The organism is Pseudomonas sp. PAGU 2196 (assembly GCF_022179005.1).
Classification (GTDB): domain Bacteria; phylum Pseudomonadota; class Gammaproteobacteria; order Pseudomonadales; family Pseudomonadaceae; genus Aquipseudomonas; species Aquipseudomonas kermanshahensis.
The window spans coordinates 1-112075 of record NZ_BNTL01000003.1 but is presented as its reverse complement, the minus strand read 5'-3'; the positions used below and the strand labels follow the sequence as shown (position 1 = coordinate 112075).

At 62.6% G+C, this 112075-nt stretch carries 107 protein-coding genes (1 of these 107 cut by a window edge); 52 read left to right on the top strand and 55 right to left on the bottom strand.

The genetic code is table 11. The features are described 5' to 3' along the window. Both MFF34_RS03980 and MFF34_RS03975 read right to left on the bottom strand, forming a co-directional pair. Window positions 1-191: the beginning of an ABC transporter substrate-binding protein gene (locus MFF34_RS03980; protein ID WP_238210399.1), read on the bottom strand. The gene continues 1435 nt to the left of window position 1, outside the view; the window shows 191 of its 1626 coding nt (coding positions 1-191); the start codon lies at window positions 189-191; its stop codon lies beyond the left edge, outside the window. 397 nt (window positions 192-588) lie between these two features. Continuing rightward, the gene (locus tag MFF34_RS03975) at window positions 589-1305 is read right to left on the bottom strand and encodes an SIMPL domain-containing protein (protein WP_027595579.1); all 717 of its coding nucleotides are present in this window, start codon (window positions 1303-1305) and stop codon (window positions 589-591) included. 202 nt (window positions 1306-1507) lie between these two features. Here MFF34_RS03975 and MFF34_RS03970 point away from each other — a divergent pair, with 202 nt between their 5' ends. The 4 genes from MFF34_RS03970 to MFF34_RS03955 all read left to right on the top strand — a co-directional run bounded on the left by MFF34_RS03970 (window position 1508) and on the right by MFF34_RS03955 (window position 5886). Continuing rightward, window positions 1508-2764 carry an ATP-binding protein gene (locus tag MFF34_RS03970; RefSeq protein WP_099428388.1) on the top strand — a complete coding sequence of 419 codons (1257 nt, stop codon included), beginning with the start codon at window positions 1508-1510 and terminating at the stop codon, window positions 2762-2764. Continuing rightward, window positions 2764-3324, top strand: coding sequence for a response regulator transcription factor (locus MFF34_RS03965; protein WP_027595581.1), 561 nt, complete (start codon window positions 2764-2766; stop codon window positions 3322-3324). Before MFF34_RS03970 ends, MFF34_RS03965 begins: the two co-directional genes overlap by 1 nt. A gap of 208 nt (window positions 3325-3532) precedes the next feature. Next, a complete protein-coding gene (locus MFF34_RS03960) occupies window positions 3533-4474 on the top strand; it encodes an AEC family transporter (protein WP_085272652.1) in 942 nt (313 codons plus the stop codon). Window positions 4475-4530: 56 nt separating this feature from the next. Then, window positions 4531-5886 carry an amino acid permease gene (locus tag MFF34_RS03955; protein ID WP_027595583.1) on the top strand — a complete coding sequence of 452 codons (1356 nt, stop codon included), beginning with the start codon at window positions 4531-4533 and terminating at the stop codon, window positions 5884-5886. A 25-nt stretch (window positions 5887-5911) separates the two neighbouring features. Here the strand turns inward: MFF34_RS03955 and MFF34_RS03950 are convergent, their stop codons facing one another. The 5 genes from MFF34_RS03950 to gatC all read right to left on the bottom strand — a co-directional run bounded on the left by MFF34_RS03950 (window position 5912) and on the right by gatC (window position 10757). After that, window positions 5912-6955, bottom strand: a complete 1044-nt coding sequence (locus MFF34_RS03950) for a calcium/sodium antiporter (RefSeq protein WP_238210511.1) — start codon at window positions 6953-6955, stop codon at window positions 5912-5914. Window positions 6956-7016: 61 nt separating this feature from the next. After that, a complete protein-coding gene (locus tag MFF34_RS03945; RefSeq protein WP_027595585.1) occupies window positions 7017-7391 on the bottom strand; it encodes a septal ring lytic transglycosylase RlpA family protein in 375 nt (124 codons plus the stop codon). A 154-nt stretch (window positions 7392-7545) separates the two neighbouring features. Continuing rightward, the gene (gene gatB / locus MFF34_RS03940) at window positions 7546-8991 is read right to left on the bottom strand and encodes an Asp-tRNA(Asn)/Glu-tRNA(Gln) amidotransferase subunit GatB (protein WP_085272653.1); all 1446 of its coding nucleotides are present in this window, start codon (window positions 8989-8991) and stop codon (window positions 7546-7548) included. 11 nt (window positions 8992-9002) lie between these two features. Beyond that, on the bottom strand, window positions 9003-10454 hold the full coding sequence (gene gatA, locus MFF34_RS03935) for an Asp-tRNA(Asn)/Glu-tRNA(Gln) amidotransferase subunit GatA (protein ID WP_085272654.1): 1452 nt from the start codon (window positions 10452-10454) through the stop codon (window positions 9003-9005). Between the two features lie 15 nt (window positions 10455-10469). Continuing rightward, window positions 10470-10757: an Asp-tRNA(Asn)/Glu-tRNA(Gln) amidotransferase subunit GatC gene (gene gatC, locus MFF34_RS03930; protein WP_027595588.1), complete on the bottom strand. Its 288-nt coding sequence runs from the start codon at window positions 10755-10757 to the stop codon at window positions 10470-10472. A gap of 205 nt (window positions 10758-10962) precedes the next feature. On the opposite strand from gatC, the gene mreB reads away from it, so the two are divergent. The 8 genes from mreB (at window position 10963) to tldD (ending at window position 22060) form a co-directional block, all read left to right on the top strand. Beyond that, a complete protein-coding gene (gene mreB, locus MFF34_RS03925; protein ID WP_003255163.1) occupies window positions 10963-12000 on the top strand; it encodes a rod shape-determining protein MreB in 1038 nt (345 codons plus the stop codon). Between the two features lie 195 nt (window positions 12001-12195). Beyond that, a complete protein-coding gene (mreC, locus tag MFF34_RS03920) occupies window positions 12196-13209 on the top strand; it encodes a rod shape-determining protein MreC (RefSeq protein ID WP_238210509.1) in 1014 nt (337 codons plus the stop codon). Beyond that, window positions 13209-13697 (top strand): rod shape-determining protein MreD, encoded by a 489-nt coding sequence (gene mreD, locus MFF34_RS03915; protein ID WP_027595590.1) that lies wholly within the window; start codon window positions 13209-13211, stop codon window positions 13695-13697. The genes mreC and mreD overlap by 1 nt, the downstream gene beginning before the upstream one ends. Window positions 13698-13730: 33 nt before the next feature. Then, window positions 13731-14342 (top strand): nucleoside triphosphate pyrophosphatase, encoded by a 612-nt coding sequence (locus MFF34_RS03910; protein WP_238210397.1) that lies wholly within the window; start codon window positions 13731-13733, stop codon window positions 14340-14342. Between the two features lie 54 nt (window positions 14343-14396). Then, a complete protein-coding gene (rng, locus tag MFF34_RS03905) occupies window positions 14397-15854 on the top strand; it encodes a ribonuclease G (RefSeq protein ID WP_027595592.1) in 1458 nt (485 codons plus the stop codon). 82 nt (window positions 15855-15936) lie between these two features. After that, window positions 15937-19752, top strand: coding sequence for a YhdP family protein (locus tag MFF34_RS03900; protein ID WP_238210395.1), 3816 nt, complete (start codon window positions 15937-15939; stop codon window positions 19750-19752). 14 nt (window positions 19753-19766) lie between these two features. After that, window positions 19767-20618, top strand: coding sequence for a carbon-nitrogen hydrolase family protein (locus tag MFF34_RS03895; RefSeq protein WP_238210386.1), 852 nt, complete (start codon window positions 19767-19769; stop codon window positions 20616-20618). A 2-nt stretch (window positions 20619-20620) separates the two neighbouring features. Continuing rightward, window positions 20621-22060, top strand: a complete 1440-nt coding sequence (tldD, locus tag MFF34_RS03890) for a metalloprotease TldD (protein WP_099452990.1) — start codon at window positions 20621-20623, stop codon at window positions 22058-22060. Between the two features lie 117 nt (window positions 22061-22177). Here the strand turns inward: tldD and yjgA are convergent, their stop codons facing one another. Beyond that, a complete protein-coding gene (gene yjgA, locus MFF34_RS03885) occupies window positions 22178-22696 on the bottom strand; it encodes a ribosome biogenesis factor YjgA (protein WP_238210383.1) in 519 nt (172 codons plus the stop codon). A 108-nt stretch (window positions 22697-22804) separates the two neighbouring features. Between yjgA and pmbA the strand changes: the two genes are divergently transcribed. The 6 genes from pmbA (at window position 22805) to MFF34_RS03855 (ending at window position 28201) form a co-directional block, all read left to right on the top strand. After that, window positions 22805-24151: a metalloprotease PmbA gene (pmbA, locus tag MFF34_RS03880; RefSeq protein ID WP_027595597.1), complete on the top strand. Its 1347-nt coding sequence runs from the start codon at window positions 22805-22807 to the stop codon at window positions 24149-24151. A 250-nt stretch (window positions 24152-24401) separates the two neighbouring features. Further along, window positions 24402-24803, top strand: coding sequence for a hypothetical protein (locus MFF34_RS03875; protein ID WP_027595598.1), 402 nt, complete (start codon window positions 24402-24404; stop codon window positions 24801-24803). Further along, window positions 24796-26172, top strand: coding sequence for a lyase family protein (locus MFF34_RS03870; RefSeq protein WP_099428394.1), 1377 nt, complete (start codon window positions 24796-24798; stop codon window positions 26170-26172). Before MFF34_RS03875 ends, MFF34_RS03870 begins: the two co-directional genes overlap by 8 nt. Window positions 26173-26221: 49 nt before the next feature. Next, a complete protein-coding gene (locus MFF34_RS03865; protein WP_238210374.1) occupies window positions 26222-26683 on the top strand; it encodes a DUF2753 domain-containing protein in 462 nt (153 codons plus the stop codon). Between the two features lies 1 nt (window position 26684). Further along, window positions 26685-27296 carry a superoxide dismutase gene (locus MFF34_RS03860; RefSeq protein ID WP_027595601.1) on the top strand — a complete coding sequence of 204 codons (612 nt, stop codon included), beginning with the start codon at window positions 26685-26687 and terminating at the stop codon, window positions 27294-27296. An 11-nt stretch (window positions 27297-27307) separates the two neighbouring features. Beyond that, window positions 27308-28201, top strand: coding sequence for a ZIP family metal transporter (locus MFF34_RS03855; protein ID WP_027595602.1), 894 nt, complete (start codon window positions 27308-27310; stop codon window positions 28199-28201). A gap of 34 nt (window positions 28202-28235) precedes the next feature. Here the strand turns inward: MFF34_RS03855 and MFF34_RS03850 are convergent, their stop codons facing one another. From MFF34_RS03850 to MFF34_RS03795, 12 genes are all read right to left on the bottom strand, one after another. Further along, complete coding sequence (locus tag MFF34_RS03850; RefSeq protein ID WP_238210372.1) at window positions 28236-28556, bottom strand: helix-turn-helix domain-containing protein; 321 nt, start codon at window positions 28554-28556, stop codon at window positions 28236-28238. Then, window positions 28549-28920 carry a type II toxin-antitoxin system RelE/ParE family toxin gene (locus MFF34_RS03845; protein ID WP_238210370.1) on the bottom strand — a complete coding sequence of 124 codons (372 nt, stop codon included), beginning with the start codon at window positions 28918-28920 and terminating at the stop codon, window positions 28549-28551. Before MFF34_RS03845 ends, MFF34_RS03850 begins: the two co-directional genes overlap by 8 nt. An 87-nt stretch (window positions 28921-29007) precedes the next feature. Next, window positions 29008-29280 (bottom strand): HPr family phosphocarrier protein, encoded by a 273-nt coding sequence (locus MFF34_RS03840; RefSeq protein ID WP_027595603.1) that lies wholly within the window; start codon window positions 29278-29280, stop codon window positions 29008-29010. Between the two features lie 20 nt (window positions 29281-29300). Next, the gene (gene rapZ, locus MFF34_RS03835; RefSeq protein WP_027595604.1) at window positions 29301-30155 is read right to left on the bottom strand and encodes an RNase adapter RapZ; all 855 of its coding nucleotides are present in this window, start codon (window positions 30153-30155) and stop codon (window positions 29301-29303) included. A gap of 2 nt (window positions 30156-30157) precedes the next feature. Beyond that, window positions 30158-30622, bottom strand: coding sequence for a PTS IIA-like nitrogen regulatory protein PtsN (gene ptsN, locus MFF34_RS03830; RefSeq protein ID WP_027595605.1), 465 nt, complete (start codon window positions 30620-30622; stop codon window positions 30158-30160). Window positions 30623-30634: 12 nt separating this feature from the next. Next, window positions 30635-30943, bottom strand: a complete 309-nt coding sequence (gene hpf / locus MFF34_RS03825) for a ribosome hibernation-promoting factor, HPF/YfiA family (protein WP_003255135.1) — start codon at window positions 30941-30943, stop codon at window positions 30635-30637. 79 nt (window positions 30944-31022) lie between these two features. After that, on the bottom strand, window positions 31023-32516 hold the full coding sequence (locus MFF34_RS03820; RefSeq protein WP_027595606.1) for an RNA polymerase factor sigma-54: 1494 nt from the start codon (window positions 32514-32516) through the stop codon (window positions 31023-31025). Window positions 32517-32691: 175 nt separating this feature from the next. Beyond that, window positions 32692-33417: an LPS export ABC transporter ATP-binding protein gene (gene lptB / locus MFF34_RS03815; protein ID WP_027595607.1), complete on the bottom strand. Its 726-nt coding sequence runs from the start codon at window positions 33415-33417 to the stop codon at window positions 32692-32694. Further along, window positions 33418-33942, bottom strand: coding sequence for a lipopolysaccharide transport periplasmic protein LptA (gene lptA / locus MFF34_RS03810; RefSeq protein ID WP_027595608.1), 525 nt, complete (start codon window positions 33940-33942; stop codon window positions 33418-33420). Then, entirely contained in the window at window positions 33929-34501 is a 573-nt protein-coding gene (lptC, locus tag MFF34_RS03805; protein WP_238210367.1) for an LPS export ABC transporter periplasmic protein LptC, read from the bottom strand. The genes lptA and lptC overlap by 14 nt, the downstream gene beginning before the upstream one ends. An 8-nt stretch (window positions 34502-34509) precedes the next feature. Further along, a complete protein-coding gene (locus tag MFF34_RS03800) occupies window positions 34510-35034 on the bottom strand; it encodes an HAD family hydrolase (protein WP_238210365.1) in 525 nt (174 codons plus the stop codon). Continuing rightward, window positions 35035-36009 carry a KpsF/GutQ family sugar-phosphate isomerase gene (locus MFF34_RS03795; RefSeq protein ID WP_027595611.1) on the bottom strand — a complete coding sequence of 325 codons (975 nt, stop codon included), beginning with the start codon at window positions 36007-36009 and terminating at the stop codon, window positions 35035-35037. A gap of 246 nt (window positions 36010-36255) precedes the next feature. On the opposite strand from MFF34_RS03795, the gene MFF34_RS03790 reads away from it, so the two are divergent. The 10 genes from MFF34_RS03790 (at window position 36256) to hisC (ending at window position 44258) form a co-directional block, all read left to right on the top strand. Further along, window positions 36256-37065, top strand: coding sequence for an ATP-binding cassette domain-containing protein (locus MFF34_RS03790; RefSeq protein WP_016501329.1), 810 nt, complete (start codon window positions 36256-36258; stop codon window positions 37063-37065). Next, window positions 37065-37862 carry a lipid asymmetry maintenance ABC transporter permease subunit MlaE gene (mlaE, locus tag MFF34_RS03785; RefSeq protein WP_027595612.1) on the top strand — a complete coding sequence of 266 codons (798 nt, stop codon included), beginning with the start codon at window positions 37065-37067 and terminating at the stop codon, window positions 37860-37862. Before MFF34_RS03790 ends, mlaE begins: the two co-directional genes overlap by 1 nt. Further along, window positions 37862-38347, top strand: a complete 486-nt coding sequence (gene mlaD / locus MFF34_RS03780) for an outer membrane lipid asymmetry maintenance protein MlaD (protein WP_027595613.1) — start codon at window positions 37862-37864, stop codon at window positions 38345-38347. The genes mlaE and mlaD overlap by 1 nt, the downstream gene beginning before the upstream one ends. A 9-nt stretch (window positions 38348-38356) precedes the next feature. Beyond that, entirely contained in the window at window positions 38357-39004 is a 648-nt protein-coding gene (locus MFF34_RS03775) for a phospholipid-binding protein MlaC (protein ID WP_027595614.1), read from the top strand. Further along, window positions 39001-39303: a lipid asymmetry maintenance protein MlaB gene (locus MFF34_RS03770; RefSeq protein WP_027595615.1), complete on the top strand. Its 303-nt coding sequence runs from the start codon at window positions 39001-39003 to the stop codon at window positions 39301-39303. Before MFF34_RS03775 ends, MFF34_RS03770 begins: the two co-directional genes overlap by 4 nt. A 119-nt stretch (window positions 39304-39422) precedes the next feature. Next, window positions 39423-39662 carry a BolA family protein gene (locus MFF34_RS03765; protein ID WP_003255121.1) on the top strand — a complete coding sequence of 80 codons (240 nt, stop codon included), beginning with the start codon at window positions 39423-39425 and terminating at the stop codon, window positions 39660-39662. Window positions 39663-39685: 23 nt separating this feature from the next. Beyond that, window positions 39686-40951, top strand: a complete 1266-nt coding sequence (gene murA, locus MFF34_RS03760; protein ID WP_027595616.1) for a UDP-N-acetylglucosamine 1-carboxyvinyltransferase — start codon at window positions 39686-39688, stop codon at window positions 40949-40951. A 170-nt stretch (window positions 40952-41121) separates the two neighbouring features. Beyond that, window positions 41122-41757: an ATP phosphoribosyltransferase gene (gene hisG / locus MFF34_RS03755; protein ID WP_033701084.1), complete on the top strand. Its 636-nt coding sequence runs from the start codon at window positions 41122-41124 to the stop codon at window positions 41755-41757. Between the two features lie 126 nt (window positions 41758-41883). Next, window positions 41884-43209, top strand: a complete 1326-nt coding sequence (hisD, locus tag MFF34_RS03750; protein ID WP_027595618.1) for a histidinol dehydrogenase — start codon at window positions 41884-41886, stop codon at window positions 43207-43209. Between the two features lie 2 nt (window positions 43210-43211). After that, on the top strand, window positions 43212-44258 hold the full coding sequence (hisC, locus tag MFF34_RS03745; protein WP_027595619.1) for a histidinol-phosphate transaminase: 1047 nt from the start codon (window positions 43212-43214) through the stop codon (window positions 44256-44258). Between the two features lie 94 nt (window positions 44259-44352). Here the strand turns inward: hisC and MFF34_RS03740 are convergent, their stop codons facing one another. Further along, complete coding sequence (locus tag MFF34_RS03740; protein WP_238210363.1) at window positions 44353-45534, bottom strand: alkaline phosphatase family protein; 1182 nt, start codon at window positions 45532-45534, stop codon at window positions 44353-44355. A gap of 138 nt (window positions 45535-45672) precedes the next feature. Between MFF34_RS03740 and MFF34_RS03735 the strand changes: the two genes are divergently transcribed. The 4 genes from MFF34_RS03735 to MFF34_RS03720 all read left to right on the top strand — a co-directional run bounded on the left by MFF34_RS03735 (window position 45673) and on the right by MFF34_RS03720 (window position 48574). Beyond that, window positions 45673-46323 carry a FadR/GntR family transcriptional regulator gene (locus tag MFF34_RS03735; protein WP_238210355.1) on the top strand — a complete coding sequence of 217 codons (651 nt, stop codon included), beginning with the start codon at window positions 45673-45675 and terminating at the stop codon, window positions 46321-46323. A gap of 13 nt (window positions 46324-46336) precedes the next feature. After that, window positions 46337-47617, top strand: coding sequence for an MFS transporter (locus MFF34_RS03730; protein WP_238210354.1), 1281 nt, complete (start codon window positions 46337-46339; stop codon window positions 47615-47617). 178 nt (window positions 47618-47795) lie between these two features. Further along, on the top strand, window positions 47796-48272 hold the full coding sequence (locus tag MFF34_RS03725) for a nuclear transport factor 2 family protein (protein ID WP_238210351.1): 477 nt from the start codon (window positions 47796-47798) through the stop codon (window positions 48270-48272). Window positions 48273-48289: 17 nt separating this feature from the next. Continuing rightward, a complete protein-coding gene (locus MFF34_RS03720; protein ID WP_027595624.1) occupies window positions 48290-48574 on the top strand; it encodes a GIY-YIG nuclease family protein in 285 nt (94 codons plus the stop codon). A 25-nt stretch (window positions 48575-48599) separates the two neighbouring features. Here MFF34_RS03720 and yejK read toward each other — a convergent pair whose 3' ends face one another. After that, the gene (yejK, locus tag MFF34_RS03715; RefSeq protein ID WP_027595625.1) at window positions 48600-49607 is read right to left on the bottom strand and encodes a nucleoid-associated protein YejK; all 1008 of its coding nucleotides are present in this window, start codon (window positions 49605-49607) and stop codon (window positions 48600-48602) included. A gap of 394 nt (window positions 49608-50001) precedes the next feature. Between yejK and MFF34_RS03710 the strand changes: the two genes are divergently transcribed. After that, window positions 50002-50283: an HU family DNA-binding protein gene (locus MFF34_RS03710; protein ID WP_003255106.1), complete on the top strand. Its 282-nt coding sequence runs from the start codon at window positions 50002-50004 to the stop codon at window positions 50281-50283. Window positions 50284-50335: 52 nt separating this feature from the next. On the opposite strand, the gene rlmF is transcribed toward MFF34_RS03710, so the two are convergent. From rlmF to MFF34_RS03685, 5 genes are all read right to left on the bottom strand, one after another. After that, a complete protein-coding gene (gene rlmF / locus MFF34_RS03705) occupies window positions 50336-51286 on the bottom strand; it encodes a 23S rRNA (adenine(1618)-N(6))-methyltransferase RlmF (RefSeq protein ID WP_238210349.1) in 951 nt (316 codons plus the stop codon). A gap of 174 nt (window positions 51287-51460) precedes the next feature. Then, window positions 51461-54307: a valine--tRNA ligase gene (locus MFF34_RS03700; protein WP_027595627.1), complete on the bottom strand. Its 2847-nt coding sequence runs from the start codon at window positions 54305-54307 to the stop codon at window positions 51461-51463. Window positions 54308-54493: 186 nt separating this feature from the next. Continuing rightward, window positions 54494-54859 carry a DNA polymerase III subunit chi gene (locus tag MFF34_RS03695; RefSeq protein WP_238210347.1) on the bottom strand — a complete coding sequence of 122 codons (366 nt, stop codon included), beginning with the start codon at window positions 54857-54859 and terminating at the stop codon, window positions 54494-54496. A 5-nt stretch (window positions 54860-54864) separates the two neighbouring features. Next, window positions 54865-55293 (bottom strand): DNA polymerase III subunit chi, encoded by a 429-nt coding sequence (locus MFF34_RS03690; protein ID WP_099428403.1) that lies wholly within the window; start codon window positions 55291-55293, stop codon window positions 54865-54867. A gap of 50 nt (window positions 55294-55343) precedes the next feature. Further along, window positions 55344-56837, bottom strand: coding sequence for a leucyl aminopeptidase (locus tag MFF34_RS03685; RefSeq protein WP_238210345.1), 1494 nt, complete (start codon window positions 56835-56837; stop codon window positions 55344-55346). A gap of 301 nt (window positions 56838-57138) precedes the next feature. Between MFF34_RS03685 and lptF the strand changes: the two genes are divergently transcribed. Together lptF and lptG are read left to right on the top strand one after the other, a co-directional pair. After that, entirely contained in the window at window positions 57139-58254 is a 1116-nt protein-coding gene (gene lptF, locus MFF34_RS03680; RefSeq protein ID WP_027595632.1) for an LPS export ABC transporter permease LptF, read from the top strand. Continuing rightward, the gene (gene lptG, locus MFF34_RS03675) at window positions 58247-59308 is read left to right on the top strand and encodes an LPS export ABC transporter permease LptG (protein WP_027595633.1); all 1062 of its coding nucleotides are present in this window, start codon (window positions 58247-58249) and stop codon (window positions 59306-59308) included. Before lptF ends, lptG begins: the two co-directional genes overlap by 8 nt. A 222-nt stretch (window positions 59309-59530) precedes the next feature. Here the strand turns inward: lptG and MFF34_RS03670 are convergent, their stop codons facing one another. The 12 genes from MFF34_RS03670 to MFF34_RS03615 form a co-directional block, all read right to left on the bottom strand. Then, complete coding sequence (locus MFF34_RS03670; RefSeq protein ID WP_027595634.1) at window positions 59531-60019, bottom strand: RDD family protein; 489 nt, start codon at window positions 60017-60019, stop codon at window positions 59531-59533. A gap of 96 nt (window positions 60020-60115) precedes the next feature. Further along, window positions 60116-60328, bottom strand: a complete 213-nt coding sequence (locus MFF34_RS03665) for a cold-shock protein (RefSeq protein ID WP_033701061.1) — start codon at window positions 60326-60328, stop codon at window positions 60116-60118. A gap of 357 nt (window positions 60329-60685) precedes the next feature. Then, entirely contained in the window at window positions 60686-61810 is a 1125-nt protein-coding gene (gene gcvT, locus MFF34_RS03660; protein WP_238210507.1) for a glycine cleavage system aminomethyltransferase GcvT, read from the bottom strand. 24 nt (window positions 61811-61834) lie between these two features. Next, window positions 61835-63211 carry an L-serine ammonia-lyase gene (locus MFF34_RS03655; protein WP_238210336.1) on the bottom strand — a complete coding sequence of 459 codons (1377 nt, stop codon included), beginning with the start codon at window positions 63209-63211 and terminating at the stop codon, window positions 61835-61837. A 138-nt stretch (window positions 63212-63349) separates the two neighbouring features. Beyond that, window positions 63350-66205 carry an aminomethyl-transferring glycine dehydrogenase gene (gcvP, locus tag MFF34_RS03650; RefSeq protein WP_238210334.1) on the bottom strand — a complete coding sequence of 952 codons (2856 nt, stop codon included), beginning with the start codon at window positions 66203-66205 and terminating at the stop codon, window positions 63350-63352. An 11-nt stretch (window positions 66206-66216) separates the two neighbouring features. Continuing rightward, window positions 66217-66600, bottom strand: a complete 384-nt coding sequence (gcvH, locus tag MFF34_RS03645) for a glycine cleavage system protein GcvH (protein WP_085272669.1) — start codon at window positions 66598-66600, stop codon at window positions 66217-66219. Between the two features lie 295 nt (window positions 66601-66895). Then, complete coding sequence (locus tag MFF34_RS03640; protein ID WP_238210332.1) at window positions 66896-68089, bottom strand: multidrug effflux MFS transporter; 1194 nt, start codon at window positions 68087-68089, stop codon at window positions 66896-66898. Window positions 68090-68137: 48 nt separating this feature from the next. Then, the gene (locus MFF34_RS03635; protein WP_099453024.1) at window positions 68138-68737 is read right to left on the bottom strand and encodes a thermostable hemolysin; all 600 of its coding nucleotides are present in this window, start codon (window positions 68735-68737) and stop codon (window positions 68138-68140) included. A 10-nt stretch (window positions 68738-68747) separates the two neighbouring features. Then, window positions 68748-70229: an AMP-binding protein gene (locus MFF34_RS03630; RefSeq protein ID WP_238210330.1), complete on the bottom strand. Its 1482-nt coding sequence runs from the start codon at window positions 70227-70229 to the stop codon at window positions 68748-68750. Then, window positions 70226-71158, bottom strand: a complete 933-nt coding sequence (locus MFF34_RS03625; protein WP_238210328.1) for a TauD/TfdA family dioxygenase — start codon at window positions 71156-71158, stop codon at window positions 70226-70228. The genes MFF34_RS03630 and MFF34_RS03625 overlap by 4 nt, the downstream gene beginning before the upstream one ends. A gap of 126 nt (window positions 71159-71284) precedes the next feature. Next, on the bottom strand, window positions 71285-72223 hold the full coding sequence (locus MFF34_RS03620) for a LysR family transcriptional regulator (protein WP_099453027.1): 939 nt from the start codon (window positions 72221-72223) through the stop codon (window positions 71285-71287). 25 nt (window positions 72224-72248) lie between these two features. Next, window positions 72249-72755, bottom strand: coding sequence for a MarR family winged helix-turn-helix transcriptional regulator (locus tag MFF34_RS03615; protein WP_099428413.1), 507 nt, complete (start codon window positions 72753-72755; stop codon window positions 72249-72251). A gap of 122 nt (window positions 72756-72877) precedes the next feature. Here MFF34_RS03615 and MFF34_RS03610 point away from each other — a divergent pair, with 122 nt between their 5' ends. Both MFF34_RS03610 and MFF34_RS03605 read left to right on the top strand, forming a co-directional pair. Next, window positions 72878-73690, top strand: coding sequence for an alpha/beta fold hydrolase (locus tag MFF34_RS03610; RefSeq protein WP_238210326.1), 813 nt, complete (start codon window positions 72878-72880; stop codon window positions 73688-73690). Further along, window positions 73683-74852, top strand: a complete 1170-nt coding sequence (locus MFF34_RS03605; RefSeq protein WP_238210324.1) for an MFS transporter — start codon at window positions 73683-73685, stop codon at window positions 74850-74852. The genes MFF34_RS03610 and MFF34_RS03605 overlap by 8 nt, the downstream gene beginning before the upstream one ends. Here the strand turns inward: MFF34_RS03605 and MFF34_RS03600 are convergent. The 6 genes from MFF34_RS03600 to arcD (MFF34_RS03575) form a co-directional block, all read right to left on the bottom strand. Next, window positions 74847-76355 carry a sigma-54-dependent transcriptional regulator gene (locus tag MFF34_RS03600; RefSeq protein ID WP_027595647.1) on the bottom strand — a complete coding sequence of 503 codons (1509 nt, stop codon included), beginning with the start codon at window positions 76353-76355 and terminating at the stop codon, window positions 74847-74849. The genes MFF34_RS03605 and MFF34_RS03600 overlap by 6 nt on opposite strands. A 149-nt stretch (window positions 76356-76504) precedes the next feature. Beyond that, entirely contained in the window at window positions 76505-76873 is a 369-nt protein-coding gene (locus MFF34_RS03595) for a DUF5064 family protein (RefSeq protein ID WP_085272674.1), read from the bottom strand. Window positions 76874-76929: 56 nt separating this feature from the next. Continuing rightward, on the bottom strand, window positions 76930-77859 hold the full coding sequence (gene arcC, locus MFF34_RS03590; protein ID WP_085272675.1) for a carbamate kinase: 930 nt from the start codon (window positions 77857-77859) through the stop codon (window positions 76930-76932). A gap of 75 nt (window positions 77860-77934) precedes the next feature. Then, on the bottom strand, window positions 77935-78945 hold the full coding sequence (locus MFF34_RS03585) for an ornithine carbamoyltransferase (protein ID WP_099453034.1): 1011 nt from the start codon (window positions 78943-78945) through the stop codon (window positions 77935-77937). A gap of 69 nt (window positions 78946-79014) precedes the next feature. Next, entirely contained in the window at window positions 79015-80277 is a 1263-nt protein-coding gene (gene arcA, locus MFF34_RS03580) for an arginine deiminase (RefSeq protein WP_019471749.1), read from the bottom strand. Window positions 80278-80309: 32 nt separating this feature from the next. Next, window positions 80310-81737, bottom strand: a complete 1428-nt coding sequence (arcD, locus tag MFF34_RS03575; protein WP_027595652.1) for an arginine-ornithine antiporter — start codon at window positions 81735-81737, stop codon at window positions 80310-80312. 434 nt (window positions 81738-82171) lie between these two features. On the opposite strand from arcD (MFF34_RS03575), the gene arcD (MFF34_RS03570) reads away from it, so the two are divergent. Then, window positions 82172-83599: an arginine-ornithine antiporter gene (gene arcD, locus MFF34_RS03570; protein ID WP_238210322.1), complete on the top strand. Its 1428-nt coding sequence runs from the start codon at window positions 82172-82174 to the stop codon at window positions 83597-83599. Here the strand turns inward: arcD (MFF34_RS03570) and MFF34_RS03565 are convergent. The 6 genes from MFF34_RS03565 to gap form a co-directional block, all read right to left on the bottom strand. Beyond that, entirely contained in the window at window positions 83579-83992 is a 414-nt protein-coding gene (locus MFF34_RS03565) for a YbaN family protein (RefSeq protein ID WP_027595654.1), read from the bottom strand. The two genes, arcD (MFF34_RS03570) and MFF34_RS03565, sit on opposite strands and share 21 nt — an antisense overlap. Window positions 83993-84046: 54 nt before the next feature. Further along, complete coding sequence (locus tag MFF34_RS03560; protein WP_238210320.1) at window positions 84047-84640, bottom strand: biliverdin-producing heme oxygenase; 594 nt, start codon at window positions 84638-84640, stop codon at window positions 84047-84049. A gap of 293 nt (window positions 84641-84933) precedes the next feature. Then, window positions 84934-87522 carry a TonB-dependent receptor gene (locus MFF34_RS03555; RefSeq protein ID WP_238210318.1) on the bottom strand — a complete coding sequence of 863 codons (2589 nt, stop codon included), beginning with the start codon at window positions 87520-87522 and terminating at the stop codon, window positions 84934-84936. Between the two features lie 150 nt (window positions 87523-87672). Then, window positions 87673-88635, bottom strand: a complete 963-nt coding sequence (locus MFF34_RS03550) for a FecR domain-containing protein (protein ID WP_238210316.1) — start codon at window positions 88633-88635, stop codon at window positions 87673-87675. A gap of 91 nt (window positions 88636-88726) precedes the next feature. Further along, a complete protein-coding gene (locus MFF34_RS03545; protein ID WP_238210313.1) occupies window positions 88727-89239 on the bottom strand; it encodes an RNA polymerase sigma factor in 513 nt (170 codons plus the stop codon). A gap of 230 nt (window positions 89240-89469) precedes the next feature. Continuing rightward, window positions 89470-90471 carry a type I glyceraldehyde-3-phosphate dehydrogenase gene (gene gap / locus MFF34_RS03540; RefSeq protein WP_027595659.1) on the bottom strand — a complete coding sequence of 334 codons (1002 nt, stop codon included), beginning with the start codon at window positions 90469-90471 and terminating at the stop codon, window positions 89470-89472. 263 nt (window positions 90472-90734) lie between these two features. Here gap and edd point away from each other — a divergent pair, with 263 nt between their 5' ends. The 10 genes from edd (at window position 90735) to MFF34_RS03490 (ending at window position 102773) form a co-directional block, all read left to right on the top strand. Then, the gene (gene edd / locus MFF34_RS03535; protein WP_099428419.1) at window positions 90735-92561 is read left to right on the top strand and encodes a phosphogluconate dehydratase; all 1827 of its coding nucleotides are present in this window, start codon (window positions 90735-90737) and stop codon (window positions 92559-92561) included. Further along, window positions 92558-93517, top strand: a complete 960-nt coding sequence (locus tag MFF34_RS03530; protein ID WP_238210311.1) for a glucokinase — start codon at window positions 92558-92560, stop codon at window positions 93515-93517. Before edd ends, MFF34_RS03530 begins: the two co-directional genes overlap by 4 nt. 266 nt (window positions 93518-93783) lie before the next feature. After that, on the top strand, window positions 93784-94509 hold the full coding sequence (gene gltR / locus MFF34_RS03525; RefSeq protein ID WP_238210309.1) for a two-component system response regulator GltR: 726 nt from the start codon (window positions 93784-93786) through the stop codon (window positions 94507-94509). After that, window positions 94490-95944: an ATP-binding protein gene (locus MFF34_RS03520; RefSeq protein WP_238210292.1), complete on the top strand. Its 1455-nt coding sequence runs from the start codon at window positions 94490-94492 to the stop codon at window positions 95942-95944. Before gltR ends, MFF34_RS03520 begins: the two co-directional genes overlap by 20 nt. 145 nt (window positions 95945-96089) lie before the next feature. Then, window positions 96090-97376 carry an ABC transporter substrate-binding protein gene (locus tag MFF34_RS03515; RefSeq protein WP_099428423.1) on the top strand — a complete coding sequence of 429 codons (1287 nt, stop codon included), beginning with the start codon at window positions 96090-96092 and terminating at the stop codon, window positions 97374-97376. Window positions 97377-97511: 135 nt separating this feature from the next. Then, the gene (locus MFF34_RS03510) at window positions 97512-98420 is read left to right on the top strand and encodes a carbohydrate ABC transporter permease (RefSeq protein ID WP_027595665.1); all 909 of its coding nucleotides are present in this window, start codon (window positions 97512-97514) and stop codon (window positions 98418-98420) included. Beyond that, a complete protein-coding gene (locus MFF34_RS03505) occupies window positions 98413-99258 on the top strand; it encodes a carbohydrate ABC transporter permease (RefSeq protein ID WP_099428424.1) in 846 nt (281 codons plus the stop codon). The genes MFF34_RS03510 and MFF34_RS03505 overlap by 8 nt, the downstream gene beginning before the upstream one ends. Before the next feature lie 3 nt (window positions 99259-99261). Continuing rightward, a complete protein-coding gene (locus MFF34_RS03500; RefSeq protein WP_238210283.1) occupies window positions 99262-100416 on the top strand; it encodes an ABC transporter ATP-binding protein in 1155 nt (384 codons plus the stop codon). A gap of 41 nt (window positions 100417-100457) precedes the next feature. Next, window positions 100458-101801 carry a carbohydrate porin gene (locus tag MFF34_RS03495; RefSeq protein ID WP_238210281.1) on the top strand — a complete coding sequence of 448 codons (1344 nt, stop codon included), beginning with the start codon at window positions 100458-100460 and terminating at the stop codon, window positions 101799-101801. Between the two features lie 117 nt (window positions 101802-101918). Further along, a complete protein-coding gene (locus MFF34_RS03490; protein ID WP_027595669.1) occupies window positions 101919-102773 on the top strand; it encodes a D-hexose-6-phosphate mutarotase in 855 nt (284 codons plus the stop codon). On the opposite strand, the gene hexR is transcribed toward MFF34_RS03490, so the two are convergent. Continuing rightward, window positions 102766-103629, bottom strand: a complete 864-nt coding sequence (hexR, locus tag MFF34_RS03485; RefSeq protein WP_172960401.1) for a DNA-binding transcriptional regulator HexR — start codon at window positions 103627-103629, stop codon at window positions 102766-102768. The two genes, MFF34_RS03490 and hexR, sit on opposite strands and share 8 nt — an antisense overlap. Before the next feature lie 211 nt (window positions 103630-103840). Between hexR and zwf the strand changes: the two genes are divergently transcribed. The 4 genes from zwf (at window position 103841) to MFF34_RS03465 (ending at window position 107624) form a co-directional block, all read left to right on the top strand. Beyond that, window positions 103841-105310: a glucose-6-phosphate dehydrogenase gene (gene zwf / locus MFF34_RS03480; protein ID WP_027595671.1), complete on the top strand. Its 1470-nt coding sequence runs from the start codon at window positions 103841-103843 to the stop codon at window positions 105308-105310. After that, complete coding sequence (gene pgl / locus MFF34_RS03475; protein ID WP_238210279.1) at window positions 105297-106010, top strand: 6-phosphogluconolactonase; 714 nt, start codon at window positions 105297-105299, stop codon at window positions 106008-106010. The genes zwf and pgl overlap by 14 nt, the downstream gene beginning before the upstream one ends. Window positions 106011-106027: 17 nt before the next feature. Further along, complete coding sequence (locus MFF34_RS03470; protein ID WP_238210276.1) at window positions 106028-106702, top strand: bifunctional 4-hydroxy-2-oxoglutarate aldolase/2-dehydro-3-deoxy-phosphogluconate aldolase; 675 nt, start codon at window positions 106028-106030, stop codon at window positions 106700-106702. A 181-nt stretch (window positions 106703-106883) separates the two neighbouring features. After that, window positions 106884-107624, top strand: coding sequence for a monalysin family beta-barrel pore-forming toxin (locus MFF34_RS03465; protein ID WP_238210273.1), 741 nt, complete (start codon window positions 106884-106886; stop codon window positions 107622-107624). A 56-nt stretch (window positions 107625-107680) separates the two neighbouring features. On the opposite strand, the gene leuA is transcribed toward MFF34_RS03465, so the two are convergent. The 3 genes from leuA to xseA all read right to left on the bottom strand — a co-directional run bounded on the left by leuA (window position 107681) and on the right by xseA (window position 111978). After that, window positions 107681-109354 carry a 2-isopropylmalate synthase gene (gene leuA, locus MFF34_RS03460; protein ID WP_085272692.1) on the bottom strand — a complete coding sequence of 558 codons (1674 nt, stop codon included), beginning with the start codon at window positions 109352-109354 and terminating at the stop codon, window positions 107681-107683. Window positions 109355-109767: 413 nt separating this feature from the next. Further along, window positions 109768-110595 (bottom strand): M23 family metallopeptidase, encoded by an 828-nt coding sequence (locus MFF34_RS03455; protein WP_238210271.1) that lies wholly within the window; start codon window positions 110593-110595, stop codon window positions 109768-109770. 3 nt (window positions 110596-110598) lie between these two features. Continuing rightward, the gene (gene xseA / locus MFF34_RS03450) at window positions 110599-111978 is read right to left on the bottom strand and encodes an exodeoxyribonuclease VII large subunit (protein ID WP_238210269.1); all 1380 of its coding nucleotides are present in this window, start codon (window positions 111976-111978) and stop codon (window positions 110599-110601) included. Window positions 111979-112075 lie beyond the last annotated feature (97 nt).

Below are 112075 nucleotides of genomic sequence, written 5' to 3'. Positions count from 1 at the left end.
AACTGGGTCAGGCGGTTGAACACGGTCTCGGCCGAGGCGTCGAAGTCGGTTCCCGTCGTGTATTGCCCTGGGTCGAAGCCAGCCGGGCTGCCTTCGGAGCAGAACACCAGGTTGGACGCTGCGTGGGCGAGCGGGGCGCCGGCCAGCAAACCTGCGCCTAGCAAGAACGGAATGACTGCGTGTTTGAGCATGGTGGCCTCATTGTTGTCATTTTTGATTGAGGTGGCCTCGTGAGCCGACCTGAGGATACTTATGCAGGGGCTGTTCCCAATGCAACACTCAGAAGGATAGTTGGCGCCAGAAAGGTGGTACGAGCGTACATGGATGTCGCATCAGTATAACTTTCGACGAAGTTGAACGTTTGCGCGGGCAAAATGATGGCAATTGCAGGATGTTTCGAGGGGGAGGGATTTGTAAGCTGCACCTTAAAAGTGCGTAGGAAATGTCTTAAATTGCAGAGTTGGGGCTGCATTGCAGCCATCGCGACGCAAGGCCGCTCCTACAGGTGCAGCACAAGCCTTAGGATCTGCGCTGCCCCTGTGGGAGTCGGCTTGCCGGCGATTGGGCCGCAAGGCGGCCCCATTCAGATCAAGGCATCTGAACTTCAATCAAACCATCGGCATTCATGCTCACTTCGCTGGTACCCGCTTCGATATCCGGCGCCGGCGCCGCTTCGTCAGCGCCCATGGCTTTCATGGCCATCGGTGCGCTGCGCAGGTACGGGCGTGGGTAGCCGCTGCTGTTGAGGTTCAGGTTGACTACTTTGTAGCCCTTGCCACCCAGCGCCTCGGTGGCCAGCTGTGCGCGTGCCTTGAAGGCATTGACCGCGTCCTTGAGCAAATCATCTTCGCTGGCCTTGCGCGTGGCTGGGGCGATGGAGAAGTCCATGCCGCCCATTTTCAGGTCTTGCAGCAGGTCGGCGGTCAATTGCGACAGGGCTGGGAAGTTGGCGCTTTCCAGGCGCAGCTCGGCGCGTTCACGCCAGCCGGTGATCTTCTGCCCTTTACTGTCATAGACCGGGTAGCTGTTGCGGCTGCCCTGGCTGATCTTCACATCTTTGACCTGGCGAGACTGCTGCACAGCCTTGTTCATGGTCTCGGTGATCTCTTTGGCAAGTTTGCCCGGGTCGGTGTTCTGCGCTTCGCTGTAGAGGGTCACGACCATCAGGTCGCGTGGCACTTCCTTGCTGACTTCGGCACGCAGCGACACCTGATTGAAGCGCGGCTCATCGGCCGCCAGCGCAGGCAGGCTGGCGAGCAGGCCGCAAGACAGGATCAAGGCAGTGCCGCGACGAGGGATTTGCATGTAAGACTCCTTGGCAATAAAAGGGCGTGGGTGCTGGCTCTCCATTCCACGCATGGCCCATCAGACCGGGAACAGTGTAGTGGGTTCAAAAGTGCCATCATGAACCTGTGACAAAGTGTGGCGCTTTGCCGCATCGCTGCAGCGAGGCGCCCGGCTTCGGTATACTCCAGCCGATTTTCTGGAGCACTCATCAGGAGAGCTCATGCTCGCCGACGTACAACCGTTGTCCGCTACACGTCAGAACCTCTGGCGCCTGACTGTTATTCGCGTGCTGGTCCTGGCTGCCCAGGCAGGCTCCGTGGGCGTCGCCTACTGGACCGACCTGCTGCCCTTGCCGTGGTTTTCGCTGGCGGCGACGCTGGCCCTGTCGTCCATCCTGTGCGCCTTCACTGCGTTGCGCCTGCGCCTGTCGCTGCCGGTCACCGAAATGGAATATGCACTGCAGCTTGCCTGCGACCTGCTGATCCACAGTGCCTTGCTGTATTACTCCGGCGGTTCGACCAACCCGTTCGTTTCGTATTACCTGGTGCCGCTGGCCATTGCTGCGGTGACCTTGCCCTGGCTCTATTCGCTGATTCTTTCGGGCATTGCCCTGACGGCATACAGCCTGCTGCTGGTGCAGTTCTACCCGCTGGAAGGGCTGCCGCTGGCGCGGGACAAGATGCAGGTCTACGGCATGTGGCTGAGCATCGCCCTGGCGGCAGCGGTCATCACCTTCTTTGCCGCGCGCATGGCCGAAGAACTCCGCCGCCAGGAACAACTGCGTTCCGAGCGCCGTGAGGAGAGCCTGCGCGATGAGCAGTTGCTGGCCGTGGCCACCCAGGCCGCTGGCGCTGCCCACGAACTGGGCACCCCGCTGGCGACCATGAGCGTGCTGCTCAACGAAATGCGCCAGGACCACCCCGACCCGCTGTTGCAGGAAGACCTGCAGATCCTTCAGGATCAGGTCAAACTGTGCAAGGAGACCTTGCAGCAACTGGTGCGTGCCGCCGAGGCCAACCGCCGCCTGGCGATGGTCGAGCAGGACGTTACCGCCTGGCTCGACGAAGCGCTCAACCGTTGGCACCTGATGCGGCCCGAGGCCAGCTACCGCTTCCAGCGCCTCAGGGATGGCCAGGTACCGCGTCTGACCCCGCCACCGGACCTGACCCAGGCGCTGCTGAACCTGCTGAACAATGCAGCCGACGCATGCCCGGACGATCTCGAGGTGCGCCTTGACTGGGACGCCCAGGACATTGTCATCAGTATCCGTGACCATGGCCCCGGTGTGCCCCCAGCGATCGCCGAGGCGATTGGCAAACCCTTTATTACCACCAAGGGCAAAGGCTTCGGCCTGGGCCTGTTCTTGAGCAAGGCCAGCGTGACGCGTGCGGGCGGTTCGGTGAAACTCTATAGTCATGAGCAGGGTGGCACCCTGACCGAATTGCGCCTGCCCTATGGCAAGCGAGGAGATGAATGATGAGTGACGAAACCCAGCTTGAAAGCGAAGAGCTGCCGCACCTACTGCTGGTGGATGACGATGCCACCTTCACCCGGGTCATGGCGCGTGCCATGAGCCGTCGCGGGTTCCGCGTGAGCACTGCAGGCTCCGCCGAAGAAGGGCTGATCCTGGCCCAGCAGGACCTGCCAGACTACGCCACGCTGGACCTGAAGATGGAAGGCGACTCGGGGCTTGTGCTGCTGCCCAAGCTGCTGGAGCTGGACCCGGAAATGCGCGTGGTGATCCTGACGGGTTATTCCAGCATCGCCACCGCGGTGGAGGCGGTCAAGCGCGGTGCCTGCAACTACCTGTGCAAGCCGGCCGATGCCGACGATGTACTGGCTGCGTTGCTTTCCGAGCATGCCGACCTGGATGCCCTGGTGCCGGAAAACCCGATGTCGGTCGACCGCCTGCAGTGGGAGCACATCCAGCGCGTGCTGAACGAGCACGAGGGCAATATCTCGGCCACAGCGCGGGCGCTGGGCATGCACCGGCGGACCTTGCAGCGCAAACTGCAGAAGCGGCCGGTTCGGCGCTGAATCGGCGTTGACCCTTTCGCGGGGCAAGCCCGCTCCCACAGGGACACCACTGAGCCCGAGAAGGGTGGGCACCTGTGGGAGCGAGCTTGCCCGCGAAGAGGCCGCCACTGACAGAAATTGCCCTGTATCGCATCCCGATCCCCGCAACTCGCAGCCGTTGACGTATCATTAGGCCCCTAACGGCAACTCCCAGCAGGATCGCTTGCGCATGCTCGCCCTTCTTATCCAGACGCTGAACATCACGGCACCTGTCTTCGCCATGCTGTTCATGGGCGTGCTGCTCAAACGCATCCACCTGATCGACGACAACTTCAACCGCGTCGCTTCACAGCTGGTGTTCAACGTCTGCATGCCGGCGCTGCTGTTCCTCGGCATCTACCACGCCGACCTGGCAACGGCGGTCAAGCCTGGCGTGCTGCTGTATTTCGTCGCGGCCACCCTGGTTGGCTTTGGCGTGGCCTGGGGGCTGGCTATCTGGCGTTGCCCGCCAGCGGACCGCGGCATCTACACCCAAGGCGCGTTTCGCGGCAACAACGGCGTAATCGGCCTGGCCCTGGCCGCCAGCCTGTATGGCGACTACGGCATCTCGCTGGGCGCGGTGCTGGCAGGCCTGGTGATCCTCCTGTACAACTCGCTGTCGGCGGTGGTGCTGGCGGTGTACAGCCCGGACCTCAAGTCCGACCCGTGGAGCATCTGCAAGAACATCTTCAGCAACCCATTGATCATCAGTGTGCTGGTGGCAACGCCCATGGCCTATGGCCAGGTGCCGTTGCCCAACTGGTTGCTCACTTCAGGCGACTACCTGGCGCAGATGACCTTGCCGCTGGCATTGATGTGCATCGGTGGCACCCTGTCGCTGGCGGCGCTGCGTGACAGTGGCAGGCTGGCCATCGATGCCAGCCTGGTGAAGATGGTCTGGTTGCCGCTGATCGGCACACTGGGTGCGTGGCTGTGCGGGTTCCGCGGTGCCGAGCTGGGCATTTTGTTCCTGTACATCGGCAGCCCGACGGCGGCAGCCAGCTATGTCATGGCGCGGGCGGCCAACGGCAACCATGAGTTGGCGGCTTCGATCATCGTGATCACTACGCTAATGGCGGCGATCACCACCAATATCGGTATTTTCATCTTGCAGTGGGGCGGATGGATCTAGATCCTTGACTGCAAATAACAGCAATAACACTGCCTCACTGAGCTAAAGGACACTTCATGCAAGACCAGAGCACGCCCGAGCGCTTGCAGCGCGGGCTGAAGAATCGCCATATCCAGCTGATCGCGCTGGGTGGGGCCATCGGCACCGGGCTGTTCCTGGGGATCGCCCAGACCATTCAACTGGCCGGCCCTTCCGTTTTGCTGGGCTACGCCATCGCCGGCCTGATGGCTTTCTTCATCATGCGCCAATTGGGCGAAATGGTGGTCGAAGAGCCGGTCGCCGGCAGCTTCAGCCACTTCGCCCACCAGTACTGGAGCGAGTTCGCAGGCTTCGTCTCGGGCTGGAACTACTGGGTGGTATACGTGCTGGTGGGCATGGCCGAACTGACCGCCGTGGGCATCTATGTGCAGTACTGGTGGCCCGATTTCCCCACCTGGGCGACGGCGGCGATCTTCTTCGTGGCAATCAACCTCATCAACCTGACCCAAGTGAAGGTCTACGGGGAGATGGAGTTCTGGTTCGCCTTGGTCAAGGTAGTGGCCATCGTCAGCATGATTGGCTTTGGTGCCTGGCTGCTGAGCAGCGGTCACGGCGGCCCGGACGCCAGCGTGGCCAACCTGTGGCAATACGGCGGGTTCTTCCCGAATGGCGTCACTGGCCTGATCATGGCCTTGGCTGTGATCATGTTCTCTTTCGGTGGGCTGGAGCTGGTGGGTATCACCGCCGCCGAGGCAGATAACCCGCGCCAGAGCATCCCCAAGGCCACCAACCAAGTGGTCTACCGCATCCTGATTTTCTACATCGGCGCCCTGGCGGTGCTGTTGTCGCTGTACCCGTGGCAGAAGGTGGTGCAGGGGGGTAGCCCGTTCGTGATGATTTTCCATGAGCTGGACAGCGACCTGGTGGCGACCATCCTCAATGTCGTGGTGCTGACGGCGGCGCTGTCGGTCTACAACAGCTGCGTCTACGCCAACAGCCGCATGCTGTTCGGCCTGGCCAGCCAGGGGGATGCGCCGCGCCAGCTGCTCAAAGTCAGCCGCAGTGGTGTGCCTCTGACGGCGCTGGGTGTTTCGGCGTTTGCCACGGGCATGTGCGTACTGATCAACTACCTGATGCCGGGTGAAGCCTTTGGCTTGCTGATGGCCCTGGCGGTGTCGGCGCTGGTGATCAACTGGGCGAGCATCAGCATCACTCACCTCAAATTCCGCAAAGCCAAGCTGGCGTCGGGTATTACCCCGTTCTACCAGAGCTGGGGGCACCCGGTTACCAATTACCTGTGCCTGGCGTTCATCGTGCTGATTCTGGTGGTGATGTACCTGACGCCGCCGATTCGCATCTCGGTGATGCTGATTCCGGGTTGGATTGCGGTACTTTGGGTCGCGTTCCGGTTGAAGAAGGCCCGGCAGGGCTGAGGGCTTGTGGCGCCCTCCGCTGGCCTCAGTGCTGCCGCCGCCACGCACGTACGGTGGTGTACAGCAGCACCAAGGCCAGCACTGGCAGGACATAGAACAGCATGAGCCGCTCCAGGCGGCCGGCCAATGGCATGCCGGTGGTAAAGGCCACCACATGCAGCCCATAGGCCAGGTACAGGCAGAGAAACACCAGGCCTTCAGCGCGGGTGATCCGGTAGCCCGAATAGAACACGGGCAGGCTCAAGACGGCGACGCCCAGCATCACGGGCAGGTCGAAGGCCAGCGCGTTGGGTGAGATCGACAGCGGTTCAGGGGTGATCAGCGCGGTCAGGCCCAGCACTCCCAGCAGGTTGAACAGGTTGCTGCCGATCACCGTGCCAACGGCGATTTCCCGTTCGCCGCGAAGGGCGGCAATCATAGCGGCGGCCAGCTCTGGCAATGACGTGCAGACCGCGACCACGGTCAGGCCGATGATGCGTTCGGAAAGGCCCAGGTCAGTCGCCACCTCAACGGCGGCTTCCAGCAGCAAGTGGCCGGCCAGGCTCAGCAGGCCAAGGCCAAGCGCAATCTGCAGCAGCGTGCTTGACCAGAAGCGTGCGCCACTGACCTTGATGTTGCTGGGCGCGGGGTAGGTGCGAGCGTAATGGCGTGATTGATGCCAGAGCATGACCAGGTAGCCCACCAGCGCCAGCAACAGCAGCAGGCCCTCCCCGCGGCCCAGGTAGCCATTGGCGGCCAGCGCATACACCAGCGCACTGGCGACGATCATCAAGGGGATGTCCAGACGAACCAGTTGGCGTGAAACACGCAGCGGGATGATCAGCGCGGCCAGGCCAAGAATCACCAGTACGTTGAAGATGTTGCTGCCAATCACGCTGCCGACGGCGACATCCGGTGCGCCCTGGAAGGCGGCCTGTAGGCTTACCGTGAGCTGCGGTGCGGTGCTGCCGAAGGCCACCAGGCTCAGCCCGATGATCAGTGGGCGCACGTGCAGGCACAGGGCCAGGCGCAGGGCCATGCGTACCAGCAGCTCGGCACCGCAGGCCAGCAGCAACAAGGCGACGCCCAGTTGCAGGAGGCTGAAGGTGGGAAGGGTGGCCAGGTCGAAAATGGTCAGGGCTCCAGTAGGGTCAGTCGCTCAGACCTTGTACCCGCACGCGCGCCGTTCCGCTACGGAGCATGCCGATTTTTTCTGCTGCAGCGCGTGACAGGTCGATCAGCCGGCCGCGTGTGTGCGGGCCGCGGTCATTGATGCGCACCACCACGCTGCGTTGGTTGGCGAGGTTGGTGACCAGCACGCGGCTGCCGAACGGCAGGCTGCGGTGAGCGGCGGTAAGGCCGTGCTGGTTGAACGGTTCGCCACTGGCCGTGCGTTTGCCGTGGTGGCGCGAGCCGTAATAGGAGGCGGTGCCGGTCTTGTCGTAGCCGCGGGGGTCGATATCGTGGCTGGCACAGCCGGCCAGCAGGGAGAACAAGGCGAGGGTGCCGAGGGATCGTTTTAGCAAGTCTGATGCTCCGGTGCTGCCATTGGGGCCGCTGGGCGGCCTTCGCGGGGCAAGCCCGCTCCCACAGGTATTTCAGTGGCTTCGAAACTGTGGAATACCTGTGGGAGCGGGCTTGCCCCGCGAACGAGGGCGTAGCCCTCGCCGCATTTTCAGCTCACCCTTCGAGCTTGGCTTTGAGCAATTGGTTCACTTGCCCCGGGTTGGCCTTGCCCTTCGACGCCTTCATCGCCTGGCCGACGAAGAAGCCGAACATCTTGCCGCGCTTGGCCTCGTCGGCGGCGCGGTACTGTTCGACCTGTTCGGCATTGGCAGCCAGCATTTCGTCGAGCATCTTGTCGATCGCACCGGTGTCGGTGACCTGCTTCAGGCCCCGGCTCTCGATGATGCTGTCGGCATCGCCTTCACCGGCGGCCATGGCCTCGAACACGGTTTTGGCGATCTTGCCGCTGATGGTGTTGTCACTGATACGCAGCAACATGCCACCCAGCTGCTCGGCGCTGACCGGCGCCTGGTCAATCTCGACCCCCAGTTTGTTCAGCAGGCTGCCCAGCTCGACCATGACCCAGTTGGCTGCCAGCTTGGCGTCGCCACCAATTTTCACTACTTGTTCGAAGTAGTCTGCTTGTTCGCGGCTCGATGCCAGCACGTTCGCGTCGTAGGCCGACAGGCCGTACTGGCTCTGGAAGCGCTCGACCTTCTGTGGCGGCAGCTCTGGCAGGCCGGCGCGGATGGTGTCGAGGAAGCTGTCCTCGATGACCACCGGCAGCAGGTCTGGGTCGGGGAAGTAACGGTAGTCGTTGGCTTCCTCCTTGCTGCGCATGGAGCGGGTCTCGTCCTTGTTCGGGTCGTACAGGCGGGTTTCCTGGATGACCTTGCCACCGTCTTCGATCAAGTCGATCTGGCGCTGGATCTCGCTGTTGATCGCACGTTCGATGAAGCGGAACGAGTTGACGTTCTTGATCTCGCAGCGGGTACCGAACTCGGCCTGGCCTTTTGGCCGGATCGACACGTTGCAGTCGCAGCGCAGCGAGCCTTCGGCCATGTTGCCGTCGCAGATGCCCAGGTAGCGCACCAGGGCGTGGATCGCCTTGACGTAGGCCACGGCTTCTTTGGCGCTACGCATGTCCGGCTCGGAAACGATTTCCAGCAGCGGCGTGCCGGCGCGGTTCAGGTCGATGCCGGTGGAGCCGCTGAAGTCTTCGTGCAGGCTCTTGCCGGCGTCTTCCTCCAGGTGCGCACGGGTCACGCCGATGCGCTTGATGGTGCCGTCTTCCAGGGCGATGTCCAGGTGGCCCTTGCCGACGATCGGCAGGTCCATCTGGCTGATCTGGTAGCCCTTGGGCAGATCGGGGTAGAAGTAGTTCTTGCGCGCGAACACGTTGCGCTTGCCGATCTCGGCATCGATCGCCAGGCCGAACATGCACGCCATGCGCACGGCTTCCTGGTTCAGCACCGGCAGTACGCCGGGCATGCCCAAGTCAACCAGGCTGGCCTGGGTGTTCGGCTCGGAGCCGAAGGTGGTGGCGCTGCCGGAGAAGATCTTCGACTGGGTGGCGAGCTGAGTATGAATTTCCAGCCCGATCACAACTTCCCATTGCATGTGTGAACTCCTCAGAAGCCGTTGGGGGCGCGGGTGTGCCAGTCGGTCACTTGCTGGTAGCGGTGCGCGACGTTGAGCAGGCGGCCTTCCTGGAAGTAGGGCGCCAGCAGTTGCACGCCGACCGGCAGGCCATCGACGAAGCCAGCCGGCATCGACAGGCCTGGCAGGCCCGCCAGGTTGGCGGTGATGGTGTAGACGTCTTCCAGGTAGGCGGCGACGGGGTCGCTGCTCTTGGCGCCGAGCTTCCAGGCCGGGTTCGGCGTGGTCGGGCCGAGGATCAGGTCAACACCTTCGAACGCGGCCATGAAGTCGTTCTTGATCAGGCGACGAATCTGCTGGGCTTTGACGTAGTAGGCGTCGTAGTAGCCGGCCGACAGGGCGTAGGTGCCCACCATGATGCGGCGCTGCACTTCGGCACCGAAGCCTTCGCCACGGGAACGCTTGTACAGGTCGGTCAGGTCTTTTGGCGCTTCGCAGCGGTAGCCGAAGCGCACGCCGTCGAAACGCGACAGGTTGGAGGATGCCTCAGCAGGCGCGATCACGTAGTACGCCGGGATGGCGTGCTGCATGTTCGGCAGGCTGATTTCCTTGACCACGGCGCCGAGCTTTTCCAGCTCCTTGACGCTGGCTTGCACCAGGTCAGCGATGCGCGGGTCCAGGCCTGCGCCGAAGTATTCCTTCGGCAGGCCGATGCGCAGGCCTTGCAGCGAAGCGTTGAGGTTGGCGCTGTAGTCCGGCACCGGCTCTTCGATGCTGGTGGAGTCCTTGGTATCGAAACCGGCCATGCCTTGCAGCAGCAGCGCGCAGTCTTCGGCCGTGCGGGCCAGCGGGCCGCCTTGGTCGAGGCTGGAGGCGTAAGCGATCATGCCCCAGCGCGAAACACGACCGTACGTCGGTTTCAGGCCAGTCAGGTTAGTCAGCGCTGCCGGCTGTCGGATCGAGCCGCCAGTGTCGGTGCCGGTGGTGGCCGGCAGCAGGCGCGCGGCGACTGCCGCAGCCGAGCCGCCCGACGAACCGCCCGGGACGTGCTCCAGGTTCCACGGGTTTTTCACCGGGCCGTAGTGGCTGGATTCGTTGGCCGAACCCATGGCGAATTCGTCCATGTTGGTCTTGCCCAGGGTAACCATGCCGGCTTCAGCCAGCTTGGCGACCACGGTGGCGTCGTACGGCGCCTTGAAGTTGTCGAGCATCTTCGAGCCGCAGCTGGTGCGTACGCCGTTGGTGCAGAACAGGTCCTTGTGGGCAATGGGCGCACCCAGCAGGGCGCCAGCCTCGCCAGCGGCGCGACGGGCGTCAGCGGCACGGGCCTGGCCCAGGGCCAGTTCCTCGGTGACGCTGATGAAGCTGTTGATTTGCGGGTCGAGCTGTTTGATGCGCGCCAGCAGGGCGCCCGTCAGCTCTTCGGAGGAAAACGACTTGTCGGCGAGTCCGCGGGCGATCTCGGCCAGGGTCAATTGGTGCATGGCAGGCTCTATCCCTTACTCGATGACTTTGGGAACCAGGTACAGACCGCTTTCGGTCGACGGTGCGATGGCCTGGTAGGCCTCGCGCTGGTTGCTTTCGGTGACCTGGTCGGGACGCAGTCGCTGGCTGGCCTCCAGGGGGTGGGCGAGGGGCTCGATGCCAGTGGTGTCGACCGCTTGCATCTGGTCGACCAGCCCGAGAATGCTGTTCAGTGCATCGGTAATGCGTGGCAGTTCGCCATCATTCAGCCCCAGACGGGCCAGATGGGCGATCTTTTCCACGTCGCAGCGTTCAAGCGCCATGGGGATCTCCAGGGGAAACAAAGAACGGAATTAGGGTCCGTGATGAGGAACATGTCGGCATTCTGGCGGTCATACGGCCGCGATCATCTGCTGGCGTGCTCGGAAAAACGACCAATTTAACATATTGGCTCCTTGCCCAAAATCCCTGCCATTGTTAGAGTTTGCCGCACTTTTTTACCCACGCTTTCCCCAGGGTCACTTTCCCATGTTCAAGAAACTGCGTGGCATGTTTTCCAGCGATCTTTCCATCGACCTGGGTACTGCCAACACCCTTATTTACGTGCGTGAGCGCGGTATCGTCCTGAATGAGCCCTCGGTTGTTGCCATCCGTACCCATGGCAATCAGAAAAGCGTCGTCGCCGTCGGTACCGAAGCCAAACGCATGCTGGGCCGTACGCCCGGCAACATTGCTGCCATTCGTCCGATGAAGGACGGCGTCATTGCCGACTTCAGCGTTTGTGAAAAAATGTTGCAGTATTTCATCAACAAGGTTCACGAGAACAGCTTCCTGCAGCCCAGCCCTCGCGTGCTGATCTGCGTGCCGTGCAAGTCGACCCAGGTAGAGCGCCGCGCGATTCGCGAGTCGGCCCTGGGTGCCGGTGCCCGTGAAGTGTTCCTGATCGAAGAGCCAATGGCCGCCGCCATCGGTGCCGGCCTGCCGGTCGAAGAAGCCCGTGGTTCGATGGTCGTCGATATCGGTGGTGGTACCACTGAAATCGCCCTGATCTCGTTGAACGGCGTGGTTTACGCCGAATCCGTCCGCGTCGGCGGCGACCGCTTCGACGAAGCCATCGTGACCTACGTGCGCCGCAACTACGGCAGCCTGATCGGCGAGTCCACCGCCGAGCGCATCAAGCAGGAAATCGGCACCGCCTACCCAGGTGGCGAAGTGCGCGAAGTCGATGTCCGCGGCCGTAACCTGGCCGAAGGCGTACCGCGTGCCTTCACCCTGAATTCCAACGAAGTGCTGGAAGCGCTGCAAGAATCCCTGGCGACCATCGTCCAAGCGGTTAAAAGCGCCCTGGAGCAATCGCCGCCGGAGCTGGCCTCCGACATCGCCGAGCGTGGCCTGGTGCTGACCGGTGGTGGCGCACTGCTGCGCGACCTCGACAAACTGCTGGCCCAGGAAACTGGCCTGCCGGTGATCGTCGCCGAGGACCCGCTGACCTGTGTCGCCCGTGGCGGCGGTCGCGCCCTGGAGATGATGGACAAGCACGCGATGGACCTGCTCTCCAGCGAGTGATGCTGCTCGCTGTTCCTGAGCGCCCGGTTTACAGGTAGCACGCACAGTGCTACCTGTATGCGCTGGGCTGGCGTCCGTCCGGGCGTCGTTTCCGTCAACCCGCAACCAGGCTGGTGCGTTGTCCCATGTCCAATGACCTCCTGAGTCGTCCACGAGGAACGGCCCATTAAACCGCTTTTCTCCAAGGGCCCTTCGCTGGGCGTTCGTCTGCTCGTATTGGTGGTGCTGTCGGTCGCGCTGATGGTGGTCGATGCGCGCTTTGCCGTGCTCAAACCCGTGCGCAGCCAGATGGGCCTGGTATTGATGGAGTCGTACTGGATCACCGATTTGCCGCAGCGTTTGTGGCAAGGCGTGGCAGGCCAGTTCGGCAGCCGTACCGAACTCATCGCGGAAAACGAAAAGCTCAAGACCGAGGCCCTGCTCTTGCAGGGGCGCCTGCAGAAGCTGGCGGCCCTGACCGAGCAGAACGTGCGCTTGCGTGAACTGCTCAACTCATCCGCCCTGGTCAACGAAAAGGTTGAAGTGGCCGAGTTGATCGGCGTCGACCCCAACCCGTTCACCCACCGCATCCTGATCAACAAGGGCGAGCGCGATGGCGTGTTCCTCGGCCAGCCGGTGCTCGATGCCCGCGGCCTGATGGGCCAAGTGGTCGAGTTGATGCCCTACACCTCGCGGGTACTGTTGCTGACCGATACCACCCACAGCATTCCGGTGCAGGTCAACCGCAACGGCCTGCGCGCCATCGCCAGTGGCACCGGCAACCCGGAGCGCCTGGAGCTACGCCATGTGGCCGATACCGCGGACATCAAGGAAGGCGACCTGCTGGTCAGTTCCGGCATGGGCCAGCGCTTCCCCGCGGGTTACCCAGTGGCCACGGTCAACGAAGTGATTCACGATTCCGGCCAGCCGTTCGCCATCGTTCGCGCCATCCCTACCGCCGCGCTCAACCGCAGCCGCTACATGCTGCTGGTGTTCAGCGACCGACGCAGCCCGGAGCAACGCGCCACTGACGCTGCGATCGCGCAGGAAGAGGCCGATCGCAAAGGCACGTCGGTCGGCGTCCAGCCTGGCGCCAATGGCGAGCAGGGCGCACCTGCCAGCCCGGCTGCTGCACCTGCAGCACCTGCAGCCGCTACCCCGCAGCCCACCGCGGCCCCTGCAGCGCCGGCCACGCCTGCGGCAGCGCCCGCCCAACCTCGGAGGCAATGATGGCTGCATCACGCCGTAATAATGGCTGGGTCATCTGGCTGACGTTCGCCATCGGCCTGCTGCTCAGCGTTTCGCCGATGCCGCAGTTCATGGAAGTGTTCCGGCCTATGTGGCTGGCGCTGTTGGTGTCGTTCTGGACGCTCGCAGTACCGAGCAAGGTCGGCATGACCACGGCCTTTGTGCTAGGCCTGGCCGAGGATGTGCTGTATGGCACGTTGCTGGGGCAGAACGCGCTGATCCTGACCTTGATCACCTTCCTGGTGCTGTCATTGCAACAGCGCCTGCGCATGTTCCCAATGTGGCAGCAGAGCCTGGTGATTCTGGTGATTTTCGGTATTGCCCAGTTGATCCAGCTGTGGCTCAGTGCCTTGACCGGTAACCGCCTGCCGACCTTGGCGCTGGTGTGGTCAGCAGTCATCAGTGCCTTGCTCTGGCCATGGATCAGCTTTGCCCTGCGCGACCTGCGCCGACGCTTGCGTATAAATTGACGGCGTTGCCGCGACTGACAGGGAGATGTCTACATGAACCCGCTTTACCTGGCCTCTGGCTCGCCACGTCGTCGTGAATTGCTGACCCAGATCGGCGTACCGTTCACCACGGTCAGCGCCCCCATCGATGAAACCCCGCTCGCCGACGAAGGCGCCGCAGCCTATGTCGAGCGCCTTGCCCGGGCCAAGGCAGAGGCTGGCCTGGCCTGCCTCCAGGGCCCGGCTGTCGTCCTGGGCGCAGATACGGCGGTGGTCCTCGAAGGCCGTATTCTCGGCAAGCCCGAAAACCGCGAACATGCCCTGGCCATGCTGGCCGACCTGTCTGGCCGCGAGCATCAGGTGCTGACGGCTGTCGCCCTGAGCGATGGCCAGCGCAGGCAAAGCCTGTGCGTCAGCAGCAACGTCCGTTTTCGTACCATCAGCGCCGATGAAGCCGCCCGTTATTGGGCCAGCGGCGAGCCTGCCGACAAAGCCGGTGGCTATGCCATCCAGGGGCTGGCGGCGGTCTTCGTCACCGCCCTGACGGGCAGCTACTCCGCCGTGGTCGGCTTGCCGTTGAGCGAGACCGCCGATTTGCTGGCCCAGTTCGGCATTGCCTGCTGGCAATTGCCCGCGCTTTCTTCAGAGGTAACAAACCCGCGGTAGCCAGTACCGCGTACGCGATCCATCATTATCCAAGACCTTTGACGAGAGCCTGCCATGAGTGAAGAGATCCTGATCAACATCACCCCGATGGAGTCACGTGTGGCGGTGGTGGAAAACGGGGTGCTGCAGGAAGTGCACGTCGAGCGCACCCTGCGCCGCGGCATCGTCGGCAATATCTACAAGGGCAAGGTGGTGCGCGTGCTGCCCGGCATGCAGGCGGCCTTCGTCGACATCGGCCTGGAGCGGGCGGCGTTCATCCACGCCTCGGAGATCTCCCAGCGCGAAGGCTCGGCGGTAGAGAACATTACCGCGCTGGTGCATGAAGGCCAGGCCCTGGTGGTACAGGTGACCAAAGACCCGATCGGCACCAAGGGCGCACGCCTGACTACGCAGTTGTCGATCCCTTCGCGTTACCTGGTGTACATGCCGCGCAGCAGCCATGTCGGTATTTCCCTGAAGATCGAAGACGAAGCTGAGCGTGATCGCCTCAAGCAGGTGGTCAGCAGCTGCATGGACAGCGAGAACATCAAGGATGCCGGGGGTTTCATCTTGCGCACTGCCGCCGAAGGCGCGCGCGCTGAAGAAATCCTGCAGGACATCCGCTACCTGCGCCGCCTGTGGGAGCAGATCGGCAGCCAGATCCAGAGCTGCGGTGCACCCACGGTAATCTACGAAGACCTCGGCCTGGCACTGCGTACCCTGCGCGACCTCGTCAACCCGAAGATCGAGAAAATCCGCATCGATTCGCGCGAAACGTTCCAGAAAACCACGCAGTTCGTCGGTGAACTGATGCCGGAAATCGCCGATCGCCTCGAGCATTATCCTGGCGAACGGCCGATCTTTGACCTGTACGGCGTCGAAGACGAGATCCAGCGCGCCCTGGAGCGCAAGGTGCCGCTCAAATCCGGTGGCTACCTGGTGGTCGACCCGGCTGAAGCGATGACCACCATCGACGTCAACACCGGCGCCTTTGTCGGCCATCGCAACCTCGAAGAGACCATCTTCAAGACCAACCTAGAAGCTGCCACCGCCATTGCCCGGCAGCTGCGCCTGCGCAACATCGGCGGCATCATCATCATCGACTTCATCGACATGGAAGATGAAGAGCATCAGCGCCAGGTGCTGCGCACCCTGGAAAAACAGCTCGAGCGTGATCACGCGAAGACCAACATCATTGGCATTACCGAATTGGGCCTGGTGCAGATGACCCGCAAGCGCACCCGCGAGAGCCTCGAGCAGGTGCTGTGCGAGCCGTGCCTGGCGTGCCAGGGGCGCGGCAAGCTGAAAACCCCCGAGACCATCTGCTACGAAATCTTCCGTGAAATCCTCCGCGAAGCCCGTGCCTATCAGGCCGAGGGCTACCGCGTGCTGGCCAATCAGAAGGTGGTCGACCGGCTGCTGGACGAGGAGTCCGGCAACGTTGCGGAGCTTGAAACCTTCATCGGCCGAACTATCCGCTTCCAGGTCGAGTCGATGTACTCGCAGGAACAATACGATGTGGTGCTGCTCTGAGGTTTCGCGAAACGCGCCACAGGATGGCCGGGCTGGCAAAACCGGCACTTAGGGCCATCATGGATAAACGACCTGGAGGGCCATGGCCATGGGACGTCTGAACCGCGTTCTTGTCGCCTCGACCCGCTGGGGGCTGGGCATTTGCGCGCTGCTGGCGGTGTTGGTGGCGCTGTACGTTAGCGTTGGCCGGCAACTGGTGCCGCTGGTGGCCGAATACCGGGCCGATGTCGAGCACAAGGCCGAGCAAGCGTTGGGCTTGCCGGTGCACGTTGGTGCCCTGGAAGGCCGCTGGAGCGGGCTTGCGCCTGTACTGCGCGTTCGCGACCTGCAATTGGGCGAAGGTGCTGGCGCGTTGCGCCTGGACGAGGTCAAGCTGGTGCCAGACCTCTGGGCCAGCCTGACCTCCCGTGAGGTACGCCTGGCACGTATCCAGCTGGGTGGCTTGCAATTGATCCTGCGCGAAGACGCCCAAGGCACCTGGAACCTCGAAGGGCTGCCGAAGAAGGATGATGCCCCGCTCGACCCCGCCGAGTTGCTGCAGCGCCTGCGCCAACTGGGGCGCATCGATGTGTTCGACAGCCAGGTAACCTTGCAACCCTGGCAGCGCGACCCCCTGACCTTGACCTACGTAAGCGTGGGCTTGCAGGCCGGTGCCTCGCGCCAGGCCCTCGACTTGCGCGCCACACTGCCTGACGGCCAGCCCCTGGCGCTGAACCTGCGCAGCCGCGCGTCGCCCGAGGCCTGGCGCGATGGCCAGGTTGCCGCCTACCTGAGCCTGCCGCAAAGCGACTGGGCACGCTGGTTGCCGCCGAGCCTGCTGGGCAAGTGGCACGCCAGCGCATTGCGCGCGGGTGGTGAGTTCTGGGTCGACTGGGGCAAAGGCCAGTTGCAGCAAGCCGTGGTCCGGCTCAATGCGCCCCAGCTAAAAGGCGCTTATGCCGAGCGCAAAGCAGCGACCTTGGAGAACCTGGCGTTGTCTGCGTGGTTCCAGCGCAACGAGCAAGGTTTTGATGTGATGGTCGATTCCTTGGCCATGAATATCGGCAAGAACCGTTGGGAATCTCACCTTCAATTACGTCAGCGCCCAGGGCAGGCCCCCGCTGATGAGCGCTGGCAAGTGCAGGCCGACCGCCTCGACCTCACCCCCTTGACCCCGTTGATCGATGCCTTGGCACCGCTGCCGGACAACCTCATGGCCGTGGTCGATGGCCTGAACGTCACCGGCGCGCTGCGCAACGTGCGCCTGGAGGCGCGGCCCAAAGCCGAAGGCGACCAGCGCCTGCAGTTTGCCGCCAACCTGGAGAAGGTCGGTTTCAACGCATACCACGGTGCCCCCGCGGCCGGCAATGTCAGCGGCAGCGTCAGTGGTGACCTGGGGCACGGCGAGCTGCGCCTGGATACCGACGCTTTCATGCTGCACCTGTACCCGATCTTCGCCAAACCCTGGCATTACCAGCAGGCCAATGCGCGCCTGACCTGGGCCCTCGACAAAGAAGGCTTCACCCTCGTCGCGCCATACCTGAAGGTACTGGGCGAGGAGGGCAAGATCGCCGGTGACTTCCTCATTCGCCTGCTGTTCGAAGAGGGCCGCGAGGACTACATGGACTTGCGCGTCGGCTTGACCGAGGGCGATGGCCGCTACACGGCCAAGTACCTGCCCGAAGTGCTGAGCCCGGCCCTCGACGAATGGCTGCGCAGTGCGATCGTCAAAGGCACCGTGGACGAGGGTTACTTCCAGTACCAAGGCTCGCTGAACCATGGCGCCGCGCCAGAGGCGCGCAGTATCAGCCTGTTCTTCAAGGTGCGCGACGCGGTGTTGGACTTCCAGCCCGGCTGGCCACAGGTGCAGCAGGTGGACGGTGATGTGCTGATCGAGGACAGCGGTGTGCGCATCAAGGCACACCATGGCCTGTTGCTCGACACCAAGGTCAGTGACGTCAGTGTCGATATCCCCCACGTCGAGGGTGACCAGCACAGCCACCTGTATCTCGATGGCGATTTCGACGGCGGCCTGGACGACGGCCTGAAAATTCTCAAAGAGGCGCCGATCGGCACGGGCGAGATCTTCGCCGGCTGGGAAGGCGAGGGCCCGCTCAAGGGCAAGGTCAAGCTCGATATCCCCCTGGCCCATGGGGAACGGCCCAAGGTTAAGGTGGACTTCGCCACCGCTGATGCCCGCCTCAAGGTGGCCCCGCCCAGCCTGGAGTTGAACCGCCTGAAGGGCGATTTCAGCTTCAATTTAGACAAAGGGCTCAGTGGCAAGAACATCAGCTTGCAGGCGTTCGGCAAGCCGGTCACCGCGCAAATCGTGGCCGAGGGTGCGCCAGGGCAGATGCAGACCCGCATCAACGCCAATGGCCAGGTCGCGCTGAAGGCGCTGACCGAGTGGCTGCAATTCAACCAGGCCTTGCCGGCCTCGGGCGACTTGCCGTATCAGTTGCAGCTCAACCTGGGCAGCCGGGACAACAGCCTTAGCGTCAATTCCTCACTCAAGGGCCTTGCCATCGACTTGCCTGCACCCTTCGGCAAGGCCGCTGCGGATACCCGCGACAGCCGTTTCAGCATGAACCTGCAAGGCTCGGAGCGGCGCATTGATGCCGGTTATGCCGACCTCGCACGCTTCGCCTATGCGGCGCCTTCTGACAAGCTGGCCCAGGGCCGCGGCGAATTGCTGCTGGGCACGGGGCAGGCGCAAGTACCGGCCGGCCAAGGCTTGCGCGTACGTGGGCGCCTGGAAACACTCGACCTGGCCCCCTGGCAGGCCAAGGTGGCCAGCCTGGGCGGTGATGACCCAGGTGGCAGTGCGCGGCAGATCCTGCAAAGCGTCGACCTGAGCATTGGCCAACTGAAGGCCTTCGGCATGGAACTCAACCAGGCGGTGGTACGCCTGGCCCGGGGTGGCCCTGCGTGGGACCTGCGGCTGGACAGCAAGGAAGTCATCGGCAACGCACGCGTGCCGGATGCCAAGGGCGCGCCCATGTCGATTCGCTTGCAGACCTTGCGCCTGCCGGCGGCCGACCCGGCCCAGGCCCAGGCTGAGGAAGGGCCTGACCCGTTGGCCTCGTTCGACCCGCGCAAGGTACCTGCGCTGGACCTGAGCATCGACAAGCTCTACCGCGGCGACGACCTGTTCGGCAGCGCCTCGATCAAGCTGCGCCCAACCACGCGCGGCGTGTCGGCAGACGATATCGACCTGGACTTCAAAGGCCTGCACATCGACGGCGGCGGTGGTTGGGAAGGCCAGCCGGGCAGCACCAGCAGCTGGTACAAAGGGCGCCTGGATGGCAAGAACCTGGCCGATGTGCTCAAGGCGTGGGGGTTCGCGCCTACCGTCACCAGCCGCGATTTCCGCCTGGATGTCGATGGCCGTTGGCCCGGTTCGCCTGCTTGGGTGGGCCTGAACCGCTTCTCCGGGAGCATGGACGCGGCGTTGCGTACTGGCCAGTTTGTCGAAGTCGAAGGCAGTGCCCAAGCCTTGCGCGTGTTCGGCCTGCTCAATTTCAACTCCATCGGCCGTCGCCTACGCCTGGACTTCTCCGACCTGTTCGAAAAAGGCCTGGCCTATGACCGGGTCAAAGGCCTGCTGGTGGCCAGTAATGGCGTGTACGTGACCCGTGAACCGATTACGGTGACCGGCCCTTCGAGCAATTTCGAGCTCGAGGGCACCCTGGACATGGTCCGTGACCGGGTGGATGCCAACCTGCAAGTGACCCTGCCGGTCACCAACAACCTGCCGTTGGCCGCTTTGATCGTCGGTGCTCCGGCAGTCGGGGGCGCGCTGTTCCTTGTGGATCGGTTGATCGGCGACCGGGTCTCACGCTTTGCCAGCGTGCATTACCGCGTCGAGGGGCCGTGGAAAGAGCCTAGAATCACATTTGTGAAACCTTTCGAGAAATAGCGCCAGGAGTATTCATGAAGGCAGCGGTGATCCAGATGGTCAGCCAGGACGACGTGCTGGCCAACCTGCAGCGGGCCGGTGCCCTGCTTGAGCAGGCCGCGTTCGGTGGCGCACGTCTGGCCGTGCTGCCGGAGAACTTCGCTGCAATGGGGCGCAAGGATGCTGCGGCGATCGGGCGTGCCGAGGCCTTGGGAGAAGGGCCGATCCTGCCCTGGTTGAAACGCACGGCGCGCGACCTCAAGTTATGGATTGTCGCCGGCACATTGCCGTTGCCACCGGTCGGCCAACCTGATGCCAAGGCCCATGCCTGCTCGTTGCTGATCGATGAAGACGGTGAAGTGGCAGCGCGTTATGACAAGTTGCACCTGTTCGATGTGGACGTCGCCGACAACCGCGGCCGTTATCGCGAGTCTGACGACTATGCCCATGGCGCACAGGTGGTGGTGGCCGATACCCCGGTGGGGCGCCTGGGCTTGAGCGTATGCTATGACCTGCGCTTCCCCGAGTTGTACAGCGCACTGCGCGCAGCCGGGGCAGAACTGATCACCGCACCTGCCGCCTTCACGGCGGTGACGGGGGCGGCGCACTGGGATGTGCTGATTCGCGCGCGTGCCATCGAGACCCAGTGCTACCTGTTGGCCGCAGCGCAGGGCGGCACCCATCCAGGGCCACGGGAAACCCATGGCCATGCAGCGATCATCGACCCTTGGGGGCGGATCGTTGCGCAGCAGGCGCAGGGCGAAGCGGTATTGCTCGCCGAGCGCGACATTGACGAACAAGCGTCCATTCGGGCGCGCATGCCGGTGGTATCGCACCGGCGCTTTTTCTCGCAGGACGCCTTGCGGCCTGCGCACACCTCGGAGTGACTATGAGCCAGATGTTATCCACCGTCAGCGAGCAGCTCCTGGCCCCAGGCGGATTGACCCTGGACAGCCTGCAGGCTGTGCTGGGTGAGTTGGCCGGCCCGGGCATCGATGCCGCCGACTTGTATTTCCAGGGCCAGATCTCGGAAACCTGGGCGCTCGAGGACGGCATCGTCAAAGAGGGCAGCTTCAACCTGGATCAGGGCGTGGGCGTACGTGCCCAATCCGGTGAAAAGACCGGCTTCGCCTACAGCAATGCTATCAACCTGGAAGCCTTGACCTCGGCGGCCCGCGCCGCGCGTTCGATTTCCCGCGCTGGGCAGAATGGCACGGTGCAGGCGTTCCGTAGCCAGGATGTGACCGCCCTGTATGCCCCGGACAACCCGCTTGATGTGCTTACGCGCGCCGAAAAGGTCGACCTGCTCAAGCGTGTCGACGCGGCAACCCGTGCGCTGGACCCGCGTATCCAGCAGGTCAGCGTGAGCATGGCCGGGGTCTGGGAGCGCATTCTCATCGCCGCGGCTGATGGCAGCCTGGCCGCCGACGTGCGCCCGCTGGTGCGTTTCAACGTCAGTGTCATCGTCGAACAGAATGGCCGCCGCGAGCGCGGTGGCCAGGGCGGTGGCGGGCGTACCGACTACCGGTTCTTCACCGAAGAGAAGGTCATGGGCTATGCCCGTGAGGCCTTGCGCCAGGCGCTGGTGAACCTGGAAGCGATTCCTGCACCGGCGGGCACTTTGCCGGTGGTGCTGGGCTCGGGTTGGTCGGGCGTGTTGTTGCATGAGGCGGTGGGCCATGGCCTGGAAGGCGACTTCAACCGCAAGGGCAGCTCGGCGTTCAGCGGCCGTATCGGTGAGCAGGTGGCGTCGAAGCTGTGCACCATCGTCGACGACGGCACCCTTGAAGGCCGCCGTGGCTCACTGAGCGTGGATGACGAAGGTACCCCGACCGAGTGCACCACGCTGATCGAAAACGGTGTGCTCAAAGGCTACATGCAGGACAAGCTGAACGCCCGCCTGATGGGCATGGCGGTGACCGGCAACGGCCGTCGCGAGTCCTACGCGCACCTGCCGATGCCACGTATGACCAACACCTACATGCGTGCCGGCGAGAGCGACCCGCAAGAAATCATCGCCTCGGTGAAAAAAGGCATCTACTGCGCCAACCTTGGTGGTGGCCAGGTGGATATCACCAGCGGCAAGTTCGTGTTCTCAACCAGTGAGGCGTACTTGATCGAGGACGGCAAGATTACTGCGCCGGTCAAAGGGGCAACGCTGATTGGTAACGGACCGGAGGCGATGAGCCGCGTGTCGATGGTCGGCAATGACCTGGCCCTGGACAGTGGTGTCGGGACCTGCGGCAAGGATGGGCAATCGGTGCCGGTAGGGGTAGGGCAGCCGACGCTGAAGCTGGATGCGATCACAGTTGGCGGTACTGGCGCGTGATGGCGTTGGGGACCGCTTTGCGGTCCTTTCGCAGCGCAAGGCTGCTCCTACAGGTATCGCATGCCCCTGTAGGAGCAGCCTTGCGCTGCGAATGGGCCGCAACGCGGCCCCACGGCATCAACGCAAACCGCGCTGCAGCTCGTCGAGGTCGCGGATGTACTTGAACACCTTGCGCGCAGCAGCAGGCGGCTTGTTCCGCGCTTTTTCGTGCTGGGCATGGCGGATCAGCGAGCGCAGTTGCTGGCGATCGGTGTCGGGGTATTCGTTGACGAAGCGCTCGAGGTCTTCGTCATTACCGTCGATGAGCCGGTCGCGCCAGCGCTCCAGGCCGTGGAAGCGCTCGTTGTACTGGCGGGTCGAGCTGTCCATCTGTTCGAGCAAGGCATGGATGGCATCCAGGTCCTGGACGCGCATCAGCTTGCCGACGAACGACATGTGCCGTTTGCGGGCTCCGTGAGCTGTGTGCTTGCTCGCCTCGGCCAACGCTTTGCGTAGCTCGTCGGTCAACGGCAGGCGTGCCAGGGTGTCGGCCTTGAGCGTAGTGAGGCGCTCGCCGAGTTCAACCAGATCATGCAGTTCGCGCTTGATCTGGGTTTTGCTTTTTTCGCCGTCGTAGGCGTCGTTTGAATCAACCATGGTGGCAGTCCGCTAGAAATCGCCGCCATGATAACCAGTCGGGGGCCGCTTGTCCGGCCCGGTCGTAGAATGACCCTCGCCGAACGCAGAATTTGAGTGGAGAGAACCATGAGTGCAGTCCAGAGCGTAGGTCCGAAAGACCTGCCAGCGTTGCAGGAACAGGTCGAAGCGATCATCGCCGAAGCGCGTCGCCAGGGTGCCAGTGCCTGCGAAGTTGCGGTGTCGCTGGAGCAGGGCCTGTCCACCACGGTACGCCAGCGTGAGGTCGAAACGGTCGAGTTCAACCGTGACCAGGGCTTTGGCATCACCCTCTATGTAGGCCAGCGAAAAGGCTCGGCCAGCACCTCCGCGAGTGGCCCAGACGCGATCCGCGAGACCGTTGCCGCAGCCTTGGCCATCGCCAAGCACACCTCTGAAGACGAATGCTCGGGGCTGGCCGATGCCGCGCTGATGGCGCGCGAAATCCCTGACCTGGACCTTTATCACGACTGGGATATCGAACCCGAGAAGGCGATCGAGATGGCCTTGGCCTGCGAGGCTGCGGCGTTCGACGCCGATGCCCGCATTCTCAACGCCGATGGCACCACGCTCAACACCCATCAAGGGTGCCGGGTGTACGGCAACAGCCACGGTTTCATCGGGGGTTATGCGTCGACCCGGCACAGCCTGAGCTGTGTGATGATCGCTGAGGGCGACGGGCAGATGCAGCGCGACTACTGGTATGACGTGAACCGCCAAGGCACCTTGCTGGCTGACCCGCGCAGCATCGGCCAGCGCGCGGCCCAGCGTGCGGCCAGCCGCCTCGGCGCGCGCCCGGTACCAACGTGCGAAGTGCCGGTGCTGTTCTCGGCGGAGCTGGCCGGCGGCCTGTTCGGCAGCTTCCTCTCGGCGATTTCCGGCGGCAACCTGTACCGCAAGTCGTCGTTCCTTGAAGGCACCCTTGGCCAGCGCCTGTTCCCAAGCTGGCTGACCCTCGATGAGCGCCCGCATATTCCTCGGGCCTTGGGCAGTGCCGCGTTCGATGGCGATGGCTTGGCGACCTACGCCAAACCGTTCGTCGACAAAGGTGAGTTGGTGTCGTACCTGCTGGGCACCTATTCCGGGCGCAAGCTCGGGCTGCCGAGCACGGCCAACTCCGGTGGTGTTCACAACTTGTACGTAACCCATGGCGTCGAAGACCAGGCTGCCCTGATCCGCCGCATGGGGCGTGGCTTGCTGGTGACCGAGCTGATGGGGCATGGCCTGAACATGGTGACCGGCGATTATTCGCGTGGGGCTGCGGGTTTCTGGGTCGAGAACGGCGAGATTCAGCATGCGGTGCAGGAAGTGACCATCGCCGGGAACATGAAGGATATGTTCCAGCAAATTGTCGCGATCGGTAACGATCTAGAGACACGCAGCAATATCCATACGGGCTCGGTGCTGATCGAGCGAATGACGGTTGCAGGCAGCTGATAGGTAACCTGCTCTGGCCTCTTCGCGGGTAAACCCGCTCCCACAGGATACCGACTGGCTTCAGGTACTGTGGGAGCGTGTTTACCCGCGAAGCGGCCGGTAGAGCCCATTCTGTTTCAAACTGATTTAGAGAACCCTGCCTTGGTGCCGGGTTTTTTTATGCGTCCTACCTCACGGCTTTAGTCGATCCGCACTTGAAGTGATTATATTTATCACTTAATAATGAATATCATTACCCAGTTGCTTGGCGATGGTGTTCATGAAATCCGTCCTTCACGAATTGCCCTATTTGGAAAACTGGCGCTGGCTCAGCCGGCGCATTCGCTGCGCGCTCGAGCCCGATGAGCCGCGCCTTATCGAGCACTACCTGGCCGAAGGCCGTTACCTGGTGTGCTGCACCGAAACCTCGTCCTGGACGGTGGCGTTGACCTCCTTCCGCCTGCTGCTGGATACCGCCTGCGACCGCATGCTGCCGTGGCATTGGCGCTGCCTGTGCCTGGACCAGGCCTGGCGCCCGTTGCTGGACCTGCGCAACCTCGACCGCCGCGAACAGAACCAGCGCTGGCAGCCCTACGCCCTGCAATTGGCCAACTGCGTGCTGCTGCCTTCGATTTCTCCCGATGAACTGATGCAAGGATTAGACGATGAGTAATACCCGTATCGAGCGTGACAGCATGGGTGAGCTTCAGGTGCCTGCCGAGGCCCTGTATGGCGCCCAGACACAGCGCGCGGTCGACAACTTCCCGATCAGCGGCCAGCGCATGCCGGCCCAGTTCATTCGCGCATTGCTGCTGGCCAAGGCCGCAGCGGCCAAGGCCAACATCGAGCTGGAGCAAGTGACCGCCGACCAGGGCCAGGCCATCGTTAAGGCGGTTGAGCAACTGCTTGCGGAAGATTTCATCCAGCATTTCCCGGTGGACGTGTTCCAGACCGGTTCCGGCACCAGTTCGAACATGAACGCCAACGAAGTGATCGCCACCCTGGCCAGCCGTGTGCTGGGTGATGCGGTCAATGCCAACGACCATGTGAACTGCGGCCAGAGCAGCAACGACATCATCCCGACCACCATCCATGTCAGCGCTGCCTTGGCGCTGCACGAGCAGCTACTGCCGGCGTTGCGGCACCTGGTGCAGGTGATCGAGGCCAAGTCGGTACAGGTGCACGCCTTTGTAAAAACCGGCCGCACTCACCTGATGGACGCCATGCCCGTGCGCATGAGCCAGGTGCTCGACGGCTGGGCGGCGCAAATCAACGGCGCGCTGGCGCACATTGAGGCGACCCTGCCGAGCTTGCAGGCCCTGGCCCAGGGCGGCACCGCCGTCGGGACCGGGATCAACGCCCATCCACAGTTCGCGGCCGGCTTCGCGCGTCAGTTGAGTGCCCTGACCCAGGTCGAGTTCACCCCCGGGCAAAACCTGTTTGCGCTGATCGGCTCGCAAGACACGGCGGTGGCCCTTTCCGGCCAGCTCAAGACCACCGCCGTGGCACTGATGAAAATCGCCAACGACCTGCGCTGGATGAACTCCGGCCCCTTGGCCGGCCTTGGCGAGATCGAGCTGCAAGGCTTGCAGCCGGGCTCGTCGATCATGCCGGGCAAGGTCAATCCGGTGATCCCGGAAGCCACCGCCATGGTCGCCGCGCAGGTGATCGGCAATGACGCGACCATCGCCATCGCGGGGCAGTCGGGCAACTTCGAGCTGAACGTCATGTTGCCGGTGATCGCCCGCAACCTGCTGGAAAGCATCGAGCTGATGGCCAACGTCAGCCGCCTGCTGGCCGACAAGGCCATCGCCACCTTCAAGGTCAATGAAAGCAAGCTCAAGGAGGCGCTGGCGCGCAACCCGATCCTGGTCACTGCGCTGAACCCGATCATCGGCTACCTCAAGGCCGCCGAAATCGCCAAGACCGCCTACAAGCAGGGCCGCCCGATCATCGACGTGGCGCTGGAACACACCGACTTGTCGCGTGACCAGCTCGAGGCTCTGCTGGACCCGGAAAAACTCACGGCCGGCGGTATCTGACTCAGCGTCACCGCCGAGCGTACGAGCCATCGCGCTCAGGAGAAACGTCATGCAGCACTGGAAACGCACCACTGAAACCGCCAACCGCCTGTTCGAGCAAGGTGAATGGGTCGATGCCCGGGAACACTACCTGCAAGCCTTGGCCTTGGCCCAGGTGCTGTTCGAGCGCTGGCATGACGTCGACGAAGCGGTGGCGGTGTTCGTCATCGCTCATCACAACCTGGCTGACCTGCACCTGCGCCTGAACCAGCCGCACGAGAGCGCCGACTACCTGTGCTCTGCACACCAGCGCCTGCTCCAGGCCAGCCAGGAAGCGCGCTTGCCCCAGGCGCTGCGGGATGCAGCGCTGCGCCACAGTTCACGCACCTACACCGAATTGCTGAGTTTCATTGCCGAGTACGGACAGTACCCGCGCACCGAGCGCCTGCTCAACCGTCACGCCCCCGCCGCCAGCGAGATGGCAGCGCAAACAGGCGTGACACCCAGAACCCACGCTTACGGAATCCATTGATATGCCACATACCTTGCCTGCGTTGCCTTATGCCTACGATGCGTTGGAGCCGCACATCGATGCCCAGACCATGGAAATTCACCACAGCAAGCACCACCAGACCTACATCAACAACCTCAACGCTGCCATCGAAGGCACCGAGTGGGCCGAATGGCCGGTGGAGCAGCTGGTAAGCGCGGTCAAGCAGCTGCCAGAAAAGCTGCAGGGCGCCGTGATCAACCAAGGCGGCGGCCACGCCAACCACACGCTGTTCTGGACGGTGATGGCGCCACACGGCGGCGGCCAGCCACACGGTCAGGTGGCCAAGGCCATCGAGGCCGAGCTGGGTGGGTTCGACGCGTTCAAGGACGCCTTCACCAAAGCAGCGCTGACCCGCTTTGGCAGTGGCTGGGCCTGGCTCAGCGTCACCCCGGGCAACACGCTGGTGGTCGAAAGCAGCGGTAACCAGGACAGCCCGCTGATGCACGGCAACACGCCGATTCTCGGGTTGGACGTGTGGGAGCACGCCTACTACCTGAAATACCAGAACCGTCGCCCTGAATACATCGGTGCCTTCTACAACGTCGTCGACTGGGCGGAAGTGGAACGTCGTTATCTCGAAGCCTTGAAGTGAGTCGATCCGGTATGCGTTCACAGGTGTTGTCCGTCAGCAGCGTGCGTCTGTTTCGTCTGGCGATAGGAACCTTGCTGTTGCTGGCGGGCACAGCATTGCTGCTGGCGCAGGGCATTGCCTGGCTGGGCCTGGAGCCGCGCATGCTGCGTGCCCTCGAAGGGGGCGCATTGTGTGCGTTGGGGACAGCGCTGGGCGCGGTACCGGTGTTGGTGATTCGTAACATGCCGGTGGCGCTGGCCGACACACTGCTGGGCTTCGGCGCGGGTGTGATGCTGGCGGCCACCGCATTTTCCCTGATCATCCCGGGGCTGGAGGCGGCGCAAGGCATCGGCTTCAGCCCTTGGGGCGCGGGCGGCTTGATCAGCTTTGGCCTGATGTTTGGCGCCTTGTGCCTGTTCCTGGTCGACCTCAAGGTCTCCGGTGCCTCGCCAGAAGCCTTGGTCGGCACGGACAACCAGCCGGTGATCGCCGCGCGAATCTGGTTGTTCGTGATCGCCATCATCGCCCACAACATTCCTGAAGGCATGGCCATTGGCGTGTCTGCGGGCGGCGGCATGGCCGATGCCGACAGCCTGGCAATGGGCATCGCTTTGCAGGATGTGCCGGAAGGGCTGGTGATTGCGTTGGTGCTGGCGGGGGCGGGCATGCCGCGTTTCAAGGCATTCTTGATTGGTGCCGCTTCAGGCCTGGTCGAACCGGTGGCAGCGGTTATCTGTGCCTGGCTGGTAAATGTGGCAGAGCTGCTGTTGCCGTTGGGCCTGGCGTGTGCCGCGGGGGCGATGCTGCTGGTAGTGACCCAGGAGATCATCCCCGAGTCCCGTAGCAATGGGCATCACCGCCTGGCCAGTTTGGGTTTGTGTATCGGTTTTTGCCTGATGATGGTGATGGACACGGCGATGTCCTGAATGTGGTGAAGGCAGCTGCCCTTCGCCAACGTTGTCAGGCGAAGATAACTTCTACCCGGCCCTCGCGTCGTGAGCGAGGCGCCGCCTTGACCACAATCTGAATGTCGCGGCCAAGGCGTGCCAGGCAATCAATCATTTTTGTCTCGCTGATACCGCGAAACTTCCCTCGCATCATTTCGGAGACCTTGGGTTGCGGAAGCCCCAGTACTGCCGCTGCCTGCACTTGAGTCAGGTGGCGTGCCTTGATGATGCTGCAGATCTTGCTGGCCAGGTGTGCCTTTATCAGCATTTCGCCAGCGTCTGCGCTGTTGAGGTCGGCATAGACGTTTCCGCTGCTTTCTTCGATCTCAATCATGTGTTGTTCCTTTTGCGTGAGCCACTGCCTGCTTCAGCCTTGACTTGATCAAGTCCAATTCGTGCTTGGGTGTCTTGATGCCTGAATTGGATTTTTTCTGGAAACAATGCAGGACGTACACCGCAGCCCCCAGGCTTACGGTATAGATGGCGCGATAGGTGTCACTGTCGTGGTTTTCCACCACCTCCAGAACGCCAGCACCGGTGAAGCCCTTCAGGCATTTCGTCTGAGGGTGTTTGCCCCCTTCTTGTGCCAAATGCAGGGCAAAGCCGAAAATATCCTGCACATCGCTTGGCGCTTCCTGCAGATCCTTCTTGCTACTTCCTACCCAGTACAGCGGTTTGACACGTTTGAATGCATCCATGACATCGTCCTAATCTATACCTATATAGGTATAAACACAAACGCGCTCTTGGTCATGCTGAAAATTGGCAGGGGATGTTGCCGGGCTTTACTCGCCTTCGTCGAAGTAGTTGTTGATCAACTCGACCAGCGCGTCCAGCGCGTCGTTGTCCTGTTCGCCTTCGGTCAGCAAGTGCACTTGGGTGCCTTTGCCTGCCGCGAGCATCATCACCGCCATGATGCTCTTGCCGTCTACCAGCTTGTCTGGCGCGCGGCCTACCTTGACCTGGCAGGGAAAGCGCCCGGCCACGCCGACGAACTTGGCCGCCGCCCGGGCATGCAGGCCCAGCTTGTTGATGATGGTGATTTCGCGGGCGGGCATCGTGGGGTGGATCCTGTGGGCTAGAGGTCGCGGTGGCGGACCTGGACGTTTTTCAGGGATTGCTGCAGCAACGTGCCGAGGCGTTCGGTCAGGTACACCGACCGATGATGGCCACCGGTGCAGCCAATGGCGATGGTGACATAGGCGCGGTTGCTGGCGGCGAAGCGGGGCAGCCATTTAAGCAGGTAGCTGGAAATGTCGTTGAACATCTCTTCGACGTCCGGCTGGGCGGCGAGGTAGTCGATTACCGGTTGTTCGAGACCAGAATGCTCACGCAGTTCGGGCTTCCAGTAGGGGTTGGGCAAGCAGCGCACGTCGAACACCAGGTCGGCATCGACCGGCATACCCCGTTTGAAGCCAAAGGATTCGACCAGGAACGCGGTGCCAGGCTCTGGCTGGTTGAGCAGGCGCAGCTTGATCGAGTCGCGCAACTGGTAAAGGTTGAGGCTGGTGGTGTCGATCTTGAGGTCGGCAAGGTCGGCGATCGGCCCCAGCATGTCGCTTTCCACGCGTATCGCTTCTGCCAGGGAACGGTCGGCATTGGTCAGCGGGTGGCGCCGACGGGTCTCCGAAAAGCGCTTGAGCAGGGTGTCTTCGTCGGCATCCAGGTACAGCACATCACACTTGATATGCCGGGCACGGGCCTCTTCGAGCAGCTCGGGGAAACGCGTCAGGTGGCTGGGCAGGTTGCGCGCGTCAATCGACACGGCGACCTTGGGCTGCAGCAACTCGGTATTGATCAAGGCATCTTCCGCAAGCTGCGGCAGCAGCCCGGCGGGAAGGTTGTCGATGCAATAGAAACCGTTGTCTTCCAGGACATCGAGGGCGGTGCTCTTGCCGGAGCCGGACCGGCCGCTGACGATGATCAGGTGCATGTTCAGTGCTCGTTCTGTACGTCCAGGACAACCTGGTACAGGGCCTCGTTACTGCTGGCGGCACGCAGACGATCACGGACCTCTTTGCGATCGAGCATGCTGGCGATCTGGCGCAGCAGTTCCAGGTGCGCATCGGTGGCAGCTTCGGGCACCAGCAGGACGAACAGCAGGTCCACGGGTGCGCCATCGATGGCGTCGTAGTCGATCGGCGCCTCCAGGTGCAGCAGTGCGCTGACCGGGGCGGTGCATCCTTCGAGTCGGCAGTGGGGGATGGCGATGCCGTTGCCGAACCCGGTCGAACCGAGTTTTTCACGGGCGACCAGTTTTTCGAAGACGTCTTGCATCTCCAGCTCTGGCACTTGTTCGGCGATGACGGTGGCGACCTTTTCGAGGGCGCGCTTCTTACTGCCGCCCGGCACGTTCACGAGGGAACGGCCGGGGGTCAGGATGGTTTCAAGTCGGATCATGGATGAGGGGGATCAGCGGGCAGCTGCACCTTGCAGCAGGCTTTGCTGTTTTTCCTTGTGTTTTTTCAGTTGGCGGTCGAGCTTGTCGGCCAAGGCGTCGATCGCTGCATACATGTCTTCGTGTTCCGCGTTGGCTACCACTTCACCGCCCGGAATCTGCAGGGTCGCTTCGACCTTCTGCTGCAGCTTCTCGACCTTCATGATGACCTGCACGTTAGTGATCTTGTCGAAGTGACTTTCCACGCGGGCGAGCTTTTCAAGCACATAATCGCGCAGCGGCTGGGTGACTTCTACATGCTGTCCACTGATATTGACTTGCATACAGCTTCTCCTTTATTGCCCGTGCATAAAGAGGCAAGTCTTGCACCTGCCCCAAAAACGCTGTGGCACATACCAGGTGCTACATCAGTCGCTTGCGCTCGCTCGACGGTGCGATGCCGAGAGACTCGCGGTACTTGGCGACGGTGCGACGGGCTACCTGGATGCCTTGTGCCTCCAGTAAACCAGCGATCTTGCTGTCACTCAATGGCTTTTTCTGATTTTCCGCCGCAACCAGTTTCTTGATGATCGCGCGGATCGCTGTGGACGAGCATTCTCCGCCTTCAGCGGTGCTGACGTGGCTTGAGAAAAAGTATTTCAGTTCGTAGATGCCGCGGGGCGTGTGCATGTATTTTTGCGTGGTGACCCGCGAAATGGTCGACTCGTGCATGCCGACGGCTTCGGCGATGTCATGCAGGACCAACGGCTTCATCGCTTCGTCGCCATGGTCGAGGAAGCCGCGCTGATGCTCGACGATCTGCGTGGCCACTTTCATCAGGGTTTCGTTGCGGCTTTGCAGGCTCTTGATGAACCAGCGCGCTTCTTGCAGCTGATTGCGCATGAAGGTGTTGTCGGCGCTGGTGTCGGCGCGGCGGACAAAGCCTGCGTACTGCGGGTTGACGCGCAGGCGCGGGATGGCTTCCTGGTTCAGCTCCACCAGCCAGCGGTCGCTGTCCTTGCGCACGATGACGTCGGGCACGACGTACTCGGGCTCGCTCGATTCGATCTGCGAGCCAGGGCGCGGGTTGAGGCTTTGCACCAGCTCGATGACCTGGCGCAGCTCGTCTTCCTTGATCTTCATGCGCCGCATCAGCTGGCTGTAGTCGCGGCTGCCGAGCAGGTCGATGAAGTCGGTGACCAGGCGTTTGGCCTCGGCCATCCACGGCGTGCTGGCCGGTAGCTGGCGCAGTTGCAGCAGCAGGCATTCGCCCAGGTTGCGTGCGGCGATGCCGGCAGGCTCGAACTGCTGAATACGGTGCAGGACCGCTTCGACCTCATCCAGTTCGATATCCAGTTCGGGGTCGAAACCGGCGCAGATCTCTTCGAGGGTGTCTTCGAGGTAGCCCTGGCCATTGATGCTGTCGATCAGGGTGACGGCGATCAGGCGATCGGTGTCGGACATCGGCGCCAGGTTCAACTGCCACAGCAGGTGGCTTTGCAGGCTTTCGCCGGCCGATGTGCGGGTGGTGAAGTCCCACTCGTCGTCATCGTTGCTCGGCAGGCTGCTGGCGCTGGTCTGGTAGATGTCTTCCCAGGCGGTATCGACGGGCAGCTCGTTGGGGATTCGCTCGCTCCACTCGCCGTCTTCCAGGTTTTCGGCACTGTTGGTGCTTTCCTGGAAGCTGTTGTCCTGGACTTCGGCGGCCGGTTTGTTCTCGGCGTTATCGGCCATCGGGTCGCTGTTGTCGAAGTCCTCGCCGTCTTCCTGACGTTCGAGCATCGGGTTCGATTCCAGCGCTTCCTGGATTTCCTGTTGGAGGTCCAGGGTAGAGAGCTGGAGGAGGCGGATGGCCTGTTGCAACTGAGGAGTCATCGTCAGTTGCTGGCCCATTTTTAGGACGAGCGATGGTTTCATGGCAGGGGCTTAATACCTTGTTCGCCGGCGCGCATGCGCCATCCACTACACGAGGGCGCCGGAGCGCCAAATTCAAGCAAGTTTTATGCCTTAAATTGTAGCGTTTGCCTAGAGCACCGTAACAACTTAAACCCCGACAGGGTCGATTTGCCAGTGCTCCAGGTGCGTCCCGGGGTCAGAGCCGGAACTCGTGACCCAGGTAAACCTCTTTGACCAGTTCATTGGCCAGGATGGTCTCGGCGTCGCCTTCGGCGATCAGTCGGCCATCATTGACGATATAGGCGGTTTCGCAGATATCCAAGGTCTCACGCACGTTGTGGTCGGTAATCAGTACGCCGATCCCCTTGGCCTTGAGGTGGTGGATGATCTGCTTGATGTCACCGACGGAAATCGGGTCGACGCCCGCGAAGGGTTCGTCGAGCAGGATGAACTTCGGTGCGGTCGCCAGGGCGCGTGCGATCTCGACACGGCGGCGTTCGCCACCCGAGAGGCTCATGCCGAGGTTGTCGCGGATGTGGCTGATGTGGAACTCCTGCAGCAGGCTTTCCAGCTCCTTGCGGCGGCCGTCGCGGTCGAGCTCCTTGCGGGTCTCGAGGATCGCCATGATGTTGTCGGCCACCGACAGCTTGCGGAAGATCGAAGCTTCCTGAGGCAGGTAGCCGATACCGGCACGCGCGCGACCGTGCATGGGCTGGTGGCTGACATCGAGGTTGTCGATCAGCACGCGCCCTTGCTCAGCCTGGACCAGGCCGACGATCATGTAGAAGCAGGTGGTCTTGCCGGCGCCGTTGGGGCCGAGCAGGCCGACGATCTGGCCGCTGTCGATCGACAGGCTGACGTCGCGCACGACTTGCCGACCCTTGTAGCTCTTGGCCAGGTGCTGGGCTTTGAGGGTTGCCATTTACTCGGCCTTCTTCTTCGGCTGGATCACCATGTCGATGCGCTGACGTGGTTGAGTCACGTTGCCACCACGACCGGCGGTCGCAACCTGGGTCTTGGTGTTGTAGACGATCTTCTCGCCTTCAGTGGTGTTGCCTTCATTCTCGACCTTGGCGCGGTCGGTAAGGATCACCGTGTCTTTCTGCGCCTGGTATTGAATGGTCACGGCCCAGCCTTTCATCTTGTCCGGCTTGGCGGTGCTCTGCTGCTGTTCGAAGTAGGCCAGGTTGCCCACCGAGGTGACCACGTCGATGTCGCCATTGGCGGCGCGGGTCATGGTCACGGTGTTGCCTTTGATCATCATCGAGCCTTGGGTGATGATGACGTCACCGGTGTAGGTGGCCACGCCTTGCTTGTCGTCCAGGTGCGCGTTGTCGGCCTGGATGCGGATAGGCTGGTCACGGTCGGTCGGCAGTGCGAAGGCGCTCGCGCTTCCCAGTGCTGCGCTCAGGCTGAGCAAAAGGGGGAGGGTTTTAACGAGCCTCATACTGTCCTCTTACGTTAGAGAGCAGGTCCATCCTGCCTTCTTTCAAATACGCTTTCATTCCTTTGCCCGTGGTCGTGCCACCGGCGCCGTCGATTCTAACGGCTTGCTCGGTCTGCGCATATTGCTTCTGCGGGAATACGGTCATGCGTGAGCTGGTGATAATCGTTTCACGCTTCTTTTCGTCAGTGCGGGCAATGCGCACCTGGTCGATCAGCTCGACCTCGGTGCCGTCCGGGTTGACCTCGGCACGGACACTTTGCACGTGCCACGGGTACTCGGTGCCGCGGTACATGTGCAGGTCTGGCGTGGTCACCAGTGTGACCTCGGTGGCCGTCAGGTGTTCGACCTTGTCGGCGGTCATTTCGTACTGCAACTTGCCGTCGGGCAGGAACTGCAGGCTGTGGGCATTGATCGCGTAGTAGTCGATGGCGCTCTCGTCGACCTGGGCCGTGGGCTGGTCGAGGAAGCTCTCGGGGCTGACATTCCAGTAGCCGATCGCCGCCAGCAGGGCGCCGATGGCCACGAGCAGCACAATATTGCGGGCTTTCTTGCTGAACATGAGCAGCCTTAAAGGTAATGTGCGTTGGCAGCGTCCAGGGTGCCCTGGGCCTGCATGATCAGTTCACAAAATTCACGCGCCGCGCCTTCACCGCCGCGGGCCTGGGTCACCCCGTGCGCATGTTGGCGAACGAAGGGGGCGGCGTTGGCCACCGCCATGCCCAGGCCGACCCGGCGGATCACCGGCAGGTCGGGCAGGTCGTCGCCCAGGTAGGCGACTTGTTCATAGCTTAGGCCGAGTTCGGCGAGCAAGCCGTCGAGTACCACCAATTTGTCCTCGCGGCCCTGGTACAGGTGCGGTATGCCGAGGTTTTTCGCACGGTGCTCGACCACCGGGGTTTTGCGCCCGCTGATGATTGCCGTGGTCACGCCCGATGCCATGAGCATCTTGATGCCCTGGCCGTCGAGGGTGTTGAAGGTCTTGAACTCGCTGCCGTCTTCGAGGAAGTACAGGCGGCCGTCGGTGAGCACGCCGTCAACGTCGAACACGGCAAGCTTGATGGCCTGGCCACGTTGAATCAAATCCTGGGTCATTTACATTACTCCGGCGCGCAACAGGTCGTGCATGTTCAGGGCGCCGGTCGGGCGGTCGTCCTGGTCGACCACCACCAGCGCGTTGATCTTGTGGTCTTCCATGATTTTCAGGGCCTCGGCGGCCAGCATTTCGGCGCGGGCGGTCTTGCCATGCACGGTCATCACCTGGTCGATCAAGGTGGTGTGCATGTCGATATTGCGGTCCAGGCTGCGGCGCAGGTCGCCGTCGGTGAAGATCCCGGCCAGTTTGCCGTCCGGTTCGAGGATCACGGTCATGCCCAGGCCTTTGCGCGACATCTCCAGCAGCGCGTCCTTGAGCAGGGTGCCGCGTGCCACCTGGGGCAGTTCGGCGCCTGCGTGCATCACGTTCTCGACCTTGAGCAGCAGGCGGCGGCCAAGGGCGCCACCGGGGTGCGAAAAGGCGAAGTCTTCGGCAGTGAAGCCACGGGCTTCGAGCAGGGCGATGGCCAGGGCGTCGCCCAACACCAGCGCTGCGGTGGTCGAAGAAGTGGGGGCCAGGTTCAGCGGGCAGGCCTCCTGGGTGACGCGGGCGTCGAGGTTGACCTCGGCAGCCTGGGCCAGGGGCGAATCGGCATTGCCGGTCAGGCTGATCAGTTGGATGCCGAGGCGCTTGATCAGCGGCAGCAAGGTGATGATTTCTGCAGTGCTGCCAGAATTGGACAGGGCCAGGATAACATCGTCCCGGGTGATCATGCCCATGTCGCCATGGCTGGCTTCGGCCGGGTGCACGAAGAACGCAGGCGTGCCGGTGCTGGCCAGGGTGGCGGCGATCTTGTTGCCGATATGCCCCGACTTGCCCATGCCGACCACCACGACCCGGCCCTTGCTGGCCAGAATCAGCTCGCAGGCCTTGACGAAGTTGGCGTCGATGCGCGGCGCCAGGCTTTCCACGGCCTCGACTTCGAGGCGCAAGGTGCGCAGGGCGGACTGGATCAGCTCACTGGATTGGCTCATGTCGTCAAACAATGCCTGATGAAAAGGCGGCGATTATAGCCGCAATGGAAGAAAGCCTCATCCTTTCGATTGCCCGGCAAATGCCATGGAAGTCTGTCGTTGTGCTGAACGACACGTTCCATGGCCTTGGGGCCGCCCTGTCAGCGGTGCTATAGTTCGCCGCTATTCGGCCTGTCAGGGGCACGTGTGCCTTCACGATGAGGGCAAGCGTCCACTAGGACGAGGCTGCACTAGCAAGGAGTCTAGATGAGTGTGGATAGCGCCTACGCGGTCGAGTTGAAGGGAGTGACCTTCAAGCGCGGTTCGCGCAGCATTTTCAGCAATGTCGACATACGCATCCCGCGCGGCAAGGTCACCGGCATCATGGGGCCATCGGGTTGCGGCAAGACCACATTGCTACGCCTGATGGGTGCGCAACTGCGTCCGTCCAGCGGCGAGGTATGGGTAGCCGGGCAAAATCTGCCGACGCTGTCGCGCAGCGACCTGTTCGACGCGCGCAAGCAGATGGGCGTGCTGTTCCAGAGTGGCGCGCTGTTCACCGACCTCGATGTGTTCGAGAACGTGGCCTTCCCGCTGCGCGTGCACACCCAGCTGTCGGAAGAGATGATTCGCGACATCGTGTTGATGAAACTGCAGGCTGTCGGCCTGCGCGGTGCCATCGACCTGATGCCTGACGAACTGTCCGGTGGCATGAAGCGCCGGGTGGCGTTGGCGCGTGCGATCGCCCTGGACCCGCAGATCCTCATGTACGACGAACCGTTCGTCGGCCAGGACCCGATCGCCATGGGGGTACTGGTGCGCCTGATCCGCCTGCTCAACGATGCCCTGGGCATCACCAGCATCGTGGTTTCCCACGACCTGGCCGAAACCGCCAGCATCGCCGACTACATCTACGTGGTAGGGGATGGCCAGGTGCTGGGGCAGGGCACGCCTGACGAGCTGATGGGCTCGGACAATCCGCGTATTCGCCAGTTCATGAAAGGCGACCCGGATGGCCCGGTACCCTTCCACTTTCCCGCGCCTGATTACCGCGCCGACCTGCTGGGGGCGCGTTGATGCGCAGAAAATCCTTACTCGAACGTGTTCGCCTGTTCGGTCGCTCGGCGATCGACGTGCTGGCCGTGCTCGGGCGTTCCTGTCTGTTTCTGTTCCATGCGCTGATCGGGCGTGGCGGTATTGGCGGTGGCTTCCAGCTGCTGACCAAGCAGCTGTACTCGGTGGGCGTGCTGTCGCTGGCGATCATCGTCGTGTCTGGTGTGTTCATCGGCATGGTGCTGGCGCTGCAGGGCTACAGCATCCTTACCAAGTACGGTTCTGAACAGGCGGTCGGGCAGATGGTGGCCCTGACCCTGCTGCGTGAGCTCGGGCCGGTGGTGACCGCACTGTTGTTCGCCGGCCGCGCAGGTTCTGCTTTGACCGCCGAAATTGGCAACATGAAGTCCACCGAGCAGCTGTCGAGCCTGGAAATGATTGGCGTCGACCCGCTCAAGTACATCGTTGCGCCACGCCTGTGGGCCGGTTTCATCTCGCTGCCGCTGCTGGCGCTGATCTTCAGCGTGGTCGGCATCTGGGGTGGGTCGTGGGTCGCCGTGGATTGGCTGGGCGTCTACGAGGGCTCGTTCTGGGCCAACATGCAGAACAGTGTTTCCTTCACCGACGACGTGCTGAACGGCTTGATCAAGAGCCTGGTGTTCGCCTTCGTCACCACCTGGATCGCCGTATTCCAGGGGTACGACTGTGAGCCCACCTCAGAAGGGATCAGCCGTGCCACCACCAAGACCGTGGTCTATGCCTCGTTGGCTGTCCTGGGTCTGGACTTTATTCTGACCGCCTTGATGTTTGGAGATTTCTGATGCAAAACCGCACCCTGGAAATCGGTGTCGGCCTGTTCCTCCTGGCCGGGATCCTGGCGCTGCTGCTGCTGGCCCTGCGAGTCAGCGGGCTGTCGGCCAGCCCGAGCAGCGATACCTATAAAGTTTATGCGTACTTCGACAATATCGCCGGTTTGACGGTCAGAGCTAAAGTGACCATGGCCGGTGTGACGATCGGCAAGGTCACCGCCATCGATCTGGACCGTGATTCCTACACCGGTCGGGTGACGTTGCAGCTGGACAAGACCGTCGACAACCTGCCGACCGACTCCACTGCTTCGATCCTGACCGCCGGGTTGCTGGGCGAGAAGTACATCGGCATCAGCGTGGGCGGCGAAGACGACGTGCTCAAGGATGGCGCGACCATCCACGACACCCAGTCGGCACTGGTGCTGGAAGATCTGATTGGCAAGTTCCTGCTCAACTCCGTTGGCAAGGAACCGAAAGAAGCGCAACCGGCTAATTAAGGAGTTTCCATGATTTCGATCCTGCGACGTGGCCTGCTGGTCCTGCTGGCGGCCTTCCCTTTGCTGACCGTGGCGGCGCAGACGCCTCACGATGTGGTGCAAGGCACGACCAACGAATTGCTTGGCGACCTCAAGGCCAACAAGGAGCAGTACAAGTCCAACCCCAACGCCTTCTACGATGCGCTCAACCGCATCCTGGGCCCGGTGGTGGACGCTGACGGCATTTCCCGCAGCATCATGACCGTGAAGTATTCGCGCAAGGCCACGCCTGAGCAGATGCAGCGCTTCCAGGAGAACTTCAAGCGCAGCCTGATGCAGTTCTATGGCAACGCCCTGCTGGAATACAACAACCAGGGCATCGTCGTTGACCCGGCCAAGGCTGATGACGGCAAGCGTGCAAGCGTCGGCATGAAGGTGACCGGCAACAACGGCGCCGTGTACCCGGTGCAGTACACCCTGGAGAACATTGCCGGCGAGTGGAAGGTGCGTAACGTCATCGTCAACGGCATCAACATCGGCAAACTGTTCCGCGACCAGTTCGCCGATGCCATGCAGCGCAACGGCAACAACCTGGACAAGACCATCGATGGTTGGGCCGGTGAAGTGGCCAAGGCCAAGGAAACCGCCGATAAGTCGCCCGAGAAGGCAGTGCAATGAGTGAGGCTGGCGTAAGCATGGCCGAGCCGGGCGTACTGCGTTTGACCGGCGTGCTGGACTATCGCAGCGGCCCGGCCTTGCGCAAGCAAGGCAAGGCATTGATCGACGCCTCGCGCGAGCCGCACATGGTGCTGGATTGCTCGGCCGTGGCGAAATCGTCCAGCGTCGGCCTGTCGCTGCTGCTGGCGTTTATCCGCGATGCCCAGGCGGCCGGCAAGGCCTTCGAAGTACGCGGTATGCCCGACGACATGCGGGAAATTGCCGGGGTTTATGACCTCGATGAAGTGCTGGCTACTTGATGGCAATGCACTGAAGGATGGCCCCTCGGTCAGCGCACGCCCTCAGTGGGCTTCGCAGGCGAGGGGCTTTTTTGTATGATGGCCGACCCGTGCGCATCGGGCGCCGATTGAGGTTGAGCATGCAGGCCGTAGAAGTTAAAAGCTTCCTTGAAGAAAAATTGCCGGGATCCCGGGTCGAAGTTGAAGGCGAAGGCTGCAACTTCCAATTGAACGTGATCAGCGACGAGTTGGCTGGCCTGAGCCCGGTCAAGCGTCAGCAGGCGATCTATGCTCACCTTAATCCCTGGATCGCCAATGGCAGCATCCATGCGGTAACCATGAAATTTTTCAGCAGCGCAGCCTGGGCTGAGCGCACCTGAGCCAACTTGGCGGCGAGACTCCAATGGACAAACTGATTATTACTGGCGGCGCTCGCCTTGACGGCGAGATCCGCATTTCGGGCGCGAAGAACGCGGCATTGCCGATTCTGGCAGCGACCCTGCTGGCTGACGGCCCGGTCACTGTGGCCAACCTGCCGCACCTGCACGACATCACCACCATGATCGAGCTGTTCGGGCGCATGGGCATCGAGCCTGTGATCGACGAAAAGCTGGCCGTGGAAATCGACCCACGCACCATCAAGACCCTGGTCGCGCCGTACGAGCTGGTCAAGACCATGCGCGCCTCGATCCTGGTGCTGGGCCCGATGGTTGCACGTTTCGGCGAGGCTGAAGTAGCCCTGCCTGGCGGTTGCGCCATCGGTTCGCGCCCTGTCGACCTGCACATCCGTGGCCTTGAAGCCATGGGCGCGAAGATCGAAGTCGAAGCCGGCTACATCAAGGCCAAGGCGCCTGAGGGTGGCCTGCGCGGTGCGCACTTCTTCTTCGACACCGTCAGCGTGACCGGTACCGAGAACATTATGATGGCCGCTGCCCTGGCCAAAGGCCGCAGCGTGCTGCAAAACGCTGCCCGTGAACCTGAAGTGGTCGACCTGGCCAACTTCATCAACGCCATGGGCGGCAATGTTCAGGGCGCTGGCACCGACACCATCACCATCGAAGGCGTCGAGCGCCTGCACTCGGCCACTTACCGCGTCATGCCCGACCGTATCGAAACCGGTACCTACCTGGTCGCCGCAGCCGTCACCGGCGGCCGCGTCAAGGTCAAGGACACCGACCCGACCATCCTTGAAGCGGTACTGGAAAAACTCAAGGAAGCGGGCGCCGACATCACCACCGGTGAAGACTGGATCGAGCTGGACATGCACGGCAAGCGGCCCAAGGCTGTCAACCTGCGTACCGCGCCGTACCCAGCGTTCCCGACCGACATGCAGGCGCAGTTCATCTCGCTCAACGCCATCGCCGAAGGCACTGGCGCGGTGATCGAGACGATCTTCGAAAACCGCTTCATGCACGTCTACGAAATGCACCGCATGGGCGCGCAGATCCAGGTCGAAGGTAACACCGCCATCGTCACCGGCGTCAAGACGCTGAAGGGCGCGCCAGTCATGGCCACCGACCTGCGTGCTTCCGCCAGCCTGGTACTGTCGGCGCTGGTGGCCGAAGGCGATACGCTGATCGATCGCATCTACCACATCGACCGTGGTTACGAGTGCATCGAGGAAAAACTGCAGATGCTGGGCGCCAAGATCCGCCGCGTACCGGGTTAATAGCCCACAGGCGCACGATGTGGGAGCGGGCTTGTCCCGCGAAGGAGGCACTGCGGTGTATGGCACCGGCGTTGCCGGTGTTCGCGGGGCTAGCCCGCTCCCACACACGAATTGAATGAGGTCGGGCCTAGGCCCGGCCGGCAGTAGCCGCTTAAGGACCGACGTTTCCCATGTTGACCATCGCGCTATCCAAAGGCCGAATTCTCGACGATACCCTGCCATTGCTGGCCGAGGCCGGTATCGTGCCGACCGAGAACCCGGACAAGAGCCGTAAACTGATCATCCCCACCACGCAGGACGACGTGCGCCTGCTGATCGTGCGTGCCACTGACGTGCCGACCTACGTCGAGCATGGCGCCGCCGACCTCGGTGTGGCTGGCAAGGACGTGCTGATGGAGTACGGCGGCCAGGGCCTGTACGAGCCGCTGGACCTGCAGATTGCCTGCTGCAAGCTGATGACCGCTGGCGTGGTCGGCGCACCTGAGCCCAAGGGCCGTCTGCGCGTGGCCACCAAGTTCGTCAACGTCGCCAAGCGTTATTACGCCGAGCAGGGCCGTCAGGTCGACATCATCAAGCTGTATGGCTCGATGGAGCTGGCACCCCTGATCAACCTTGCCGACAAGATCATCGACGTGGTCGACACTGGCAACACCCTGCGCGCCAATGGCCTGGAACCCCAGGAAATGATCGCCACGATCAGCTCCCGCCTGGTGGTCAACAAAGCATCGATGAAGATGCAGCACGCCCGTATCCAGAGCCTGATCGACACCCTGCGCAAGGCCGTCGAATCGCGACACCGCGGCTGACTCCTGCGCGCGACCTCCGCTGTCGCGCCCGTCTATCCGCGTCATAGCCACTTTTCTCGGGTGCCCGCGCGGATGGACTGGTAGCCTAGGGCGCCTGAGCATTCGCTAATAATCGAGGCCCTCGCCATGACCGTGTCCACTGCAATTGCCCGTCTCAACGCCGCTGATCCGGATTTCGCCCGACATCTGGATCATCTGCTGAGCTGGGAAAGTGTGTCCGATGACGCGGTCAACCAGCGCGTGCTCGACATCATCAAGGCCGTGCGCGAACGCGGCGATGCGGCGCTGGTGGAGTTCACCCAGCGCTTCGATGGTGTCGATGCTAAGTCCATCGATGACCTGATTCTTGGCCGTGAACGCCTTGAGCTTGCCCTGACGCGCATTACCGACACCCAGCGTGCAGCCCTGGAAAAAGCCGCCGAGCGCGTGCGCATCTACCACGAGCGGCAAAAGCAGGACTCCTGGCAGTACACCGAAGCTGACGGCACCGTGCTGGGCCAGAAGGTCACACCGTTGGATCGCGCTGGCCTGTACGTACCGGGTGGCAAGGCGTCGTACCCGTCCTCGGTACTGATGAACGCCATTCCGGCCAAGGTCGCGGGTGTGACCGAAGTGGTCATGGTGGTGCCGACCCCGCGTGGCGAGGTCAATGAACTGGTGCTGGCCGCTGCCTGCATCGCCGGTGTCGACCGTGTGTTCACCGTGGGTGGCGCACAGGCCGTCGCTGCGCTGGCCTATGGCACCGAGAGCGTGCCGCAGGTGGACAAGATCGTCGGCCCGGGCAACATCTACGTCGCCACCGCCAAGCGCCACGTGTTCGGCCAGGTCGGCATCGACATGATCGCCGGCCCGTCGGAAATTCTCGTGGTGTGTGACGGCCAGACCGACCCGGACTGGATCGCCATGGACCTGTTCTCCCAGGCCGAGCACGACGAAGACGCCCAGGCCATCCTGGTCAGCCCGGACGCTGAGTTCCTCGACCGCGTTGCCGCCAGCATCGACAAGCTGCTGCCGACCATGGAACGCGCCGAGATCATCGAGAAATCGGTTAATGGCCGCGGCGCGCTGATCCAGGTGCGTGACATGCAGCAGGCCATCGACGTGGCCAACCGCATCGCCCCTGAGCACTTGGAGCTGTCGGTCGCCGACCCGCAGGCCTGGTTGCCGCAGATTCGCCACGCCGGTGCAATCTTCATGGGCCGCCACACCAGTGAAGCACTGGGTGACTACTGCGCAGGCCCCAACCACGTGTTGCCAACCTCCGGCACCGCGCGTTTTTCGTCGCCACTGGGGGTGTATGACTTCCAGAAGCGTTCGTCGATCATCTTCTGCTCCGAGCAGGGCGCATCCGAGCTGGGGCACACCGCTTCGGTCCTGGCCCGTGGCGAGTCGCTGACCGCCCACGCCCGCAGCGCCGAATACCGTATCCTGACCCAAGAGAAGGGGAACTGAGCATGAGTCGATTCTGGAGCCCCTTCGTCAAGGACCTGGTGCCTTACGTGCCGGGCGAGCAACCCAAGCTGGCCCGCCTGGTCAAGCTCAACACCAACGAGAACCCCTATGGCCCGTCGCCCAAGGCGCTGGAAGCCATGCGCGGCGAGCTGAACGACAACCTGCGCCTGTACCCGGACCCGAACGGTGACCGGCTCAAGCAGGCGGTGGCCGAGTACTACGGCGTCACCCCGGGGCAGGTGTTTGTCGGCAACGGTTCGGACGAGGTGCTGGCGCACATCTTCCACGGCCTGTTCCAGCACGATGCACCGCTGCTGTTCCCGGACATCAGCTACAGCTTCTATCCGGTGTACTGCGGCCTGTACGGCATTGCCTACGAGCAAGTGGCGCTGGACGAGCAGTTCCAGATCCGCGTCGAGGACTACAAAAAGCCGAATGCCGGGATCATCTTCCCCAACCCGAATGCGCCGACCGGCTGCCTGATGCCGCTGCAAGCGGTCGAGCAGCTGCTGCAGGGCAACCCGGATTCGGTGGTGGTGGTAGATGAGGCCTACATCGACTTTGGTGGCGAGACGGCCATCAGCCTGGTAGACCGCTACGACAACCTGCTGGTGACCCAGACCCTGTCCAAGTCCCGTTCGCTGGCTGGCCTGCGCGTTGGCTTGGCAGTGGGCCACCCGGACCTGATCGAAGCGCTGGAGCGGATCAAGAACAGCTTCAACTCCTACCCACTGGACCGTGCGGCGATCGTCGGTGCGGCCGTGGCGTTCGAAGACCGTGCCTACTTCGAAGAAACCTGCCGCAAGGTGATCGACAGCCGTGAAGTGCTGGTCGAGCAGCTGACGGCCAAGGGCTTCGAGGTGCTGCCGTCGGCGGCCAACTTCATCTTCGCCCGTCACCCGCAGCAGGATGCGGCCGAGTTGGCGGCCCGCTTGCGTGAGCAAGGCGTGATCGTGCGGCACTTCAAGCAGGCGCGGATTGCCCAGTTCCTGCGGATTACCATCGGTACGCCGGAAATGAACCAGGCGTTGCTCGATGCGCTGAACTGATCAAGGTAGGCTCAAGCAGCCGCCTGCTTCGATCTGACCCCGCCTGGCACTGATTGCCAGGCGGGGTTTTTGCTTTCAGGGCTGAACCTGGCTCTCAATAGGCTATTTCCTCGATGCTGTACGGCATGCCGGCAGGCCTGTTGCGTACGGCCGCCGGGGTGCCATCGAGTAGCAGCACATAGTCGTTGACGTCATCCATGCCGTCCGGGTCGGTCCACTGTTCGGCCCCAGCCGGTACTTGTGCAACCACATGCCCGTTCTTGAGGATGGTCAAGTAGCCCTTGGCAGTACTGTGCCAGCGCAGGCGGGCAGTGGCTTCATCGGCCCTTGCTTTGCGAGCGCCCGTGTTACCGAGCAGGGGTGTTCCGTCGAGTAGCCATTGCGGCTCGAGTGTCAGCCCCATGTGGCGCAACACAGTGGGCGCTACTGAGGTCTGCGCAGGCAAGCGGTACAGGTTGTTCGGCCCTGGGTTTTCTTTCGGAATGCTGGGCTGGGTCAGTTCTTTGTTCAGCGGTTTATTGCTGGCGATGAAGATGGTCTTTTCCTGTTCTGTGACGCCGCCAAGGCCTTTGCCCCAATAGTCGCGGCCATGGTCCGTGCTGACAATCACCAGCCAGTCTTCACGCGGATGGCGGCGGCTGCGCAGGTCGACCGCGTCCAGCAGTTCCCCCACTTGGTTGTCGGCCTTTCGCAGTGCCTGCTGGTAGCGGTTGTCGAAACCACCGTTGTGGCCGGCTGCATCAGGTTCGCCCAGCTGGATGAAGGTGAAGTCGGCGGGCGTGGTGTCGAGTATCTGCAGCGCCCGCGCGATGACGTTATCGTCGGATAGGCCACTCTCGCGTACGTCGTTGCCGTGGGCGTCCTCGAGCAGGAACGCGGTGTTGATCGACGACCAGTTCACCACACTGGACAGGTAGGCGGTGGGCAGCGCCTGGCGCAGCCGTTTGAACAGGCTGGGGAAAGCCAGGGAGACCCGCAGCGACTCGGCATTCGAGTCAACGCCATGCTTGTTGCTCCAGACCCCGGTGAGCAGGGTGACCCAGCCAGGGCCGCTGAGCGTTGGCTGTTCGCTGGCCTTGCCGGTGATGCCGCCGGTGTAGGCGCTGCCGTAATACAGACGTTGCTGCAGATTGCTGGCGTCGCCCAATGCTTCGTAACGGTCGAGTTGCACGCCTTCGATACCGATGATCAGGGTTTTCGGTTGGCGCGCATGCTGCGCCGGGTCGCAAGCTGCCAACAGCGTCAGTGTCATCAGAAGCAGGGCTGATAATCGCATGATGGGGCATCCGGGAACGGTACAGCGAGCGTTGCAATAAAGCGTGCTGCTCACAACTGGCAGAAATACCAGGTGGTTTGCTGTTCAGAGGGCTTTCCATTAGGCTGCAGCAATTCATCGGATGATTGGTTGAATGTAATGAGCGTAGAGCTGACCAAGCGTTCCCTGGTCGAACTTGCCGTGGAGCGCATGCGCGAGCGCATCCTCAACGGCGACTGGCAGGTAGGGCAGCGCCTGCCGACTGAGCCGGAGCTGGCCCAGGAATTGGGCATCAGCCGCAATACCGTGCGTGAGGCCATGCGCGTGCTGGCGTTCAGCGGCCTGGTGGAAATACGGCAGGGCGATGGCAGTTACCTGCGCACGGCTCAGGACCCGTTGATGGCGGTGCAGGCGATGTCCCGCTGCACGCCCGAGCAGGCGCGGGAGACTCGCCATATCCTCGAAGCCGAGGCCATCGGCCTGGCAGCGCTGCGCCGCACCGACGCCGACCTGCAAGGGTTGCGTGAAGCCCTTGCGGGCAGCGCCGGGCATTTTCACGGTGACATCGATGCGTATGTGAGCTGCGACCTGGTGTTTCACCAGCGCTTGGTGGATGCCGCCCACAACCCGGCATTGAGTGAGTTGTACCGGTACTTCTCCGGCGTGGTGGCCGCTGCGCTGCAGCACAACATGACCACCGTTCCGCGCTGCCAATCCACGTTCGATCTGCACGGGGAAATCCTCGACGCCATCGAGCAACGTGATTCGGAGCGGGCCAAGCGCCTGAGCCGGACCCTCATCGAATCCTGACCACGAGAAGCCCATGGCTGAATCAATGACCCGTAGCAACCCGCCCGGCGAGCGGGAACTCGACGAACTGCTGATCGACGCCGAAGCCGATGACGAGCAGGTGCAGCAACAGCCTGTGCTGCTGCGCCGGCCCTGGCTGTTGCTGCTGGGCCTGGTATTGGTGGCGCTGAACCTGCGGCCGGCCTTGTCGAGCATGGCGCCGGTGCTGGGCCTGGTGTCCGAAGGCCTGGGTTTGAGCGCCTTGCAGGCTGGCTTGCTGACCACCTTGCCGGTACTTTGCCTGGGCCTGTTCGCGCCACTGGCGCCGGTGCTGGCGCGGCGTTTTGGCAGTGAACGGGTGATCCTCGGCATCCTTCTGACCTTGGCCTTGGGCATTGTGGTGCGCAGTGCCTTTGGGGTGGCCGGGGTGTTCCTGGGGAGCCTCATGGCCGGCGCCAGCATTGGCATTATCGGCGTGCTGTTGCCGGGCATCGTCAAGCGCGACTTCCCACAGCATGCCGGCACCTTGACCGGGGTCTACACCATGGCGCTGTGCCTGGGGGCGGCCATGGCGGCCGGCGCCACGGTGCCCCTGGCCCAGCACTACGAAGGCAACTGGACGCTGGGGCTGGGCTTCTGGGCCGTGCCGGCACTGTTGGCCATGTTGGTCTGGCTGCCGCAGGCGCGCCAGGGGCACGGCCTGCACAAGGTTGCCTATCGAGTGCGTGGCCTGTGGCGTGATCCATTGGCCTGGCAGGTGACCTTGTACATGGGCCTGCAATCGTCGCTGGCCTATATCGTCTTCGGTTGGTTGCCTTCGATTCTGATGGGTCGTGGTCTGAGCCCAACCGAGGCGGGGCTGGTGCTGTCGGGCTCGGTGATCGTGCAATTGATCAGCTCGCTCAGTGCGCCCTGGCTGGCCACGCGCGGCAAGGACCAGCGCTTGGCCATCGTAATTGTCATGCTGGTGACCCTGGCCGGGCTGTTTGGCTGCCTGTATGCGCCTATTTCCGGGCTGTGGGGGTGGGCGGTGCTGTTGGGCCTGGGGCAGGGCGGGACGTTTGCCCTGGCATTGACGTTGATCGTGCTGCGCTCCAAAGACGCCCATGTGGCGGCGAACCTGTCGAGCATGGCGCAAGGGGTGGGTTACACACTGGCGTCGATGGGGCCGTTTGCGGTGGGGTTGGTGCATGACCTGACCGGTGGCTGGGCGGCACTGGGGTGGATCTTTGCCGTGCTAGGCCTGGGTGCCATTGTTTTCGGGCTTGGGGCTGGGCGGGCGTTGCATGTGCAGGTGACCAGCGAAAAAGTCTGAGACTGATTGTGCCAGTGCCGGCCCATTCGCGGGACAAGCCCGCTCCCACAGGATGGGAGTGCTTTCAGGCACTGCGGGCTCCTGTGGGAGCGGGCTTGTCCCGCGAATGGGCCGGCACTGGCGTAAGCGCATCGAGCAGATTATCGTGCACCTTTCGATCCCAGGATGGACCTGCCCCATGAGCGACGCCAACCGCGACCTGATCACCCGCTTCTACCAGGCCTTCCAGCGGCTGGATGCCGAGGCCATGGTGGCCTGTTACAGCGACGATATCGTCTTCAGCGACCCGGTCTTCGGTACCCTGCGCGGCAAGGATGCAGGCGACATGTGGCGGATGCTCACCACCCGCGCCAAGGACTTCACCCTGACCTTCGACAACGTCCGTGCGGACGAGCGCGGTGGCAGTGCGCACTGGGTCGCGACCTACCTGTTCAGCCAGACCGGCCGTACCGTGGTCAACGCTATCCAGGCACGTTTTGTCATTCGCGATGGCTTGATCTGCCAGCATGACGACAGCTTCGACCTTTGGCGCTGGTCGCGCCAGGCATTGGGGGCGCCCGGGGTGCTGCTCGGCTGGTCGCCGCTGATTCAGAACAAGGTGCGCCAGCAGGCGTTCAAAGGGCTGCGGGCGTTTCAGCACAGCCAAGGCAGCTAACGGAAAGAGCAGGCGTCGTGAGTGAAGCAGTGCCGGATCAGGCGGTAAAACCTTGGTATGTCTACCTGGTGCGGGCGGCCAATGGGTCGCTGTATTGCGGGATCAGTGATGACCCGCAGCGGCGCTTTCTGGCGCATCAAAAAGGGCAGGGGGCGCGATACTTCAAGACCAGCCCGGCGCAGGCGCTGGTGTATGTCGAGCAGTGGCCCGACAAAGGCGAAGCGCTGCGCCAGGAGCGGCTGGTGAAGCGGCTGCGTAAATCGGCCAAGGAGGCGCTGGTGGCCTCGTTCAGCAACGCCTAGGGCGCGCTACGCGCCCCGGGCGGTATCAGTCTTTGCGCCGCTTCAGCTGATCGATCAGCTGCGTCGGCAGCCCCTTGATGATCAAGGTCCCCGCCACCTCGTCATACTCAACCTTGTCGCCCAGCAGGTGCGCCTCGAAGCTGATCGACAGCCCCTCGGCACGGCCAGTGAAGCGGCGGAACTGGTTGAGGGTGCGTTTGTCTGCAGGGATCTCCGGCGACAGGCCGTAGTCTTTGTTGCGGATGTGGTCGTAAAACGCCTTCGGGCGGTCTTCGTCGATTAGGCTGGACAGTTCTTCAAGGGTCACCGGCTCGCCCAGCTTGGTTTGGGTGGTGGCGTAGTCGACCAGGGTCTGGGTCTTCTCGCGGGCCGACGCCTCGGGCAAGTCTTCGCTCTCGACGAAGTCGCTGAAGGCCTTGAGCAGGGTACGGGTTTCACCTGGGCCGTCGACGCCTTCCTGGCAACCGATGAAATCACGGAAGTAGTCGGAGACTTTCTTGCCGTTCTTGCCTTTGATGAACGAGATGTACTGCTTGGAATTCTGGTTGTTCTTCCACTCGGACAGGTTGATGCGCGCCGCCAAGTGCAGTTGGCCGAGGTCCAGGTGGCGCGATGGCGTCACATCGAGGTCCGCATTCACCGCCACGCCTTCGCTGTGGTGCAACAAGGCGATTGCCAGGTAATCGGTCATGCCTTGCTGGTAGTGGGCGAACAGGATGTGCCCGCCGGTGGACAGGTTGGACTCTTCCATCAGCTTTTGCAGGTGTTCGACGGCGATGCGGCTGAACGCCGCGAAGTCCTTTTCTGCTTCCAGGTACTGCTTCAACCAGCCACTGAGCGGGTAGGCACCCGATTCGCCGTGGAAGAAGCCCCACGCCTTGCCTTGCTTGGCGTTGTAGCTGTCGTTGAGGTCGGCCAGCAGGTTTTCGATGGCATCTGACGCGCCCAGTTCGGTATCGCGTGCGTGCAGCACGGCGGGGCTGCCATCGGGCTTCTTGTCGATCAGGTGAACGATACAATGACGGATTGGCATGAAGTCCTCGGCGAGTCTGGGGGCGGTGCACGGCCGCGCTGCAAAAGTCGTCCAGTTTACCCCAGAGACAAGGTGATGCAGTGGCCGGATGTTGGCAGAAATGCCGGTTGTTCGTTTTTTGTTCAGTTTTGTGCGTTTTAAGCTAAAACCCCCGAAAAACCTGCATTAAATCGAAGTGCGCAGCGGATATTTATCCATTCCTGTGGTAGCTTTGCGCGGTCTTGCGCCCCTCGCGTGGCGCATTGCTGGCAGCACGCTAGCGTCGTGTCGAACCAAACGCCGATTTACGTATCTACATACGCGATTGGCGCGGCCCTCCAGAATTCAGGGGCTGGCCCGATAACGTCGTAGCTCGCTGCTTAACTACTGAATTTGATAGGGAAGGAACATCACCATGGCATTGACCAAAGACCAACTGATTGCCGACATCGCCGAATCGATCGCCGCGCCAAAAGCCACCGCCAAAAACGCACTGGAGCAACTGGGCCAGATCGTTGCTGACCAACTGGAAAACGGCGCTGAAATCACCCTGCCAGGCATCGGCAAGCTGAAAGTCTCCGAGCGTCCTGCCCGTACCGGCCGCAACCCTTCGACTGGCGCTGCCATCGAAATCGCTGCCAAGAAAGTCGTCAAGTTCGTGCCAGCCAAAGTGCTGACCGACGCCATCAACAAGTAATTGTTGACGCTGTGACGAAACCGCGCCCGGGCTTGCCCGGGCGCGGTTTTTTTTAGCCTTGTGTTTTACGCCGTGCGTGCCAGGCCTGGCGCGCGTTGTCGTCCTGGAAGCTCCAGGCGACCATGCGGCTCTGCTTCTGCCCTTGGCCCATCTCGCTGATGCGCACGGCCTTGGCGCCTGCTTTTTTCAGCGCAGCCTCGATGCCTGGCAGGTTGCTGGCCTTGGACACCAGGCTGGTGAACCACAGCACGCTTTCGGCGTACTGCGCGCTTTCCCCGACCAGTTGCGTCACGAAGCGGATCTCGCCGCCCTCACACCACAGTTCGTTGTTCTGGCCGCCGAAATTGAGCACGGGCAGTTTGCGCTTGGGGTCCTGCTTGCCCAGGTTTTTCCACTTGCGCTGGCTGCCGCGGGTGGCTTCCTCGCGTGAGGCATGGAAGGGCGGGTTGCACAGGGTCAGGTCGAAGCGCTCGTCCGCCTGCAGCAGGCCGCTGAGAATGTGCGTGCGGTTGGCCTGCTGGCGCAGAGTGATGGCCTTGCTCAGGCCATTGGCCTGGACGATGGCCTTGGCCGATGCCAGTGCCACAGGGTCGATATCCGAGCCCAGGAAGCGCCAGCGGTAGTCGCTGTGGCCGATCAGCGGGTAGATGCAGTTGGCACCCACGCCGATGTCCAGCGCGCGCACCTGGGCGCCTTTTGGGATCTCGCCGGCATTGTCTTCGCCCAGCAGGTCGGCGAGCACATGGATGTAGTCGGCGCGACCGGGGATGGGCGGGCACAGGTAGTCGGCGGGGATGTCCCAGTGCTGGATGCCGTACTGGGCCTTGAGCAAGGCGCGGTTGAACACCCGTACCGCCTCGGGGTTGGCGAAGTCGATGCTGGGTTTGCCGTGCGGGTTGGTGATGGTGAAGCGGGCCAGGTCAGGGTGGGCCTTGATCAGGCTGGGGAAGTCGTAGCGACCCTGGTGGCGGTTGCGCGGGTGCAGGGTGGGTTTCTGGTTCATGGTCAGGTCCGGTGCTGCAGGTGCTGGCCAGGGGGCCGCTGTGCGGCCCCTTCGCGGCACAAGGCCGCTCCCACAGGATAGTGGGGCTCCTTGAAGGCAGCGCAATTCCTGTGGGAGCGGCCTTGTGCCGCGAACGAGGGCGAAGCCCTCGCTGGTCAGGTCAGCATTGTCAGGTTACAGCGCTGCAATCCGCGCATGCTGCTCGGTGAAGTTGGCCAGGGCCTGTTCGGACTCGGCCAGCTTGGCGCGTTCCTTCTCGATCACAGCAGGCGGTGCCTTGTCGACGAAGGCAGCGTTGGACAGCTTGCCGCCCACGCGCTGGACTTCACCCTGCAGACGCTGGATCTCCTTGTTCAGGCGAGCCAGTTCGGCGTCCTTGTCGATCAGGCCGGCCATCGGCACCAGTACCTGCAAATCGCCCACCAGTGCGGTGGCCGACAGTGGCGCTTCGTCGGCATCGCCAAGCACGGTGAACGACTCGACCTTGGCCAGTTTCTTCAGCAGGGCTTCGTTTTCCTGCAGGCGGCGCTGGTCGTCGGCATTGGCGTTTTTCAGGAACAGAGGCAGCGGCTTGCCCGGGCCGATGTTCATTTCGGCGCGGATGTTGCGCAGGCCGACCATCAGCTCCTTGAGCCACTCGATGTCACCTTCGGCAGCGGCATCGATGCGGCTTTCATTGGCCACCGGCCACGGCTGCAGCATGATGGTCTTGCCCTGAATGCCAGCCAGCGGCGCGATGCGCTGCCAGATTTCTTCAGTGATGAACGGCATGAACGGATGCGCCAGGCGCAGGGCCACTTCCAGCACGCGCACCAGGGTGCGACGGGTGCCGCGGGCGCGCTCGACCGGGGCGTTCTCGTCCCACAGCACAGGCTTGGAGAGTTCCAGGTACCAGTCGCAATACTGGTTCCAGATGAACTCATACAGGGCCTGGCTGGCCAGGTCGAAGCGGAACTGCTCCAGCTGGCGGGTCACTTCGGCTTCGGTACGCTGCAGTTGCGAAATGATCCAGCGGTCGGCCAGCGACAGCTCGTAGGCTTCGCCGTTCTGGCCGCAGTCCTCGCCCTTGTCCAGCACGTAGCGGGCGGCGTTCCAGATCTTGTTGCAGAAGTTGCGGTAGCCTTCGACGCGGCCCATGTCGAACTTGATGTCGCGGCCGGTCGAGGCCAGCGAGCAGAACGTGAAGCGCAGGGCGTCGGTGCCGTAGCTGGCGATGCCGTCCGGGAACTCGGCCTTGGTCTGCTTGGCGATCTTCTCGGCAAGCTTGGGCTGCATCATGCCGCTGGTGCGTTTTTCCAGCAGGGCGTCGAGGGTGATGCCGTCGACGATGTCCAGCGGGTCCAGGACGTTGCCCTTGGACTTGGACATCTTCTGGCCCTGGCCATCGCGCACCAGGCCGTGCACGTACACGGTCTTGAACGGAACCTGAGGGGTGCCGTCCTCGTTCTTGATCAGGTGCATGGTCAGCATGATCATGCGCGCAACCCAGAAGAAGATGATGTCGAAGCCGGTGACCAGCACATCGGTGGAGTGGAACTTCTTGAGGAACTCGGTCTGTTCTGGCCAGCCCAGCGTCGAGAAGGTCCACAGGCCCGAGCTGAACCAGGTGTCGAGTACGTCGTCGTCCTGGCGCAGGGCAACGTCGGCGCCCAGGTTGTGCTTGGCGCGGACTTCAGCCTCGTCACGGCCGACATAGACCTGGCCGGCCTCGTCGTACCATGCCGGGATGCGGTGGCCCCACCACAGCTGGCGGCTGATGCACCAGTCCTGGATGTCGCGCATCCAGGAGAAATACATGTTCTCGTACTGCTTGGGCACGAACTGGATGCGGCCATCTTCCACGGCGGCGATGGCAGGCTCTGCCAGCGGCTTGGTGGAGACGTACCACTGGTCGGTCAGCCACGGTTCGATGACAGTGCCCGAACGGTCGCCTTTCGGCACTTTCAAGGCGTGGTCGTCGATGCTGACCAGCAGGCCCTGGGCGTCCAGGTCGGCGACGATCTGCTTACGCGCGACAAAGCGGTCGAGGGTGGCGTACTGGGCGGGCAGGGTGGTGTCGACCTGCTCGTTGACGCTGCCGTCGAGGTTGAAGGCCTGGGCATTGGCCAGGACCATCGCGTTCTTGTCGAAGATGTTCAGCAGCGGCAGGTTGTGGCGCTTGCCGACTTCGTAGTCGTTGAAGTCGTGTGCCGGGGTGATCTTCACGCAGCCGGTGCCGAATTCCGGGTCGCAGTAGTCGTCGGCGATGATCGGGATGCGGCGGCCGACCAGCGGCAGCTCGACGAACTTGCCGATCAGGGCCTGGTAGCGCTCGTCGTTCGGGTTGACCGCGACGGCAGCGTCACCCAGCAGGGTTTCCGGACGCGTGGTGGCAACCACCAGGTAATCCTTGCCTTCGGCGGTCTTGGCGCCGTCGGCCAGCGGGTAGCGCAGGTTCCACAGGTGGCCCTTCTCGTCGTGGTTTTCCACTTCGAGGTCAGAGATGGCCGTGTGTAGCTTGGTGTCCCAGTTGACCAGGCGCTTGCCGCGGTAGATCAGACCGTCTTCGTGCAGGCGCACGAAGGCTTCCTTGACGGCTTCGGACAGGCCGTCGTCCATGGTGAAGCGCTCACGGCTCCAGTCGACCGACGAGCCCAGGCGGCGGATCTGACGGCTGATGTTGCCGCCGGACTGGTCCTTCCACTCCCAGACTTTTTCCAGGAACTGTTCGCGACCCAGGTCATGACGGTTCTGGCCTTTGGCTTCGAGCTGGCGCTCGACCAGCATCTGCGTGGCGATACCGGCGTGGTCGGTGCCCGGCTGCCAAAGGGTGTCGCGACCCTGCATGCGGCGGAAACGGATCAGGGCGTCCATGATCGCGTTGTTGAACCCATGGCCCATGTGCAGGCTGCCGGTGACGTTCGGCGGCGGGATCATGATGGTGTAGGACTCACCTGCACCTTGTGGAGCGAAATAGTTCTCGGACTCCCAGGTGTTGTACCAGGAAGTTTCGATGGCGTGCGGCTGGTAGGTCTTATCCATGCGCGGCGGGACCCTGTGCATTTATTCGGGAAAGCCGAAAAGTATAACGAAGGCACAGGGTTTAGGCGACAGGCCGGGGGCTGCTTTGCAGCCCTTTCGCGACACAAGGCCGCCCCCACAGTTGAACGCATTCCTCCTGTGGGAGCGGCCTTGTGTCGCGAAAGGGCCGCAAAGCGGCCCCAGGGGTTACTCCGAACGCTTGATCAAGCGCTCAATACGCGCATCCAGCCGGCGCTTGATTTCGTTCTCGATATGCGGGGTAAAGTCATTGATCACGTCTTGCATGATCGCCTGCGCCGCGGCGCGCAGCTCGCTTTCCAGGTGCAGCAAGGTGTCCTGGCGGCGGGTTTGCGAGTCTTCCTCGGGGGCGGTGGCGATCGGCTCGCCGGCCGACACGGGGTTGCCGGCGGGTTCGTCCAGCAACAGTGGAATCTGCTCCACCGTCTCGGTCAGCAGCGGCGGTTGCAGGTCGGCGTCGCCAAGCAACTGGCGGATCGACTCGAGGTCATCGAGCAGATGGGCGGAGTCGGGCAAAGGGGAGGGCTTGTCCATCGTCGTCAAAGTCGCTGTAAGCGGTGGTCTTGCAGAGCATAGCCCTGTTCGCGGTAGAAACGGAACCGCTCACGGGCCGATTGGCGGATGCCTGGCTCCTCGACGACGATCTCGGCCACCCGTTCGAACTGGCCGACGAACGCGGGCACGCCAGCGCCCAGGTTAATCAGCAGGTCGCTGTGTTGCCCGGCATCCTCGGCAATCCCTAAGGCCACCGTGGCATCCGCGTGCAATTCCGCGAGGTCGTGGGGCACGAAGGCTTCGCCCTTGAAGTGCCAGAGGCGTTGGTCCAGTTCGCTGCGCTGTTCGGCATCCTGGCAATGCAGGTAGACCCGGTGGCCGAGGCGCCAGGCTTTTTCGCACAGTTTGCAGGCGAAATCGAGCCGCGCCGACAAGGCGTCGGTGGGCAGAATATAGAAATCGACTTTGCTCATGGTGGTCTCTGCCGGCCGGTGGCGCGCAAGGCGCCACCGGCCTCACGGCATCAGGCGCCAGCGCGGTCCAGCAGGTACTGGGTCAGCAGCGGGACCGGGCGGCCAGTGGCGCCCTTGTCCTTGCCACCGCTGATCCAGGCCGTGCCGGCGATGTCCATGTGCGCCCAGTTGTAGGCCTTGGCGAAGCGCGACAGGAAGCAGCCTGCGGTGATGGTGCCGGCCTTCGGCCCACCGATGTTGCCCATGTCGGCGAACGGGCTGTCCAGTTGTTCCTGGTACTCGTCGAACAGCGGCAGCTGCCAGGCACGGTCGTCGGCGCGCTTGCCCGCATCCAGCAGTTGGCCGACCAGGTCGTCGTTGTTGCCCATCAGGCCCGAGGTGTGGCTACCCAGGGCGACGATGCAGGCGCCGGTCAGGGTGGCGATGTCGATCACTGCCTGGGGCTTGAAGCGTTCGGCGTAGGTCAGGGCGTCGCACAGCACCAGGCGGCCTTCGGCGTCGGTGTTGAGGATTTCGACGGTCTGGCCGCTCATGGTGGTGACGATGTCGCCCGGGCGGGTAGCGCCACCGCTCGGCATGTTTTCAGCGCAGGCCAGCAGGCACACCAGGTTGATCGGCAGCTGCAGTTCGAGCACCGCACGTAGGGTGCCGAACACGCTGGCGGCGCCACACATGTCGTATTTCATCTCGTCCATGCCGGCGCCTGGCTTGAGGCTGATGCCACCGGTGTCGAAGGTGATGCCCTTGCCCACCAGCACAAACGGCTTGTCTGCTTTCTTGCCGCCCTGGTAATTGAGGACGATCAGGCGTGGCGGCTGGTCGCTGCCCTGGCCCACGGCGTAGAACGCGCCCATGCCCAGGTCCTTGATCTTCTTCTCGTCGAGCACTTCGACCTTGAGCCCTTTGTGCGCCTTGCCCAGCTCCTTGGCCTGTTCGGCGAGGAAGCTTGGGTGGCACAGGTTGGGCGGCAGGTTGCCCAGGTCGCGGGTGAAGGCCATGCCGGTGGCAATCGCGGTGGCGTGCTTGACGGCACGCTCGACCTCGGCCAGGCCGGCCTTGTCGGCCAGCAGGGTGACCTTTTTCAGGGCGCGCGGCTCGGCTTTCTGGCTTTTGAAACGGTCGAACACGTATTCGCCGTCTTGCATGGTCTCGGCCAGCAGGCGGTACTTGCCGTAGTGGGCGTCGCGGTTGCTGACGGCGATATCATCCAGGGCGAGCACGGCGTCAGTGCCGTTGAGGCCTTTCAGGACGCCGGCGACGCTGGCCACCAGTTTGCGCCAGGCGCGGTCGCCCAGGGCTTCGTCCTTGCCGCTGCCAACCAGCAGCACGCGCTCGGCCTTCAGGCCTGGCAGGCTGTGCAGCAGCAGGGTCTGCCCCGGTTTACCGGCCAGGTCGCCACGTTTGAGCACGGCGCTGATGGCACCTTCGCAGGCTTGGTCGACGGCCTTGGCAACAGCGCCGAGCTTGCGGCCTTCACCTACCGGTACAACCAGCGTGGCGGTTTTTACGGATGCAGCAGCTACGCTTTTTACAACCAGTTCCATGTCAGGGTCCCCGAATGATCGATACAGTTGGCGCTTTGCATTCAAGCGCTCTGGGCGGGCCAGGCCGCGTGGTCGCGTACCCGTGGAAAAGCTGCCAGTTTGAGCCTGCGGCCAGCGTGCTGACAACCCTGTTTTGCGGCTTCATGCGCGGCCAAGTGACAGGGGCGGTCAATCACAGGATAATGCGCGCTCTTTACATGGAGGTTCGCCTGTGGCGAACCGACATTGGTCTTGGCTGTACTAAGTCATTGTTTGGCGCCAATGTTTGGCAGTCCGCCCTGACAACCCAGGAGTGTCTGGTTTGATCGTCTTTCGTTATCTGTCCCGCGAGGTCCTGGTGACCTTGAGCGCCGTCAGCGCCGTGCTGCTGGTGATCATCATGAGTGGGCGTTTCATCAAGTACCTGGCCCAGGCGGCGCAGGGCGTGCTCGACCCGAGCGTGCTGTTCCTGATCATGGGCTTCCGTCTGCCGGGTTTCTTGCAACTGATCCTGCCTTTGGGGCTGTTCCTCGGCATTTTGCTGGCCTACGGCCGTTTGTACCTGGAAAGCGAAATGACCGTGCTGTCGGCCACGGGCATGAGCCAGCAGCGCCTGCTGGGCCTGACCATGGCGCCCGCCGCCCTGGTGGCCTTGCTGGTTGCCTGGCTGAGCCTGAGCCTGGCGCCCCTGGGCGTGGCCCAGGTGCAGCAGATCATCAGCCAGCAGGATGCCCTGACCGAGTTCGACACCCTGGTGCCTGGTCGTTTCCAGACCCTGCGTGATGGCTCGCGGGTGACCTACACCGAGCAGCTGTCGGACGACCGCATCAACCTTGGTGGCGTGTTCATCTCCGAAAAACGCTTCAACCAAGACAAGACCAAGGACCGCGCCCCGTCGGTACTGGTCGCCGAAAAAGGCCACCAGGAAGTGCAAGCCGATGGCAACCGCTACCTGGTGCTGGAAAACGGCTACCGCTACGACGGCAACCCTGGCCAGGCCGATTACCGTGCCATCAAGTACGACACCTATGGCGTACTGCTGCCCAAGCCTGAAGTCAGCGAGGAAGTGACCGAGCGCGAAGCTATTCCGACTTCGCAATTGTTCGGCCAGGAGGGCTTGCGCGAACGCGCCGAGCTGCAATGGCGGTTGTCGTTGCCGATCCTGGTCTTCGTCGTGACCCTGCTGGCAGTGCCGCTGTCGCGGGTCAACCCACGCCAGGGCCGCTTCCTCAAGTTGCTGCCGGCGATTCTTCTGTACATGGCCTACCTGACAATGCTGATTTCCGTACGCGGCGCCCTCGAGAAGGGCAAATTGCCGATCGCCCTGGGCATGTGGTGGGTGCACGGCCTGTTCCTGCTGATCGGGCTTGGGCTGATGTACTGGGAACCGCTGAGCCTCAAACGCGCTGCCCGTCGTGCGGAGGTGGCCCGTGGTTAAACTGGATCGCTACATCGGCATGAGCGTGCTCATGGCCATTCTGGCGGTGCTGGGGATCATCCTCGGCCTGGCCTCCCTGTTCGCCTTCATCGATGAGATGAGCGACCTGAGCGACACCTACACGGTGATGGATGCTGGCTGGTTCACGCTGCTGACCGCCCCGCGTCGTTTGTATGACATGTTGCCGATGGCGGCATTGATTGGCTGCCTGATCGGCCTGGGCAGCCTGGCCAGCAGCAGCGAACTGACCATCATGCGCGCTGCCGGTGTTTCCATCGGCCGCATCGTCTGGGCGGTCATGAAGCCGATGCTGGTGCTGATGCTGGTGGGCGTGTTGATTGGCGAGTACGTGGCGCCGGTCACCGAAAACAAGGCCCAGGCCGACCGTTCCCTGGCCCAGGGTGGCGGTGAGGCGCAGAGCTCCAAGCGGGGTATGTGGCACCGTCAGGGCGAAGAGTTCGTGCACATCAACGCCGTGCAGCCCAATGGTTTGCTGCTGGGCGTGACCCGCTACCGTTTCGACAGTGAGCGCAAGATCGTCACCTCCAGCTTCGCCCGCCGGGCGCAGTACAACGACGACCACTGGCAGCTCAGCGATGTCAGCACCACGTATTTCCGTGGTGACCACACCGAAGTGGTGAAAACGCCGGAAGAGCGCTGGGACGTTTCGGTCACGCCGCAACTGCTCAATACCGTGATCCTGGCGCCGGAATCGCTGTCCATCACCGGCTTGTGGGATTACATCCACTACCTGTCTGACCAAGGCTTGAACAATGCCCGCTACTGGCTGGCGTTCTGGACCAAGGTGTTGCAGCCGGCCGTGACTGCGGCACTGGTGCTGATGGCGATTTCCTTCATCTTCGGCCCCCTGCGCTCGGTGACCCTCGGCCAGCGGGTATTCACCGGTGTGCTGGTGGGCTTCGTGTTCCGCATCGCCCAGGACCTGCTAGGCCCTTCGAGCCAGGTGTTCGGCTTCCCGCCGTTGCTGGCGGTCGTGATACCGGCCGGGATCTGCGCGCTGGCAGGGTTGTGGTTACTCCGCCGAGCGGGTTGAGGGTTTGATCGATGTGCAAAAGCCGACCTAAGGGTCGGCTTTTTTGAGGGTTCAATTCTGGCTTTAGGCGTGTGCTTAACCTTGGCCTGTAGGAGCAGCCTTGTGCTGCGAAGAGGCCGGTGACAGCGCAATCAATCTTGGCTGTTGTCACGGGCCTCTTCGCAGCACAAGGCTGCTCCTACAGAGACGGTGGCCGCATTGAAGAGTGTGCGTAACTGCGCGTCATTTCTTCTGCTTCGGCACCCGCACCAGCTGTGTCTCCGAATAGATGTCATGCCACCCGCGTTTGCGCTTGTCGATCAACGCCCAGAAAAACCCCAGCCCCAGGCACAGCCACGACGCGATCGAGACCACGAAGCGCAACAGTGCCTGCCACAGGCTGATGGCACTGCCATCGGCATTCTGCACCCGCACGCCCCACACCTGCATGCCCAGGGTCTGCCCGCCGTGGGTCCAGAACTTGGCAAAGAAACCAAAGAGCGCGAATACTAGGATCGTCGACAACAACGGGTCGCCATCCAGCGCCCCGGCATCGGTCAGCTCACGCATGCGGGCCTCGCCGATAATTGCCATCTGGATCATCTTGTAAGCGCCCGCCGTCACGATCAGCAGGGCAGTGCACAGCAAAAAGTCATAGAACATCGCCGCCAGCCGGCGGCCTAGCCCAGCGGGCGGGAAGTCACCCTGGGGCAAGAGGGGAGGCTTGGACATTACGCTGCAGCTCCAGATGGCAAAGGCCCATTTTAGGGAACTACGGGCAAAAAAAAGCCCCTGCGCGTCAACGCAGGGGCTCTTTTTTAGGGATTATCAGGCTTCTGGCTGGACTTCGTCAGCCTGCATGCCTTTTTGGCCTTGAACGGCTACGAAGGTAACCTTCTGGCCTTCTTTCAGGCTTTTGAAGCCGTTGCCTTGAATGGCACGGAAGTGTACGAACAGATCCGGACCGCTCTCTGGAGTGATGAAACCGTAACCTTTCTCGTCATTGAACCACTTGACGGTACCGTTCTGACGCTGTGCCATTTTCTTATTTCCTATGAATCTATTAATTTGATAACAGTTACTTTCACATCGTTATTGAATGAAAGCTTACTGGGCTGGGTTGCTGGAAAGTAAGAGACGTCGAACGGGTTGTAGCAGATTGCGGCTACTGGCCCAGGTCACGAACTGTTGCGACCCATGCAAACACAGTGCAGTGACTCTACGCCAACTCCTGCGCGAAAAACAAGCCCTTGCTCGTCAGGAAAACAGGGCTTTTGCCGATAGCCGAACAATTTGTCGCAAACGGCATGGCGCCTGGGCTGGCGCCATGTTCGTTCGTTATTGAACAGGTTCGAAATCGAATAGGACGAAGCTGTTCACCGACCTCATGTTCTGCATTCAGCCACGGTAGTAACGTTGCGGCACGAAAGGCATTTTGCTGACTTTCAAGGCAACCTTCTTGCCCCGTACCAATGCAAACAGTGGGGTGTCTAGCGCGCCATGTTCGATATCGACATAACCCATTGCAACCGGTGCGCCAAGTGTTGGGCCAAAGCCACCACTGCAGACTTTGCCTACTGGGTTATCGGATGCATCGACAATCTCTGCGCCTTCTCGTACCGGTGTACGTTCTTGCGGCAGCAAGCCGACACGCTTTTGTTTTACACCGTGCTGCTGCTGGCCAAAGATGATGTCAGCACCGGGGAAGCCGCCAGCGCGTTCACCGTCGGCGCGGCGCACTCTCGAGATGGCCCACAGCAGGCTGGCCTGAATCGGCGTGGTCTCGATGTTCATGTCGTGGCCATAGAGGCACAGGCCGGCTTCCAGGCGCAGCGAGTCGCGCGCACCCAGGCCGATGGGTTGCACTTCGGGCTCGGCCAGCAGGCGGCGGGCCAGGGCGTCGGCGGCGTTGGCCGGCACCGAAATTTCGTAACCGTCTTCACCGGTGTAACCCGAGCGGCTGACGTAGCAGTCTTCGCCGAGCAGGGTGACCGGGCGGAACTGCATGAAGGTCATGCCAGCCACTTCCGGGGCCAGGCGTTGCAGCACCTTGACCGCCGCCGGGCCTTGCAGGGCCAGCAGCGCGCGGGCCTCGAACAGTGGCTGAATCTCGCAGCGGCTGCCGATGTGTTTTTGCAGGTGGGCCAAGTCCTGGTCCTTGCAGGCGGCGTTCACCACCAGGAACAGCACGTCATCGCCCAGGTTGGCGACCATCAGGTCGTCGAGAATGCCGCCTTGTTCATTGGTGAACATGGCATAGCGCTGCATGCCCACTGGCAGGTCGATGATGTCCACGGGCACCAGGCTTTCCAGCGCCTTGGCAGCGTCGCTGCCACGCAGGATGATCTGGCCCATGTGCGAGACGTCGAACAGGCCTGCCTGCTCGCGGGTGTGCAGGTGCTCCTTGAGCACGCCCAGCGGGTACTGCACCGGCATGTCATAGCCGGCAAACGGCACCATCCGCGCGCCCAGTTCGAGGTGCAGGGCGTGCAGCGGGGTCTTGAGCAGTGTTTCGGACATCAGTGACTCCTTGGTGTTGTTATTGGGTCAACACTCGATGATGTTGACGGCCAGACCGCCGCGGGCGGTCTCCTTGTATTTGCTTTTCATGTCGGCGCCGGTCTGGCGCATGGTGCGGATGACCTTGTCGAGCGAGACGAAGTGCTGCCCGTCACCGCGCAAGGCCATGCGCACGGCGTTGATCGCCTTCACCGAGCCCATGGCGTTGCGCTCGATGCAGGGCACCTGAACCAGCCCACCAATCGGGTCGCAGGTCAGGCCCAGGTTGTGTTCCATGCCGATCTCGGCGGCGTTCTCGACCTGTTGCACGCTACCGCCCATGACTTCGCACAGGGCTCCGGCGGCCATCGAGCAGGCCACGCCCACTTCGCCCTGGCAGCCAACCTCGGCGCCGGAGATGGAGGCATTTTCTTTGTAGAGAATGCCGATGGCCGCCGCCGTGAGCAGAAAGCGCACCACGCCGTCTTCGCTGGCACCCGGTACAAAGCGCATGTAGTAGTGCAAGACCGCTGGGACGATGCCTGCAGCGCCATTGGTGGGTGCGGTGACCACACGGCCGCCGTAGGCGTTCTCTTCGTTTACCGCCAGCGCGTAGAGGTTGACCCAGTCGAGCACCGACAGCGCATCGCGCAGGCTGGCTTCCGGGTGTTGGCTGAGCTGTCGGTACAACGCCGGTGCCCGGCGCTTGACCTTGAGCCCACCCGGCAAAATGCCTTCATGGCGGTAACCGGCCTCGACGCAATCCTGCATCACTTGCCAGATACGCAGCAGGCCGGCACGGGTCTCGGCCTCCGGGCGCCAGGCCGCCTCGTTGGCCAGCATGACCTGGCTGATCGACAGGTGTTGCGCGGTGCAGTGCCCGAGCAGCGCCTTGGCGGACTTGAATGGGTAGGGCAGCGGCGTGCTGTCCTCGACGATACGGTCGTGGCCGGCAGCGTCCTCGTCGACCACGAAACCGCCGCCTACCGAGTAGTATTCGCGGCTGCGGATCTGCAGGCCGGCGTGGTCGAAGGCGCGGAAGATCATGCCGTTGGGGTGGTAGGCCAGTGGCTTGCGGATCATTGCCAGGTGCTGCTTTTCGACGAACGCGATGTCGTGTTCGCCAAGCAGGCGCAGGTGGCCGCTGTCGCGGATGGCCTGCAGGCGGGCAGGGATGGCTTCGGTATCGACGGTATCGGGGTGCTCGCCTTCCAAGCCGAGTAACACCGCCTTGTCGCTGCCGTGGCCTTTACCCGTGGCGCCGAGCGAGCCATACAGCTCGGCCTTGACGCTGACCGTGCTGGCCAGTAGGCCGTCGCGGCGCAGGCCTTCGGCAAAACGTGCGGCGGCGCGCATCGGGCCGACCGTGTGGGAGCTGGAGGGGCCGATGCCGATCTTGAACAGGTCGAAGACGCTCAGTGACATGCTGCTTCCTCCAGGTAAGGCTTGAAGGCGACACTGGACCCTGTGGGAGCGGGTTTACCCGCGAATGCGTCAGTGAGTCCACAATTGCATTCGCGGGTGAACCCGCTCCCACAAGTCAGGCGGTGGGCCGATGAGCTATCAGGCGTCCTGGTAGCTCTCGATCGACGGGCAGGCGCAGACCAGGTTACGGTCGCCGAACACGTTGTCGACCCGGCCGACTGGTGGCCAGTACTTGCTTTCCACCAGGCTCGGCAGCGGGTACACCGCCTGTTCACGGCTGTAGCCGTGGGCCCATTCGCCAACCAGCTCCGCTGCGGTGTGCGGGGCGTTTTTCAGTGGGTTGTCGTCCTTGTCCAGGCTGCCGTTCTCGACGGCGCGAATTTCTTCGCGGATCTGGATCATCGCGTCGCAGAAGCGGTCCAGCTCTTCCTTGGACTCGCTTTCAGTCGGCTCGATCATCAGCGTGCCGGCCACCGGGAAAGACATGGTCGGGGCGTGGAAACCGAAGTCGATCAGGCGCTTGGCCACGTCGTCGACGCTGATACCGCTGGTGTCCTTCAGCGGGCGCAGGTCGAGGATGCACTCGTGGGCAACCAGGCCATTACCACCGGTGTACAGAACAGGATAGTGCTCTTCCAGGCGCCGGGCGATGTAATTGGCGTTGAGGATGGCCATTTGCGACGCGCGCTTGAGGCCGGCACCGCCCATCATGCGGATGTACATCCAGGTGATCGGCAGGATGCTGGCGCTGCCGAACGGTGCGGCGCACACCGCGCCCTGCGGGTTCTCCAGCTGCGCGTGGCCGGGCAGGAACGGCGCCAGGTGCGACTTGACGCCGATCGGGCCGACGCCTGGGCCGCCACCACCGTGCGGAATGCAGAAGGTCTTGTGCAGGTTCAGGTGCGAAACGTCGCCGCCGAACTTGCCAGGGGCACACAGGCCGACCATGGCGTTCATGTTGGCGCCGTCGATGTAAACCTGGCCGCCGTTGTCGTGGATGATTGCGCAGATTTCGCCGATCGCTTCTTCGAACACGCCGTGGGTCGACGGGTAGGTGATCATGATGGCGGCCAGGCGCTCGCGGTGTTCGATAGCCTTGGCGCGCAGGTCCTCGACATCGACGTTGCCACGGGCGTCACAGGCGGTGACCACCACACGCATGCCCGCCATGTTCGCGGTCGCAGGGTTGGTGCCATGGGCCGAAGACGGGATCAGGCAGATGTCGCGGTGGCCTTCGCCGCGGCTGCGGTGGTAGGCGCGGATGGCCAGCAGGCCGGCGTATTCGCCCTGGGAACCGGCGTTGGGTTGCAGCGACACCGCGTCGTAACCGGTGGCGGCGCACAGCATGGCTTCCAGCTCGGTGGTCATCTGCAGGTAACCCTGGCTTTGTTCAGCCGGAGCGAACGGGTGCAGGTTGCCGAATTCGGCCCAGGTGACCGGGATCATTTCACTGGCAGCGTTGAGCTTCATGGTGCACGAACCCAGCGGGATCATGCTGCGGTCCAGCGCCAGGTCCTTGTCGGCCAGGCGACGCAGGTAACGCATCAGCTCGGTTTCGCTGTGGTAGCGGTTGAACACCGGGTGTTCGAGGATCGCCGACTGGCGCAGCAGGTTGGCCGGCAGCAGCGAGCCCGTGCTGGCCGCGAGGGCGGCGAAGTCCGGTTGCGGTTGGTCGCCGGCGAGCAGTTGCCAGAGCGCTTCGACATCCGCCTGGGCGGTGGTTTCGTCGAGCGACAGGCCGACGTGGCCAGCGTCGACCTGGCGCAGGTTGATGCGCTGGTCACGGGCTTTGGCATGCAGGCTGGCGGTGGCTTCGCCGGTGGCCAGGGTCAGGGTATCGAAGGCGCTGTCGCCGACGACCTGAACGCCCATGGCCTTGAGGCCGGCGGCGAGGATGGCGGTCAGTGCATGGGTGCGTTGGGCGATGCGCTTGAGGCCGGCCGGGCCGTGGTAAACGGCGAACATGCTGGCGATGTTGGCCAGCAGCACTTGGGCGGTGCAGATGTTGCTGGTGGCCTTCTCGCGGCGGATGTGCTGTTCGCGGGTTTGCATGGCCAGGCGCAGGGCGGTCTTGCCGAAGCGATCGATCGACACGCCGACCAGGCGGCCCGGCATGTCGCGCTTGAACGCATCGCGGGTGGCGAAGTAAGCCGCGTGCGGGCCGCCAAAGCCCAGTGGCACGCCAAAGCGTTGGGCGCTGCCGATGGCCACGTCAGCGTCGAACTCGCCTGGTGGGGTCAACAAGGTCAGGGCCAGCAAGTCGGCAGCCACGGCCACCAGGGCGTTGGACGCGTGGAAGCGCTGAACCAGGTCGCGGTAGTCGAACACGTCACCGTTGCTGGCCGGGTACTGCAGCAGTGCGCCGAAGAAAGCGCTGACATCGGTCAGTTCACGTTCGTCGCCCACCACCACGTCGATGCCCAGCGGCTCGGCCCGGGTGCGCAGCACGTCGAGGGTTTGCGGGTGGCAGTGGCTGGAGGCGAAGAAGGCATGGCTGGTCTTGTTCTTCGACAGGCGCTTGCAGAAGGTCATGGCTTCGGCGGCAGCGGTGGCTTCGTCGAGCAACGAGGCGTTGGCGATCGGCAGGCCGGTCAGGTCGCTGATCAGGGTCTGGAAGTTCAACAGCGCTTCCAGGCGCCCCTGGGAAATTTCGGGCTGGTAAGGGGTGTAGGCGGTGTACCAGGCCGGATTTTCCAGCAGGTTGCGCAGGATCGGTGCCGGGGTGTGGGTGTTGTAGTAACCCTGGCCGATGTAGCTCTTGAACAGCTGGTTCTTACCGGCGATGGCTTTCAGCGAGGCGAGTGCGTCGGCTTCGCTCTGGCCGTCTTCAGCACCGAGCACGCTGGTGCCTTTGATGCTGTCGGGGATGACCGCGGCGGTCATGGCGTCCAGGGAATCGAACCCCAAGGTGGCGAGCATGGCCTGTTCGTCAGCGGCGCGTGGGCCGATGTGGCGGGCGATGAATTCGTTGGCGGTGCCGAGGTTGATGGTCATGGTGCGGTTCCTCAGGCGTCGTCGTTGGCTTTGAGCAGGCGGTCGTAGGCGTCCTGGTCGAGCAGGGCGGTCACTTCGCTCATGTCGGCCGGGTTAAAGCGGAAGAACCAGCCTTCACCCATCGGGTCTTCGTTGACCAGTTCCGGGCTGCTTTCGAGCTGGCCGTTGACCTCGACCACTTCGCCGGTCAGCGGCATGTACACGCCGCTGGCGGCCTTTACCGATTCGACGGTGGACGCTTCGCTGCCTTTCTCATACTGCTGCAACTCTGGCAGTTGCACGAAGACCACATCGCCGAGGGCGTTCTGGGCGTAGGCGGTGATGCCCACGGTGACGCTGCCGTCAGCTTCGACGCGCAGCCATTCGTGATCTTCAGTAAAACGCAACTCGCTCATGGGAAATCCTCGAAAAGCAGGGCGGTAGGCGTGGTCGGCCACGCACTTGTTGGATTTCCTGTAGCAAAAATGTGGCCAATAAAATAAAACGCTTATAAATCAATGGCTTGATCGATTATCGAAGTGCTCGTGAATACGAGGCCGGAATGAAATCGATACAGAAGGTCCACGGCCCAAATCGCCAGTCGTGGCAAACCCTTATAGATACAGATCGGTGTGGGGGTGTATTGATTTCATTACGTTGTATTGAAACCAATACACCCACGTCATCTAAGCCTAGCGGGCGACACCGGGCTCAGGCTGGCGACGCTTGGCGCTGTTGCAGGCGCACCGTCAGCATCCCTGACAGCGAGATCAGCCAGAGCACCAGGAACACGCCCGCGATCGCCAGGTTAGACGCCAACGGCAGCGCACTGACGATGCCCGACGCCAGCGACCCGAACACCAGCATCAGGCAGCCTTGCAGGCTTGCCGCTACGCCTGCGCGGTCGGGGAACAGGGACATGGAGCGGGCCATGGCGTTGGAAAAGATAAAGCCCTGGCCGAACGCGACAAGCATGATGCCACCCAGGATGCTGACCAGGTTCAGCCCAGCCGGCATGGCGGCGATGCTCAACACGCCGAGCAGGAACAGCAGCATGCCCGTCCACATCAACGTGGCCGCCTGGACCCTGCGGATCAACGCGCGATTGACCAGCGTCCCGACCAGATAGCAACTGCCCACCGCCAGTGCCGTGGTGCCGAAGTACTGTGCGTCATGGCCCAGCCGTTCCTGGACGATATGCGGGCCAATCACGTTCCACAGCAGAAACGCCGAGAAACTTGCCCCCAGCACGATGACCGAAGAACGAAAGCGCCCGTCAGCCAGAATGCACCGGTAGCCCACCAACGTTTGCATGGCACTGCGACGGGCAGTGGCGGGCAGGGATTCCTTGAGCCCAGCCAGGACGAACGCCATCACGATCACGGCGTAGACCGCATACAGGACGAAATTGTAGCGCCACCCCAGGTAGACCTCGATCATGCCGCCCACATAGGGTGCGATGACGGGCCCGAGGCCGAACGCCAGGCTCAGGTAGATGATCGCCACATAGAAGCGCGGGCCCTTGACGATATCGACCAGCAAGGCACGGGCAACCACTTGGCAGGCACCGATCGCAAAACCTTGCAGTGCGCGGGCCACCAACAGCATTTCGATGGAGGTCGAGAAGGTGGCCAGCAGGCTGCCGCTGAGGAACAGCACCAGGCCCAGGATTACCGCCGGCCTGCGCCCGCGCGCATCGGTCATGATGCCGAAAAATAGCTGGCCGATGGCATAGAACAGCAAGGTGATGGTGATGGTGTTTTGCATGAGCGACGGGCTGGCGCCTAGCTCATGCCCGATTGACGGCATGCTCGGCGCATACAGGTCGATGGCGATCCCCCCGACGCTGTTGATCAGGGGCGCAAGGAACACGATGAAATTCTCGTAACGCTTGTTTGCGTTCATGGTTACCTCCAGTGCTCCGGGCACGGCCATGCCCGGAGCCAGATGTGGTCAGGCGGATGCCTGGCAGGTGAAATGCGGCTGGCTCAGCGCCAGGGCGGGGGCATTGCCCCAGGTACTCGGTGCAGACAGGCGCGAAGCCACCACCCGTGGTCCGTGTTCGTAGTAGTTGCCCCAGTTGACGCCAGGGTCCTTGAGCCTGTTACGGTCGGCACCGCCCAGGTCCTCAAGGGTGTCCACCAGGGGGATCAGCAGCTGGCGCACTTGCTCGGTCGCGGTCAGCACCACCAAGCCGAAATTTCGCAGGGCCAGTGTCTTGATCACGTTGTTGAGCAAGTACTTCCCGGCCCCACTGCCGCTATGAAACGAGGCGAAGGCGCCCACTTCGGCAATGCGTGCCCGATCGATGTGGTAGCGCTCATCCAGGCTTTGATCCAGGTAGTACTCGCTGAACAGCTTGCCGGAATCGCCGTAGCTGATCCCCGCACAGGCGTAACCTGGGGCTCCACCGTTGGCACCGGTCAGGCAGACGAACAGATCGGGCTGGGGCTCTGGTGTCGCGCCATAGTGCTTGAGGTAGTGGGCACGTACCGCTTCCTGCAGGCATCGGTAGCCAGGTCGGCCTTTGTAGAAATTACGCACGATGTACATGGTGGCTTCCTCAGGCGTACATCTGGTCGATGAACCGCGCTTCGATCTCGGCCCTGCGTGGCCGCCCCGTGACGGTGTAGAACTGATCACGGAAGGTGGCGATGTCAGCGATGACGCGAATCTGCCTGACCCTGGCAAAGTCGGCGAGCCGGTGCTCCAGGCGCGCCATTTCCTGGCGGACCGAGTCAGCGCAGGCGCTGCTCAAGACGATGGCGCAGGGCTCGTCCTTGCCTTCGCCCATGACGATCATGTCGTCTACCAGAGCGCTCTCTTTGTAGACGTTCTCGACCCATTCAGGCGAAATGTTGCGTGCGGTAGACAGGATGATCACGTGCTTCTTGCGGCCGGTGATGTACAGATAACCGTCGCGAAATTCGGCGATATCGCCGGTATGCAGATACCCGTCGGACAGGTCGCAGGCAGTATCGTCGGCGTTGTAGTAACCGGCGCAGAGGGTCGGCGTGCGGACCAGCAATTCACCGTCGACCAGCTTGGGTTCGATGCCATCGAGCAGTGTGCCTGCCGAGCCGATACGCCGTTGCGCCGGTGAGTTGAGCGAAATGATCGAAGAGTTCTCGCTCAGCCCATAGGCTTCGAACACCTGCACGCCATGCGCTTCCAAGGCTTCCAAAACCGTTACCGGAATCTTCGCGCCGCCGGTGATGATGTGCGGGCGTTGTGGCCCGAACAGTTCCTCGACCGAGCAGTGCTTGAGCAGCAGGTTGGCCTCTTCCAGCAGCTTGGGCGGCAGGTACAGGAAGTTCGGCTGGTTGGGGGCTATCAACTGCAGGTACTGCCGTGCGTTGCCGCTGGCTGCGCCGTATTCGGTCATGCCTTCGGGCATGAGGGTCAAGGTGCCGCCGGACAGAATCGGGATGAACACCCCCAGCACCTGCTCGATCAGCAAACTCATGGGGACAATCGAGAAGTAGTGCAGCGGCTGTTGTGGCAGGCGCTTCATCACGTTATCGACCAGCAACCCGACGGCCTCGTCGCGGATCATCACCCCTTTAGGTTTGGAGGTGGTGCCGGACGTGTGGATGATCGAAACAATGCCGTCCGGGATGAGCTCGTCCTCCTGGCGCCATTCATCACCAATGGTCTCGTGCATGAGTTGCGCGGGGATGAAGCACGCCTTGTCCGGCAAAATAGCGTGCAGGCGGCCGGCGGTTTGCTCATCGCTGACGAACACTGCCGCCGCCTTGCCCAGCAGGCTGCCGATCTGGTCGTCGGAGAACTCGATGGGAACCGGTAGCAACACACCGCCTACTTTCTGGATCGCCAACAAGGTGTACACCCACTCGTAGCAAGAGCGCATGGCGATGCCGAACACTTTGCGTTCGCAGCGGCCAACCCGCCCCTCGAGGGCATTGGCCAGTCGCATCACGTCACGGCGCAATTCGTGCAACGTGTAGGCGCGACCGTTCATTTCCTTGATCACTACGCGGTCGGGGGTGGCGGCCAGGTAGTCCTGCATTTTTTGGCTGATCATTGGCCGATACCTCCAATGCGGTAGCTTTGCGCGCCGAATATGCGCCGTGAGGGGTCATCCAGGCGTCGGCGACCGTGCATCACCCGGGTGTTGTCGATTACCACCAGGTCGCCCTTCTGCCAGAAGTGGCTATAGGTATTGCGGGCGGTGACTTCTTTGATTTCGTCCCAGATATCCAGGGCGATATCTTCACCATCGGCCCAGGTGATAAGCGGCGGTTCATAATTGACGCTGGGGCCGAGCATCGAATTGCAAAACGCTTTCTTGCCGCTGAAGCAACTGGTTTCAACCGCGGAAATAACCAGTTCGGACGCAATCAGGTTCTGATCGATGCGACGGTAAGTTTGGCCACTGACAAGTTGATTGACGTGGTGCAAATGCTCGTCGGTAATATCATCGATGGGCAGTTGCAGTTCAATGCTCAGAAAACGTTTTACATTGTTCCAAGGGATGCGCCGGCTGTAACGAATTTCACGGTTCTCAAAACACTTTCGGGTCTTCGAAGACAAGTCGAACAGTACGCGTTGGCCGTCGCACAAGGTCGTCTCAGAGCCCACGGCTGCTGGCTCCAGGCAGTAGAACCACTGCAGGTCGGGGTTGAATGGCAAGTTACCGTTCTCACGGTGCAGCCCCATTTCATTCACCCCGGCCTCGATTTCTGCCGTGTTGGACGTGGCGGCTTTGCGGGCCGGGTCGAATGTCACGCGGGCGGAATGCGCACTGACGAAGTCGTTGAAGTCCGGCAGCGTATCGGCAAAGTCGCGGTAGATAATTGCGCCACTGTGGGCGAGGTCTTCATACAGTGTTGCACTGTTGATTGAATCGCCTACCCGCAGGTCGCGGTCGACGGCATAGATACATTCGAAACCGTAGCACGGCGTCGGTTGTCGATAGAACGGAAACACCGTGGGTTGTACGTGCGCCAGCATGACTTATTCCTCCGTGAACTGTGGGTCAGGTAGAACACCGCTACCCGATGACCTCACAGTAAGTGAAAAGAACAAGCTGCTGGTTTTAAGAAATCTAAACGCGATGGGAAAATTTAATAAAGCGGGTCATCGTTCCGTCAACAGCGTTTGCGCCACCGCTTCGACCAGTGCGCGCAGGCTGGAAATATCCTTGCTGTCGCTGCGGTCGCGCGACCAGATCATGTCGAGGGTGAAACTGGGGAACCCCAGCGGCGGTTTGCACACCTTCAGCCCAGGCGCGATGCGCAGGTGCGGCAACAGGCGTGCGGGCAGTGCCACCGTGGCGGGCACGGCGGCCACGATATTCACGCAGGCCTGATAGCCGTTGGCGCGCACCAGCACGTTGCGTGATCGGCCAACCTTGTCCAGCCAGCTGTCGACCATGTTCTTTTCCGATATCCACGGTGTCGGGAACACATGGGGCGAAGCACAGAACTCGTCCAGGCTCATGGCCTCTTCACTGGCGAGCATGCCTTGGCTGGTTACGCACACGAAATCATCGCTGAGCACGGGTTGCCACTGCAGCTCGGGGTGCATCTGGTGATAGCCCGGGCCAAAGCCGATGGCAATGTCGATGTCGCCTGAAATCAGCCGGTCCACCGGCAGGTCACGGCTCAAGCGTTCGAGGTGCAGCGAGGTATTGCCGTGGGTACGTGACAGTACTGCCAGCGCCTGCGGCAAGAAGGACAGTTCGAAATACTCGGGCGCGCAGATGCGCCAGATCTTGCGCTGTGCTTGTGGCGAGGCGCTGCTGTCGTCCTCGGCACAGCGGTTGACGGACTCGACCACCACGCGCAGGTACGGCGCAATCTTTTCCGCTTTGGTGGTGGGTTTCAGCACCCCTTGCGACGACGAGAACAAGGTGTCGTCGAAGCAACCGCGCAGGCGCTTCAGGCAATAACTGACGGTGGGCTGGCTGACATTCATCAATTCGGCAGTCCGCTTGGCGCTGCGCAGTTCGAGCAGGTTGATGAACACCACGATGTCCTGCAGATCCAATTGCTTCAGGTAATTGCTGTGAAGCATGAAAATTCCTCCTGAATTTTCCAGTTCATTGCCTGGGCGCACCCTCACCTGGCAGATGAGCGAGCATTTGCTTCAACAGCTGAGCGAAGTGTGCTCGCTGCTCGGCGCTCAGGGGGGCCAGTACCAGCTCCTGGATCTCAGTATGGGTAAGGACGGCCTTATCAATCAATGCCTTGCCCTGTGCTGTGAGGGCCACCTGGGAGCTGCGCTTGTCGTTATTGTCGGCAATGCGCTCGACCATGCCGGCGCTTTCCAGTCTCGCCAAGCGGTTGGTCATCGCGCCGGACGTTATCAGCAACGAGCGATACAGCTCGGTTGGCGTCAGGCGGTAGGGCGCCCCCGCACGGCGCAAGGTTGCCAGGACGTCGAACTCGCCCTCCTTGAAACCATACTGCGCCAGGGCTTCTGCACGCATGCGCTCCAGGTGCTTGCTGATACGCGCCATTCGGCCAAAGATCTCCATGGAGGAAACATCCACGGAAGGCATCGCCTGCGCCCACTGCGCGACGACGAAATCGACATGATCGTTCATTGCTGCACTCATCGTTCAACCTGGAAATGTTTAACCAGCGCACCTTCTGAACCCCCGCACCTTTTAACAATCTTAACGTTAAGCTATCTTGGCGCGGTGAAGCTCAAGGATCAGGAGGCAGCATGGCTTTTTTCATACATGGACAGCATCGTCACTATTATCATGACACCGGCTCCGGTAGCCCTGTACTCCTGCTGCATGGGTTGGGCAACAGCGGCAGGGCGTGGATGCCGCAGCTCAGCGCGCTGCTTGGCCTCGGGCACCGTGTCATCGTACCCGACCTGCTAGGGCACGGTGCATCCAGTGATGCGCCCGAAGGCATCACCGCCTATGCCCAAGCCTTGGAGATGCTGGCGCTGCTGGACCACCTTGGGCTCGACAGCATCCAGCTGATCGGCTTGTCCCTCGGGGGCATGGTGGCCCTTGAGATGGCCTGCCATGCACCGCACGCCGTGGAGAAACTGATCGTTGCCGGCACCTTCGCCAGCATGAGCACGGCGCATCGCCGGGGGCTGCTCAGCGAGTGGGCGGCCGCCTTCGACAAGCAGGATGGTTGCCTCAAGCGCTTCAAATCGAGCTGGCCTGCATTGGTGGGTGCGGACTTCGCCGCCTCGCCCGATGGTCAGCGGCTTTACCAGGCGTGGCACGCCCAGGCGGCGCAGTTACGGGCGCACAACCAGGTCCGCTGGTGCGAGGGCATGAAGCAGTACGACCTGACTGGCGATTTGCAACGCATTCAGGCTGCCACACTGGTGCTCGCCGCAGAATTTGACCCGATCAGCCCCAGCGCCGAGGCCGAAACCCTCTGCAGCAACATCGGTCACGCTCGCCTGGCCACCCTCGCTGGCGAGGGGCACGTATTCAACGTACCGCTGGCACAGGCATTCAACCAGGTAACCGGTGCGTTTCTGCAGGAGCCCCTCCATCATGTCTGATACCCCCAACAAAGCCTGCGTCGGGTTGCTGGCGATATTGATCGGCTTGAACTTGCGGCCGGTCATGGCTGCTATCGGCCCGCTGCTGCAGTTGCTGCAGCACGACCTGGGGCTGAGCAATACCCAAGCCGGCCTGCTGACAACCTTGCCGGTGATGATGATGGGCGTGTTCGCGTTGTCCGGCCCCTGGCTGCTGCGTCTGGTCGGTGAGACCACGGGCGTGGCGACAGGCATCGTGCTGATTGCGCTGAGCTGCGCTGCACGCGCCTACGTCAGCACTGCCGAAGCGCTCATCGCCACGGCGGCACTGGGCGGTATCGGCATTGCGATGATTCAGGCGCTTATGCCAGCGTTCCTCAAAGGCAGCCATCCGCAAAGTGCTGGCATGCTGATGGGGTTGTTCACCACCGGCATCATGGCGGGCGCCGCGTTGGCCGCCGCCACGGCAGCACCCGGCGCGAGCCTGTTTGGCTGGCAACTGTCGTTGGGCTACGCTGCCGTCCCGGCATTGGTCGCCCTGATCGTCTGGCTGTTGCTAGCGCGTGGTACGCCTGGCGGACAGGTGGCGGCCACATTGCCCTACCGCAGCGCACGGGCCTGGTTGCTGTTGCTGTTCTTCGGCATTGGCACAGGTGCCTACACCTTGGTGCTGGCCTGGTTGCCGCCGTTCTACATCGAGTTGGGGTGGACGGCGGCCGAGGCGGGTTACCTGCTGGGGGCACTGACCGTCACCGAAGTGCTCGCCGGGTTGCTCGTGTCATCCTTGATCCAGCGCTTTCCTGACCGCAGGCACCCCTTGGTGTTGGTCATTCTGTTGTTGATAGCAGGGTTGGCGTGCCTGATGGTCGCGCCGGTAGCGTTGGCGGGCGTGGCGACGGTATGCCTGGGGCTAGGCATTGGGGCGCTTTTCCCTCTCTCGTTGATCGTTGCCATGGACCACGCGGATTCACCGTCCAAGGCCGGTGCGCTGTTGGCGTTCGTGCAAGGTGGTGGGTACCTGATCGCCGCCAGCATGCCACTGCTCGCCGGTATCGTGCGTGACCAGCTCAGCTCATTGCACTGGGCTTGGGCGGTGATGATGATCGGTGCCTTCGTGCTGTTGGGGTTGAGCACCCTGTTGCGTCCGGTTGATAACCTTCGGGCTGTTCAACAGGCCTCATGACTTTCCGGGTATACCGTACTTGCGCAGCCGCTGCGCAATGGCGGTATGTGAAGTTTGCAGCCTGCCGGCCAATTGCCGTGTTGAGGGGTAACTTGCATATAAGCGCTGCAAGAGTTCCCGCTCGAAGTCGCCCACAGCCTGCTCCAGGCTCGCCACTTCGCCGTCCTGGCCGCGGGCCACCGAAGTGCCGGCGATGTCCAGGTCGCCAATGTCCACCAGGTTGCCTTCGCAGATGGCCGCAGCGCGGAAAATCACGTTCTGCAACTGCCGCACGTTGCCTGGCCATGGGTTGGCAAGCAGCGCCGAGTGGGTGGCTGGGGTAAGCCGGCAGGGTGGGCGCTGGATCTGCGTGCAGGCCTGCTGCATGAAGAAGTGCGCCAGCATCAGGATGTCCTGGCCACGGTCGCGCAGCGGTGGCACCTGCAGGTTAAGCACGTTGAGGCGGTAGAACAGGTCTTCACGGAAGGTGCCTTCGGCCACCATGCGCTCCAGGTCGCGGTGGGTGGCGCTGATGATGCGTACATCCACCTTCACCTCACGGTCGCCACCCACGCGACGGAAGCTGCCGTCGCTGAGAAAACGCAGCAGCTTGGCCTGCAGGTAGGGCGACATTTCGCCGATCTCGTCGAGAAACACCGTGCCTTGGTTGGCCAGTTCCATCAGCCCCGGTTTGCCACCGCGTTGCGCACCGGTAAAGGCGCCTGGGGCATAGCCGAACAGCTCGCTCTCGGCCAGGCTCTCGGGCAGCGCGGCGCAGTTCAGGGCAAGAAACGGCGCGGCATGGCGGCTGCTGATGGCATGGCAGGCGCGGGCCACGAGCTCTTTGCCAGTGCCGGTCTCGCCGTGTACCAGCAAGGGTGCGTCGAGGGCCGCCACGCGCAGGGCACGGGCTTTGAGGGTACGGATGGCCGGTGACTCACCGAGCAAGGCATCGAAGCCTTCGGCGTGGTCGTGGTGCAAGGCCGACAGGCGCTCGCCCATGCGCGTCGGCGGGTACAGGGTCAGCAGGCCGCCGGCGTTGGTGATGGGGGTGGCGTCGAGCAGCAGGCTCTGGCCATTGAGCTGCATCTCGCGCATTGGTAGGTGGAAGTTGTTGTCTTGCAGGGCCTGAAGCAGCCCGTTGTCGCCGAACAGTTCACCCACCGAGCGCCCGGCCGACTCGCGCCCGCACAGGGCAATCAACGCCGGGTTGGCCAGCAGCACCAGGCCTGCGCTGTCCACCGCCAGCACCGGGTCGCTCATGGCCGCGAGCAGGGCGTCGAGCTGCAGGTGGCGGCGTTGGCCCGGGAGGATGTCGACCACATCCACCGACTGCACGCCCTGCACTTCGAACAAGGCGTCGTGCAACTCTTCGAGCACGGCGGGGCTGAGGGTCGGGGCGTCGATGTAGACGTTCGGCGGGACCATCTCCACGGCGTCCAGGTTGAGGTTGCGGGCACCGAGCAGGGCGAGGACTTCCTGGGTGATGCCGACGCGGTCGATGAAGCTGACGTGGATGCGCATGGGGGAGGCGGATGGTCATGGCCGGGGAGGCCAGTAGTATGCCTTGGGAGCAGTGTTAAACCCAATCGCCGGCAAGCCGGCTCCCACAAGTACCCCGCTGGACCCAAGGTAGTGGAGTACCTGTGGGAGCCGGCTTGCCGGCGATTGGGTCACTCCAGATGTTCAGGCTTGATCGCGTCGCCCGATTTCACGTCCAGCTTTTCGCGAATGTCCGCGAACATGTAATCATAGAGTTTGTGCGGTGAACTGAGGTTCTCGAACTTCTTCGGCGGGGCCAGGTAAGACTGAGCCTTGCGGGTCAACAGCATGAGGAAGCTGGGCAACACCTGGTCCTTGGGCAGGAAGAACTTCTCCTCCACGGTCTTGCCTTCGATGCTGCCATGCATGTGGAACTGAATGCCTCTGCCTTCCTTGGGGTCCGTCGCGGCCTCGTATTCGATGTTCAGGTCATAGCTGTGGTCATTGGTGTTCAGCGCACTGCGCTCGATGTGTACATGACCAGGGTGGTACTGGGCCATGGCAAGCTCCTTTGGAAGGTCGAAAATGGCGGGCGCCGGGCGCCCGCCCACTGCATTCAACGGTAGCTGATCCCAGGCTTGGCGGTGGAAACCCGGGTGCCGGCGGTGCCTTTGACGATGTCTTCGATGTTCTCCAGCGAGCTGATCACCGCCACTTTGCCGGTGTTGCGGGCAAAGTCACTGGCTGCCTGCACCTTCGGCCCCATGGAGCCAGCGGCGAAGCCCAGGCGTTCGAGTTCGTCGGGGTGGGCCTGGGCAATGGCTTTTTGCGTAGGCTTGCCCCAGTCAATGTAGGCCGCATCGACGTCGGTGGCGATTATCAGAAGGTCGGCTTCCAGTTGCTCGGCCAGCAGTGCCGAGCACAGGTCCTTGTCGATGACCGCTTCGATACCTTTGAGCTTGCGGTTTTCGTCGTACATGGTGGGGATGCCACCGCCACCGGCGCAGATCACGATGCTGCTTTTTTCCAGCAGCCACTTGATCGGGCGGATCTCGAAGATGCGCTTGGGTTTGGGGCTGGCCACCACACGGCGGTACTTGTCGCCGTCGGCCTTGACCACCCAGCCTTTTTCCTTGGCCAGGCGCTCGGCTTCTTCCTTGCTGTAGACCGGTCCGATGAATTTGGTCGGGTCTTTGAAGGCCGGGTCGTTGGCGTCCACTTCGACCTGGGTGAGCAGGGTGGCGAACGGCACTTCGAACGCCAGCAGGTTGCCCAGCTCTTGTTCGATCATGTAGCCGATCATGCCTTCGGTTTCGGCACCGAGCACGTCCAGCGGGTAGGCTTCGTCCGGCTTGTAGGACAGCGCCTGCAGCGACAGCAAGCCCACCTGTGGGCCGTTGCCGTGGGCGATAACCAGTTCGTTGCCGGGGTGAATCTTGGCGATCTGCTCGGTGGCGGTGCGGATATTGGCGCGCTGGTTGTCAGCGGTCATGGGCTCGCCGCGACGCAGCAGGGCGTTGCCGCCCAATGCAACAACGATACGCATGGGGAATGTCCTTTATCGGAAAAGTGGGTGCTGCTCCCACAGGGTTCAGGGTTGTTGCTCCCGTCGAGTCAGCCCTTACAGGTCAGCCAGGGTCGACACCAGGATCGCCTTGATCGTGTGCATGCGGTTTTCCGCCTGCTCGAAGGCAATGCAGGCCGGCGACTCGAACACGTCATCGGTCACTTCGATACCGTTGGCCAGGTCTGGGTACTGTTCGGCGATCTGCTTGCCCACCTTGGTGTCCGAGTTGTGGAAGGCCGGCAGGCAGTGCATGAACTTGGTCCGTGGGTTGCCGGTGGCCTTCATCAGCTCGGCATTCACCTGGTAAGGCTTGAGCTGCTTGATGCGCTCGCCCCAGGCTTCGATCGGCTCGCCCATCGATACCCAGACGTCGGTGTGCACGAAGTCCACGCCCTTGACCGCTGCTTTCGGGTCTTCGGTGAGGGTGATGCGTGCGCCGCTTTCTTCCGCGTATTTCTTGCAGCGTTCGACCAGGTCGTCGTGTGGCCACAGCGCCTTGGGCGCGGCGATGCGTACGTCCATGCCGAGCTTGGCGCCGATCAGCAGCAGTGAGTTGCCCATGTTGTTGCGGGCATCGCCCAGGTAGGCGTAGCTGATGTCGTGCAGCGGCTTGTCGCTGTGCTCACGCATGGTCAGCACGTCGGCAATCATCTGGGTCGGGTGGTATTCATCGGTGAGGCCGTTGAACACCGGCACGCCAGCGAACTTGGCCAGTTCCTCGACGATCTCTTGCTTGAAGCCGCGGTACTCGATGGCATCGTACATGCGCCCGAGCACGCGGGCGGTGTCCTTCATGCTTTCTTTGTGGCCGATTTGCGAGGAGTTGGGGTCGATGTAGGTGACGTTGGCGCCCTGGTCATAGGCGGCGACTTCGAAGGCGCAGCGGGTGCGGGTCGAGGTCTTCTCGAAGATCAGGGCGATGTTGTTGCCCTTCAGGTGCTGCTGCTCGGTACCGGTGTACTTGGCGCGCTTGAGGTCGCGGGACAGGTCCAGCAGGTAGCGCAGCTCGCGCGTGGTGTGATGTTCGAGGCTGAGCAGGTTGCGGTTGTGAATATTGAACGCCATGACAGTTTCTCCTTGAGTTTGGCAAACATCCCGGCCGCCGCTTCGTGGGCGCGGCCGGGCGTATGGTCGTTAGTAGTCGATTGGGTCGCGCACGATTGGGCAGGTCATGCAGTGGCCGCCGCCACGGCCCCGGCCCAGTTCGCCGGCGCTGATGGTGATGACCTCGATACCGGCCTTGCGCAGCAGGGTGTTGGTGTAGGTGTTGCGGTCGTAGCCGATGACCACGCCCGGCTCGATGGCCACCACGTTGTTGCCGTCATCCCACTGTTCGCGCTCGGCGGCAAAGCTGTTGCCACCGGTTTCGACCACGCGCAGCTTGTCTTTCTTGCCCAGCAATTGCTCGGATACCACCTCGAGGAACGAGGCATCCTGCGGCGCGATGTTCATGCCATAGGGCTTGCTGGAGTCTGGGGTGATGATGAAGGGTTTGATCTCCTTCACCACCTCGGGGAATACCGTTACCAGGTCGCGGTCGCAGAAGCTGAACACGGTGTCCAGGTGCATCGCTGCGCGGGACTTGGGCAGGCCAGCGACGATGACTTTTTCGGCAGCGCCTTTCTCGAACAGGTTCTGAGCCAGTTGGCCGATGGCATGGCGCGAGGTGCGCTCACCCATGCCGATCAGCACGATACCCTTGCCGACTGGCATCACGTCGCCGCCCTCGAGGGTGGCATTGCCGTGATCCTTGTCCGGGTCGCCATACCAGACCTGGAAGTCGGCACCGGTGAACTCCTTGTGGAACTTGTAAATGGCGGTGGTCAGCAGCGTTTCCTGACGCCGCGCAGGCCAGTACATCGGGTTGAGCGTTACACCACCGTAGATCCAGCAGGTGGTGTCACGGGTGAATTGGGTGTTGGGCAGCGGCGGTAGAATGAAGCTGGAGTGACCCAGGTACTTGTTGTACATCTTGATCACTTCGGCGCCTTCGCTTACTGGAAGGTCCTGGCCAGCCACGCCGCCAATCAGGAACTCCGCCAGGTGGCGTGGTTCCAGCCCTTCGAGCCAGCTACGCACCTCGTTGGTCAGGCCGACACCCACGGTGTCAGAGGTAATCTTGCGGTCCAGGATCCACTTGAGGGCTTCCGGTTGCTGCACGATGTCGGTCAGCAGGTTGTGCATTTCCAGCACATCGACGCCGCGCTCGCGCATCTTGGTGACGAAGTCGAAATGGTCGCGCTTGGCCTGGTCGACCCAGATCACATCGTCGAACAGCAGTTCATCGCAGTTGCTCGGGGTCAGGCGCTTGTGGGCCAGCCCAGGGGAGCAGACCATCACTTTACGCAGTTTGCCGGCTTCGGAGTGGACACCGTACTTCTGTTTTTCAGCGGACATTGTTCATTCCTCCATGTGTGCGAAGACGTGGGTCAAAGGGTCAGGAAGCCGTCGTACAGGCCATAGGCAGCCACCAGGGCGCCGACGACCACGGCCGCGAAGATCAGTTTTTCCACGTTGGTAAAGATGGGTTGGCCAACCTCGCGCTTGGCCTTGGCGAACAGGATGGCCCCAGGGGCGTACAGCAGGGCCGAGAGCAGCAGGTACTTCACGCCGCCGGCGTACAGCAGCCAGATGGCGTACAGCAAGGCGACGGCGCCGATGAACAGGTCCTTCTTGCGTTCGGCCAGGGCTTGCTCGTAGGTTTCGCTGCGCAGTGCCAGCAGGAAGGCATACGCCGCCGACCACAGGTAAGGCACCAGGATCATCGAGGTGGCGAGGTAGATCAGCGACAGGTAGGTACTGCTGGAGAACAGCGTGATGACCAGGAAGATCTGCACCATGGCGTTAGTCAGCCACAGGGCGTTGGCCGGTACCTGGTTGGCATTTTCGCGGCGCAGGAACTCCGGCATGGTGTGGTCTTTGGCGGCCGCGAACATGATCTCGGCGCACAGCAGCACCCACGACAGCAGCGCCCCCAGCAGCGAGATGATCAGGCCGACGCTGATCAGCACCGCCCCCCAGTGGCCGACCACATGTTCAAGCACGGCGGCCATCGACGGGTTCTGCAGCTTGGCCAGTTCTGGTTGGGTCATGATGCCCAGCGACAGCACGTTGACCAGCACCAGGAACAACAGCACGGTGACAAAGCCGATGACGGTGGCCTTGCCCACGTCAGCGCGTTTTTCCGCCCGTGACGAGAAGATGCTCGCGCCCTCGATGCCGATGAACACCCAGACGGTGACCAGCATCATGTTGCGCACCTGGTTCATCACGCTGCCCAGCTCCGGAGTGCCCAGGCCCCAGATATCGGCGGTGAACACATCCAGTTTGAAGGCGAACAGGCAGATGAGGGCGAACAGCACCAGCGGCACGATCTTGGCGACCGTGGTGACCAGGTTGATGAACGCCGCTTCCTTGATCCCGCGCAGCACCAGGAAGTGCACGGCCCACAGCAGGATCGAGGCGCCAATGATCGCGGCGGGGGTGTTGCCCTCACCGAAGATCGGGAAGAAGTAACCGAGGGTGCTGAACAGCAGCACGAAGTAACCGACGTTGCCGAGCCAGGCACTGATCCAGTAACCCCAGGCCGACGAGAAGCCCATGTAGTCACCGAAACCGGCTTTGGCGTAAGCGTACACACCGCCGTCCAGGTCAGGTTTGCGGTTGGCCAGGGTCTGGAACACGAACGCCAGGGTCAGCATGCCGACCGCAGTGATTGCCCAGCCGATCAGCACTGCACCAACGCCCGCGCTTGCCGCCATGTTTTGCGGCAACGAGAAGATCCCGCCGCCAATCATTGAACCCACTACCAGTGCAACTAACGCACCGAGTTTTAGTTTTCCGGATGAATCAGACATTTAACAACTCCTGCCAGGAGAAAGTTGACGACAGAGTAAATCCGACGCCTGCGCCATTCGCTGACTTGGGTCAGTTCATGGGCACGTAAAGTAGGAAAAATCCTTCACGTGGCTCCTGGAGAGTGCCGACAGCTTTGCTGCAGGCCTTGCACGCTGGCACCTCCATGTCCTTCTAGAGCAAACGCTCTGTTCGGCCTGCGATGCTTGAAGCTAGCTGTTTTTGGGGCTTTCGCAAATTTTTCACAAGAATTTCGAGTTTTAAGAGTTTCTTCCCTAGTTGCTGGGCAGCTGCTAGTTTTTTACAGAGCGTGTGCATAGACAAAGCAGTTATGACTGCTATAGCTTTTATGGCGTCATTTAATATAAGTCATGCCTTTTATATGGCCGCCACGGCTGTTTCAAACGCATGACAGCGGGTGAAAAAAGGGAGGCACATGAGCGAACCGGGACAGAAGCTGCGCTTGGGCGCGTTGATCGCACTGGTGGTTGGCTCGATGATCGGCGGCGGGATTTTCTCGCTGCCGCAGAACATGGCGGCGCGTGCCGATGTGGGGGCGGTGCTGATCGGCTGGGGCATCACCGCGGTTGGCATGCTGGCCTTGGCATTCGTGTTCCAGACACTGGCCAACCGCAAGCCCGAACTGGACTCAGGTGTATATGCCTACGCCAAGGCCGGCTTTGGCGACTACATGGGCTTTTCTTCGGCCTGGGGTTACTGGATCAGCGCCTGGCTCGGCAACGTCGGCTATTTCGTGCTGCTGTTCAGTACGCTGGGGTTTTATTTTCCGGTGTTTGGCGAGGGCAACACGCCCATCGCCATCGGCTGTGCTTCGCTGCTGCTGTGGGCGGTGCACTTTCTGGTGTTGCGCGGGATCAAGGAGGCGGCGTTCATCAACCAGGTGACCACCGTGGCCAAGGTGGTGCCGTTGCTGATCTTCATCGTCATCGCGGCCTTCGCGTTCCGGGCCGATATCTTTACCCGTGATATCTGGGGCTTGAGCAACCCGCAGTTCGGCAATGTGCTGGACCAGGTGCGCAACATGATGCTGGTGACCGTGTTCGTGTTCATCGGTATCGAAGGCGCCAGTGTGTATTCCGGGCGTGCGCAGCGCCGCTCGGACGTGGGCAAGGCCACGGTGATCGGTTTTCTGGGGGTGCTGGCGCTGCTGGTACTGGTCAACGTGCTGTCGCTGGGGGTGATGACCCAACCGGAGCTGGCCGGGTTGCAGAACCCGTCGTTGGCCTCGGTGCTGGAGCACATCGTCGGCCCGTGGGGTGCGTTGCTGATCAGTATCGGCTTGGCCATTTCGCTGCTCGGCGCGTTGCTTTCCTGGGCGTTGCTGTGTGCGGAAATCCTGTTTGCCACCGCGCGTGACAAGACCATGCCGCGCTTTCTGGCCAAGGAAAACGCCAACCATGTACCGGCCAACGCGCTGTGGCTGACCAACTGCATGATCCAGGGTTTTTTACTGATTACGCTGTTTTCGGCCGGAACTTACACCAGCCTGATCTACCTGGCGTCTTCGATGATCCTGGTGCCCTACCTGTGGTCAGCGGCGTATGCGGTGTTGTTGGCGGTACGTGCAGACACCTACGCCGGGCAAGCGGCGTTGCGGCGCAAAGACCTGCTGGTGGCGTCGGTTGCCTTGCTGTATGCGGTGTGGCTGCTGTATGCCGGTGGGCTCAAGTACCTGCTGCTGTCGGCACTGTTGTATGCCCCCGGGGTGATTCTGTTCGCCAGGGCCAAGCACGAGCAGGGGCAGACCCTGTTCACGACGTGGGAGAAGCTCATTTTTACCGCGGTGCTGGCGGGCGCTGCGCTGGCGGCGTATGCCCTGTATTCAGGGTTGCTGAGCTTGTGACCCGGCAGGGCAGGCCTGTTCTGGGCGCGACCAGATCCACAGGTTGCCCAGTGTCATGCCGCCAATCGCCAGAAACACGGGCCAGTGATGGTCCAAGAAGGTCAACATCAGCCCCGCGCACAGCAGCATGCTGAGGGTTGCACTGACCTTCGCCCGACGCTGAATCACCTTGCCATTACGCCAGTTGAACAGAATCGGCCCGAACAACCGGTGGTTCTCCAGCCAGGCAGAAAGGCGCGGTGAACTGCGGGTAGCGGCCCAGGCGGCCAGCAAGATGAACTCGGTGGTCGGCAGGCCAGGAATGACGATCGCGACCAGGCCTATCCCCAAGCTGACGTAAGCCAGGATTCCATACAGCAGGCGGGCGATTTTCGAGCGGGCAGGTCGGGTCATGGTCTCACTGCAAAAAACGGTTCGGCCACCGGTGGGGTGGCCGGGCATAGCGTGTCAGACCAGCGCGGCATCCGCGGCATAGGCGTGTTTGAGCAGCTCGGTGAAGCGCTCGAAGGCTGCGACTGCGCCGCGTTCGGCGGCGGCCTCTTCGTCGGCCGACAGCGCCAGGCCATCGAGGATACGGGTGAACTGTTTCCAGCCCTCGGCACGGCCGCCGGCCGGTTCGCCCAGGTGGCGAGCGCCAAAGCTGTCGGACAGCTCCAGGGCCACGGCCCGCTTGATCAGAAACGCAGCGCCCAGTTTGGAGCCTTCGGAGACGAAGATCCAGCCCATGGCTTCGCCCAGGCTCGGATTTTGTACCGCGCCGGGCACTGGGCCAGGCACGTCGGTGTCGAGGTCGGCGAGGTCCAGGCGGGCCTGCTCGGCGCGGCAGCGCTCGGCCAGATCGGGGACGATGGCGATCAATTGCGGGTCGGTGTACAAGGCCTTGAGTTCGGACTGGAACAGGTACTGGGCGACCACGAAGCGGGCGAAGCTTTCACGGCTGTCGAAGGGCGCGTGGGACTTGACCAGGGCATCCAGCTCGGCGTGCGGGGCGTGGGTGATCTGGTTGAGGCGCTGGGAGCGCAGGGCTGGGCGTTCGGTCATGGGGGCAGTCCTTGGAAAAAGGGGGCGTCTAGAGACAAGACGAAATAGCGGGGGCGGGACAGTAAAAAAACTGGGGTTTTCGGGTGTAGGCCTTGAGAGTTGTAGCGCCTTTCGGATCGAGCGCCGCTCGCGCGGCGTTTCGCAGCACAAGGCTGCTCCTACGCCTGTTTGCGTGCGCCCTTACCTCAGGAGTAATTGGCCCGAAAAAATGTAGGAGCAGCCTTGTGCTGCGAAACGCCGCGCAAGCGGCGCTCGATCTCAAGCACTGCAACACTCAAGGCCTACCCAAGCGATCAGATATCCCACACCACATTGATGCCAAAGTTACGCCCCGGCATGGTCAGGCGGTCCATGTTGGCCGGCTGGGTCACAGCCGCTTCACCCTGGCCGTCGTAGCTGCGCACCGAATCCCACTGCCAGTACTTCTTGTCGGCAAGGTTGTACAGGCCGGCGTTGATGGTGACGTCGTCGGTCACCTTGTAGAAGCCGGTCAGGTCCAGCACGCCATAGCCCGGGGTGCGGAACTTGCTGCTCGAACCGTCGGGCGCGTAGAAGTGGGTGTCGTCCACGCGGGTCTTGCGCTTGACCAGCGTCCAGCTCAACAGGCCGCCGTAGTTCTGCTGCTCGTAACCCAGGCCGAACACGCCCTTCAGCGGGTTGACGGTGTTCAACGGCTGGCCGGTGTCATCGTTGCGGCCGTAGGTGTAGGCAATCGAGCCCTGGGTGTACAGGCCTTGCGGCGCACCGAAGTGATCCAGGTTCAGGCGGCCCTTGACCTCGGCGCCTTTGATGGTGGCGTGCTTGATGTTGTTGGCCTGGAAGGTTTGCTCCAGGTTGGCGCTTTGCACGGCGTCTTCGTCGATGAAGTCGCGGTACTTGTTGTAGTACACCGCCACATCGAAGTTGCCGGCGTCGAAGTTGCCGCGCAGGCCGGTTTCGTAGCTTTTGCTCTTCTCAGGCTCAAGCCCCGGGTTGCCCTCTACGCGGTAGCCTTGCTCCAGGTTCTGGAAACGGCCGTACATGGACTTGGCGGTCGGGGTGCGGAAGCCTTCGGCGTACTGGCCGTACCAGGTGTAGTTGTCGTTGAAGGCGTAGGTCAGGCCGAATTTGGGCGAGACGCGGTGCCACTTCTTGTCCGAGTCGTCCTGGGAGGTAGGCGCCGTGCCAGTGGACTCCAGGCCACGCAGGAAGGCGTCGGTGAACTTGGGCTCCATGTGCGTGTAGTCGTAGCGGGCGCCGGGCAGGAAGGTCCAGTTGTTCCAGCGGATTTCGTCCTGGACGAACAGGCTGTAGGTGTTCACGGTCGGGTCCGGGAAGTCGCTGACCAGGGCCTGGCCGTCTGCCGGGCGGTCTGCACCGGCGGCGCTGCAACCTGAGCCAACCGCCAGGCAGGTGCCGGTGCCACTGCGCGAACCGGTGACTTTCTCGTGCTTGAGGGTGGTGCCATAGGTCAGCAAATGGTCGGTAGCACCGATGCTGAAGGCCTTGTCCAGCTGGGCATCGAACACCCACTGGCGGTCTTTGTAGGTGGTGTCGCGGGTGCGCAGAACCTGACGGCCAGGTGGTGCGTAGACTTCCTCGGTGTGCTGGTCGGTCTTGGCGATCTGGTAGTTCAGGCTCCATTTCATGTGGTCGGCTACCAGCGAGTCCAAGCCAAATTCATGATTGATGCCGAAGCGCTCGCGAGTGATGGTGTCGTTACCACTGCGTGCCTTGTAGTAACCCATGCCGCCGAAACCTGGAATGAACGGCCCACCCGCCGCACTGAGAATATTCTGGTCGCGGTCATCCTTGTAACGCTCGTAGGTGAACCCCAGGCGTGCGTCGTCGGCGTAGTTCCAGCCCAGTTTGGCCAGCACGTTGGTGGTGCGCGCGTCCTGCGGGTTGGCTTCGGTGCGGGCCAGGCCGTCACCGCTGTGGCCACCGTACGATTCGGTCTCGTGGCCGTTGCGCTGGCTCAGGTGCAGCAAGCCATCGACGTCGCCCTGGCGGCCGGCAACGGTGGCGGAGGTCAGCCAGCTTTCGTCGGCCGAGCTGTAACCGGTCTTCAAGCGGGCGCCGACGTCCTTGCCGGGTTTGATGATGTCGTCGGGGTCGAGGGTGAAGTAGCTCACCGCACCGCCGATGGCGTTGCTGCCGTACAGCACCGACGCCGGGCCGCGCAGGATCTCCACGCGCTTGACGATTTCGGGGTCGACATAGTTACGCTGGGTTTGGGCGTAAGGGCCGTAGAAGAAGCTGTCGGGGATCGACACCCCGTCGATCTGGGTGAGGATCCGCTCACCGTCGATGCCGCGGATGTTGTAACCGTTCAGGCCGCTGCGTTGGCCGGTACCCGCCACCGAAACCCCCGGCTCGTAACGCACCAGGTCCTGAATGTTGTTGACGTTCTGCCGGTCCAGTTGCTCGCGGGTCTGCACGCTGACGGTGCTCGGCACCTGGCTGATGTCCTGGGCGCTGCGGGTGGCGCTGACGGTCACCTGCTGCAGGGCGATGACATTGCCCGTGGTCTGGCGTTCGAGCACCACATTGCCGTTACTGATCTTGCGATAGCCAAGGCCCGTGCCCTTGAGCAGGCGCTTGAGCGCAGCTTCCGGTGGCAGTGCACCTTGCACCCCTGGCGAGGCCACGTTATCGGCCAGCTCGGCACTGAAACCGACTTGCCAGCCGGTCACTTGGCTGAAGGCATTGATGGCCGAGACCAGCGGCTGCTGGCCGATGCTGAAGCGATAGTCGCCCATGCGCGGGCTGCTGGCCTGGGCAGGTTCGGCGGCCAGGGCCGGCAGGCTGCAGGCGCCGCAGGCGAGCAGGGCCAGGCTCAGCAGGGACAATTGCCCTGTACGGCGGGAAAGTGTGGACGGGCGAGTTGGACCTGTGGACATCGAAAGCGCTCCCAGACGCGCGAACTGTTATAGGTGATGACCGTTCTTGTTTTCAAACAAGAATCAGTTGCATTGGCTATAACGAGACGGGCGGCGCAGCGCAATCGCGTAAAAATAATTTATCGCGCAGGCAAGGGATGCAGCGGTCACTCAGTTGAGGATGACCACCGCGGGGTATTCATGCAGCCGGGCAGAGGTGATGTGGGCCAAGGCACGCAGGGTTTCCAGCGGTTGGTCGAGGCGATAGTTGCCGGTCACCGCAACGTCTTCGAGGCTGGCGTTACGGTTGATGATCCAGCCCGGGTAGTAGCGCCTGACCTCGGCCAGCACCTGGCTCAACGGGCAGTTCTCGAACACCAGGCGGCCATCGACCCAGGCCAGGTCCTTCTGCATGTCCGCGCGCTGTCGCTGGCCAAAGCCCTGAGGGCCGACGCTGATGCTGTCGCCGGCACTGAGGCGGATGCGCTGGTCACTGGCGGCCTGCAGGTCAACGTCACCACGTTGTACCCGCACCTGGGCTTCGCCGTCCAGGTAACGCACGGCAAAGTCGGTATCACGCACCTGGGCGCGCAAAGGGCCGGCCTGGACTTCGAGCGGCACTTGCCCGCCCTCAGGGACCTGGAAGTAGGCCTCGCCCTGGAGCAGACGGGCCACCTGACGCCCTTCGCGCAGGTCGCTGGCAAACGCCGAATTGGTGTTGAGCAGCACTTTTGCGCCGTCGTCCAGCTGCAGGCGCTGGCGCTCACCGACCACGGTCAGGTGGTCGGCCTGCAGGCGCATGGGCAGGTTGCCGAGGGTGAACAGGCCGACCAGCAGCACTGCCGCGGTGGCCAAGGGCTTCCAGTGGCTGCGCAGGCGCCCGCGCAACGACCGACGCTGGCCCTGATGCAGTTGCACGGCAGCCTGGTGCAGCGGCATGCCGTTCCACAGCGCTTCTGCTTCAACGTAGGCTTCGGCGTTTTCCGGTGCGGCGCTGAGCCAGGCTTCGAAGGCCTGGGTGTCCTGTGCATCGGCGCATTGCAGGCGTACCAGCCAGTCCAGCGCCTCGTCCCTGGCACGGGCACGGGCATTGAGCCCGGCGGGTGTCGGGCGAGGGGCGGGGTGGTCGGTCACGGTGAATCCTTGAAAGGGTTATTCACGAATGATCAAGGCTAAGGCGGGGTGTGGCAAGCGCTTTGCGTTGCCTGGCGGGCCGGTGGTCGTTTCACTTGAGGCGGTCGGCGACGCCCATGCAGATCGCCATGATCAGTTTCAGTTCCTTCTGAACCGTGCTGGCCGAGACGTGCAATTGCTCGGCGATTTCCAGGTAGGTGGCGCCATGCAGGCGGCTGAGGATGAAGATGCGCTGCTGGCGCTCGCTCAGTTGGTTGAGGCTGACGCTGAGGTGCTCGAGCAACTGCTCGGCGTGGGCGGCGTCTTCGCTGCTGCTGGTGGGGGCGGCAATGCTGTGCAGCACCTCGTCGGGCACGTCGTCGACCAGCATGCGCGCCTGCACCCGGCGTGCGCGCAGGTGGTCGAGGGCCAGGTTGCGCGCAGTCTGGAACACGAAGGGTTCGATATGCTCGATGGGCCGCTCACTCAAGGCACGGGACACCCGCAGGTAGGTTTCCTGCAGCAAGTCCTCGGCCGTGCTGGGGTTGCCCACCATGCGTTGCAGGGTGCGCAGCAGGGTGAGGCGCTGGACGAGGAAGACGGAGTTGAACCGGGACTGACTCACGGGGGGACCTGGCCGACGAAAGGTTAATGATAATGCTTATCATCTGTACCAAAGGTCAAGTCTGGAAGTGTTTAGAAATGGTAAAGATTGTGATTAACCCTGACTAGCGCATCCCCTTGTAGGAGCAGCCTTGTGCTGCGAAGAGGCCGGTAGACGCCCCGAAAATGCTGGGCTGTACCGGCCTCTTCGCAGCACAAGGCTGCTCCTACAGGGAAACGTATGCCGCTGGGTTACTGGGCGCTGCACAACGCCAGGCAGTTATCCAGCATCCGGTTGGAGAAGCCCCATTCATTGTCATACCAGGCCAGCACCTTGAGCATCCGCCCATTGGCCCGGGTATGGTTGGCATCGAAGATCGACGATAACGGGTTGTGGTTGAAATCGCAGGAAACCAAAGGCAAGGCGTTGTAGCCCAATACTCTGGAATGTCGGCTGGCCTCCAGGAACAGTTGGTTGACTTCGTCGGCACTGGCTTCGCGCTTGAGGTTGACGGTGAGGTCCACCAGCGACACGTTGATCACCGGTACCCGTACCGCCATACCGGTCAGCTTGCCGGCCAGCTCCGGCAGCACCAGGCCCACGGCTTCGGCGGCGCCGGTCTTGCTGGGGATCATCGACTGGGTGGCCGAGCGCGCCCGGTAGGGGTCGCTGTGGTAGACGTCGGTGAGTACCTGGTCGTTGGTGTAGGCATGGATAGTGGTCATCAGGCCCTGCTCGATGCCGAACTCGCGGTGCAGCACCTGGGCGATGGGCGCCAGGCAGTTGGTGGTGCAAGAGGCATTGGAAATGATCTGGTGTGAAGCGCGCAGCACGTCGTGGTTAACCCCGTACACCACGGTGGCATCGGCACCTTTGGCTGGCGCCGAGACGATCACTTTGCCAGCCCCGGCGGCCAGGTGCGCGGCGGCCTTGGCGCGTTCGGTGAACAGCCCGGTGCATTCGAACACCACGTCGATCGCTTCGGCCTTCCAGGGCAGTTCGGCCGGGTTGCGGATGGCACTGACTGCGATGCGGTCACCATTGACCGTCAGGCTTTCATGATCGGCTTCGACGCTGGCGTCGAAGGTGCCATGCACGCTGTCGTACTTGAGCAGATGGGCGTTCATGGCGCTGTCACCCAGGTCGTTGATGGCGACGACCTGCAGGTCCTGGCGGTAGCCTTGGGTATACAGTGCGCGGAGGACATTACGCCCAATGCGGCCGAATCCATTGATGGCGATGCGAAGGGTCATGGCATTACCTCTGGCGGTTCGAGTGAGGCCTGTGGCACAAAGGGGCTTCACTGAAACGGTTTTGTTGTTGGAATTACAAGATTATTCACTATCAGATAGAAAACAAGCCTTTTTAGTGGCAGTATTTTGTTTAAACATACAACGAGTGGTCGGGCAGGCCACCCCAGCGAGACCTCCAGGCCCTTTCCTAGAGCCTAGGTCGCAATCGTTTGGAGGGGAAATGCCTGGTAAGCCGCCCCTACAGTTAGCCTGGAGTCCAGTACATGCACCCGCGCATCCTTGAGGTCACCCAACGGCTGGTCGAACGCAGCCGTGCCACCCGTGAACGCTACCTGCAGCTGATTCGCGGCGCGGCCAGTGACGGACCCATGCGTGCCAGCTTGCAGTGCGCCAACTTCGCCCACGGCGTCGCCGGTTGCGGCGCGCAGGACAAGCAGAGCCTGCGCCTGATGAACGCGGCCAACGTCGCCATCGTCTCCGCCTACAACGACATGCTCTCGGCGCACCAGCCGTACCAGCACTTCCCCGAACAGATCAAACAGGCCCTGCGCGACGTCGGCTCGGTTGGCCAGTTCGCCGGCGGGGTGCCGGCCATGTGCGATGGCGTGACCCAGGGCGAGCCGGGCATGGAGCTGGCCATTGCCAGCCGTGAAGTGATCGCCATGTCCACCGCTGTTGCCCTGTCGCACAACATGTTCGACGCCGCGCTGATGCTCGGCATCTGCGACAAGATCGTCCCCGGCCTGATGATGGGCGCGCTGCGCTTCGGGCACTTGCCGACCATTTTCGTGCCAGGTGGCCCGATGCTGTCGGGCATCTCCAACAAGCAGAAGGCCGACGTGCGCCAGCGCTACGCCGAAGGCAAGGCCAGCCGCGAAGAGCTGCTGGAGTCGGAGATGAACTCGTACCACAGCCCAGGCACCTGCACCTTCTACGGCACCGCCAACACTAACCAGCTGGTGATGGAAGTGATGGGGCTGCACCTGCCGGGCGCCTCGTTCGTCAACCCTTACACGCCATTGCGTGACGCGCTCACCGCCGAGGCGGCGCAGCAGGTCACGCGCATGACCAAGGCCAGTGGCAGCTTCATGCCGTTGGGCGAGATCGTCGACGAGAAGGCACTGGTCAACTCGATCGTCGCCTTGCACGCCACCGGCGGCTCCACCAACCACACCTTGCACATGCCGGCGATCGCCCAGGCGGCAGGCATCCAGTTGACCTGGCAAGACATGGCCGACCTGTCCGAAGTGGTGCCGACGCTGTCTCACGTCTACCCCAATGGCAAGGCCGACATCAACCACTTCCAGGCCGCCGGCGGTATGGCTTTCCTGATTCGCGAGCTGCTCGATGCCGGCTTGCTGCACGAAGACGTCAACACCGTTGCAGGCCATGGCTTGCGCCGTTATACCCAAGAGCCGTTCCTCGACAACGGCAAGCTGGTCTGGCGCGAAGGGCCGACGCAGAGCCTGGACGAAAGCATTCTGCGCCCAGTGGCGCGGCCGTTCTCAGCCGAAGGCGGCCTGCGGGTGATGGAAGGCAACCTGGGGCGTGGGGTGATGAAAGTCTCCGCCGTTGCCCCCGAACACCAGGTGGTGGAGGCCCCGGCGCGGATCTTCCACGACCAGCAGTCGCTGGCCGATGCCTTCAAGGCCGGTGAGCTGGAGTGCGACTTCGTCGCCGTGGTGCGTTTCCAGGGGCCGCGTTGCAACGGCATGCCCGAGCTGCACAAGCTGACGCCGTTCCTGGGTGTGCTGCAGGACCGCGGCTACAAAGTGGCGCTGGTGACCGATGGGCGCATGTCGGGCGCGTCGGGCAAGATCCCGGCCGCCATCCACGTGTGCCCCGAAGCTTACGATGGCGGCCCGCTGGCGCGCGTGCGCGAGGGTGATATCGTGCGGGTCGATGGCGTCGCCGGCACGCTGCAGGTGAAGGTATCGGCCGAAGAACTGGCCAGCCGTGACCTGCCCCCCGCCCCCCAAGGCAATGACCTGGGTTGCGGGCGCGAACTGTTCGGCTTCATGCGCATGGCGTTCAGCCCGGCCGAGCAGGGCGCCAGCGCCTTTACCTCGGCTTTGGAGAACCTCAAATGAAGGACTTGCTGGTTGGCGACATCGGTGGCACCAATGCCCGTTTTGCGTTGTGGCGTGACAACCAGCTGTACCAGGTGAAGGTATTCGCCACCGCGGACTACACAAGCCCCGAGCAGGCCATCGAGGCCTACCTGAAGGATCAGGGCATTGCCCGGGGTGGCCTGTCGGCGGTGTGCCTGGCGGTGGCCGGGCCGGTCGATGGCGATGAGTTTCGCTTCACCAACAACCATTGGCGCCTGAGCCGCCGTGCGTTCTGCAACACGCTGCAGGTCGAGCGGCTGATGCTGATCAACGACTTCTCGGCCATGGCGCTGGGCATGACCCGCCTGCAAGCGGGCGAGTTTCACGAGGTGTGCCCTGGCCATGCCGACCCGCTGCGGCCTGCGCTGGTAATCGGGCCCGGTACCGGGCTGGGTGTCGGCAGCCTGCTGCGCCTTGGCGAGCAGCACTGGCAGGCGCTACCTGGTGAAGGTGGGCATGTCGACCTGCCGGTGGGCAATGCCCGCGAGGCCGCGATCCACCAACAGATTCACAGCCAGATTGGCCATGTCAGTGCCGAGACCGTGCTCAGTGGTGGAGGCCTGGTGCGCTTGTATCAAGCCCTGTGCGCGCTGGATGGCGACACACCGCGGCACAAGACCCCGGCGCAGATTACCGATGCCGCCCTGGGCGGTGAGCCGCGGGCGTTGGCGGTGGTCGAGCAGTTCTGCCGCTTCCTGGGCCGCGTGGCGGGCAACAATGTGCTGACCTTGGGCGCGCGCGGTGGGGTTTATATTGTCGGGGGGGTGATCCCTCGGTTTGCCGAGCTGTTCCTGCGCAGTGGGTTTGCCACGAGCTTTGCCGACAAGGGCTGCATGAGTGGGTATTTTGCCGGGGTGCCGGTGTGGTTGGTGACGGCTGAGTTTTCGGGGCTGCTGGGGGCCGGGGTGGCTTTGCAGCAGGCGCTGGATCACTGATGGGAGCGCTTTGCGGCCCTTCGCAGCACAAGGCTGCTCCTACAGGATGGCGCTGGATCATTGATGGGGCGCTTTGCTGCCCTTCGCAGCACAAGGCTGCTCCAGGATGGCGCTGGATCATTGATGGGGCGCTTTGCTGCCCTTCATACAGGATGGCGCGATTCCTGTAGGAGCAGCCTTGTGCTGCGAAGGGCTGCAAAGCAGCCCCAATAGCAATACCCGACAGCAGGCAAAAAGACCTGCACACAACAAGAGGACGGACCATCTTGAGCACTGCCGGAAAATCGATCCTGATGGTCGACGACGACCAGGAAATCCGCGAACTGCTGCAAACCTACCTGAGCCGCTCCGGCTTCCAGGTACACGCCGAGGCCGACGGGCGGGGCTTTCGTCAGGCCCTGGAAAGCAAGCCCTGCGACCTGGTCATTCTCGATGTGATGCTGCCCGATGAAGATGGCTTCAGCCTGTGCCGCTGGGTGCGTCAACACCCGCGTCAAGCGCGGGTGCCGATCATCATGCTCACCGCCAGTTCTGACGAAGCCGACCGGGTCATCGGCCTGGAGCTGGGCGCCGACGACTACCTCGGCAAACCTTTCAGCCCGCGTGAACTGCAGGCGCGGATCAAGGCCTTGCTGCGCCGTGCCGAGTTCGGCCAGGCGGCGCCGAGCAGCGCCGTGCTGGCCTTCGATGACTGGCGCCTGGACACGGTCAGCCACCGCCTGTTCCACCGCGATGGCGAAGAGGTGATCCTGTCGGGTGCCGATTTCGCCCTGCTGAAACTGTTTCTCGATCACCCCCAGCAAATCCTCGACCGCGACACCATCGGCAATGCCACCCGGGGGCGTGAACCGATGCCGCTGGACCGTATCGTCGACATGGCGGTCAGCCGCCTGCGCCAGCGTCTGCGCGACACCGAAAAACCACCTCGGCTGATCCGCACCGTGCGTGGCAGTGGTTACCTGCTGGCTGCCCATGTCTGCTGCGCTTCCTGAGCGGCGCTGGCGCCTGCTGCCTCGCTCGCTGCTGGGGCGCATGCTGCTGCTGACCTTGCTGGTGGTGCTGCTGGCCCAAGGCTTGTCCAGCGTCATCTGGGTCGCTCAACTGCGTGCCAGCCAGTTACAAGGCCTGCGCGCCAGTGCCAGCAGCCTGGCCCATTCGATGAGTGCCAGCGTCAGCTACTTCCGCTCGCTGCCCGTGGCCTACCGGCCGATGGTGCTCGACCAGCTGCGCAGCATGGGTGGCACGCGCTTTTTCGTGTCGCTCAACGACAAGCCGCTGGACATGCCGGTGCTGCCCGTCACCCCACGCAAGCAGGCGGTGATCGAGGTGTTCCAGCAGGTGCTGCACGAACGCTTGGGGCCGCAGATAGAAGTCAGCGTGGCGTTCGTCGCCCCCGATGACCTGCGCATTTTCAACAGTGGCCTGAAACTAGATGAGCTGCCACGTTCCTGGGCGCATTATTCGCTGACCCTGGAGCCGCTCAACCCACCCGTACTGGTGACACAGATCCGCCTGGGCGAGGGCGAGTGGCTGTACATCGCCTCGCTGCTGCCTGAGCCCTACACCGGCCTTGAGGCCGAGCGCCTGCCCCGCCAGCAGATCGGTTTCATCGTGCTCACCACCGCCTTGCTGTTGCTGTTCATCGGCCTGTTGGTGCACTGGCAAAGCTGGCCACTCAAGCGCCTGGCGCGCGCTGCGCGGGAGTTGTCGCTGGGCGCCGATGTGGCCCCTGTGGCCGAAGGCGGGGGCAGCGAGGTGGTTGAAGTCGGCCGGGCCTTCAACAGCATGCGCGAGCGTATCAGCCGCTACCTGACTGAACGCAGCCAACTGTTCAGCGCTATTTCCCATGACCTGCGCACGCCCATCACGCGCTTGCGCCTGCGCGTCGAACTGCTGGAAGACGAGCGCCTGCAGGCCAAGTTCAGCCAGGACCTGGATGAGCTGGAGCTGTTGGTCAAAGGCGCGCTGCAGTGTGTGAAAGACACCGATATCCACGAGAACATCGAACCGGTCGACCTTAACCAGGTGCTGGACATCCTGGCTGAGCCTTACCTTGGCGATGGCCGCATCACGGTGGAGGGCCAAGCGCTGGCGCCCTACCCGGGCAAGCCGCTGGCGTTGCGCCGCTGCATCGGCAACCTGATCGACAACGCCATCAAGTACGGCGAGCGCGCGCGGTTGCGGGTCATCGACAGCGCCGAGGGCTTTGTCCTGCAGGTCGATGACCACGGGCCGGGGGTGCCGCAGCAGCAGATGGAGCAGGTGTTCGAGCCGCACTTCAGGCTGGCCGGGCAGCAGCAGGGGTACGGGTTGGGCTTGGGGATTGCGCGCAACATCGCCCATAGCCATGGCGGTGAAGTGAGCTTGCTCAACCTGCGCGAGGGTGGTTTGCGGGTCACGTTGTATCTGCCGCGAGGGCTGGAGTGAGCGTGTGTGCGGGTATCCCCGCGAATGTCACCAAACGATGACATTCGCGCATCGCTTCGTTACCTGGCGCGTCGGCCACGCCGCTTAGACTGCATGCAACGCAAGCGACCGACTTGCACGGCATAACAACAAGAAAGGTGCTTCGATGAATTCCACGCTCCGTCTCGCTGCCGCGATTTCCCTCGCTTCTCTGTTCCCGCTCAGCGCCCTCGCTGCCGATGCCAAAGGCAATGTCGAGGTCGTGCACTGGTGGACCTCTGGTGGTGAAAAGGCCGCTGTCGATGTGCTCAAGGCGCAAGTCGAGAAAGATGGTTTTACCTGGAAGGACGGTGCAGTTGCCGGCGGTGGCGGTGCCACGGCCATGACCGTGCTGAAAAGCCGCGCGGTGGCCGGCAACCCGCCAGGTGTCGCGCAGATCAAAGGCCCCGATATCCAGGACTGGGCCGCGACCGGCCTGCTCGACAGCGACGTGCTGAAGGACGTGGCCAAGGACGAAAAATGGGACAGCCTGCTCGACCAAAAAGTCGCTAACGTCGTCAAGTACGAGGGCGACTACGTCGCCGTGCCGGTCAACATCCACCGCACCAACTGGCTGTGGATCAACCCTGAGGTCTTCAAAAAGGCCGGCATCGAAAAAGCGCCCGCGACCCTCGACGAATTCTACGCCGCCGCCGACAAGCTCAAGGCGGCCGGCTTCATCCCGCTCGCCCACGGCGGCCAGCCGTGGCAGGACAGCACTGTCTTCGAAAGCGTGGCGCTGTCGGTGATGGGCGTGGAAGGCTACAAGAAGGCCATGGTCGACCTGGACAACGCCACACTGACCGGCCCGGACATGATCAAGGCGTTGACCGAGCTGAAGAAGATCGCCACCTACATGGACCCTGACGGCAAAGGCCAGGACTGGAACCTAGAGGCGAACAAGGTCATCAACGGCAAGGCCGGCATGCAGATCATGGGTGACTGGGCCAAGAGCGAGTGGACCCTGGCCAACAAGGTCGCGGGCAAGGACTACCAGTGCGTGCCGTTCCCCGGCACAAGCAATGGCTTCCTGTACAACATCGACTCGCTGGTGGTGTTCAAGCAGAAGGACCCCGGCACGGCGGCCGGCCAGCAGGACATCGCCAGGAAGGTGCTGGGTACGGACTTCCAGAAGGTGTTCAGCACCAACAAAGGCTCGATCCCGGTGCGTAACGACATGCTCGCCGACATGGGCGCGTACGGCTTCGACGCCTGCGCCCAGACCTCGGCCAAGGACTTCCTGGCTGACGCCAAGACCGGCGGCTTGCAGCCGAGCATGGCGCACAACATGGCCACCACGCTGGCCGTGCAGGGCGCCTTCTTCGATGTGGTGACCAACTACATCAACGACCCCAAGGCCGATCCGGCCGACGCGGCGAAGAAGCTGGCAGCGGCGATCAAGGCCGCCCAGTAATTCATCTGTAGGAGCAGCCTTGAGCTGCGAAGAGGCCAGTGCCAGCGCTGAAGATTGCAGTGACTTCACCGGCCTCTTCGCAGCACAAGGCTGCCCCTACAGGGGTACGCGTCGTTATCCAAATGGGGATCCACCATGACCACAACCACCGCGCAATTGCGGGCCTCACCCCTGGACGCTCTCCAGCGCTGGCTACCCAAGCTGGTACTGGCACCGAGCATGTTCATCGTCCTGGTCGGCTTCTACGGCTACATCCTGTGGACCTTCGTGCTGTCGTTCACCACCTCGACCTTTTTGCCCACCTACAAGTGGGCGGGCCTGGCGCAGTATGCGCGGCTGTTCGATAACGACCGCTGGTGGGTGGCGAGCAAAAACCTGCTGCTGTTCGGCGGCCTGTTCATCGCCATCAGCCTGGCCATCGGCGTGTTGCTGGCGGTGCTGCTGGACCAGCGCATCCGCCGCGAAGGCTTCATCCGCACTATCTACCTGTACCCCATGGCCCTGTCGATGATCGTCACCGGCACCGCCTGGAAATGGCTGCTCAATCCCGGCATGGGCTTGGACAAACTGCTGCGCGATTGGGGCTGGGAAGGTTTTCGCCTGGACTGGTTGATCGACCCTGACCGGGTGGTGTACTGCCTGGTGATCGCCGCGGTATGGCAGGCTTCGGGCTTCATCATGGCGATGTTCCTGGCCGGCCTGCGTGGCGTCGATCAGTCGATCATCCGCGCCGCCCAAATGGACGGCGCCAGCCTGCCGCGCATCTACTGGACCGTGGTGCTGCCAAGCCTGCGCCCGGTGTTTTTCAGTGCGCTGATGATCCTCTCGCACATCGCCATCAAGAGCTTCGACCTGGTGGCGGCGATGACCGCCGGTGGCCCGGGGTACTCCTCCGACCTGCCGGCGATGTTCATGTATTCGTTCACCTTCAGCCGCGGCCAGATGGGCATGGGCTCGGCCAGCGCTATCCTCATGCTCGGGGCGATCCTGGCGATCCTCGTGCCTTACCTGTACTCGGAGCTGCGGAGCAAACGCCATGCATAGCCCTGCCGACAAACCGGCGCTGAGCCTCGGCCGCCTGGCCATTCACGCGGTACTCCTGCTGGCCGTGGTGCTGTACCTGGTACCGCTGGTGGTGATGCTGCTGACCAGCTTCAAAACCCCGGAAGACATCAGCACCGGCAACCTGCTGAGCTGGCCGACGGTGGTCAGCGGCATTGGCTGGGTCAAGGCCTGGGGTACCGTCAGTGGTTACTTCTGGAACTCGATCTTGATCACCGTACCGGCGGTGCTGATCTCCACGGCCATTGGCGCGCTGAATGGCTATGTGTTGTCGATGTGGCGCTTCCGCGGTTCGCAGCTGTTCTTCGGTTTGCTGTTGTTCGGCTGCTTCCTGCCGTTCCAGACCGTGTTGCTGCCAGCCTCGTTCACCCTTGGCAAGCTCGGCCTGGCCAGCACCACCGGTGGCCTGGTGCTGGTGCACGTGGTCTACGGCCTGGCCTTCACCACGCTGTTCTTTCGCAACTTCTACGTGAGCATCCCCGATGCGCTGGTCAAGGCCGCGCGCCTGGACGGTGCCGGGTTCTTCACCATTTTCCGCCGCATCATCCTGCCGATGTCGACACCGATCATCATGGTCTGCCTGATCTGGCAGTTCACCCAGATCTGGAACGACTTCCTGTTCGGCGTGGTGTTCTCCAGCGGCGACTCGCAACCGATCACCGTGGCCCTCAACAACCTGGTCAACACCAGCACCGGGGCCAAGGAATACAACGTCGACATGGCGGCGGCGATGATCGCCGGCCTGCCAACCCTGCTGGTCTACGTGGTGGCAGGCAAGTATTTCGTCCGCGGCCTCACGGCCGGTGCCGTCAAGGGGTAAGTCATGGCAACGCTAGAACTTCGCAATGTGAACAAGACCTACGGCAGCGGCCTGCCGGACACCCTCAAGGACATCCAGCTGTCGATCAAGGACGGCGAGTTTCTGATCCTGGTCGGCCCTTCGGGCTGTGGCAAGTCGACCTTGATGAACTGCATCGCCGGCCTCGAGCACATCAGCGGCGGCGCGATCCTCATCGATGACCAGGACGTCAGCGGCATGAGCCCCAAGGACCGGGATATCGCCATGGTGTTCCAGTCCTACGCGCTGTACCCGACCATGAGCGTGCGCGAGAACATCGAGTTCGGCCTGAAGATTCGCAAGATGCCCCAGGCTGCCATCGACGAAGAGGTGGCGCGGGTGGCCAAGCTGCTGCAGATCGAGCACCTGCTGGCGCGCAAGCCGGCGCAGTTGTCCGGTGGCCAGCAGCAGCGTGTGGCCATGGGCCGGGCGCTGGCGCGGCGGCCGAAGATCTACCTGTTTGACGAACCGCTTTCCAACCTCGACGCCAAGCTGCGGGTCGAGATGCGCACCGAAATGAAACTGATGCACCAGCGCCTGAAAACCACCACGGTGTATGTCACACACGACCAGATCGAAGCCATGACCCTGGGCGACAAAGTGGCGGTGATGAAGGACGGCATCATCCAGCAGTTCGGCACCCCGCAGCAGATCTACAACGACCCGGCCAACCAGTTCGTCGCCAGTTTCATCGGCTCGCCGCCGATGAACTTCATCCCAGCTCGTCTGGCCCGGCAAGAGGGGCGCCTGCTGGCGCTGCTCGACAGCGGCCAAGCGCGCTGTGAGCTGCCCTTGGGCCTGGCCAGTGATGAATTGGACGGGCGCGAGATCATCCTCGGCATCCGCCCCGAGCAGATCGCCATGGGCACGGGGGAGGGCAACGGCCTGCCCGGTATTCGCGCCGAAGTGCAGGTGACCGAGCCCACCGGGCCTGACCTGCTGGTGTTCGTCACCCTCAACCAGACCAAGGTCTGCTGCCGCCTGGCCCCAGATGTGGCGTGCCGGGTTGGCGACAGCCTCAACCTGCAATTCGACCCGGCGCGGGTGCTGCTGTTCGACGCTGCCAGCGGTGAGCGCCTGGACGTGAACACCGCCAACGCTTCAGTGAAGGACAACGTGACTCACTTCAAGAGCCGTTGAATCGTCTACACCATCAATAAGAAAAAAGAGGACGCAAAGGGATGGAACAGCGCAATCGCATCAAGACCTTGGGCTCGTTGGCCTTGCTTGCCGTGGTGGGCAGCAGTGGGGCGCAGGCCGCCGAGGCTTTCTCCAGCGAGTCAAAATGGATGACCGGCGACTGGGGCGGCACCCGCACCGAACTGCTGGATAAAGGCTACGACTTTACCCTCGACTACGTCGGCGAAGTGGCCGGTAACCTCAACGGCGGCTACAACGACGACAAGACGGCGCGCTACAGCGACCAGTTTGCCCTTGGCGCGCACTTGGACTTGCAGAAGATCCTGGGTTGGCACGATGCCGAATTCAAATTGGCGATCACCGAGCGCAGCGGCCGCAACCTGTCCAACGACCGCATCAGCGACCCGCGTGCCGGGCAGTTCAGCTCGGTGCAGGAAGTGTGGGGGCGCGGCCAGACCTGGCGGCTGACGCAGATGTGGGTCAAGCAGAAGTACTTCGACGGGGCGCTGGACGTCAAGTTCGGCCGCTTCGGCGAAGGCGAGGACTTCAACAGCTTCCCCTGCGACTTCCAGAACCTGGCGTTCTGCGGCTCGCAGGTGGGCAACTGGGTGGGTGGCATCTGGTACAACTGGCCGGTCAGCCAGTGGGCGCTGCGGGTCAAATACAACATCACGCCGGAATTCTTCGTCCAGGTCGGCGCCTTCGAGCAAAACCCCTCGAACCTTGAAACCGGCAACGGCTTCAAACTCAGCGGCAGCGGCACCAAGGGTGCGATCCTGCCGGTGGAGGCGGTGTGGTCGCCCAAGGTCAATGGCCTACCGGGTGAATACCGCCTGGGTTACTACTACAGCACGGCCAAGGCCGACGACGTGTACGACGACGTCAATGGCAACCCCCAGGCCCTGACGGGCGCCGCTTTCAAGTCGCACTCGAGCAAGCACGGTTGGTGGGTGGTGGCGCAGCAGCAGGTCACGGCCCACGCCGGTGACGTCAACCGTGGCCTCAGCCTGTTTGCCAACTTTACCGTGCACGACAAGGCCACCAACGTGGTCGACAACTACCAGCAGGTCGGCTTGGTGTACAAGGGCGCCTTCGATGCTCGGCCCAAGGATGACATCGGCTTTGGCGTGGCGCGGATCCACGTCAACGACGACGTGAAGAAGCGCGCCGAGCTGCTCAATGGCCAGAGCGGCATCAACGACTACGACAACCCAGGCTTCGTGCCGCTGCAGCGCACCGAGTACAACGCCGAGCTCTATTACGGCTTCCACGTCACCAACTGGCTGACCGTGCGCCCGAACCTTCAGTACATCAAGAGCCCCGGTGGGGTGGATGAGGTGGATAACGCGCTGGTCGCGGGCTTGAAGATTCAGTCGTCATTCTGAGGGCATTTGTTGTAAATTTACGCCAATCCATTTTCGGCTCCCGGCATCCACTGGCTTGCAGTGGTTGTCGGGGATAGGCCGAGACAGCGCTATCTCAAACAACAAGAGCTCTGAACCATGCCCGAACATCCGCTACATCGCTTCTTTTCCTCGCAACGGCCCCGGCCGACGTTCGAGTGGGAGCGTTACCAGCAGCGCGATGTGCTGATCATCGACCACCCCCGGTGCCAGGCGGTATTCAGCCGGCAGGGCGCGCAGTTGCTGCACTTTCAACCGGCCGGCGAACGGCCCTGGCTGTGGTGCGCCGAACAGTGGCCGCAAGTGGGGGCCATTCGTGGCGGGGTGCCGGTATGCTGGCCCTGGTATGGCCGCCACCCCAGCGAAGACTTGTGGCCGGCCCATGGCTGGGCGCGCCTGCTCGACTGGAAGCTGGTGGACAGCCGCGAGGATGAAGAGGGTGTGACGCTGAAGTGGCGCCTGGACCTGTGCGACTGGCAAGTCGACCTGCATGCGCGGCTGGGCAGCCGTATGGAGCTGAGCCTGAGCACCGAGCACCAGGACAGCGAACCGTGCCAGCTGAGCCATGCGCTGCTGGCGTACTGGCGTATCAGTGACGTGTCCGAGATAGCGCTGTCTGGGCTCGAGGATATCGAAGGTTACGACCGCCTGAACCGCCAGGCCTGCCGCGAAGATGGCGCGCTGAAGCTCAAGGGCGGCTGCCAGAAAGTGTACCCGGGCACCCCGCGGGTGCAGCTACAGGACCCGGCCTGGCAGCGGGAACTGTGCATCGATACCGGTGACAGCGACGATACCGTGGTCTGGCACCCGGGCAATCGCCCGCTGATGGGCGTGAGCGGTCGCGAGTGCCTGGGCTTTGTCTGTGTCGAAGCCGCCAGCGGCAGTGGCGAGGGCCTCAGCCTGGCCCCGGGGCAGCGTGCCCACTTGCGTTTGCAGGCGCACCGGCTCAGTTGAGCTCGTCGTCCTCGATCGGGTAGCGGCTGGCGTTGAGGCTTTCCTTGATCTTGCGCAGGTGCGGCTGGAAGTCCACGCCGCGGCGCAGGGTCATGCCGGTGGCCAGCACGTCGAGCACGGTCAGCTGGATGATCCGCGAGGTCATCGGCATGTAGATGTCGGTGTCTTCTGGCAACGGAATGTGCAGGCTCAGGCTGCAGGCCTGGGCCAGCGGCGAGCCGGCAGCGGTCAGGCCCAGTACCGAGGCGCCGTTTTCGCGGGCCACGCGCGCCACCTCGACCAGCTCGCGGGTGCGGCCGGTGTAGGAGATGATCACGAACAGGTCGCCGGTGTGGGCCACCGAGGCCAGCATGCGTTGCATCAGCACGTCGGCGTGGGCCGACACCGCCAGGTTGAAGCGGAAGAACTTGTGCTGGGCGTCCAGCGCCACGGGGGCCGAGGCACCCAGGCCGAAGAAGTGGATCTGCCGGGCCTGGATCATCATGTCCACGGCGCGGCTGACCTGCTGCGGGTCGAGTTGCTGGCAGGCACTGTCGAGCGAGGCGATGGCGCTGCCGAAAATCTTCTGGGTGTAGGCGGCAGGGTCATCGTCGGCCTCGACCGCGCGGCTGACATAGGCAGCGCCACTGGCCAGGCTCTGCGCCAGTTGCAGCTTGAGCTCGGGGTAGCCGCTGACGCCGAACGAACGGCAGAAGCGGTTGACGGTCGGTTCGCTGACCTTGGCCGCCTGGGCCAGCGCAGCAATGCTGAACCGGGTGGCTTGTTGTGGGTTGAGCAGGATGACTTCGGCGACTTTGCGTTCGGCCTTGTTCAGCTCGTCGAGGCGTCCCTGGATCTGTTCCAGGAGGTTTCGCACGCGGTCCATGGGTGTGTCCTTGGGTCGGGAAGACAGCCGGCTGACGGAGCAGCAGGCCTTTTGCACGGTCGTCTATCGTACTGTCGGTGCGTGTGGCGCACCACTTGTCTGTAATACTCGTCGGTAATGTTGTTAGTTTTACTACATTACCCCTTGAAAACCGTATGTGAAAGCGGTATTCCTAGACCAACTTTAGGAAAGAACCAACATCATGGCTGCGATCAGTGTCGAACCTTGCACCTTTGCCCTGTTTGGCGCCCTGGGCGACCTGGCATTGCGCAAGCTGTTTCCTGCGCTCTACCAGCTCGACCGCGCCGACCTGCTGCACCCGGACACGCGTCTGTTGGCGCTGGCCCGCGAGAGCGGCAGTGCGCAGGAACACCTGAACACCATCGAAGCGCATTTGCGCCGGCATGTCCCCGACGCCGACCTCGAGCCCGCGACACTGGGCCGCTTCCTTGGCCGGCTGAGCTACCAGCACCTGGATTTTCTCCAGCCCGAGGGCTACCAGGCGCTGGCTGAGCAGTTGCCGGGCGAGTTGCCCTTGATTGCCTATTTCGCCACGGCGGCAGCCGTTTATGGCGCCATCTGCGAGAACCTCGACAGAGCCGGCCTGGCCTCCCGTACCCGTGTGGTGCTGGAAAAGCCGATCGGCCACGACCTGGAGTCGTCGCGCCGGGTCAACGATGCCGTGGCACGGTTCTTCCCCGAGAACCGGGTGTACCGCATCGACCACTACCTGGGCAAGGAGACGGTGCAGAACCTGATCGCGCTGCGCTTTGCCAACAGCCTGTTCGAAACCCAGTGGAACCAGAATTCGATCTCGCATGTGGAGATCACCGTGGCCGAAAAGGTCGGCATCGAAGGCCGCTGGGGCTATTTCGACAAGGCCGGCCAGCTGCGTGACATGATCCAGAACCACCTGCTGCAGCTGTTGTGCCTGATCGCCATGGACCCGCCCAGCGAACTCTCGGCAGACAGCATTCGCGACGAGAAGGTCAAGGTGCTCAAGGCCCTGGCACCGATCACCGGCGAAGGGCTGAGCACCCGGGTGGTGCGTGGCCAATACATTGCCGGTTACAGCGACGGCAAACCGGTGCCCGGTTACCTGGAAGAAGACAACGCCAACGCGCAGAGCGACACCGAGACGTTCGTTGCCCTGCGCGCCGACATCCGCAACTGGCGCTGGTCGGGCGTGCCGTTCTACCTGCGCACCGGCAAGCGCATGCCGCAGAAGCTGTCGCAGATCGTCATCCACTTCAAGGAAACACCGCACTACATCTTCGCCCCGGAACAACGTTTGCAGGTGGGTAACAAGCTGATCATCCGCCTGCAACCGGACGAAGGTATTTCTTTAAGGGTGATGACCAAGGAGCAAGGCCTGGACAAGGGCATGCAACTGCGCAGCGGCCCGTTGCAGCTGAATTTTTCCGATGCCTGGCGCAGCGCGCGGATTCCGGATGCCTACGAACGCCTGTTGCTCGAGGTGATGCGTGGCAACCAGAACCTGTTCGTGCGCAAGGATGAAATTGAATATGCCTGGAAATGGTGCGACCAGTTGATCGCCGGCTGGCAAAGCGCAGGTGATGCGCCCAAGCCGTACGCGGCGGGCTCCTGGGGGCCGATGAGCTCGATTGCACTGATTACACGAGATGGGAGGGCGTGGTATGGCGATATCTGAACTGCAACTGCCGGCGGCGATGAAGGCGCACGAACTGGCGGATGCCAAGACCCTGGCCGCAACGCTGGCCCGGGATGTGGCCGAGCGCCTGCGAGCGGCAATTGCCGCCAAAGGCCAGGCCTGCGTGGTGTTGTCCGGTGGGCGCAGCCCGGTGCCGTTTCTCGAGCGCTTGGCCGCCGAGGCGCTGGACTGGTCGAAGGTCACCGTGAGCCTCGCGGATGAGCGCTGGGTGCCGGTGGAGCATGCCGACAGCAATGCCGGCCTGCTGGCCCGCCACCTGCTCAAGGGCGCGGCCGCCAAGGCACGCTTCATGGGCCTGTATCAGCAGGCCGAAAATCTTGAACGCGCCGCCGCCAACGCCGACCAGGCGCTGGCAGACCTGCCCGCCATCGACGTGTTGGTGCTGGGCATGGGTGACGATGGCCATACCGCCTCGCTGTTCCCGAACAGCCCCAACCTGGACGAAGGCCTGGCCCCAAACAGCTCCCGTCGCTGCCTGCCGATGCTGGCGCCCAGCGTGCCACACCAGCGCCTGTCGATGAGCCGCGCCTTGCTGGCCAGTGCCGCGTTTACCGCACTGTCCGTGCAAGGCCAGGGCAAACTCGCTACCCTGCGCGCCGCGCTGGCTGGCGAAGACCTTACCGAAATGCCGATACGCGCCTTTCTTCACGACCCCCTGGACATCTACTGGTGCCCATGAGCCAAGGATCCACTGTCATGACCACCCTTGAACGCCCACAGACTCTGCTCTCGATGGCCGACAAAGCCGCCCGGATCGACGCGATCTGCGACAAGGCGCGCATCCTGCCGGTGATCACCATCGCCCGTGAGGAAGACATCCTGCCGCTGGCCGACGCCTTGGCTGCGGGCGGCATTCGTACCCTTGAGGTGACCCTGCGTTCCCAGCACGGCCTGAAGGCCATTCAGGTGCTGCGCGAGCAGCGCCCAGAGTTGTGCATTGGCGCCGGTACTGTACTCGATCGCAGCATGTTCGCGGCAGTCGAAGCGGCTGGCGCCCAGTTCGTGGTCACCCCGGGCATCACCCAGGACATTCTCGAAGCCGGTGTGCAAAGCGATATCCCGCTGCTGCCGGGTATCAGTACGCCGTCCGAGATCATGATGGGCTACGCCTTGGGCTATCGCCGGTTCAAGCTGTTCCCGGCAGAAATCAGCGGTGGCGTGGCGGCGATCAAGGCGTTTGGCGGCCCGTTTGGCGACATTCGCTTCTGCCCGACTGGCGGGGTAAACCCGGCCAATGTGCGCAACTACATGGCGCTGCCCAATGTGATGTGCGTGGGTGGCACTTGGATGCTCGACAGCAGCTGGATCAAGAACGGTGACTGGGCGCGGATCGAGGCATGCAGTGCCGAGGCGATGGCGTTGTTGGATTGAGAATCTGTCGTTGCGGGTGGTTTGCAGGGCGCCTTGTCGGCGCCCTTTTTTATGGGCGTGCATTGCTTCCCGTCAGCGTGCAGGAACTGTCTCCTGATGCCTGCTGCAAGGAGAGCCCGTTAGGGTCGGTTGGGCAATAGCCAACCCCTAACGCAGTTCTTTTTTACGCAGGAGAGACAGTATGAGCGACAAGACAAAGCGGATCATCGCAGGCTTCGAGCATGTAGAGGGATCGTACGAAATCGAGAATTATCTATTTGGCGATCAAGTCGAAAGTGTGACGCCGGGTTGTTGGATTTACGGCGATACCGTTTATGGCGACATGAGGATCGGCGCCGAAAACTGGGGGACCTACAGTGTTCCAGTTATGGCCTACTTGGTGCATATGAACACTGTTCGCCTGCCGACCAAGGTCAAGCACCAACAAGAGGTCGCAGTAGTCAATGGTTATAGCAGCTCGGTCACCTCGTCCATTGAAGCTGACCTCTCCCTAGGCGGGGGATTTATTGCTGTTGCCGGCGGTGAGTTGAAGCTTACCCATAGCTCCACTGAAGGTATTACAGGCTCCACCACGCGCAGCCAAAAGATAGAAATGGAAGGGCCGGGTACCTTTAACATCTATCAGGTGCACATCGCGTATGCCCACTGCGCTACGTCGGCTGGGCCGCTTGCTCATTTGTTCAAGTATGCCAAGACTATCGCCAGGCCAACCGCCCGACAGCGTGACAGGGAAGACTTGTTCTTCATGACCTCGATCGCGACCAACACCATTGTGCCGGTCACTTCGAAGAATTCTTCAGCACCTTTGAGCTGGGCTGACATTCAGGAGGCGGCGCTGATGGAAGGTTACGACCCCGAGGTCAACGGAGGCATGTGGTCGATAGATTACTCGGCGTTCGACATGCCGGGGTCGCATTACTAATCGCTAGGCATAAAAAAACCGCATCCTGGATGCGGTTTTTTTTGTCTGGCTTGGCCTTACGCCGCTTTAGCCTCTTGCTGGCTCAGCGACCGGTTCAGCGCGCTGAACAAGGCCTTGAAGCTGGCAGTGGTGATGTTCTCGTCAATACCCACACCGTGCACCGGGCGGCCGCCGGCTACGCGCAGCTCGATGTACGCTGCCGCCTTGGCATTGGTGCCAGCGCCAATGGCGTGCTCGTTGTAGTCCATGATTTCTACGGCGATCGGCAGGCCGGCCACCAGGGCTTCCAGGGCGCCATTGCCCTTGCCGCGCCAGTGCAGGGTGGTTTCGCCTTCGCCGGCGACTTCCACTTCCACGGCGCTGTGGCCGTTTTCTTCCTGCAGGCGGTGGCTGACCAGCGCATACGGGGCGTTGGCCTGGAGGTATTCCTTCTGCAGCAGGCTGTAGATCTGCTTGGCGGTCATTTCCAGGCCGAGGCGGTCGGTTTCACCCTGTACCACTTGGCTGAATTCGATCTGCATGCGGCGCGGCAGGCTGATGCCGTATTCCTGCTCGAGCAGGTAGGTGATGCCGCCTTTGCCCGACTGGCTGTTGACGCGGATGACCGCCTCGTAGCTGCGGCCGATGTCGGCCGGGTCGATCGGCAGGTAGGGCACTTCCCACAGCTCGCCTTCCTGTTGCTTGGCGAAGCCCTTGCGGATGGCGTCCTGGTGCGAGCCGGAGAACGCGGTGTGGACCAGGTCGCCCACGTACGGGTGACGTGGGTGCACCGGCAGTTGGTTGCACTCTTCGACGACTTTGCGCACGCCGTCGATGTCGGAGAAGTCCAGCTGCGGGTCGATGCCCTGGGTGTAGAGGTTCAGTGCCAAGGTCACCAGGTCGACGTTGCCGGTACGCTCGCCGTTGCCGAACAGGCAGCCTTCGGCGCGGTCGGCGCCGGCCATCAGGCCCAATTCGGTGGCGGCGATGCCGGTGCCGCGGTCGTTGTGGCAGTGCAGGCTGATGATCACGCTGTCACGGCGGCTGATGTTGCGGCAGAACCACTCGATCTGGTCGGCGTAGATGTTCGGCGTGGCGACTTCTACGGTGGCCGGCAGGTTGAGGATCAACTTGTGCTCAGGGGTCGGGTTCCACACCTCGATAACCGCGTCGCAGACTTCCTTGGCGAACTCCAGTTCAGTGGCGCTGAAGGTTTCAGGCGAGTACTGGAAGGTCCACTGGGTTTCCGGCTGCTGGGCGGCGTACTTGACGAACAGTTTGGCCGCGTTCACCGCGATGTCTTTTACGCCTTGCTTGTCCTGGTTGAAGACAATGCGGCGGAACGACGGGCTAGTGGCATTGTACAGGTGGACGATGGCCTTCTTGGCGCCGCGCAGCGATTCGAACGTACGGGCGATGAGGTCTTCACGGGCCTGGGTCAGCACCTGGATGGTGGTGTCGTCCGGGATGTGGCCGTCTTCGATCAGGGTACGTACGAAGTCGAAATCGGTTTGCGAAGCGGACGGGAACGAGGCTTCGATTTCCTTCACGCCAACCTGCACCAGAGTCTTCCAGAAACGCAGCTTCTTCTCCGAATCCATCGGCTCGATCAGCGACTGGTTGCCATCACGCAGGTCGGAGCTGCACCAGATCGGCGCTGCAGTGATGGTTTTCGACGGCCAGGTACGGTCAGGCAGGTCGATGGTCGGGAACGCGCGGTATTTCTTCGAAGGGTCTTTGAGCATGGTCATGGAAGCAATCCTTTTGTATGCGGCCGAGATCGGGCCTGCCGAGCAATAACGAGATGAAAAGGCGAGGCGACGCGATTCACCCTGGTAGTCGGGCACTGACCAGGCAGAGGCTGCGATGTTGTCGGAGCAGAATGAGGGTGCTGAAGGTTTTCATGCCTCAACCCTAACCAGTGGGGTGAGGGATGGCAAGTGTTCGTAAAAAATTGAGATAAATGCTTAAAAAAAGCTGAGTGGCGAGATTTTATCGCTGAAAATTAATTCAGGTCTTTGAATTGTTGCGCGGTATATTTCGATGGCGCAACAGAGGGGAAGTGATGTCGACTGTGACGGCCTCTTCGCGGGTAAACCCGCTCCCACAGGGTTTCGCGATCCCTGTAGGAGCGGGTTTACCCGCGAAGCAGGCGCTGCCGATCTCAGGGCTGGAATGCGCCGATGAAGATAGCGGGATCGACCCGAGCATCATTCAGGCTGACATTCCAGTGCATGTGCGGCCCGGTCGCCCTCCCGGTCGACCCCACGCGCCCGACCACATCGCCTCGGCGCAGCTGTTGGCCAACCTTCACATCGATCTTCGACATGTGGCAGAACATGCTGATAAAGCCCTGGCCATGGTCGACGAACACGGTACGGCCATTGAAGAAGTAATCCCCCACCAGGATCACCTGGCCATTGGCCGGGGTCTTGATTGGCGTGCCGGCCGGCACGGCGAAGTCCAGCCCGGCATGCGGGTTGCGCTCTTCGCCGTTGAAGAAGCGGCGCACGCCGAACTTGCTCGACAGCGGGCCGCTGACCGGTTTGTCGAGGATCAGGTTGCTCGGCAAGGTCGGGCTGAAGCTGCGGTAGGCCTTGATCTGCTCGGCCAGCTCGCGGTCGATGCGCTTGAGGTCGGCCGGGTTTGGGTTGACCTGGCGCGTGTTCTTCAGGGTGATGCGCTGCTCGGGGTAGTTCTTGCTGCCGACTGTGAAGGGCAGGTTGCGGCCACCTTGGTTCAACACCGCGGTGCCGGGCTTCTGGGTCAGCGGAATGCCGACGATCGCCAACCAGTTGTCCTGCTCCTTGACCACCAGGACCGGCTTGCCGTCAAAGCGCGCGTTCGGCGCTGCGCTGCCGGGCCCTAGATCGACCACCGCCACGCCGCCGGGCACCGGTTTGTTCAAGGCGCGGGTGATATAGCTGGCCTGGGCGCCGCTGGCCAGCAACAGCAGGGAAAGGGCGAGCAGGGGCGCGAACAGGCGGGGCATGGGTCAGTCCAGTAGTGAGAGGGTGATGGGCGTCAGGTGGTTGTCTTCGACGCGCACCTGCAGTTCGCCTTCATTGAGGCGGGCGGTCAGGCGCTGGCCGTTGTGGGTTTGCTCGGCGCTGCGGATGGCCTGGCCACGCTCATCGAGCAGGATGCTGTAGCCGCGGGCGAGGGTGGCCAGCGGGCTGACCACTTGCAGCGTCTGCAGTTGTGCCTGGAAGCGCTGGCGGCGGTCCTTGAGCACCTCGCGCATGGCCCGGGGCAGGCGTTCGGCGAGGCTGTCCAGGCGCTGGTTGAGCAGCTTCAGGGTGCGGCCCGGGTGTTGCGCGGCCAGGCGCGTGTCGAGGCGCCCCAGGCGCTCGCGGCGCTGGTTGAGGTTGTTCAGGAAGGCGCGACGCAGGCGCATGTCCAGGTCGTCCAGGCGCTGGGCTTGCTGGCGCAGGCGCTCACCCGGATGGCGCAGGCGTCGGGCCAGCGATTCCACGCGCAGGCGGTCGTGGCTCAGGCGGTTTTGCATGCGCAGCAGCAGGCGCCGTTGCAGGCCGTCGAGGCGTTGCTGCAGGCCGCTGTTGTCGGGGGCCAGCAGTTCGGCGGCGGCCGATGGCGTGGGGGCGCGTACGTCGGCGACGAAATCGCAGATCGACACGTCGGTCTCATGGCCAACGGCGCTGACGATGGGCGTGACACAGGCGGCCACGGCACGTGCCACGGCTTCCTCGTTGAAGCTCCACAGGTCTTCCAGTGAGCCGCCGCCGCGCGCCAGGATCAGCGCATCGAAACCGAGGCTGTCGGCCAGTTGTACGGCGCGCACGATCTGGGCGATGGACTCGCGGCCCTGTACCGCCGTGGGGATCAGGTTCAGTTCGACCTGCGGGGCGCGGCGGCCGAATACGCTGATGATGTCGCGGATCACAGCGCCGGTGGGCGAGGTGATGATGCCGATGCGCTGTGGGTGGGCCGGCAGCGGCTTCTTGCGTTCGGCGCTGAACAGGCCTTCGGCGCCGAGTTTTTCTTTCAAGGCCTCGAACGCCAGGCGCAGGGCGCCGTCCCCGGCTGGTTCGACGGTGTCGAGAATCAGCTGATAGTCGCCACGCCCCTCGAACAGCGAGACCTTGCCACGCACCCGCACCGCGAGGCCATCACGCAGGGCCTGGCGGACCCGCGTGGCGTTCTGGCGGAACAGCGCGCAGCGCACCTGGGCGCCGCTGTCCTTGAGGGTGAAGTACATGTGGCCGGAGGCCGGGCGGGCGAGGTTGGAAATCTCGCCTTCCACCCAGACGCTGCGGAATACGTCTTCCAGCAGCACCCGGGCGCGGCCGTTGAGCTGGCTGACGGTGAGGACCTCGCGGTCCAGGCCGAGTCGTTCGAAAGGGTCTCTGATCATGGCGGGCATCATAAAGGACATCGGGGGGTGGCGGGAATTGGGTTGGGGGCGTGCGGGTGTAGGGCGTTAGATTTTTAGCGCCTGGGAGATCGAGCGC

What these genes read in the sequence shown, in the direction of transcription:
- MFF34_RS03465 (WP_238210273.1), top strand. Translation starts at nt 106,884, where the DNA reads ATGAGCGACAAGACAAAGCGGATCATCGCAGGCTTCGAGCATGTAGAG.
- MFF34_RS03470 (WP_238210276.1), top strand. Translation starts at nt 106,028, where the DNA reads ATGACCACCCTTGAACGCCCACAGACTCTGCTCTCGATGGCCGACAAA.
- murA (WP_027595616.1), top strand. Translation starts at nt 39,686, where the DNA reads ATGGACAAACTGATTATTACTGGCGGCGCTCGCCTTGACGGCGAGATC.
- MFF34_RS03870 (WP_099428394.1), top strand. Translation starts at nt 24,796, where the DNA reads ATGAGTAATACCCGTATCGAGCGTGACAGCATGGGTGAGCTTCAGGTG.
- MFF34_RS03895 (WP_238210386.1), top strand. Translation starts at nt 19,767, where the DNA reads ATGAAGGCAGCGGTGATCCAGATGGTCAGCCAGGACGACGTGCTGGCC.
- MFF34_RS03845 (WP_238210370.1), bottom strand. Translation starts at nt 28,920, where the DNA reads ATGGATGCATTCAAACGTGTCAAACCGCTGTACTGGGTAGGAAGTAGC.
- rng (WP_027595592.1), top strand. Translation starts at nt 14,397, where the DNA reads ATGAGTGAAGAGATCCTGATCAACATCACCCCGATGGAGTCACGTGTG.
- MFF34_RS03725 (WP_238210351.1), top strand. Translation starts at nt 47,796, where the DNA reads ATGAGCGACGCCAACCGCGACCTGATCACCCGCTTCTACCAGGCCTTC.
- yjgA (WP_238210383.1), bottom strand. Translation starts at nt 22,696, where the DNA reads ATGGTTGATTCAAACGACGCCTACGACGGCGAAAAAAGCAAAACCCAG.
- xseA (WP_238210269.1), bottom strand. Translation starts at nt 111,978, where the DNA reads ATGATCAGAGACCCTTTCGAACGACTCGGCCTGGACCGCGAGGTCCTC.
- MFF34_RS03970 (WP_099428388.1), top strand. Translation starts at nt 1,508, where the DNA reads ATGCTCGCCGACGTACAACCGTTGTCCGCTACACGTCAGAACCTCTGG.
- MFF34_RS03640 (WP_238210332.1), bottom strand. Translation starts at nt 68,089, where the DNA reads ATGAACGCAAACAAGCGTTACGAGAATTTCATCGTGTTCCTTGCGCCC.
- MFF34_RS03565 (WP_027595654.1), bottom strand. Translation starts at nt 83,992, where the DNA reads ATGACCCGACCTGCCCGCTCGAAAATCGCCCGCCTGCTGTATGGAATC.
- MFF34_RS03910 (WP_238210397.1), top strand. Translation starts at nt 13,731, where the DNA reads ATGAACCCGCTTTACCTGGCCTCTGGCTCGCCACGTCGTCGTGAATTG.
- mreB (WP_003255163.1), top strand. Translation starts at nt 10,963, where the DNA reads ATGTTCAAGAAACTGCGTGGCATGTTTTCCAGCGATCTTTCCATCGAC.
- arcA (WP_019471749.1), bottom strand. Translation starts at nt 80,277, where the DNA reads ATGTCCGCTGAAAAACAGAAGTACGGTGTCCACTCCGAAGCCGGCAAA.
- MFF34_RS03490 (WP_027595669.1), top strand. Translation starts at nt 101,919, where the DNA reads ATGCCCGAACATCCGCTACATCGCTTCTTTTCCTCGCAACGGCCCCGG.
- MFF34_RS03765 (WP_003255121.1), top strand. Translation starts at nt 39,423, where the DNA reads ATGCAGGCCGTAGAAGTTAAAAGCTTCCTTGAAGAAAAATTGCCGGGA.
- MFF34_RS03635 (WP_099453024.1), bottom strand. Translation starts at nt 68,737, where the DNA reads ATGTACATCGTGCGTAATTTCTACAAAGGCCGACCTGGCTACCGATGC.
- pmbA (WP_027595597.1), top strand. Translation starts at nt 22,805, where the DNA reads ATGAGTGCAGTCCAGAGCGTAGGTCCGAAAGACCTGCCAGCGTTGCAG.
- MFF34_RS03515 (WP_099428423.1), top strand. Translation starts at nt 96,090, where the DNA reads ATGAATTCCACGCTCCGTCTCGCTGCCGCGATTTCCCTCGCTTCTCTG.
- MFF34_RS03860 (WP_027595601.1), top strand. Translation starts at nt 26,685, where the DNA reads ATGCCACATACCTTGCCTGCGTTGCCTTATGCCTACGATGCGTTGGAG.
- MFF34_RS03850 (WP_238210372.1), bottom strand. Translation starts at nt 28,556, where the DNA reads ATGATTGAGATCGAAGAAAGCAGCGGAAACGTCTATGCCGACCTCAAC.
- yejK (WP_027595625.1), bottom strand. Translation starts at nt 49,607, where the DNA reads ATGCCAATCCGTCATTGTATCGTTCACCTGATCGACAAGAAGCCCGAT.
- mlaD (WP_027595613.1), top strand. Translation starts at nt 37,862, where the DNA reads ATGCAAAACCGCACCCTGGAAATCGGTGTCGGCCTGTTCCTCCTGGCC.
- MFF34_RS03790 (WP_016501329.1), top strand. Translation starts at nt 36,256, where the DNA reads ATGAGTGTGGATAGCGCCTACGCGGTCGAGTTGAAGGGAGTGACCTTC.
- arcC (WP_085272675.1), bottom strand. Translation starts at nt 77,859, where the DNA reads ATGCGTATCGTTGTTGCATTGGGCGGCAACGCCCTGCTGCGTCGCGGC.
- rlmF (WP_238210349.1), bottom strand. Translation starts at nt 51,286, where the DNA reads ATGAACCAGAAACCCACCCTGCACCCGCGCAACCGCCACCAGGGTCGC.
- ptsN (WP_027595605.1), bottom strand. Translation starts at nt 30,622, where the DNA reads ATGATCCGACTTGAAACCATCCTGACCCCCGGCCGTTCCCTCGTGAAC.
- MFF34_RS03690 (WP_099428403.1), bottom strand. Translation starts at nt 55,293, where the DNA reads ATGAGCAAAGTCGATTTCTATATTCTGCCCACCGACGCCTTGTCGGCG.
- MFF34_RS03610 (WP_238210326.1), top strand. Translation starts at nt 72,878, where the DNA reads ATGGCTTTTTTCATACATGGACAGCATCGTCACTATTATCATGACACC.
- MFF34_RS03965 (WP_027595581.1), top strand. Translation starts at nt 2,764, where the DNA reads ATGAGTGACGAAACCCAGCTTGAAAGCGAAGAGCTGCCGCACCTACTG.
- MFF34_RS03735 (WP_238210355.1), top strand. Translation starts at nt 45,673, where the DNA reads ATGAGCGTAGAGCTGACCAAGCGTTCCCTGGTCGAACTTGCCGTGGAG.
- MFF34_RS03655 (WP_238210336.1), bottom strand. Translation starts at nt 63,211, where the DNA reads ATGTCACTGAGCGTCTTCGACCTGTTCAAGATCGGCATCGGCCCCTCC.
- MFF34_RS03530 (WP_238210311.1), top strand. Translation starts at nt 92,558, where the DNA reads ATGAAGGACTTGCTGGTTGGCGACATCGGTGGCACCAATGCCCGTTTT.
- MFF34_RS03820 (WP_027595606.1), bottom strand. Translation starts at nt 32,516, where the DNA reads ATGAAACCATCGCTCGTCCTAAAAATGGGCCAGCAACTGACGATGACT.
- MFF34_RS03500 (WP_238210283.1), top strand. Translation starts at nt 99,262, where the DNA reads ATGGCAACGCTAGAACTTCGCAATGTGAACAAGACCTACGGCAGCGGC.
- hisC (WP_027595619.1), top strand. Translation starts at nt 43,212, where the DNA reads ATGAGTCGATTCTGGAGCCCCTTCGTCAAGGACCTGGTGCCTTACGTG.
- mlaE (WP_027595612.1), top strand. Translation starts at nt 37,065, where the DNA reads ATGCGCAGAAAATCCTTACTCGAACGTGTTCGCCTGTTCGGTCGCTCG.
- MFF34_RS03555 (WP_238210318.1), bottom strand. Translation starts at nt 87,522, where the DNA reads ATGTCCACAGGTCCAACTCGCCCGTCCACACTTTCCCGCCGTACAGGG.
- MFF34_RS03795 (WP_027595611.1), bottom strand. Translation starts at nt 36,009, where the DNA reads ATGAGCCAATCCAGTGAGCTGATCCAGTCCGCCCTGCGCACCTTGCGC.
- arcD (WP_238210322.1), top strand. Translation starts at nt 82,172, where the DNA reads ATGAGCGAACCGGGACAGAAGCTGCGCTTGGGCGCGTTGATCGCACTG.
- hisD (WP_027595618.1), top strand. Translation starts at nt 41,884, where the DNA reads ATGACCGTGTCCACTGCAATTGCCCGTCTCAACGCCGCTGATCCGGAT.
- MFF34_RS03710 (WP_003255106.1), top strand. Translation starts at nt 50,002, where the DNA reads ATGGCATTGACCAAAGACCAACTGATTGCCGACATCGCCGAATCGATC.
- lptB (WP_027595607.1), bottom strand. Translation starts at nt 33,417, where the DNA reads ATGGCAACCCTCAAAGCCCAGCACCTGGCCAAGAGCTACAAGGGTCGG.
- gap (WP_027595659.1), bottom strand. Translation starts at nt 90,471, where the DNA reads ATGACCCTTCGCATCGCCATCAATGGATTCGGCCGCATTGGGCGTAAT.
- hpf (WP_003255135.1), bottom strand. Translation starts at nt 30,943, where the DNA reads ATGCAAGTCAATATCAGTGGACAGCATGTAGAAGTCACCCAGCCGCTG.
- MFF34_RS03560 (WP_238210320.1), bottom strand. Translation starts at nt 84,640, where the DNA reads ATGACCGAACGCCCAGCCCTGCGCTCCCAGCGCCTCAACCAGATCACC.
- MFF34_RS03505 (WP_099428424.1), top strand. Translation starts at nt 98,413, where the DNA reads ATGCATAGCCCTGCCGACAAACCGGCGCTGAGCCTCGGCCGCCTGGCC.
- MFF34_RS03960 (WP_085272652.1), top strand. Translation starts at nt 3,533, where the DNA reads ATGCTCGCCCTTCTTATCCAGACGCTGAACATCACGGCACCTGTCTTC.
- MFF34_RS03615 (WP_099428413.1), bottom strand. Translation starts at nt 72,755, where the DNA reads ATGAACGATCATGTCGATTTCGTCGTCGCGCAGTGGGCGCAGGCGATG.
- MFF34_RS03495 (WP_238210281.1), top strand. Translation starts at nt 100,458, where the DNA reads ATGGAACAGCGCAATCGCATCAAGACCTTGGGCTCGTTGGCCTTGCTT.
- MFF34_RS03670 (WP_027595634.1), bottom strand. Translation starts at nt 60,019, where the DNA reads ATGTCCAAGCCTCCCCTCTTGCCCCAGGGTGACTTCCCGCCCGCTGGG.
- MFF34_RS03875 (WP_027595598.1), top strand. Translation starts at nt 24,402, where the DNA reads ATGGTGTTCATGAAATCCGTCCTTCACGAATTGCCCTATTTGGAAAAC.
- mreD (WP_027595590.1), top strand. Translation starts at nt 13,209, where the DNA reads ATGGCTGCATCACGCCGTAATAATGGCTGGGTCATCTGGCTGACGTTC.
- MFF34_RS03855 (WP_027595602.1), top strand. Translation starts at nt 27,308, where the DNA reads ATGCGTTCACAGGTGTTGTCCGTCAGCAGCGTGCGTCTGTTTCGTCTG.
- MFF34_RS03865 (WP_238210374.1), top strand. Translation starts at nt 26,222, where the DNA reads ATGCAGCACTGGAAACGCACCACTGAAACCGCCAACCGCCTGTTCGAG.
- lptC (WP_238210367.1), bottom strand. Translation starts at nt 34,501, where the DNA reads ATGTTCAGCAAGAAAGCCCGCAATATTGTGCTGCTCGTGGCCATCGGC.
- MFF34_RS03695 (WP_238210347.1), bottom strand. Translation starts at nt 54,859, where the DNA reads ATGGACAAGCCCTCCCCTTTGCCCGACTCCGCCCATCTGCTCGATGAC.
- tldD (WP_099452990.1), top strand. Translation starts at nt 20,621, where the DNA reads ATGAGCCAGATGTTATCCACCGTCAGCGAGCAGCTCCTGGCCCCAGGC.
- MFF34_RS03455 (WP_238210271.1), bottom strand. Translation starts at nt 110,595, where the DNA reads ATGCCCCGCCTGTTCGCGCCCCTGCTCGCCCTTTCCCTGCTGTTGCTG.
- MFF34_RS03975 (WP_027595579.1), bottom strand. Translation starts at nt 1,305, where the DNA reads ATGCAAATCCCTCGTCGCGGCACTGCCTTGATCCTGTCTTGCGGCCTG.
- MFF34_RS03770 (WP_027595615.1), top strand. Translation starts at nt 39,001, where the DNA reads ATGAGTGAGGCTGGCGTAAGCATGGCCGAGCCGGGCGTACTGCGTTTG.
- MFF34_RS03520 (WP_238210292.1), top strand. Translation starts at nt 94,490, where the DNA reads ATGTCTGCTGCGCTTCCTGAGCGGCGCTGGCGCCTGCTGCCTCGCTCG.
- zwf (WP_027595671.1), top strand. Translation starts at nt 103,841, where the DNA reads ATGGCTGCGATCAGTGTCGAACCTTGCACCTTTGCCCTGTTTGGCGCC.
- MFF34_RS03595 (WP_085272674.1), bottom strand. Translation starts at nt 76,873, where the DNA reads ATGGCCCAGTACCACCCTGGTCATGTACACATCGAGCGCAGTGCGCTG.
- gatA (WP_085272654.1), bottom strand. Translation starts at nt 10,454, where the DNA reads ATGCACCAATTGACCCTGGCCGAGATCGCCCGCGGACTCGCCGACAAG.
- lptA (WP_027595608.1), bottom strand. Translation starts at nt 33,942, where the DNA reads ATGAGGCTCGTTAAAACCCTCCCCCTTTTGCTCAGCCTGAGCGCAGCA.
- gatB (WP_085272653.1), bottom strand. Translation starts at nt 8,991, where the DNA reads ATGCAATGGGAAGTTGTGATCGGGCTGGAAATTCATACTCAGCTCGCC.
- MFF34_RS03740 (WP_238210363.1), bottom strand. Translation starts at nt 45,534, where the DNA reads ATGCGATTATCAGCCCTGCTTCTGATGACACTGACGCTGTTGGCAGCT.
- gcvP (WP_238210334.1), bottom strand. Translation starts at nt 66,205, where the DNA reads ATGACCATCAACCTCGGCACCGCCAACGAATTCATCGCCCGCCACATC.
- MFF34_RS03730 (WP_238210354.1), top strand. Translation starts at nt 46,337, where the DNA reads ATGGCTGAATCAATGACCCGTAGCAACCCGCCCGGCGAGCGGGAACTC.
- MFF34_RS03900 (WP_238210395.1), top strand. Translation starts at nt 15,937, where the DNA reads ATGGCCATGGGACGTCTGAACCGCGTTCTTGTCGCCTCGACCCGCTGG.
- edd (WP_099428419.1), top strand. Translation starts at nt 90,735, where the DNA reads ATGCACCCGCGCATCCTTGAGGTCACCCAACGGCTGGTCGAACGCAGC.
- leuA (WP_085272692.1), bottom strand. Translation starts at nt 109,354, where the DNA reads ATGACCATGCTCAAAGACCCTTCGAAGAAATACCGCGCGTTCCCGACC.
- MFF34_RS03630 (WP_238210330.1), bottom strand. Translation starts at nt 70,229, where the DNA reads ATGATCAGCCAAAAAATGCAGGACTACCTGGCCGCCACCCCCGACCGC.
- MFF34_RS03600 (WP_027595647.1), bottom strand. Translation starts at nt 76,355, where the DNA reads ATGCGCATCCACGTCAGCTTCATCGACCGCGTCGGCATCACCCAGGAA.
- MFF34_RS03955 (WP_027595583.1), top strand. Translation starts at nt 4,531, where the DNA reads ATGCAAGACCAGAGCACGCCCGAGCGCTTGCAGCGCGGGCTGAAGAAT.
- MFF34_RS03585 (WP_099453034.1), bottom strand. Translation starts at nt 78,945, where the DNA reads ATGGCGTTCAATATTCACAACCGCAACCTGCTCAGCCTCGAACATCAC.
- MFF34_RS03605 (WP_238210324.1), top strand. Translation starts at nt 73,683, where the DNA reads ATGTCTGATACCCCCAACAAAGCCTGCGTCGGGTTGCTGGCGATATTG.
- MFF34_RS03620 (WP_099453027.1), bottom strand. Translation starts at nt 72,223, where the DNA reads ATGCTTCACAGCAATTACCTGAAGCAATTGGATCTGCAGGACATCGTG.
- MFF34_RS03700 (WP_027595627.1), bottom strand. Translation starts at nt 54,307, where the DNA reads ATGGATAAGACCTACCAGCCGCACGCCATCGAAACTTCCTGGTACAAC.
- hisG (WP_033701084.1), top strand. Translation starts at nt 41,122, where the DNA reads ATGTTGACCATCGCGCTATCCAAAGGCCGAATTCTCGACGATACCCTG.
- MFF34_RS03840 (WP_027595603.1), bottom strand. Translation starts at nt 29,280, where the DNA reads ATGCCCGCCCGCGAAATCACCATCATCAACAAGCTGGGCCTGCATGCC.
- MFF34_RS03685 (WP_238210345.1), bottom strand. Translation starts at nt 56,837, where the DNA reads ATGGAACTGGTTGTAAAAAGCGTAGCTGCTGCATCCGTAAAAACCGCC.
- gatC (WP_027595588.1), bottom strand. Translation starts at nt 10,757, where the DNA reads ATGGCGCTTGAACGCTGCGACGTGGAAAAGATCGCCCATCTGGCCCGT.
- gcvH (WP_085272669.1), bottom strand. Translation starts at nt 66,600, where the DNA reads ATGAGCGAGTTGCGTTTTACTGAAGATCACGAATGGCTGCGCGTCGAA.
- pgl (WP_238210279.1), top strand. Translation starts at nt 105,297, where the DNA reads ATGGCGATATCTGAACTGCAACTGCCGGCGGCGATGAAGGCGCACGAA.
- MFF34_RS03665 (WP_033701061.1), bottom strand. Translation starts at nt 60,328, where the DNA reads ATGGCACAGCGTCAGAACGGTACCGTCAAGTGGTTCAATGACGAGAAA.
- MFF34_RS03800 (WP_238210365.1), bottom strand. Translation starts at nt 35,034, where the DNA reads ATGACCCAGGATTTGATTCAACGTGGCCAGGCCATCAAGCTTGCCGTG.
- MFF34_RS03625 (WP_238210328.1), bottom strand. Translation starts at nt 71,158, where the DNA reads ATGCTGGCGCACGTACAACCCACGGTGTTTCCGTTCTATCGACAACCG.
- MFF34_RS03510 (WP_027595665.1), top strand. Translation starts at nt 97,512, where the DNA reads ATGACCACAACCACCGCGCAATTGCGGGCCTCACCCCTGGACGCTCTC.
- rapZ (WP_027595604.1), bottom strand. Translation starts at nt 30,155, where the DNA reads ATGCACCTGATCATCGTCAGCGGCCGGTCCGGCTCCGGCAAGAGCACC.
- arcD (WP_027595652.1), bottom strand. Translation starts at nt 81,737, where the DNA reads ATGTCTGATTCATCCGGAAAACTAAAACTCGGTGCGTTAGTTGCACTG.
- MFF34_RS03775 (WP_027595614.1), top strand. Translation starts at nt 38,357, where the DNA reads ATGATTTCGATCCTGCGACGTGGCCTGCTGGTCCTGCTGGCGGCCTTC.